This window comes from Streptomyces sp. NPDC047017 (genome assembly GCF_040644175.1).
Classification (GTDB): Bacteria; Actinomycetota; Actinomycetes; order Streptomycetales; family Streptomycetaceae; genus Streptomyces.
Genome location: NZ_JBEYVW010000005.1, coordinates 320,443 through 433,787, shown reverse-complemented (window position 1 = coordinate 433,787; position 113,345 = coordinate 320,443). Strand labels below are relative to the sequence as shown.

At 73.9% G+C, this 113,345-nt stretch carries 97 protein-coding genes and 2 pseudogenes (2 of these 99 only partly in view); 58 read left to right on the top strand and 41 right to left on the bottom strand.

All coding sequences use genetic code 11. The annotated features are described in order from the left end of the window. The 4 genes from ABZ858_RS11720 to ABZ858_RS11705 form a co-directional block, all read left to right on the top strand. Window positions 1–1,685, top strand: partial view of a SpoIIE family protein phosphatase gene (locus ABZ858_RS11720; RefSeq protein ID WP_361375243.1) — the 3' portion only. 397 nt of this gene lie to the left of the window's left edge; only the last 1,685 of its 2,082 coding nucleotides appear in the window; its start codon lies beyond the left edge, outside the window; the stop codon is at window positions 1,683–1,685. Window positions 1,686–1,812: 127 nt separating this feature from the next. Continuing rightward, window positions 1,813–2,673 (top strand): ABC transporter ATP-binding protein, encoded by an 861-nt coding sequence (locus tag ABZ858_RS11715; protein ID WP_361375241.1) that lies wholly within the window; start codon window positions 1,813–1,815, stop codon window positions 2,671–2,673. Between the two features lie 11 nt (window positions 2,674–2,684). After that, on the top strand, window positions 2,685–3,674 hold the full coding sequence (locus ABZ858_RS11710; RefSeq protein ID WP_361375239.1) for an iron-siderophore ABC transporter substrate-binding protein: 990 nt from the start codon (window positions 2,685–2,687) through the stop codon (window positions 3,672–3,674). 4 nt (window positions 3,675–3,678) lie between these two features. Then, complete coding sequence (locus ABZ858_RS11705) at window positions 3,679–5,745, top strand: iron ABC transporter permease (RefSeq protein ID WP_361375237.1); 2,067 nt, start codon at window positions 3,679–3,681, stop codon at window positions 5,743–5,745. 170 nt (window positions 5,746–5,915) lie between these two features. Here ABZ858_RS11705 and ABZ858_RS11700 read toward each other — a convergent pair whose 3' ends face one another. Genes ABZ858_RS11700 through ABZ858_RS11690 form a run of 3 tightly spaced genes read right to left on the bottom strand, consistent with a single transcriptional unit; the run spans window position 5,916 to window position 8,895 of the window. Further along, entirely contained in the window at window positions 5,916–6,719 is an 804-nt protein-coding gene (locus ABZ858_RS11700) for an ABC transporter ATP-binding protein (RefSeq protein ID WP_361375235.1), read from the bottom strand. After that, window positions 6,716–7,900: an iron ABC transporter permease gene (locus tag ABZ858_RS11695; protein WP_361375233.1), complete on the bottom strand. Its 1,185-nt coding sequence runs from the start codon at window positions 7,898–7,900 to the stop codon at window positions 6,716–6,718. Before ABZ858_RS11695 ends, ABZ858_RS11700 begins: the two co-directional genes overlap by 4 nt. Beyond that, window positions 7,897–8,895, bottom strand: coding sequence for an iron ABC transporter permease (locus ABZ858_RS11690; RefSeq protein WP_361375231.1), 999 nt, complete (start codon window positions 8,893–8,895; stop codon window positions 7,897–7,899). The genes ABZ858_RS11695 and ABZ858_RS11690 overlap by 4 nt, the downstream gene beginning before the upstream one ends. A gap of 247 nt (window positions 8,896–9,142) precedes the next feature. Between ABZ858_RS11690 and ABZ858_RS11685 the strand changes: the two genes are divergently transcribed. From ABZ858_RS11685 to ABZ858_RS11650, 8 genes are read left to right on the top strand one after another with little or no spacing between them, the layout of a single operon-like run. Then, window positions 9,143–10,123, top strand: a complete 981-nt coding sequence (locus tag ABZ858_RS11685) for an iron-siderophore ABC transporter substrate-binding protein (RefSeq protein ID WP_361375229.1) — start codon at window positions 9,143–9,145, stop codon at window positions 10,121–10,123. Beyond that, window positions 10,120–10,914, top strand: a complete 795-nt coding sequence (locus tag ABZ858_RS11680) for a 2,3-dihydro-2,3-dihydroxybenzoate dehydrogenase (protein WP_361375227.1) — start codon at window positions 10,120–10,122, stop codon at window positions 10,912–10,914. Before ABZ858_RS11685 ends, ABZ858_RS11680 begins: the two co-directional genes overlap by 4 nt. A gap of 50 nt (window positions 10,915–10,964) precedes the next feature. Continuing rightward, window positions 10,965–12,176, top strand: a complete 1,212-nt coding sequence (locus ABZ858_RS11675) for an isochorismate synthase (protein WP_361375225.1) — start codon at window positions 10,965–10,967, stop codon at window positions 12,174–12,176. Continuing rightward, window positions 12,173–13,816 carry a (2,3-dihydroxybenzoyl)adenylate synthase gene (locus ABZ858_RS11670; RefSeq protein ID WP_361375223.1) on the top strand — a complete coding sequence of 548 codons (1,644 nt, stop codon included), beginning with the start codon at window positions 12,173–12,175 and terminating at the stop codon, window positions 13,814–13,816. Before ABZ858_RS11675 ends, ABZ858_RS11670 begins: the two co-directional genes overlap by 4 nt. A gap of 13 nt (window positions 13,817–13,829) precedes the next feature. After that, window positions 13,830–14,462 (top strand): isochorismatase family protein, encoded by a 633-nt coding sequence (locus ABZ858_RS11665; protein WP_361375221.1) that lies wholly within the window; start codon window positions 13,830–13,832, stop codon window positions 14,460–14,462. Between the two features lie 5 nt (window positions 14,463–14,467). Further along, on the top strand, window positions 14,468–14,695 hold the full coding sequence (locus ABZ858_RS11660) for a phosphopantetheine-binding protein (protein ID WP_361375219.1): 228 nt from the start codon (window positions 14,468–14,470) through the stop codon (window positions 14,693–14,695). Then, window positions 14,692–18,618, top strand: a complete 3,927-nt coding sequence (locus ABZ858_RS11655) for an amino acid adenylation domain-containing protein (protein WP_361375217.1) — start codon at window positions 14,692–14,694, stop codon at window positions 18,616–18,618. The genes ABZ858_RS11660 and ABZ858_RS11655 overlap by 4 nt, the downstream gene beginning before the upstream one ends. After that, window positions 18,615–18,803 carry an MbtH family NRPS accessory protein gene (locus ABZ858_RS11650; protein WP_361375215.1) on the top strand — a complete coding sequence of 63 codons (189 nt, stop codon included), beginning with the start codon at window positions 18,615–18,617 and terminating at the stop codon, window positions 18,801–18,803. Before ABZ858_RS11655 ends, ABZ858_RS11650 begins: the two co-directional genes overlap by 4 nt. 64 nt (window positions 18,804–18,867) lie before the next feature. On the opposite strand, the gene fes is transcribed toward ABZ858_RS11650, so the two are convergent. After that, complete coding sequence (gene fes / locus ABZ858_RS11645) at window positions 18,868–20,124, bottom strand: enterochelin esterase (protein ID WP_361375213.1); 1,257 nt, start codon at window positions 20,122–20,124, stop codon at window positions 18,868–18,870. 229 nt (window positions 20,125–20,353) lie between these two features. Between fes and ABZ858_RS11640 the strand changes: the two genes are divergently transcribed. Both ABZ858_RS11640 and ABZ858_RS11635 read left to right on the top strand, forming a co-directional pair. Beyond that, the gene (locus ABZ858_RS11640) at window positions 20,354–22,225 is read left to right on the top strand and encodes a hypothetical protein (protein WP_361375211.1); all 1,872 of its coding nucleotides are present in this window, start codon (window positions 20,354–20,356) and stop codon (window positions 22,223–22,225) included. Window positions 22,226–22,449: 224 nt separating this feature from the next. Next, window positions 22,450–23,520 (top strand): YncE family protein, encoded by a 1,071-nt coding sequence (locus ABZ858_RS11635; protein ID WP_361375209.1) that lies wholly within the window; start codon window positions 22,450–22,452, stop codon window positions 23,518–23,520. Between the two features lie 280 nt (window positions 23,521–23,800). Here the strand turns inward: ABZ858_RS11635 and ABZ858_RS11630 are convergent, their stop codons facing one another. Beyond that, window positions 23,801–24,460, bottom strand: coding sequence for an isochorismatase family protein (locus ABZ858_RS11630; protein WP_361375207.1), 660 nt, complete (start codon window positions 24,458–24,460; stop codon window positions 23,801–23,803). A gap of 60 nt (window positions 24,461–24,520) precedes the next feature. Then, window positions 24,521–25,225 carry a DUF2470 domain-containing protein gene (locus tag ABZ858_RS11625; protein ID WP_361375205.1) on the bottom strand — a complete coding sequence of 235 codons (705 nt, stop codon included), beginning with the start codon at window positions 25,223–25,225 and terminating at the stop codon, window positions 24,521–24,523. Between the two features lie 100 nt (window positions 25,226–25,325). Here ABZ858_RS11625 and ABZ858_RS11620 point away from each other — a divergent pair, with 100 nt between their 5' ends. Continuing rightward, complete coding sequence (locus ABZ858_RS11620) at window positions 25,326–26,528, top strand: FAD-dependent oxidoreductase (protein ID WP_361375203.1); 1,203 nt, start codon at window positions 25,326–25,328, stop codon at window positions 26,526–26,528. Window positions 26,529–26,626: 98 nt separating this feature from the next. Further along, entirely contained in the window at window positions 26,627–27,871 is a 1,245-nt protein-coding gene (locus ABZ858_RS11615; protein WP_361375201.1) for an MFS transporter, read from the top strand. Here ABZ858_RS11615 and ABZ858_RS11610 read toward each other — a convergent pair. Then, entirely contained in the window at window positions 27,833–28,519 is a 687-nt protein-coding gene (locus tag ABZ858_RS11610; protein ID WP_361375199.1) for a TetR/AcrR family transcriptional regulator, read from the bottom strand. The two genes, ABZ858_RS11615 and ABZ858_RS11610, sit on opposite strands and share 39 nt — an antisense overlap. Before the next feature lie 300 nt (window positions 28,520–28,819). On the opposite strand from ABZ858_RS11610, the gene ABZ858_RS11605 reads away from it, so the two are divergent. The 9 genes from ABZ858_RS11605 to ABZ858_RS11565 all read left to right on the top strand — a co-directional run bounded on the left by ABZ858_RS11605 (window position 28,820) and on the right by ABZ858_RS11565 (window position 41,648). Beyond that, window positions 28,820–30,367 (top strand): MFS transporter, encoded by a 1,548-nt coding sequence (locus ABZ858_RS11605; protein WP_361375197.1) that lies wholly within the window; start codon window positions 28,820–28,822, stop codon window positions 30,365–30,367. A gap of 360 nt (window positions 30,368–30,727) precedes the next feature. Beyond that, window positions 30,728–35,530 (top strand): amino acid adenylation domain-containing protein, encoded by a 4,803-nt coding sequence (locus tag ABZ858_RS11600; protein WP_361375195.1) that lies wholly within the window; start codon window positions 30,728–30,730, stop codon window positions 35,528–35,530. Continuing rightward, window positions 35,527–36,291, top strand: a complete 765-nt coding sequence (locus tag ABZ858_RS11595; protein WP_361375193.1) for an alpha/beta fold hydrolase — start codon at window positions 35,527–35,529, stop codon at window positions 36,289–36,291. The genes ABZ858_RS11600 and ABZ858_RS11595 overlap by 4 nt, the downstream gene beginning before the upstream one ends. Before the next feature lie 57 nt (window positions 36,292–36,348). Further along, window positions 36,349–37,401: an LLM class flavin-dependent oxidoreductase gene (locus ABZ858_RS11590; RefSeq protein WP_361375191.1), complete on the top strand. Its 1,053-nt coding sequence runs from the start codon at window positions 36,349–36,351 to the stop codon at window positions 37,399–37,401. Between the two features lie 2 nt (window positions 37,402–37,403). Continuing rightward, on the top strand, window positions 37,404–39,125 hold the full coding sequence (locus ABZ858_RS11585) for an AMP-binding protein (protein ID WP_361375189.1): 1,722 nt from the start codon (window positions 37,404–37,406) through the stop codon (window positions 39,123–39,125). Then, window positions 39,125–40,432 carry a DegT/DnrJ/EryC1/StrS family aminotransferase gene (locus tag ABZ858_RS11580; RefSeq protein ID WP_361375187.1) on the top strand — a complete coding sequence of 436 codons (1,308 nt, stop codon included), beginning with the start codon at window positions 39,125–39,127 and terminating at the stop codon, window positions 40,430–40,432. The genes ABZ858_RS11585 and ABZ858_RS11580 overlap by 1 nt, the downstream gene beginning before the upstream one ends. After that, window positions 40,432–40,620, top strand: coding sequence for a tautomerase family protein (locus ABZ858_RS11575; protein ID WP_361375185.1), 189 nt, complete (start codon window positions 40,432–40,434; stop codon window positions 40,618–40,620). Before ABZ858_RS11580 ends, ABZ858_RS11575 begins: the two co-directional genes overlap by 1 nt. Before the next feature lie 92 nt (window positions 40,621–40,712). After that, window positions 40,713–41,150, top strand: a complete 438-nt coding sequence (locus ABZ858_RS11570) for a hypothetical protein (RefSeq protein WP_361375183.1) — start codon at window positions 40,713–40,715, stop codon at window positions 41,148–41,150. A gap of 33 nt (window positions 41,151–41,183) precedes the next feature. Continuing rightward, window positions 41,184–41,648 carry a flavin reductase family protein gene (locus ABZ858_RS11565; RefSeq protein WP_361375181.1) on the top strand — a complete coding sequence of 155 codons (465 nt, stop codon included), beginning with the start codon at window positions 41,184–41,186 and terminating at the stop codon, window positions 41,646–41,648. 25 nt (window positions 41,649–41,673) lie between these two features. Here ABZ858_RS11565 and ABZ858_RS11560 read toward each other — a convergent pair whose 3' ends face one another. Together ABZ858_RS11560 and ABZ858_RS11555 are read right to left on the bottom strand one after the other, a co-directional pair. Next, the gene (locus ABZ858_RS11560) at window positions 41,674–42,819 is read right to left on the bottom strand and encodes a hypothetical protein (protein WP_361375179.1); all 1,146 of its coding nucleotides are present in this window, start codon (window positions 42,817–42,819) and stop codon (window positions 41,674–41,676) included. Between the two features lie 217 nt (window positions 42,820–43,036). Next, window positions 43,037–43,621 (bottom strand): cysteine hydrolase family protein, encoded by a 585-nt coding sequence (locus ABZ858_RS11555; protein ID WP_361375177.1) that lies wholly within the window; start codon window positions 43,619–43,621, stop codon window positions 43,037–43,039. A 120-nt stretch (window positions 43,622–43,741) separates the two neighbouring features. Between ABZ858_RS11555 and ABZ858_RS11550 the strand changes: the two genes are divergently transcribed. Then, window positions 43,742–44,764: a helix-turn-helix domain-containing protein gene (locus ABZ858_RS11550; RefSeq protein WP_361375175.1), complete on the top strand. Its 1,023-nt coding sequence runs from the start codon at window positions 43,742–43,744 to the stop codon at window positions 44,762–44,764. 105 nt (window positions 44,765–44,869) lie between these two features. Here the strand turns inward: ABZ858_RS11550 and ABZ858_RS11545 are convergent, their stop codons facing one another. Both ABZ858_RS11545 and ABZ858_RS11540 read right to left on the bottom strand, forming a co-directional pair. Continuing rightward, the gene (locus ABZ858_RS11545) at window positions 44,870–46,168 is read right to left on the bottom strand and encodes a methyltransferase domain-containing protein (RefSeq protein WP_361375173.1); all 1,299 of its coding nucleotides are present in this window, start codon (window positions 46,166–46,168) and stop codon (window positions 44,870–44,872) included. Window positions 46,169–46,437: 269 nt separating this feature from the next. Next, window positions 46,438–48,129 (bottom strand): DNRLRE domain-containing protein, encoded by a 1,692-nt coding sequence (locus tag ABZ858_RS11540; protein WP_361375171.1) that lies wholly within the window; start codon window positions 48,127–48,129, stop codon window positions 46,438–46,440. Between the two features lie 524 nt (window positions 48,130–48,653). Between ABZ858_RS11540 and ABZ858_RS11535 the strand changes: the two genes are divergently transcribed. Further along, a complete protein-coding gene (locus ABZ858_RS11535; RefSeq protein WP_361375169.1) occupies window positions 48,654–49,073 on the top strand; it encodes a TOBE domain-containing protein in 420 nt (139 codons plus the stop codon). On the opposite strand, the gene ABZ858_RS11530 is transcribed toward ABZ858_RS11535, so the two are convergent. The 4 genes from ABZ858_RS11530 to ABZ858_RS11515 form a co-directional block, all read right to left on the bottom strand. Continuing rightward, window positions 49,039–50,055 carry an MFS transporter gene (locus tag ABZ858_RS11530; protein WP_361375167.1) on the bottom strand — a complete coding sequence of 339 codons (1,017 nt, stop codon included), beginning with the start codon at window positions 50,053–50,055 and terminating at the stop codon, window positions 49,039–49,041. The genes ABZ858_RS11535 and ABZ858_RS11530 overlap by 35 nt on opposite strands. Window positions 50,056–50,229: 174 nt before the next feature. Beyond that, entirely contained in the window at window positions 50,230–50,694 is a 465-nt protein-coding gene (locus ABZ858_RS11525; RefSeq protein WP_361375165.1) for a YbhB/YbcL family Raf kinase inhibitor-like protein, read from the bottom strand. A gap of 402 nt (window positions 50,695–51,096) precedes the next feature. After that, window positions 51,097–51,585 carry a GNAT family N-acetyltransferase gene (locus ABZ858_RS11520; RefSeq protein WP_361375163.1) on the bottom strand — a complete coding sequence of 163 codons (489 nt, stop codon included), beginning with the start codon at window positions 51,583–51,585 and terminating at the stop codon, window positions 51,097–51,099. A 118-nt stretch (window positions 51,586–51,703) separates the two neighbouring features. Beyond that, window positions 51,704–52,669: a pirin family protein gene (locus ABZ858_RS11515; RefSeq protein ID WP_361375161.1), complete on the bottom strand. Its 966-nt coding sequence runs from the start codon at window positions 52,667–52,669 to the stop codon at window positions 51,704–51,706. Between the two features lie 135 nt (window positions 52,670–52,804). Here ABZ858_RS11515 and ABZ858_RS11510 point away from each other — a divergent pair, with 135 nt between their 5' ends. Together ABZ858_RS11510 and ABZ858_RS11505 are read left to right on the top strand one after the other, a co-directional pair. Then, window positions 52,805–53,152 carry a tetratricopeptide repeat protein gene (locus tag ABZ858_RS11510; RefSeq protein WP_361375160.1) on the top strand — a complete coding sequence of 116 codons (348 nt, stop codon included), beginning with the start codon at window positions 52,805–52,807 and terminating at the stop codon, window positions 53,150–53,152. A gap of 50 nt (window positions 53,153–53,202) precedes the next feature. Beyond that, window positions 53,203–53,847, top strand: a complete 645-nt coding sequence (locus tag ABZ858_RS11505) for a peptide deformylase (protein WP_361375158.1) — start codon at window positions 53,203–53,205, stop codon at window positions 53,845–53,847. Window positions 53,848–53,890: 43 nt separating this feature from the next. On the opposite strand, the gene ABZ858_RS11500 is transcribed toward ABZ858_RS11505, so the two are convergent. Then, a complete protein-coding gene (locus ABZ858_RS11500) occupies window positions 53,891–55,321 on the bottom strand; it encodes an NAD(P)/FAD-dependent oxidoreductase (RefSeq protein ID WP_361375156.1) in 1,431 nt (476 codons plus the stop codon). A 119-nt stretch (window positions 55,322–55,440) separates the two neighbouring features. Between ABZ858_RS11500 and trxA the strand changes: the two genes are divergently transcribed. The 3 genes from trxA (at window position 55,441) to ABZ858_RS11485 (ending at window position 57,902) form a co-directional block, all read left to right on the top strand. After that, the gene (gene trxA / locus ABZ858_RS11495; protein ID WP_361375154.1) at window positions 55,441–55,830 is read left to right on the top strand and encodes a thioredoxin; all 390 of its coding nucleotides are present in this window, start codon (window positions 55,441–55,443) and stop codon (window positions 55,828–55,830) included. A 174-nt stretch (window positions 55,831–56,004) separates the two neighbouring features. Beyond that, the gene (locus tag ABZ858_RS11490) at window positions 56,005–56,688 is read left to right on the top strand and encodes a TetR/AcrR family transcriptional regulator (RefSeq protein WP_361375152.1); all 684 of its coding nucleotides are present in this window, start codon (window positions 56,005–56,007) and stop codon (window positions 56,686–56,688) included. A 74-nt stretch (window positions 56,689–56,762) separates the two neighbouring features. Further along, on the top strand, window positions 56,763–57,902 hold the full coding sequence (locus ABZ858_RS11485) for an NAD(P)/FAD-dependent oxidoreductase (RefSeq protein WP_361375150.1): 1,140 nt from the start codon (window positions 56,763–56,765) through the stop codon (window positions 57,900–57,902). A gap of 88 nt (window positions 57,903–57,990) precedes the next feature. Here the strand turns inward: ABZ858_RS11485 and ABZ858_RS11480 are convergent, their stop codons facing one another. Next, a complete protein-coding gene (locus ABZ858_RS11480) occupies window positions 57,991–58,653 on the bottom strand; it encodes a helix-turn-helix domain-containing protein (RefSeq protein WP_361375148.1) in 663 nt (220 codons plus the stop codon). Window positions 58,654–58,769: 116 nt separating this feature from the next. On the opposite strand from ABZ858_RS11480, the gene ABZ858_RS11475 reads away from it, so the two are divergent. The 4 genes and pseudogenes from ABZ858_RS11475 to ABZ858_RS11460 all read left to right on the top strand — a co-directional run bounded on the left by ABZ858_RS11475 (window position 58,770) and on the right by ABZ858_RS11460 (window position 61,525). Continuing rightward, window positions 58,770–59,333: an NAD(P)H-dependent oxidoreductase gene (locus ABZ858_RS11475; protein ID WP_361375146.1), complete on the top strand. Its 564-nt coding sequence runs from the start codon at window positions 58,770–58,772 to the stop codon at window positions 59,331–59,333. 279 nt (window positions 59,334–59,612) lie between these two features. Continuing rightward, complete coding sequence (locus ABZ858_RS11470) at window positions 59,613–60,587, top strand: alpha/beta hydrolase (RefSeq protein ID WP_361375144.1); 975 nt, start codon at window positions 59,613–59,615, stop codon at window positions 60,585–60,587. A 118-nt stretch (window positions 60,588–60,705) separates the two neighbouring features. Further along, window positions 60,706–60,929: pseudogene (locus ABZ858_RS11465) on the top strand (hypothetical protein); the annotation flags it as partial. Window positions 60,930–61,078: 149 nt separating this feature from the next. Next, window positions 61,079–61,525: a type II toxin-antitoxin system PemK/MazF family toxin gene (locus ABZ858_RS11460; RefSeq protein WP_361375142.1), complete on the top strand. Its 447-nt coding sequence runs from the start codon at window positions 61,079–61,081 to the stop codon at window positions 61,523–61,525. A 25-nt stretch (window positions 61,526–61,550) separates the two neighbouring features. Here ABZ858_RS11460 and ABZ858_RS11455 read toward each other — a convergent pair whose 3' ends face one another. Beyond that, window positions 61,551–62,357: a TIGR02452 family protein gene (locus tag ABZ858_RS11455; RefSeq protein ID WP_361375140.1), complete on the bottom strand. Its 807-nt coding sequence runs from the start codon at window positions 62,355–62,357 to the stop codon at window positions 61,551–61,553. 331 nt (window positions 62,358–62,688) lie between these two features. Between ABZ858_RS11455 and egtA the strand changes: the two genes are divergently transcribed. The 4 genes from egtA to egtD are packed head-to-tail and all read left to right on the top strand — an operon-like array spanning window position 62,689 to window position 67,089. After that, entirely contained in the window at window positions 62,689–64,002 is a 1,314-nt protein-coding gene (egtA, locus tag ABZ858_RS11450) for an ergothioneine biosynthesis glutamate--cysteine ligase EgtA (protein WP_361375138.1), read from the top strand. Continuing rightward, a complete protein-coding gene (egtB, locus tag ABZ858_RS11445) occupies window positions 63,999–65,339 on the top strand; it encodes an ergothioneine biosynthesis protein EgtB (RefSeq protein ID WP_361375136.1) in 1,341 nt (446 codons plus the stop codon). The genes egtA and egtB overlap by 4 nt, the downstream gene beginning before the upstream one ends. Next, window positions 65,339–66,130, top strand: coding sequence for an ergothioneine biosynthesis protein EgtC (gene egtC / locus ABZ858_RS11440; RefSeq protein ID WP_361375134.1), 792 nt, complete (start codon window positions 65,339–65,341; stop codon window positions 66,128–66,130). The genes egtB and egtC overlap by 1 nt, the downstream gene beginning before the upstream one ends. After that, complete coding sequence (gene egtD / locus ABZ858_RS11435; RefSeq protein WP_361375132.1) at window positions 66,127–67,089, top strand: L-histidine N(alpha)-methyltransferase; 963 nt, start codon at window positions 66,127–66,129, stop codon at window positions 67,087–67,089. The genes egtC and egtD overlap by 4 nt, the downstream gene beginning before the upstream one ends. Window positions 67,090–67,166: 77 nt before the next feature. On the opposite strand, the gene ABZ858_RS11430 is transcribed toward egtD, so the two are convergent. After that, window positions 67,167–68,426 carry an extracellular solute-binding protein gene (locus ABZ858_RS11430; protein ID WP_361375130.1) on the bottom strand — a complete coding sequence of 420 codons (1,260 nt, stop codon included), beginning with the start codon at window positions 68,424–68,426 and terminating at the stop codon, window positions 67,167–67,169. A gap of 199 nt (window positions 68,427–68,625) precedes the next feature. On the opposite strand from ABZ858_RS11430, the gene ABZ858_RS11425 reads away from it, so the two are divergent. The 5 genes from ABZ858_RS11425 (at window position 68,626) to ABZ858_RS11405 (ending at window position 74,405) form a co-directional block, all read left to right on the top strand. Then, window positions 68,626–68,841, top strand: coding sequence for a dodecin (locus ABZ858_RS11425; protein ID WP_361375128.1), 216 nt, complete (start codon window positions 68,626–68,628; stop codon window positions 68,839–68,841). A gap of 228 nt (window positions 68,842–69,069) precedes the next feature. Then, the gene (locus tag ABZ858_RS11420; protein WP_361375126.1) at window positions 69,070–69,303 is read left to right on the top strand and encodes a hypothetical protein; all 234 of its coding nucleotides are present in this window, start codon (window positions 69,070–69,072) and stop codon (window positions 69,301–69,303) included. Between the two features lie 49 nt (window positions 69,304–69,352). Beyond that, the gene (locus tag ABZ858_RS11415) at window positions 69,353–70,369 is read left to right on the top strand and encodes an MsnO8 family LLM class oxidoreductase (protein ID WP_361375124.1); all 1,017 of its coding nucleotides are present in this window, start codon (window positions 69,353–69,355) and stop codon (window positions 70,367–70,369) included. Window positions 70,370–70,430: 61 nt separating this feature from the next. Further along, window positions 70,431–72,770: an excinuclease ABC subunit UvrA gene (locus ABZ858_RS11410; protein ID WP_361375122.1), complete on the top strand. Its 2,340-nt coding sequence runs from the start codon at window positions 70,431–70,433 to the stop codon at window positions 72,768–72,770. 135 nt (window positions 72,771–72,905) lie between these two features. Continuing rightward, window positions 72,906–74,405 (top strand): alpha/beta hydrolase, encoded by a 1,500-nt coding sequence (locus ABZ858_RS11405; RefSeq protein ID WP_361375120.1) that lies wholly within the window; start codon window positions 72,906–72,908, stop codon window positions 74,403–74,405. Here the strand turns inward: ABZ858_RS11405 and ABZ858_RS11400 are convergent. From ABZ858_RS11400 to ABZ858_RS11375, 6 genes are all read right to left on the bottom strand, one after another. Further along, complete coding sequence (locus ABZ858_RS11400; protein WP_361375118.1) at window positions 74,312–75,265, bottom strand: lysophospholipid acyltransferase family protein; 954 nt, start codon at window positions 75,263–75,265, stop codon at window positions 74,312–74,314. The two genes, ABZ858_RS11405 and ABZ858_RS11400, sit on opposite strands and share 94 nt — an antisense overlap. Further along, on the bottom strand, window positions 75,262–76,050 hold the full coding sequence (locus ABZ858_RS11395) for a GNAT family N-acyltransferase (protein ID WP_361375116.1): 789 nt from the start codon (window positions 76,048–76,050) through the stop codon (window positions 75,262–75,264). Before ABZ858_RS11395 ends, ABZ858_RS11400 begins: the two co-directional genes overlap by 4 nt. A gap of 151 nt (window positions 76,051–76,201) precedes the next feature. Next, complete coding sequence (locus tag ABZ858_RS11390) at window positions 76,202–76,576, bottom strand: hypothetical protein (RefSeq protein ID WP_361375114.1); 375 nt, start codon at window positions 76,574–76,576, stop codon at window positions 76,202–76,204. A 100-nt stretch (window positions 76,577–76,676) separates the two neighbouring features. Next, on the bottom strand, window positions 76,677–77,426 hold the full coding sequence (locus ABZ858_RS11385; protein ID WP_361375112.1) for a succinate dehydrogenase/fumarate reductase iron-sulfur subunit: 750 nt from the start codon (window positions 77,424–77,426) through the stop codon (window positions 76,677–76,679). Further along, a complete protein-coding gene (locus tag ABZ858_RS11380) occupies window positions 77,423–79,381 on the bottom strand; it encodes a fumarate reductase/succinate dehydrogenase flavoprotein subunit (protein WP_361375110.1) in 1,959 nt (652 codons plus the stop codon). Before ABZ858_RS11380 ends, ABZ858_RS11385 begins: the two co-directional genes overlap by 4 nt. A 1-nt stretch (window position 79,382) precedes the next feature. After that, window positions 79,383–80,054 carry a succinate dehydrogenase gene (locus ABZ858_RS11375; RefSeq protein ID WP_361375339.1) on the bottom strand — a complete coding sequence of 224 codons (672 nt, stop codon included), beginning with the start codon at window positions 80,052–80,054 and terminating at the stop codon, window positions 79,383–79,385. A 119-nt stretch (window positions 80,055–80,173) separates the two neighbouring features. On the opposite strand from ABZ858_RS11375, the gene ABZ858_RS11370 reads away from it, so the two are divergent. Next, window positions 80,174–81,058: a LysR substrate-binding domain-containing protein gene (locus tag ABZ858_RS11370; protein ID WP_361375108.1), complete on the top strand. Its 885-nt coding sequence runs from the start codon at window positions 80,174–80,176 to the stop codon at window positions 81,056–81,058. A gap of 60 nt (window positions 81,059–81,118) precedes the next feature. On the opposite strand, the gene ABZ858_RS11365 is transcribed toward ABZ858_RS11370, so the two are convergent. Next, the gene (locus ABZ858_RS11365; protein WP_361375106.1) at window positions 81,119–82,024 is read right to left on the bottom strand and encodes an NAD(P)H-binding protein; all 906 of its coding nucleotides are present in this window, start codon (window positions 82,022–82,024) and stop codon (window positions 81,119–81,121) included. A 218-nt stretch (window positions 82,025–82,242) separates the two neighbouring features. Here ABZ858_RS11365 and ABZ858_RS11360 point away from each other — a divergent pair, with 218 nt between their 5' ends. Next, on the top strand, window positions 82,243–83,175 hold the full coding sequence (locus ABZ858_RS11360; protein WP_361375337.1) for a LysR family transcriptional regulator: 933 nt from the start codon (window positions 82,243–82,245) through the stop codon (window positions 83,173–83,175). An 8-nt stretch (window positions 83,176–83,183) separates the two neighbouring features. Here the strand turns inward: ABZ858_RS11360 and ABZ858_RS11355 are convergent, their stop codons facing one another. From ABZ858_RS11355 to ABZ858_RS11345, 3 genes are all read right to left on the bottom strand, one after another. Continuing rightward, on the bottom strand, window positions 83,184–85,331 hold the full coding sequence (locus tag ABZ858_RS11355; protein ID WP_361375104.1) for an EAL domain-containing protein: 2,148 nt from the start codon (window positions 85,329–85,331) through the stop codon (window positions 83,184–83,186). Continuing rightward, window positions 85,328–86,140: an SAM-dependent methyltransferase gene (locus tag ABZ858_RS11350; protein ID WP_361375102.1), complete on the bottom strand. Its 813-nt coding sequence runs from the start codon at window positions 86,138–86,140 to the stop codon at window positions 85,328–85,330. The genes ABZ858_RS11355 and ABZ858_RS11350 overlap by 4 nt, the downstream gene beginning before the upstream one ends. A 243-nt stretch (window positions 86,141–86,383) precedes the next feature. Next, window positions 86,384–87,343: an SCO0930 family lipoprotein gene (locus ABZ858_RS11345; RefSeq protein ID WP_361375100.1), complete on the bottom strand. Its 960-nt coding sequence runs from the start codon at window positions 87,341–87,343 to the stop codon at window positions 86,384–86,386. Window positions 87,344–88,145: 802 nt separating this feature from the next. On the opposite strand from ABZ858_RS11345, the gene ABZ858_RS11340 reads away from it, so the two are divergent. The 3 genes from ABZ858_RS11340 (at window position 88,146) to ABZ858_RS11330 (ending at window position 89,763) form a co-directional block, all read left to right on the top strand. Next, a complete protein-coding gene (locus ABZ858_RS11340; RefSeq protein ID WP_361375098.1) occupies window positions 88,146–88,274 on the top strand; it encodes a hypothetical protein in 129 nt (42 codons plus the stop codon). A gap of 15 nt (window positions 88,275–88,289) precedes the next feature. Then, entirely contained in the window at window positions 88,290–89,054 is a 765-nt protein-coding gene (locus ABZ858_RS11335) for a DUF4239 domain-containing protein (RefSeq protein WP_361375096.1), read from the top strand. A gap of 259 nt (window positions 89,055–89,313) precedes the next feature. Further along, a complete protein-coding gene (locus ABZ858_RS11330) occupies window positions 89,314–89,763 on the top strand; it encodes a hypothetical protein (RefSeq protein ID WP_361375094.1) in 450 nt (149 codons plus the stop codon). A 248-nt stretch (window positions 89,764–90,011) separates the two neighbouring features. Here the strand turns inward: ABZ858_RS11330 and ABZ858_RS11325 are convergent, their stop codons facing one another. After that, window positions 90,012–90,977, bottom strand: a complete 966-nt coding sequence (locus ABZ858_RS11325; protein WP_361375092.1) for a hypothetical protein — start codon at window positions 90,975–90,977, stop codon at window positions 90,012–90,014. Window positions 90,978–91,321: 344 nt separating this feature from the next. Here ABZ858_RS11325 and ABZ858_RS11320 point away from each other — a divergent pair, with 344 nt between their 5' ends. Continuing rightward, window positions 91,322–92,023, top strand: a complete 702-nt coding sequence (locus ABZ858_RS11320) for a class F sortase (RefSeq protein ID WP_361375090.1) — start codon at window positions 91,322–91,324, stop codon at window positions 92,021–92,023. Window positions 92,024–92,077: 54 nt separating this feature from the next. Here the strand turns inward: ABZ858_RS11320 and ABZ858_RS11315 are convergent, their stop codons facing one another. Then, entirely contained in the window at window positions 92,078–92,923 is an 846-nt protein-coding gene (locus ABZ858_RS11315) for a polysaccharide deacetylase family protein (protein WP_361375088.1), read from the bottom strand. A gap of 89 nt (window positions 92,924–93,012) precedes the next feature. Beyond that, a complete protein-coding gene (gene lysX / locus ABZ858_RS11310) occupies window positions 93,013–96,279 on the bottom strand; it encodes a bifunctional lysylphosphatidylglycerol synthetase/lysine--tRNA ligase LysX (protein WP_361375086.1) in 3,267 nt (1,088 codons plus the stop codon). 90 nt (window positions 96,280–96,369) lie between these two features. Here lysX and ABZ858_RS11305 point away from each other — a divergent pair, with 90 nt between their 5' ends. Continuing rightward, entirely contained in the window at window positions 96,370–96,849 is a 480-nt protein-coding gene (locus ABZ858_RS11305; protein WP_361375084.1) for a universal stress protein, read from the top strand. 130 nt (window positions 96,850–96,979) lie between these two features. Continuing rightward, entirely contained in the window at window positions 96,980–98,407 is a 1,428-nt protein-coding gene (locus ABZ858_RS11300; RefSeq protein WP_361375082.1) for an amino acid permease, read from the top strand. Between the two features lie 128 nt (window positions 98,408–98,535). Here the strand turns inward: ABZ858_RS11300 and ABZ858_RS11295 are convergent, their stop codons facing one another. Next, window positions 98,536–99,705, bottom strand: coding sequence for a CapA family protein (locus ABZ858_RS11295; RefSeq protein WP_361375080.1), 1,170 nt, complete (start codon window positions 99,703–99,705; stop codon window positions 98,536–98,538). A gap of 261 nt (window positions 99,706–99,966) precedes the next feature. Here ABZ858_RS11295 and ABZ858_RS11290 point away from each other — a divergent pair. The 3 genes and pseudogenes from ABZ858_RS11290 to ABZ858_RS11280 all read left to right on the top strand — a co-directional run. Beyond that, a pseudogene (locus ABZ858_RS11290) lies at window positions 99,967–100,173 on the top strand (sigma factor-like helix-turn-helix DNA-binding protein); the annotation flags it as partial. Window positions 100,174–100,319: 146 nt separating this feature from the next. After that, entirely contained in the window at window positions 100,320–100,829 is a 510-nt protein-coding gene (locus ABZ858_RS11285; RefSeq protein WP_361375078.1) for a hypothetical protein, read from the top strand. Window positions 100,830–100,996: 167 nt separating this feature from the next. Then, window positions 100,997–101,647: a zf-HC2 domain-containing protein gene (locus ABZ858_RS11280; protein WP_361375076.1), complete on the top strand. Its 651-nt coding sequence runs from the start codon at window positions 100,997–100,999 to the stop codon at window positions 101,645–101,647. 20 nt (window positions 101,648–101,667) lie between these two features. Here ABZ858_RS11280 and ABZ858_RS11275 read toward each other — a convergent pair whose 3' ends face one another. Both ABZ858_RS11275 and ABZ858_RS11270 read right to left on the bottom strand, forming a co-directional pair. Next, window positions 101,668–102,531, bottom strand: a complete 864-nt coding sequence (locus tag ABZ858_RS11275) for a DNA-formamidopyrimidine glycosylase family protein (protein WP_361375074.1) — start codon at window positions 102,529–102,531, stop codon at window positions 101,668–101,670. Between the two features lie 52 nt (window positions 102,532–102,583). Beyond that, a complete protein-coding gene (locus tag ABZ858_RS11270; RefSeq protein WP_361375072.1) occupies window positions 102,584–104,671 on the bottom strand; it encodes a SpoIIE family protein phosphatase in 2,088 nt (695 codons plus the stop codon). A gap of 134 nt (window positions 104,672–104,805) precedes the next feature. Between ABZ858_RS11270 and ABZ858_RS11265 the strand changes: the two genes are divergently transcribed. Continuing rightward, complete coding sequence (locus ABZ858_RS11265) at window positions 104,806–106,230, top strand: lipase maturation factor family protein (protein WP_361375070.1); 1,425 nt, start codon at window positions 104,806–104,808, stop codon at window positions 106,228–106,230. A 38-nt stretch (window positions 106,231–106,268) separates the two neighbouring features. Then, complete coding sequence (locus tag ABZ858_RS11260; RefSeq protein WP_361375068.1) at window positions 106,269–106,676, top strand: DUF3224 domain-containing protein; 408 nt, start codon at window positions 106,269–106,271, stop codon at window positions 106,674–106,676. Between the two features lie 143 nt (window positions 106,677–106,819). On the opposite strand, the gene ABZ858_RS11255 is transcribed toward ABZ858_RS11260, so the two are convergent. The 6 genes from ABZ858_RS11255 to ABZ858_RS11230 all read right to left on the bottom strand — a co-directional run. Next, entirely contained in the window at window positions 106,820–109,840 is a 3,021-nt protein-coding gene (locus tag ABZ858_RS11255; RefSeq protein ID WP_361375066.1) for a glycoside hydrolase family 38 C-terminal domain-containing protein, read from the bottom strand. A gap of 34 nt (window positions 109,841–109,874) precedes the next feature. Then, window positions 109,875–110,063: a hypothetical protein gene (locus tag ABZ858_RS11250; RefSeq protein ID WP_361375064.1), complete on the bottom strand. Its 189-nt coding sequence runs from the start codon at window positions 110,061–110,063 to the stop codon at window positions 109,875–109,877. Continuing rightward, entirely contained in the window at window positions 110,060–111,316 is a 1,257-nt protein-coding gene (locus ABZ858_RS11245) for a glycosyl hydrolase (protein ID WP_361375062.1), read from the bottom strand. Before ABZ858_RS11245 ends, ABZ858_RS11250 begins: the two co-directional genes overlap by 4 nt. A gap of 144 nt (window positions 111,317–111,460) precedes the next feature. Beyond that, window positions 111,461–112,372 carry a carbohydrate ABC transporter permease gene (locus ABZ858_RS11240; protein ID WP_361375060.1) on the bottom strand — a complete coding sequence of 304 codons (912 nt, stop codon included), beginning with the start codon at window positions 112,370–112,372 and terminating at the stop codon, window positions 111,461–111,463. After that, complete coding sequence (locus ABZ858_RS11235; RefSeq protein ID WP_361375058.1) at window positions 112,369–113,328, bottom strand: sugar ABC transporter permease; 960 nt, start codon at window positions 113,326–113,328, stop codon at window positions 112,369–112,371. The genes ABZ858_RS11240 and ABZ858_RS11235 overlap by 4 nt, the downstream gene beginning before the upstream one ends. Before the next feature lie 6 nt (window positions 113,329–113,334). Further along, window positions 113,335–113,345, bottom strand: the 3' portion of a protein-coding gene (locus ABZ858_RS11230) for a sugar ABC transporter substrate-binding protein (protein WP_361375056.1). Its footprint extends 1,276 nt past the window's final position; 11 of the gene's 1,287 nt are visible here — the last part of the coding sequence; the start codon falls outside the window, past its right edge — the gene reads right to left on this strand; it ends in the stop codon at window positions 113,335–113,337.

Sequence of the window (113,345 nt, the reverse complement as noted above, 5' to 3'; positions counted from 1 at the left end):
GCCTCGCCGTGCTCAGCACCGTGCACGAGGCCGTCGGGTCCACGCTGGACGGCCGGACCACGGCCGGGGAACTGGTGAAGGCCCTGGTGCCCGGCTTCGCCGACGCCGCCAGCGTCGATCTGCTGGACGACGGCCCCTGGGGCCGGGAGCGCGAGCCGGGCCCGGTGCCGCCGGACCTTCCGCTGCGCCGGGTCGCCTTCGCGCCCGCCAGCGCGGAGGCGGCCCGCCGGCAGGGCGACAGCAGGCCCTTCCCCTTCCCGACCCCGTACACCCAGGTCCTCAACGACATCCGGGCCCGCCTGGTACGCGTCGCACCGGACACGGCGTGGCTGTCCACCGACCGCGACGGCTTCGCCCCGCTGGTGAAGGCGCGGGTGCACTCCATGATCGTGGCACCGCTGGTGGCCCGGGACACCGTGCTCGGGCTGCTGAACCTGTACCGGCACCGGGCCGACCCGTTCGCGGACGCGGACCTGGACGTGGCCCGGCAGGCGGCCTCGGCGGCGTCCGCGCACCTGGACAACGCGCGCAGCTACCGGCGCGAGCACACCGTGGCCTCCGCCCTGCAACGCCGCCTCCAGCCGGGCACGGTGCCCCGGCTCTCCGCGGTGGAGACCGCCCACATCTACCTGCCGGAGAGCGCGGGCGGCGACTGGTTCGACGTCATCCCGCTGTCCGGCACCCGGGTCGCCCTGGTCGTCGGCGACGTCGCCGGGCACGGCATCGAGGCGGCGGCCACGATGGGCCAGCTCCGCGTCGCGCTGCGCGCGCTGGCCCTCCAGGACCTGGAGGCCGACGAACTGCTCACCCGGCTGGACGAGGTGGCCGCCCAGCTCGCGGCCGGCCCGTTCTCGTCCGCGTACCCGCATGTGGCGACGTGCGCGCTCACCGTCTACGACCCGGTCAGCCGGTACTGCGCCCTCGTCCGCGCGGGCCATCCCCCGCCCGTCGTCCTCGATCCCGACGGCTCGCCGCTGTCCGTGGACGTACCGGAGGGGCCGCCGCTGGGGGCGGGCGGCAAGCGCGCCTTCACCCCGGCCAGGGTCCAGCTGCCCACGGGCAGTCTGCTGGCCCACTACACCAACGGCCTGGTCGCGGCCGGCGACGGGCACGGGCGCCGCGCCCGGCGGCGGCTGGAGCACATCCTCGCCCCCACCGGACGGCCGTTGCAGGAGCTGTGCGACGCCGCCGTGTACGGCATGGCGCCCTCCCCCCACGACGACGCCGTCCTCCTGCTCGCCCGCACCCGCACGCTGCCGCCCGACCACGTCGCCGACTGGTCGCTGCCCGCCGACGCCTCCGTGGTGGCCGCGGCGCGCCGGCTGGTGGACCGGCAGCTCGCCGCGTGGGGGCTGGACGAGGCGGCGTTCACCACCGGACTCGTCGTCAGCGAACTGGTCACCAACGCCATCCGCTACGGCAGGGGGCCGATCCGGCTGCGGCTCATCCACGACAAGGGCCGGCTGCTGTCGGAGGTCACCGACGCCAACAGCACCAGCCCGCACCTGCGCCAGGCGCGCGAGGGCGAGGAGGGCGGGCGCGGCCTGTACATCGTCATGCAGCTCAGCTCCCGCTGGGGGGTGCGGCACAGCCGCCAGGGCAAGACCATCTGGTCCGAGCAGCAGCTCCAGGACACCGGGTCCGACGACGCACCGGACCCGGCGGAGGTGTGGTCGGTCTCCTAGATGTGCCGGTATCGCCGGGTGTGGGGATGCCGCCGGGTGTGCGGATACCGCGATGTGGCCGGTTGTCGTCTTGCGGTCGGCCACCCCGATGCATACAGAGCGGTTAGGTTAGGCTAACCTCAACTCCGTGCGAGCTGGTGAAGAGATACCCGCGGCCCCGGGTCCGCGCGGCCATGAGCTGTCCGCCACGGACGTCACCGTGGCCTACGACGGCGTCGACGTGGTGCACGGCGCCGCCCTGACGCTGCGTCCCGGCGAAGTGACCGTACTGGTCGGGCCGAACGGCAGCGGCAAGTCGACGCTGCTGCGCGCCCTGGCGCGCCTGCAGCGGCCCAGGACCGCCACGATCCTCGTCGACGGCGACACCGACGGCCTCGCCCTGAGCCCGCGGGAGTTCTCCCGGCGCGTCGCCCTGCTGACCCAGGGGCGGCCCACGCCCAGCGGGCTGACCGTGCGGGACGTCGTCGAGTTCGGCCGTTACCCCTACCGGGGCCGCTGGGGCCGCAGCGACCCCGGCGGCCGGGCCGCCGTGGACCGCGCCCTGGCTGTGACCGGCGTCGCGGAACTCGCCGCACGCGGCGCCGAACACCTCTCCGGCGGCCAGTTGCAGCGCGTCTGGCTCGCCTCCTGCCTGGCCCAGGAGACCGGCGTACTGCTCCTGGACGAACCGACCACCTACCTCGACCTGCGCTACCAGATCGAACTGCTCGACCTCGTCCGCGACCTCGCGGACGACCACCGCATCGCCGTCGGCGCCGTCCTGCACGACCTCGACCAGGCCGCCGCCGTGGCCGACCGGATCGTGCTGCTCGGCACCGGCCGGGTCGTCGCGGACGGCCCGCCCGAGGACGTCCTGACACCCGAACGGCTGACCGCGGTCTACGGCATCCGCATCGAGGTCGACACCGACCCCCTGACCGGCCGGCTGCGCACCCGCGCGATAGGCCGCCACCACACGCGAAACGAAAGGCTCGGCACCACCCCATGAGGCAGCACCCCGTGAGACGTCTCGTCCTGACCACGACGGCCGCCACCGCCGCCGCGCTCGTCCTGGCCGCCTGCGGCACCACCGAGCCCGCCAAGGACAGCGGCACCGCCGCGAAGAACAGCGCCGGACCCGTCACCCTCACCGACGCCACCGGCGCCCAGGTGAAGCTGGACGCGCCGGCGAAGAAGGTCGTCGGCACCGAGTGGAACGTCGTCGAGAGCCTGGTGTCCCTGGGCGTCGACCCCGTCGGCGTCGCCGACGTCAAGGGCTACCGGAGCTGGGACAGCGCGGTCCCGCTGAAGAACTCCCCCAAGGACATCGGCACCCGGGGCGAGCCGAGCATGGACACCATCGCGTCCCTGAACCCGGACCTCATCGTCGCCACCACCGACCTGTCCGCCGCCGCGCTCAAGCAACTGCGCAAGGTCGCCCCGGTCCTCGAGCTGCGCTCCGCGAACGCCGCCGACCCCATCGGGCAGATGACGAAGAACCTGGACCTCATCGCGAAGGCCACCGGCACCGCCGACAAGGCGGCCACGCTGGAGAAGCAGTTCGACGCGAAGCTCGCCGCGGACAAGAAGGCCCTGGCCGACGCCGGACTCGGCGGCGCCGAGTACGCCTTCGCGGACGGTTACGTCACCTCCAACCAGGTCTCCATCAGGCCGTACACCAGCGGCTCGCTCATCGGCGCGGTCGACGAGCGGCTCGGCCTGAAGAACGCCTGGACCGTCAAGGGCGACAAGGACTACGGGCTCGGCTCCACCGACGTCGAGGGCCTCACCAAGCTCGGTGACGTGCGGTTCGCCTACATCGGCAGCGACGACGACAAGACCAGCACGCCCTTCACGGGCGCCCTGGCCAAGGACTCGGTGTGGACGAACCTGCCGTTCGTGAAGAAGGGCGAGGTGTACCGGCTGCCCGACGGCATCTGGATGTTCGGCGGCCCCGGTTCGATGGGCAAGTACGCCGACGCCGTCGTCGCCGCCCTGACGAAGAAGTAGCGCCATGACCGTCACCGCCCCCGCCCCCACCACCCGCCCGCCGCTGTCCGCGTCCCGCAAGGGCGCCGCCGCGGTGACGGTCACGCTGGTCCTGCTGGTCGCCGCCCTGGCACTGGTGGACATCACCCAGGGCACCGCCTCGGTGGGCGCCCACGAGGTCGTCGAGGCCCTCACCGGGCGGGCCGGTGCGGGCGACGCGTCGGTCGTCGTCGCCTCCCGGCTGCCGCGGATGGCCGCCGGGCTGCTCGTCGGCGCGGTGCTCGGCGCGGCGGGCGCCGCCCTGCAGGCGGTCAGCCGCAACGTCCTCGCCTCGCCCGACACCCTGGCCGTGAACGCCGGTTCGTACCTGTCCCTCGGTCTCGCCGCCGTCACCGGCGTCTCGCTGCCGCTGATCGCCTCCTCCGGGATCGCCTTCGCCGGCGGCCTCGCGGCGGCGGCCGTGGTGCTCGGACTGTCCGGCCTCGGCGCGGGCACCGTCCGCCTCGTGCTCGCCGGCAGCGCCCTCACCCTCGGCCTGACCGCCGTCACCGAGGCGCTGCTCCTGCTGTTCCCGCAGCAGACCGAGGGGCTCTACCACTGGAACCAGGGCAGCATCGCGCAGAACGGGTTCGACGGCGTCCTCCAGATGGCGCCCATCGCCCTCGCCGGGCTCGCCGGGCTGCTGCTCGTCGCCCGCCGTGTCGACGCGCTGGCCCTCGGCGACGACGCGGCCCGCGGGCTGGGGGTCCGGGTCCGGGCCACCCGGATCACCGTCGTCGTGTGCGCGGCGCTGCTGTCCACGGCCGCCGTCACGCTCGCCGGGCCGGTGGGCTTCGTCGGCCTGTGCGCCCCCGCGCTGGTCCGCCCCCTGGCCCGCCGGCTGCGCGGGTTCTCCCGTACGCGGACGAGCGCGCCGGTGGCGGGTTTGGCCGGTGCGGTGCTGGTGCTCGGTTCGGACGTGCTGCTGCGGGCCGTGGTCCCCGCGGACACGGCCGTCGCCGTGCCGACCGGCGTCGTCACCAGCCTGGTCGGCGCGGTGTTCCTGATCGTGATGGCCACCCGGGTACGCGACACCGCCGCGGCCACCGCGCCCGACCGGCTGCGCATCCGGAGCCGGGCCGTCTTCCTGGCCACCACGGCCGTGCTCGCGGCCGTCCTGGTCGGCGTGGTGATCGCCGCCGTCCTGCTGGGCGACAGCAAGCTGCTGCTGGGCGACGTACTGAACTGGGCGCAGGGCCGGGCCGGACGGTCCGTCACCTTCGTCCTGGACACCCGGGTGCCCCGGGTGCTCGCGTCGCTGCTCGCCGGCGGCGCGCTCGCCCTGGCCGGGACGCTCGTCCAGGCGGTGACCCGCAACCCGCTGGCGGAGCCGGGGATCCTGGGGGTCTCCAACGGAGCCGCGCTCGGTGCCGTGCTCCTGGTGACGACCGTGCCGCTGGCCGGGTCGTGGAGCATGGCCGGTGCCGCCTTCGCGGGCGCCGCGGTCAGTTCCGTCCTGGTCTTCGGGCTCGCCGCCCGGGGCGGGTTCCGGCAGAACCGGCTGGTCCTCGTCGGGTTCGGTGTCGCCACCGGGGCGAGTGCGCTGATCGCGCTGCTCGTCCTGCTCACCGACCCGTTCAACGCGGCGAAGGCGCTGATCTGGCTGTCCGGCTCCACCTACGGCCGGACCCTGCCCGACGTGGTGCCGCTCGCGGTGGTCCTGGCCGTGGGCGTGGGCGTCGCGGTCGCCCGCCGCACCGAACTCGATCTGGTCTCGCTCGACGAGGACACCCCGCGGCTGCTCGGCCTGGACACGGGACGCGGGCGGCTCGGCTTCCTCGCGCTGAGCGTCCTGCTCAGCGCCACCGCCGTGGCCGCCGCGGGCACCATCGGCTTCGTCGGCCTCGTCGCCCCGCACGCGGCCCGGGCCCTGGTGGGCCGCCGCCATGTGCGGGTGGTCCCGGTCGCGGTGCTCCTCGGCTCCGTCCTCGTGTGCACCGCCGATCTGGTGGGCCGCACGGTGATCGCCCCGGCCCAGCTCGGGGCGGGCCTGATGACCGCGGTGATCGGCACGCCGTACTTCCTGTACCTGCTGGTGCGCAGCCGCCGCTGACATGCCGTCCGACGCCTGGGGCCGGTCCGCCGCTGTGCGCGGGCCGGCCCGCGGCTGTGTGCGGACGGCCGACGCGGGCCGGCCCGTGGGTGCGGCCGACGCGGTCACCCGCACCCACGCCCGCCGTTGCCCCGTACGGACCGGGCGGCGCGGCCTGTACGGGCCCGCCGTCACCCCCGTGCCCGGGGCACCACCACCGGGCTGCCGTCCCCCGGGGCGCGCAGGATGTCGGCGTCCAGGTGGTACAGCTCCTTGACGAGGGACTCGTCCACGGTGTCCTGGGGCGGGCCCTGGGCGACGACGCGGCCGTCCTTCATGGCGATGAGGGTGTCGGCGTAACGGGCCGCGGCGGCCAGGTCGTGCTGGACCATGACGACGGTGCGGCCCGCGGCGGCGACCTGGCGGACGAGTTCGAGGACGTCGACGACGTGCCCGAGGTCGAGCGCGCTGGTGGGTTCGTCGAGCAGGACGACCGGGGTGCGCTGGGCGAGCACCATGGCGAGCCAGCAGCGCTGGCGCTGGCCGCCGGAGAGCCGGTCGAGGCGTTCGGCGGCGAGATCGGCGGTGCCGGTGGCCTCCAGCGCGTCGCGCACGGCCTGTTCGTCCTCGCGGGACCACTGGCGCAGCAGGCCCTGGTGCGGGTGGCGGCCGTAGCGGACCAGTCCGGCGACGGTGACGGCCTCGGGGGCGCGCGGGGACTGGGGCAGCAGCGCGATCCGGTGGGCGGCCTGGCGCTGGGTCAGCTGCCAGATGTCCGCGCCGTCGGCGTGCACGGTGCCCGCCTCGGGGCGGTGCAGCCGGGCGACGGTGCGCAGCAGCGTCGACTTGCCGCAGCCGTTGGGGCCGACGATCGCGGCCACGTGCCCGGCGGGCACGGTCAGGTCGACGTCCTGGACGACGGGGCGGCCGGGGTATCCGGCGTGCAGGCCGCGGACTTCGAGGCCGGTGCGGGCGTCGGTCATGGGGGTGGTCATGCCTTTCCGGTGGTCCGGTCCGAGCGGAAGAGGACCCAGAGGAGGAAGGGGCCGCCGAGGACGCTGGTGACGACACCGACGGGGAGTTCGACGGGGGCGACGACCCGGGCGAGGGCGTCGGCCGCGGTGATCAGGGCGGCGCCGGTGAGCGCGGAGCCGAGGACCGGCACCCGGGTGGGGCCGCCGAGGTGTCCGGCCAGGACGGGGGCGGCGAGGGCCACGAAGGCGATCGGGCCGCCGACGCCGACGGCCAGGCCGGCCAGGGCGACGGCGAGGGCGAGCGCGGCGGCGCGCAGCCGGCGCAGGTCGACGCCGAGGCAGGCGGCCGTGTCGTCGTCGAACCGCAGCAGTTGCAGGCGGTGCCCGGCGGCGAGGGTGAACGGCAGCAGGAGGAGGAGCGCGATCAGCAAGGGGGTGCCCACGCTCCAGTCGCGGCCGCTGAGGCTGCCGGCGGCCCAGAGGAACACGCCGCCCGCCGTGTTGTCGTTCTGCCGCGACATGACGAGGTCGCCGACCGCGCCGACCACGGTGGACACGCCGATGCCGACGACCAGCACGCGGTAGCCGGCGCTGCCCGCGCCGCCCGCGCACAGCACGACGAGCACGGCGGCGGCCACGGCGCCGATCGGGCCGAGCCACCAGTGGCCGACCATGCCGGTGGAGGAGCCGGCCGCGGCGGCCACGACCGCCGCGGTGGCGCCCTCGTTGACGCCGAGCAGGTCGGGGGTGGCCAGCCGGTTGCCCGCCAGGGTCTGGGTGAGGCAGCCCGCCGCGCCGAGCGCGCCGCCGACCATCAGGCCGACGAACACGCGCGGCAGCCGGAAGTCCCGCACGATCATGACGGTGCCGGGGTCGCCGGTGCCGAACAGCCCGGACAGCGTGTCCCGCAGGCTCATCCCGGTCGAACTGGCCAGCACCGCCACCGCGATGAGCAGGACCAGCAGCGGCACCAGCACGGCCGCGGCCAGCGCGCCACGCCGCGGGAAGAGCCAGGACAGCGTCCCGGCGCGCAGCACGACGCTGTCCGGCGGGGTCACGTCCACGGCGCCCGCGGCCGGCTGCCCGGAGTCCGGGCGGGGCGCGGACGCGACGGGCCCGGCGTTCGTACCGGCCCGCGGAGCGGGCGAAGAGACGGCGGCGGCCCCGGCATCCCCGCCGGCCCTCGGTTCAGGTGAGGTCATGACGTGGCTCCGGCGGTGGACAGGCGGGAGGAGCGGGCGATCCAGACGAGCAACGGGCCGCCGACGAAGGCCAGGAGCACGCTGACCGGAGTCTCCCAGGGGCGGATGACGACGCGGGCGAGGACGTCGGCGAGGATCATCACATCGGCCGCGATCAGCGCGGACAGGGCGAGTTGGGCGCCCATGCGCGCTCCGGCCACGGCACGGGCGGCGTACGGGGCGAGCAGGCCGAGGAAGGCGATGGGGCCGGCCACGGCGACCGCGCAGCCGGCGAGGAGCGAGACCGCGCCGGCCACGACCAGCCGGACCCGGCCGGGGTGGTGGCCCAGCGAGCGGGCGCTGTCGTCGCCGAGGCCGAGCGCGGACAGCGGGCGCGCGCAGCCGAACGCGAGGAGCAGGCCCACGGCGACCAGCGGCAGCAGCGGCAGCAGGTCCGAGGTGCGGACACCGGCGAGCGAACCTATCGTCCAATAGCGGTAGACGTCGAAGGTGGACTGGGTGCCGAGCAGGACGTAGGAGGTCATACCGTGAAAGGTGGCACCGAGCGCGGAACCGGCCAGCACCAGCCGCAACGGGGACCCCGCGGCCCGGCCGCTGCCCGCCAGGAGAAGGACCACCGCGCTCGCGGCCATGCCGCCGCACAGCGCCCACACCAGCAGCGCCGGGGTGGACTCGGCGCCGAAGAACGTGAGTCCGACCACGACGGCGAAGGCCGCCCCGGAGTTCACGCCCAGCAGTCCCGTCTCCGCGAGCGGATTGCGGGTGGCGGCCTGGAGCAGGCACCCGGCGGTGCCGAGGCAGACGCCGACCAGGACCGCGGCCAGGGTGCGCGGCAGCCGTACGTCCACGACGGCCAGCCTGAGTTGGGGGTCGTGGCGGGCGGAGTCCTGGCCGAGCAGGTACTCCCAGGCGCGGGCCGGTGAGCTGGATCCCGTGCCGACGAGCAGGGAGAGCAGGACCAGGGCCAGCAGCAGGACGAGGAGGACGGCTGTCACCCGGACGGCGTAACGCGGGCCGGAATGCCGGTCCACGGACTGTCCGGATCCCGACTTCATCAACGGCCCCCTCGATATGAGCATATGGTTAGCCTAACCTAAGTGGCCGTCCCGTCAGGTGTGGGGCCGTCCGTGCGCCCGCAATGTCCGGGTGCCGGCGGTTCCGCATGCCTTGAGGGCGTACGGCTCGCCGAATTGTGACCCGAACCCGCGGGTCACGACACTCGAACAACGGAGATTTCAGGCCATGATGCCGCCCCGCACATCCACCCCCGGCACCCGTCGAGCCGCCGCCACGGCCCTGGCCGTCGCCTGCGGCCTCGCCCTGAGCGCCTGTGGTTCCTCGGACGACGCCTCTTCCCCGGGCGGGTCGGACAAGGGCGGCTCGACGACGGTCACCGACGCGACCGGTGCGAAGGTGCAGGTGCCGGCCGCGCCGAAGCGGGTCGTCACCCTCAGCGAGATGGACCTGGACTCCGCGCTGACGCTCGGTGTCAAGCCGGTCGGGCTGACCGCCGGACGCGGCCAGAAGGGCGCCCCCGGCTACCTCGGCGCACAGGCCGCGGGCATCCCCGTGGTCGGCGCGGTGACCGGGCCCGACATCGAGAAGGTCGTCCGGGCCAAACCCGATGTCATCCTCGCCGGGCAGCTCGCCGACGAACAGGTGCTGGCGCAGCTGAAGAAGATCGCGCCCACCGTCGTCACCATCGGCGGCGACAAGAGCTGGAAGGACTCCCTCACGCTGACCGGGCAGGCACTGGGCAAGTCCGACGAGGCCAAGAAGTTCCTCGCCGACTACGGCACCAAGGCCGCCGCGCTGAAGAAGGACCTCGGCGCCAAGGCCGGCGCGACCGTCTCCGTCGCCCGCTACTCCGCCAAGGGCACCGCCGTGATGCAGCAGGGCGTGTTCATCAGCGATGTGCTGGGCGACCTCGGCTTCAAGCGGCCCGGCATCCAGAACAAGAAGGGCGAGGGCCACTCGACGCCGATCAGCGACGAGAACCTCAAGGAGATCGACGGCGACTGGCTGTTCATCGGCACGCTGACCTCCACCGGACAGGACGCCCAACTCCTCGGCCAGCTCGCCAAGAAGCCCGCGTACCAGCAGCTCAAGGCGGTCCGCGACGGGCACGCCACCGTCATCGACGGCTCCAAGTGGACCAGCCTCGGCGGCGCCCAGGCGGCCGTCTCCGTGCTGGACGACATACGGAAGGCCATGGTCAAGTGAGCACCGGACACGAACTGACAGGGCGGCTCGCGCTCGTCACGGGCGCCGGCCGGGGCATCGGCGCGGCCGTCGTGACGGCGCTCGCCGCACAGGGCGCCCGGGTGCTCGCCACCGACCTGGACCCCGCCGGCGCCGAGGCCCTGGCCGCCGAGCACGGGGACCGGGTCACCGTCCGCCCCCTGGACGTGACGAACCCCGCGGCCGTGGAGAAGCTGGTCGCCGAGGCCGAGGACACGCTCGGCCCGCTGGACATCGCGGTCAACGTCGCCGGCATCCTGCGCGGCGCGCCCGTGGTCGACCTCGACGACGCCGACTGGTCGGCGGTGTTCGCGGTCAACACCGACGGCGTCATGCACGTCTCGCGGGCCGCGGCCCGCCGCATGACCGCCCGCGGCCGGGGCAGCATCGTCACCGTCGCCTCCAACGCGGCCGGTGTGCCGCGCAGCGGCATGGCCGCCTACGCCGCCTCCAAGGCCGCCGCGGTGATGTTCACCAAGTGCCTGGGCCTGGAGGTCGCCGCGCACGGTGTGCGCTGCAACACCGTCTCCCCCGGCTCCACCCTCACCGACATGCAGCGCGCCATGTGGGAGGGCTCCCCCGACGGCCCCGAGCGCGGCCGGCAGGCCGTCATCGAGGGTGACCTGGCCACCTACCGCACCGGCATCCCGCTGCGCCGCATCGCCGAACCCCGCGACATCGCGGACGCCGTCGCCTTCCTCGTCTCCGACCGCGCCCGGCACATCACCCTGCACGACCTGTACGTCGACGGCGGCGCCACCCTGCGGGCCTGACCGCCCGCCACCGTGCCCCCTCCCCCAGCCTCCACCAGCCAGGAGACTCCATGACCACCTCCCTGAGCGAGCCCGGGCTCTTCGCCGGCTCCGCCCCCACCGCCCTGGCCCCCGGTGCCTCCGTCGCCCTCCTCGACGCCTACCGCGCCGGCACCGACCGCTTCCTCGCCACGCCCCGGCGCACCCTGCTCGCGCACGGCACCGCCGCCGAAGTCCCGCACGACGACAGCCCGTTGCCGCAGCGCGTGCACGGGCTGCTGAACCGGCTGCGCCGCCCCGGCCGGCCAGCTCCGCTGGTCCTTGGCGCCGTCCCGTTCCTGCCCGGCGCGCCGTGCGCCCTGGCCGTCCCCGAGACGCTGCGCACCGCGCCCGCCCTGGGCGAGGACCCGCTGATCGCGCTGCCCGCCCAGGACGCCGCCGACGGCAGCGGCTGGCAGCTGCGCGAGCACCCCGCGCCCGAGGAGTACGCGGCGGCCGTGGCCGCGGCGGTGGCGCGGATGCGGGCCGGCGAGTTCGACAAGGTCGTCCTCGCCCGCACCCTGGAACTGACCGCGCCCGAGGACCCGGACCTGCCGGCCATGCTGAACCGGCTGGCCCGCCGCGACCCGACCGGCTACACCTTCGCGCTGCCCAGCGCCCCCGGCCGCACCCTGATAGGCGCCAGCCCCGAACTGCTCGTCGCCCGGCAGGGCGGCCGGGTGACCGCCAACCCGCTGGCCGGGTCCGCGCCGCGCAGCGCCGACCTGGCCGAGGACGTGCGCCGCGCGGTGGCGCTCTTGGAGTCGCCCAAGGACCTGCACGAGCACGCGGTCGTGGTGGACGCCGTACGGCGGGCGCTGGCCCCGCTGTGCGCCCGCCTCGAAGTGCCCGAGCGGCCCACGCTGGTGCGCACCGCCACCATGTGGCACCTGTCGACCACCGTCACCGGTGAGATCGCCGGCGACCATGTCACCGCGCTCGACCTGGCCTCGGCGCTGCACCCCACCCCGGCGGTGTGCGGCACGCCGACCGACGTGGCGCGGGACGTCATCGCCGCGTCCGAGCCCTTCGACCGCGGCGCCTACACCGGCATGGTCGGCTGGCAGGACGCGGACGGCGACGGCGAGTGGGTGGTGACCATCCGCTGCGCCGAGGCCGAGGGCCGCACCCTGCGGCTGTTCGCGGGCGCGGGTGTGGTCGCCGAGTCCTCGCCGGAGGCGGAGACCGCGGAGACCGCCGCCAAGTTCCGTACGTTCCTGGACGCCGTGGGGGCCGCGCTGTGACCGCCGACGCCCTCACCCCCTCGGTGGACGCGCCCACCTGGCCGGACGCCTTCGCCGAGCGCTACCGGGCCGCCGGGTACTGGCGCGGCGAGACGTTCGGCGGGATGCTGCGCGAGCGCGCCGCCGCCCACCCCGGCCGGACCGCGCTCGTCGACCCGGCGCCCGGGCGCCGCACCTGGACCTACCGGGAGCTGGACGAGGCCGCCGACCGGATGGCCGCCGGGTTCGCCGCGCGCGGCATCGGCCGCGGCGACCGGGTCGTGGTCCAGCTGCCGAACATCGGCGAGTTCCTGGAGGTCGTCTTCGGCCTGTTCCGGATCGGCGCGCTGCCGGTGTACGCGCTGCCCGCCCACCGGGACACCGAGATCGGCCACTTCTGCGCCTTCTCCGAGGCCGTCGCGTACGTCATCCCGGACGTGCACGCCGGCTACGACCACCGGGAGCTGGCCGGCCGGGTCCAGGCCCAGGTGCCGGGCCTCAAGCACGTGTTCGTGGCCGGTGAGCCCGGCGCGCACACCGCGCTGTCCGAGGTGCCGTGCGAGCCGTCGGGACCGCCGGCCGGCCCGGCCCCGCACGAGCTGGCGTTCCTCCAGCTGTCCGGCGGGACGACCGGCGTGTCCAAGCTGATCCCGCGCACCCACGACGACTACCTCTACTCGCTGCGCGGCTCCAACGAGATCTGCGGCGTCGACCAGGACACCCGCTTCCTGGTCGTGCTGCCCGCCGCGCACAACTTCCCGATGAGCAGCCCTGGCTGGCTGGGCGTGCTGTACGCGGGCGGCACCGTCGTGCTGTGCCCCAAGCCCGACCCGGCGACCGCGTTCGAGCTGGTCGAGCGGGAGCGGATCACCATGACCGGCCTGGTCCCGCCGCTCGCCCTGGTGTGGACGGAAACCGCCGCCGGCGGCGGCGCCGGACACGACCTGTCCAGCCTGGAGCTGATCCTGGTGGGCGGCGCCAAGTACAGCGAGCAGGCCGCCCGGCGCCTGGCACCGGCGCTCGGCTGCCGGCTGATGCAGGTGTTCGGCATGGCCGAGGGGCTGGTCAACTACACGCGGCTGGACGACGATCCGGAGACGGTCGTCAGCACGCAGGGCCGGCCCATCTCGCCGGACGACGAGATCCGTATCGTGGACGACGCCGACCAGGAGGTGCCCGAGGGCGCGTTCGGGCACCTGCTCACCCGCGGCCCGTACACCATCCGCGGCTACTGGCGGGCGCCCGACCACAACCGGACGGCGTTCACCGAGGACGGCTTCTACCGCACCGGCGACATCGTGCGCCGCACCCCGAGCGGCCATCTCGTCGTCGAGGGCCGGGCCAAGGACCAGATCAACCGGGGCGGCGAGAAGGTCGCCGCCGAGGAGATCGAGAACATCATCCTCGCCCACCCCTCCGTGCACGACGTGTCCCTGGTCGCCGTGCCGGACGAGTACCTCGGCGAACGCACCCTCGCCTACGTCATCCTGCGCGAGGGCGCCGAACCGCTGAAGTCGGTCGCCGTCAAGCGGTTCGTCCGCGAACGCGGCGTCGCCGCCTACAAGGTCCCCGATCTCGTCGAGTTCGTCGATGCCTTCCCGCAGACCGGCATCGGCAAGGTCAGCAAGAAGCAGCTGCGTTCGACCGCCGAGCAGCGCTGAAAGGCCCCTCCCCATGGCACTTCCCCGTATCCCCTCCTATCCGCTGCCGACCCCGGACGAGCTGCCCGCGAACCGGGTGTCCTGGACCGTGGACCCGGCGCGCGCCGTGCTGCTCGTGCACGACCTCCAGCAGCACTTCCTGTCCGCGTTCCCGGCCGGCGCCGAGCCGCTGGCCGGCATGCTCGCCAACACCGCCCGGCTGCTGAAGGAGGCCCGCCGGCTCGGTGTGCCGGTGGTGTACTCGGCGCAGCAGGGCGGGCAGAGCCCCGAACAGCGCGGGCTGCAACTGGACTTCTGGGGGCCCGGCGTGGCCGACGACCCCGAGAAGCTGGCGATGCCCGACGCCGTGGCGCCGGAGCCGGGGGACGTCCGGATCACCAAGTGGAAGTACAGCGCGTTCGCCCGCACCGACCTGGCGGACCGGATGCGGGACCTGGGCCGCGACCAGCTGATCGTGGTCGGTGTGTACGCGCACATCGGCGTCATGATGACGGCCGCCGACGCCTGGTCGCGCGACATCCGGGCGTTCGTCGTCGCCGACGCCGTCGCCGACTTCTCCCGCGAGGACCACGACATGGCCCTGCGCTGGGCCGCCGGCCGCTGCGCGGTCGTCACCACCACCGACGAGCTCTTCGAGGAGGTGTGAGCGGCATGGCCCTCACGCTGGAACAGATCCGTGCCGACGTCGCCGACTGCCTCGGTGAGGACCCGGCGGACATACCCGAGGACGAGAACCTCGTCGACTACGGCCTGGACTCGGTGCGCATCATGGCGCTGCTGGAGCGCTGGCGCCGCGACCACGGGGTCACGGCGGACTTCGCCGACCTCGCCGAACAGCCCGCGGTGAAGCCGTGGGCGGTCCTGCTGGGGGTCTCATGACCGCCCTGCTCACGGACGGCGCGGCCGCGCCCGGCGCCGCTGCCGCCGTCCTGCCCCTGACCGCGGCCCAGTCGGGCATGTGGTACGCGCAGGCCCTCGACCCGCTCAGCCCCGCGCAGAACACGGCGGAGTGCCTGGAGATCGAGGGCCCGCTGGACGCCGGCCTGTTCGCCGGGGCCCTGCGGCAGGTCGTCGCGGAGAGCGACGCGCTGCGCGTGCGCGTGCAGGACGGCCCGCAGGGGCCGCGCCAGCACCTGGCGCCCGTGGTGAAGCTGCCGCTGACCGTCGAGGACCTGCGCGGCGTCCCGGACGCGGAGCGGCGGGCCGAGGCGTGGATGCGCGCCGACCTGGCCGAGCCGTGCGACCTGGCGTCCGGGCCGCTGTTCCGGCACGCCCTGTTCCGCGTCGGTGACGAGCGCTGGCTGTGGTACCAGCGCATCCACCACCTCGTCATGGACGGCTACGGCTACTCGCTGCTGGTGCGCCGCACCGCCGAGGTCTACAGCGCGCTGGCCCGCGGCGAGCAGGTCCCGCCGTCCCGGTTCGGCCGGCTGGCCGATCTGGTCGCGGACGACGCGGCCTACCGGGCCTCGGAGGGCCGCGCCGCCGACCGCGCGCACTGGGCGCAGGCGTTCGCGGACCGGCCCGAGGCGCCGCGCCTGGCAGGCCGGGGCGCGCTGCCGCGGCGGACGTTCCGCCGGCGCAGCGCCCGGCTGGCCCCCGAGGCCACCGAGCGGCTGCGGGAGCTGGCGACGTCGCTGCGGGCCACCTGGCCGGACGTGCTGATCGCCGCGCAGGCCCTGTACGTCTCCCGGGCGACCGCCCGCCAGGACGTGGTCCTCGGCCTGCCGCTGATGGGCCGCATGGGCTCGGCCGCGCTGCGCGTGCCGGCCATGGTGATGAACGTGCTGCCGCTGCGGCTGACCGTCACCCCGGAGGCGACCTTCGCCGAGCTGGTCCGGCAGGTGGTGCTCGGCATCCGCGAGGTCCGCCGCCACCAGCGCTACCGCTACGAGGACATCCGCCGCGACCTCGGCCTGCTCGGCGAGAGCCGGGGCCTGGTGGGCCCCTTGATCAACGTCATGCCCTTCGACTACGCGGTGGAGTTCGCGGGCGCGCCCGCCCGGGCCCGCAACCTGTCCGCGGGCCCGGTCGAGGACCTCACCGTCAACGTGTACGACCGCGCCGACGGCCGGGGCCTGGCCATCGACCACGACGGCAACCCGGCCCTGTACGACGACGCGGACCTGGCCGCGCACCAGGAGCGGTTCCTGCACCTGCTGGACCGGATCGCGCACACCTACCCGCACCAGCCCACGGCCGGTCTCGGCATCGCCACCCCCGACGAACTCACGCTCGTCGTCGACGAGTTCAACCGGACCGCGCGGGAGGTGCCCGCCACCACCCTGATCGGCCCGATCGAGGCGAGCGCGCAGCGCACACCCGACGCCCCGGCCCTGGTGTTCGGGGACACCACCTTGACGTACGCCGAACTCGACGCGCGCGCCAACCGGCTGGCCCACCACCTCCAGAAGCTGGGCGCCGGGCCGGGCGACGTGGTCGCGGTCTCGGTGCCGCGCTCGGTGGAGCTGATCGTCTCGCTGCTCGCGGTGCTCAAGGCGGGCGCCGCGTACCTGCCGCTGGACCCGGACTATCCGGCGGCCCGGCTCGCGTACATGCTCAAGGACGCGGCGCCGGTCTGCGCGATCACCGACCGCGCGGACCGCCTGCCCGAGGGCACCGGCACCCGGCAGGTCGTCTGGGACGGTCTCGACCTCTCCGGCGCCGCCTGGGTCAACCCGCCGCGCGCCCTGACGCCCGCTCACCCGGCGTACGTCATCTACACGTCCGGCTCCACGGGCCGCCCCAAGGGTGTCGTGGTCTCGCACCGGGCGATCGACAACCGGTTGCGGTGGATGCAGGACGCCTATCCGCTGACCGGGCGGGACCGGGTGCTGCAGAAGACCCCGTCGTCGTTCGACGTGTCCGTCTGGGAGTTCTTCTGGGCGCTGCGGGTGGGCGCCACCCTGGTCGTGGCCGCGCCCGACCTGCACAAGGACCCGCTGGGCCTGGCCCGGCTGATCCGCGAGCAGTCCGTCACCACCTGCCACTTCGTGCCGTCGATGCTCCAGGTGTTCCTGGCCGAACCGGAGTCGGCGGGCTGCGCGTCCGGGCTGCGGCGGGTGTTCTGCAGCGGCGAGGCGCTGCCCCGGGAGACCGCGCAGGCCTTCGCCCGCGCCCTGCCCGGCGTGGAGCTGCACAACCTGTACGGCCCGACGGAGGCCGCCGTCGACGTGACGTACCACGCCTGCGACCCGGCGGACTCCGGTCCGGTGCCGATCGGCCGCCCGGTGTGGAACACCCGGCTCTACGTCCTCGACGCCGCCCTGCAGCCCTGCCCGCCCGGGGTGCCCGGCGAACTGTTCCTGGCGGGCGTCCAGTTGGCCGACGGCTATCTGGGCCGGCCCGAGCTGACGTCGACCCGGTTCGTCGCCGACCCGTTCGGCGCGCCCGGCCGCCGGATGTACCGCACCGGCGACCTGGCCCGCTGGAGCGGCCAGGGCGAGGTCGAGTACCTCGGCCGCACCGACCATCAGGTCAAGCTGCGCGGCCAGCGCATCGAACTCGGTGAGATCGAGGCCGCGCTCGCCGCCCAGGAGGGCGTGGACGGCGCCTGCGCGCTGGTGCGCGAGGACCGTCCCGGGGAGCAACTGCTCGTCGGCTACGTCACGGGAGGCGCCGATGCGGCGGCCGTCCGGGCGGCGGTCGCCCGCGACCTGCCCGAGCACATGGTGCCGTCCGCGGTGGTGGCGCTGGACGCCTTCCCGCTCAGCCCCAACGGCAAGCTGGACCGGCGCCTGCTGCCGGAGCCCGTGTTCACCGGGGCCGGCCGGGGCCGGGAGCCCGCCGACGAGCGGGAGAAGGCCCTGACCCGGCTGTTCGCCGAGGTGCTCCGGGTCGACCGGGTCGGCCCCGACGACCTGTTCTTCGACCTGGGCGGCACCTCGCTGCTCGCCACCCGTCTGGTGGCCCGGGTCCGGGAGGAGTTCGGCACCGAGCTGACGATCGGCTCGCTGTTCGAGGCACCGACCCCGGCGGCGCTGGCGGCCCGTCTGGCCACCGCCGCGCCCGCCGCGGGCGACGCGCTGGGCGTCATCCTGCCGCTGCGCGCCGGGACCGGCCGGAGGCCGCTGTTCGCGATCCACCCGGCGGGCGGCCTGTCCTGGTGCTACGCGGGACTGTCCGCCCGGCTCGGCCCCGAGCAGCCGCTGTACGGTGTCCAGGCCCGCGGCCTGGGCGGCGACGAGCCGCTGCCGCGCACCCTGGAGGAGGAGGCCGCCGACTACGCGGCCCGGATCCGCGAGACGCAGCCGCACGGGCCGTACCGGCTGCTGGGCTGGTCGGTCGGCGGGGTCCTCGCCCACACGGTGGCCGTCCTGCTCCAGGAGGCCGGCGAGCGGGTCGACCTGCTGGCGCTGCTGGACGCCTTCCCGGCCGAGCAGTGGCGCGAGCGGCCGGCGCCGGAGGAGGGTGACGCGCTCACCGCCGTCCTGCGCATGGCGGGCTTCGACCGCGCCGGGGAACGCACCCGCGAGGACGTCCTGGCCACCCTGCGCCGGGCGGGCAGCCCGCTCGCCGGACTGGGCGAACAGACGCTGTCGCGGATCGTGGACATCGTGCCGAACCACGCGCGGATGATGCGCGAGCACCGGCACCGGGCCTTCGACGGCGACATGGTGTTCTTCACCGCCGCCGCGCCGCGCGCCGAGGACTGGCTGGAGTGGGCGGCCTGGCGTCCGCATGTGCGCGGTGCCGTCGCCGCCCACGACCTGGACTGCACGCACCCGCAGTTGCTGGGTGACCCGCACCTGGACACCGTCGCCTCGGTCCTGGCGGCCCGGCTGAAGGAGCTAGACGCATGACCGGCACCACCGGCCCCTTCGACGCGCCCGCCGAGGAGCACGACAGCCACCTCGTGCTGGCCGGCGGCGACGGCTCGCTGTCCCTGTGGCCGGCCTGGCGAGCCGTGCCGCCCGGCTGGCACCCGGTGTTCGGGCCCGCGCCGCACGCCCGATGCCTGGACCGGATCGGCGCCGGCCGGCCGTGAGCACACCCGAGGGCCGGCGGCGGCCCCGGGGAGACCGGGGCCGCCGCCGGCCCTCGCGCGCGGTTCAGCGGCCGGCCAGCAGGCCCACCAGTCCGTCGGCGAGTTCGGTGCGCCAGCACAGGTAGTCGTGGCCGCCGTTGAACTCGCGGTACTCGGTGTCGTCGTAACCGGCGGCGGCGAGGGTGTCGCGCAGCCGGCGGGCCGCGGGCAGGGCCACCCACTCCTGTTCGCCGAAGGAGAGCCAGAACCGCACCGGCAGCCGCTGACCGGCCGCCAGCCGGCCGGTCAGCCATTCCGCGTCGGGGCCGACGGGCCACCAGAACGAGCCCGACTGGACCAGGGCGTTGCCGAAGCGGTGCGGGCTGTGCACGGCGGCGTAGGCGGCGGTCAGGCCGCCCAGGCTCTGCCCGGCCACGATCGTGCGCGCGGGGTCGGCGGTGAGCGGCAGCCGGGCCGCGGCCCAGGGCAGCAGTTCCTCCGCCAGGAAGGCCACGAACTCCGGGCGGCAGGTCAGTTGCGCCCAGCGGGTGCCCGCGTCGACGGACTCCGGCAGCACGGCGGCCACCGGCGGGATACGGCCGTCCGCGATGAGGTTGTCCAGCAGGGTGGCGACCTGGAGCCGCGGCTGCCAGTGCTCGCCGTCCAGCAGGACCAGCACCGGCAGTTCGGCCGGCCGGTCCGCCGCGGCGGGCTCGTAGAGCCAGACCCGCCGGCGGTCGCCCAGGTGGCCGCTCGCCACCTCGTGCTCGGTCACCGTGCCGCGGGCGGCCTGGGGCCGCGGCTGCCAGTCCACCGCGGCGGGCGCCTCGGGGAGTTCGGCGAAGGCGACCGGTTCGCCACCCCAGCGGCGCGGCAGCGTACGGGAGTTGTACGGGTCGGTACGGCGGTTGCCGCGCAGCCACTGCCAGTAGCCCGGGTCGTCCGGGGCGGGTCCGTCGCCCTCGTCCACGAAGAGGTCGTAGGTGCCGCGCCAGTCCGCGCGCAGCCGGACCGTCCAGTGCCACACGTCGGTGCCGGGCAGGTGGTGCATCAGATTGCCCTCGGGCGCCCGGGGATCACCGATCTTGTTGGGCAGCACCTGCACGGCCCGGGTGGTGTCCGTGCCCCGCCACAGGAAGGTGACGGCCCGGTGGCGGTCGTCGCCCAGCGGGTCGGGCCCGGTCAGCGGGGTGCCGAGACCGGCGGCCCGCGCCCAGAAGTCCGCCGTGCCGCCGGGTCCGGGGAGGGCGACGGCGGGCTCGGTGAGCAGCGGGAGCGCGTCGGGGCGGGCCAGCCGGGGCGGGTGCCGCGGTGCGCCCTGGGGCGGTGTGGTCAGGCTCATGCGAGGCGGCTCCGGTAGGGGGCACGGCAGTGATCGACTCAGGCCGACCTTACCGGCCTGCCGGTCCGCCGGGCGCCGCCGGGTCGCGTGGGAAGGGCCAATCGGGGGCCATGGGGCTGAGGTTAGGCTAACCTAAATTCACTGGCGTGCGCCGCCGGTCGGCCGCGTCTTGCCGCGTGCCCGTCCCGCACGCCCTCAGCCGCCTTCGTCCAGCAGGAAGCCCACACACATGTCCTCCGGAAGACCCACCCTCGTACCGTCGCCCTCCTCGCCCCGGGGCGGGCACAGCCGCCGTATCGCCCGCGCCGCCGCCCTGACGGCGGGCGCGGCCCTCGGACTGGGCGCCCTCGCCGCGCCGTTCGCCACGGCCGGCCCCGGTGCGGCGACCGCCACGGACACGGTCGCCCTGGCCGCGGACACCTCGGCTCCCGGCGTCACGCTGGGCACGCAGTCGGTCGCCCCCGGGGGCCAAGTCCCCTTCACGGCCACGGGGTTCCCCGCCGGAGCCACGCTCAGCGTCAAGCTGGACGACAAGCAACTGCTGCAGCGGTTCGCCATCGGTGACGACGGCAGCGTGTCCGGGTCGGTGACCGTCCCGGCCGACACCGCGCCCGGCGCCGGGCACTGGCTGCGCTTCCTCGCCCCCCAGACCAGTGTGCGCAGCGCCGAGCTGACCGTCACGGGCGGCACGCCGACCCCCACGCCGACCCCGACCCCGACGCCCACACCGACACCCACTCCCACCCCTAAGCCCACCCCCACGCCGACCGCCCCGACCGCACCGGCCGGTGTGCCGAAGGTGCGGCTGACCGGCGGCGGCAAGGTCGTGGCGGGCGGCACGGTCTCCTTCGCCCTGAGCGGCTTCGCCAAGGGGCAGTCGGTCACGGTCAAGCTCGACGACACCGACATCCTCGCCCAGTGGCCGAACGCGGTACGCGCCGACGGCACCTTCTCCGGCACGGTCACCGTCCCCAAGGGCACCAAGGCCGGGGCCCACTGGCTGCGGGTGCTGGCGCCGAACCCGCCGACCAGCCTCCGGGCCGACATCACGGTGACCTCGTCCACGGGCGGCACGGGCGGCGCGCCGGGCGGCGGCACGGGCGGTAACCCGGGCGGCGGCGGTACGGGCGGCACCCCCGGCGGAGGGCCCACCGGCGGGTCCGACGGCACGCCCACGGGCGGCGGTTCGGGCAGCGGGACCGGCAGCGCCTCGGGCGCGTCCGCCACGATCACCGCGGGGTCGAGCGTGGCGGCGGGCGGCCGGGTGAGCTTCCGCGTCACCGGCTTCCCGGCCGGCCGGCAGCTGACCGTGAAGCTGGACGACCGCGAGATCATCGGGCAGTGGCCGGACGGCATCGGCGCGGACGGCTCGCTCTCCGGGAGCGTGACCGTCCCGCAGGGCACCACGAAGGGCGCGCACTGGCTGCGCTTCCTCGCCCCCGACCCGCCCACCAGCCTGCGGGCCGACTTCACCGTCACCTCCGGCGCGGACCCGGGCACGACCACGCCCGGCACGACCACGCCGGGCGCGACCGGCGGCACGGCGGGCGGCGGCACGGCGGGCGGCGGCGCGACCCCGGTACCGGCCGCGTCCGGCGCGCCGGCCAGTGCCTCGAACTCGCGGGGCGCGAAGGCGGAGATCACGGCCGGCCAGGTGCAGCCGGGCGGGAAGATCCACTTCAAGGTGTCCAAGTTCCCGGCCGGGCAGACCGTCACCGTCAAGCTGGACGACGACGCGATCCTCGGCCAGTGGAAGGCCGACGCGTCCGGCGGGTACGAGGGCGACGTGACGATCCCCGCGGACACCTCCGTGGGCGCGCACTGGCTGCGTTTCCTCGCACCCAACCCGCCCACCACGCTCAAGGTGGACATCACGGTGACCGCACCCGGCGCGGCGGGCGCGGCGGCGACCGTGCCCGGCGCGCAGACGCCGGCGGTGGCGCCGGTGGCGGCCCCCGTGGCCTCGGCCCGCACCGAGGTCTCGTACGCGACCGTCGCCTGGTCCGCGGCGGCCGCGGCGGCGGGCGGTGCCGCGGGGGCCGCGGCCACCACGGTGTTCGTGGTCCGCCGTCGCACCGGGCGGCCCGCCGAGGGCGCCTGAGCCGTACGGACCTTCGCCCGCAGGGGTGCCCCCGCTCACCGTGAGCCGGGGCACCCCTGCGCGGCATGCCCGCGTCCGAGTGGTCTCAAGTCCCGTCCATAGCAGGCCAGTTGTGACCGTCGCCACACCCGACTCGGTCAAAAATTAGGTAAGCCTAAGCTAAGTTGTTGTTGTCCGCCTCCCTCCCCGGGAGGAGGCCTCTTCGTCAAGGAGACCGACGCCGCATGTCCTCAGTCACCCGCCAGAACCACCGTGTCCGCCGTACCGCCGCCGTCGCTGTCGCCCTCGCGTCGGGCAGTGTCCTCGCGCTGGCCGGAACCGCCTCCGCGCACACCGGCCACGCGCTCGGCCACGCCTCCACCGTCGTCTCGGCCCCGCTCGCCAAGGGCCTGTACCAGTCGGCGTACTCCGAGCGGAACCACGTGCTGTGGGCCACCACCGCCGTCGGCCGGCCGCCGGTCTCGTCCTCCTCGCTGCTCAAGGTCGACCCGCGCACCCTGGCGGTGAAGCAGACCATCACCCCGCCGGTCACCGACGCGGCCACCGGTGCCGTCGAGGCCGTCTACGGCGTGGCCGTGGACGACGAGCACGACACGGTGTGGACCACCAACACCCGCAACAACTCCGTCGCCGTCTACAGCCAGCGCACCGGCAAGCACCTGGCCACGCTGCCGAACGTGGCGCACGCCCGCGAGGTCGTCGTGGACGAGCGCCACGACCTGGCCTGGGCGAGCGGCTTCGGCGACGGCACGGTGGTCGCCTTCGACACCCGTACCCTCAAGGAGAAGAAGCGCGTCACCGTGGCCGGCTCGGCCCCCACCGGTCTCGCCGTGAACGAGCGCACGGGCACGGTGTACGCGGCCGACCTCAACGGCGACCGGCTGATCGCCGTCTCCCCCTGGGCCAAGGACCCGTCCTTCATCCCGGCCGGTGACGGCCCGATCTCCGTCGCCCTGTCCGCCGACGGCCGCACCGCCTACGCCGCCGACCAGGCCTCCGGCGCGCTCTCCGTGGTCGACCTGCGCGAGAAGGCCGTCACCGAGTCCGTACCGACCGGCGCCGGCGCCCTGTCCGTGGCCGCCGACGCGCGGACCGGCCGGGTGCTGGTCGTCAACCGCACGGCCGCGAACGTCACCGTGGTCGACCCGCGCAAGGGCGCGGTCGTCGAGACCCTGGCCACCGGCGCCAACCCGAACCATGTCACGGTGGACCACGGCACGGCGTACGTGGTGGACAAGTCCGGCGCCGGCCCGGAGGGCCAGGACCAGGCGTACCGCATCCGCATCGGGCACTGACCCCGTACGGCGGGGGCCGGCGTCCGCACCGCACCGGCCGCCGGACTCCCCCGCCGTACGGCCGGTCGGCCGGCCCGTCCGCCGGCCGACCGGAGGCACACGTACAGGGGAAGCACACACAGGGGCGGGTGACGGCACACCGTCACCCGCCCCTGCCGTTCCCGGCGTCGCCGCCGGTACCGGTCCTTCCAGCCTCGCCGCCGTTCCTGTCTTTCCCGGCCTCGCTGCCTTTCCCGGCGCTGCCGCTCTCGCTCCTGACGCCCCGTCGGTCGGCGTCCGCTCAGCCCGCCGCGGCCTCGGTCCGGCCGCCGCGGAACGCCTCCACCACCGCGTCGGTGACGGTGACGGCCGCGCAGGTGTCGGCCATCCAGCGCACGGCCATGGCGTGGTCGCCGGCCGTGCGGTCCACCACCGCGTCGGCGACGACGAAGGGCCGCAGGTCCTGCATCCAGGCGTCCGCCGCGGTCAGCATCACCTCCGCCCGGGCGGCCACGCCGACGACGATCAGCTGGTCGCGGCCCAGTTCCGTCAGCCGCGCCCGCAGCCGGGTGCCGGCGAACGCGCTGTACCGCTTGGCGACGAGCACGGTGTCCCCGGCCTGCGGCTGGACGACGTCCGCGACAGCGCGGTCCCCGTCCCGCGCGGGCGGCTCCGGGGCGGCGGCCCGCGATCCGGTCTCCGCGGCCGTCGCCCGCTGCCCCGGCACCCGTACCGCGTACACGACGGGCACGCCCGCCGACCGGGCCGACCGCGTCAACCGGCCGACCGCGGCGAGGAGTTCGCCCACGGGTGCGTTGCCGTGCAGGGCGTGCAGCCGGTATTTCTGCACGTTCTGCACCAGGAGCGCCGAACGGCGCGGATCGATCGTCCACGGGGGGCCGCCGGCGGGCAGCGACGCCACGTCGGGCATGGGGTACGGGACGATGGGGGAGGACGTCACGGGTTCAGCCTTTCGGGATCGGTGGAGCGAGACGGCACCCCGCGCCGGCGGCGGCCTGGTTCAGGCCGGCAGGCGGCCCGGGTGGGACAGGCGGCGCGCCGCGGCCAGCAGGCCGTGGATCTGGGGGCCGACGTGGTCGATGTGACGCACGGGTGCCTTGAAGGGCAGCCGGGCGTCGCGGTGGGTGTGCGGGTATTCGAGCCGCAGGGTCAGGCCGTAGCGGTCGATCCGCACCGGCAGCACGCGCTGGACGCCGCTGACCGGCAGCGGGCGCACCAGGCGGAGCAGCAGCGGGACGAGTTCGCGGTGCTCGTCGAGGAGGTGGGTCAGCATGCCGGCCTCGCGCGTGGCCAGCGGGTCGGGAGTGGTCGCCTCCAGTTCCTGGAGGGTGACGTACGTACGGCTCCGCCCGTCCTCCAGGACCGCCTGCCCGAACTCCATGCAGGTGCTCTGCTCCGACGCCGGGTCGTAGGGGGCGCCGAGCAGTCCGGTCACGGTCACCCGGGCGCGCAGCCGTTCGCGTACGGGGGTGGGGGCGATGTCGGTGAGTTCCAGCCGTACGGGAACGCGTCCGGCCGGTCGGACGGCGGGGTCCTCGGAGGGGGCGTGCAGGTGGAAGTGGCCCATGGCGCCCTCGCCGTCGAGGCGGCGCACTTCGGTCTGCACCCCGTCGCTCACCACGCTCAGCGAATGGGCGGCGGCCAGTACCGAGCGGACGCGCTCGGCGGCGGTGGGTGCGATGGCGCGGGGACGGGAACGGCGCATCCGGGCCCTCCAGGAGGAGCGGGAAAAGTAAAACTTAGGTTTGCCTAACCTAACTTACTCTATCCTCGGCGCACAGGAATCCGACGGAGGCGAGGGTGGGATGCCGGTGAACGGCTGGGACGCCGAGACCGCGGTGATCGGCCTGGGGGCCTGGGGCTCCGCGGCGCTGTGGCAATTGGCGCGGCGCGGCGCGGACGTGATCGGGGTGGACCGGTTCGCGCCGGGGCACGCGTGGGGCGCCTCGCACGGCGGGTCGCGGATGTTCCGGATCACCTGCCTGGAGCATCCGGATCTGGTGCCGCTGGCCCGGCGGTCCGCACAGCTGTGGCGCGCGCTGGAACACGACTCGGGCGAGGAGCTGTTCGTACGCTCGGGCGGACTGCTGATCGGGCCGCCGGACGGCCCGATCACCGGAGGCACCCTGCGCGCCGCCGAGGCGCACGGCATCGAGGTGGAGATCCTGTCCGCCGACGAACTGGGCGAGCGGTACCCGCTGCACGCGGCGGTCCCGCGCGGCCACATCGGCGTCCGGGAGCCCGGCGCGGGGATCGTCCGGCCGGAGGCGTCGGTCCGGGCCGCCGTCGCACTGGCCCGCTCGGCGGGCGCCCGGGTGCTGACCGGGAGCCGGGTCACGGACCTCGTGGCGGTGCCCGGCGGGGTGGAGGTGGTGACGGCCACCGGCACACTGCGCGTACGGCGGGCCATTGTCACCGTGGGGGCCTGGCTGTCCACCCTCCTGCCCCGGCTGCCCCTGGAAACCGTACGCATGCCGATCTGCTGGTTCCGCCCGGCCACCGGGACCGGCGGGGACGGCGGGGACGACAGCGCGGGCAGCAGGGACAGTGCGGGCGGGAAGGACTTCGGCCTCGACCGGTTCCCGGTGTTCATGCGGGAGGCCGGTGGCGGCCAGGTGCTGTGGGGCAACGGCCGGGAGAACGGACACGACGTCAAACTCGGCCTGGAGTACGGCGGGGGCGGCTTCCGGCCCATGGACCCGGAGGACACCGACCGGTCCGTGGGCGCCGAGGACTGGACGGAGCTGGCACGGCTGCTGGCGGTGTGCGTCCCCGGGCTGGACCCGGTGCCCGCGCGGGTGGCGGTCGGCCTGTTCTCGCGCACACCGGACGGGCAGTTCGTGATCGGCAGCCCGGACGGGGACCCGCGGCTGATCGTCGCCGGCGGCTGCAACGCGCACGGCGGCAAGCACGCCCTCGGCATCGGCGAGGCGCTGGCCGACCTGGCGACCGGCGGCGAGACCCGGATGCCTCTCGACTTCGCCCACGCGGACCGCTTCCCCGCCTGACGCCCCGCCTCTCCTCGATGCGTACAGCATTCCGACAGATTAGCGACCGGTGTTCCCAAATTAAGTTAGGCTAGCCTGACCTGATCTCGGGAGGACGCATGACCCGGCGTGCCCGTCTGCTGGTCCTGACCGTGCTCTACGCCGGCCAGTACCTGGCCATGAGCCCCCTGACGGCCCTGCCGGCGATCCTGCGCGACGAAGGCGCCTCACTGCGCCAGGTCGGCGCGGTCTCGCTGGTGAACTTCATGGTCATCGCGAAGGCGCTGTGGGCCCCGCTCGTCGACCGCTACGGCCACCGCCCCGGCGGCCACTACCGCACCTGGCTGAGCATCACCCAGCCGTCGATCGCGGTGCTGCTGGTGGCGCTTGCCGCCGTGGACATCCGCTCGGACTTCGCGCTGCTGATGGCCGGGGCGTGCCTGCTGGGCGCGCTGATCGGCACCCAGGACATCGCCACCGACGGACTCGCGGTCCGCCTCATCGACCCCGAGGACCGGGGCCGGGCCAACGCCGTGCAGGTCGGCGCGGGCTTCGCGGGCGCCGCGATCGGCGGCACCGGCATGCTCGCCCTCGTCCAGCACGCCGGCTGGTCGTGGTCTGTCATCGCCCTGGCCGGTGTCTGCCTGCTGCCGCTGGCCGTGGTGCGCCGCATCGAGGAACCCGTGCGGCCGCTGTCCGGTGCGGCGGGGGCGGCGGTCCGGCCGGGGCTGCGCGCCCTGCGGTCGCTGGCCCGCCGGCCGGGCGTGGCCGCCTGGGCGGGCGTCCTGGTGCCCCTGGTCTGGATGGGCATCATGCTGCCCCAGTCGCTGATCGGCCCGCTCCTGGTGGACCGCGGCTGGCCGCTCGGCCGCATCGGGCTGCTGTCCGTCCTCCTCGGCGGGGCGGCCGGGATCGCCGGTGCCTCCGCCACCGGGCGACTGGTCGCCCGGCACGGGCGCGGGCGGGTGCTGGCCGCCTCCTGCCTGGTGCAACTGGCGGCCACCGCGGTGCTCCTGACGGTCGCGGCGGGGGCCGGGGGCGGGGTCGCGGCCCTCTCCGTGGCGGCGCTCGGCCTGGCCCGCGGCGCGCTCAACACCGTGATCTTCACCGCGTTCATGGACTTCTGCCGGCCGGCCACCGCAGGCACCGACTTCACCGTCCTGTCGGCCTGGGGCTTCACGGTCGCCGTGGTCGCGCAGGCCGTGGGCCCCGGGCTCGCCGGAGCCGTCGGCTACGAGGCGGCCGTGGTGGTCGCGGGGGCGATGACGGCGGCGGCCCTGCTGTGGGTACGGGTGCTGTACGCCCGCGAGCGGCCGGCCGAGCCGTCAGGAAGCCCCGAGCACGCCGTCCAGGACGCGGGGTAGCGCCCAGACGAAGTCGTCGCGCGGGGTGCTCACCCCGTGCGGGCCATGCGGGCCATGCGAGCCATGCGGGCCGTGCGGGCCGGAGACGTCCGTGGCGTCCTCCGCGCCAGCGGCGTCAGCCGTCGCCTCGTCGGCCGTCGCCTCGGCGTGTCCCACCGGGTGGACGTTGAGGACATGGCCGAGCAGCAGGTGCCACAGGACGCGGTAGACCCGGGCGAGATCGGCCCGGGACGCTCCCGTGGCCCCGGGGGCGGTGTCCGCGAGCGAGCCGAGCGCGTCGAGCGCGCTGCTGGAGAACACCGAGGCGCTGTCGGCCACATGTTCGCCCTCGGCGATGATCCGGGCCGCCCAGCGGTGCCGCGCCAAGTAGTCGTAGGCGTCCAGCCACTGGCCGACGACCCGCTCCCGGGGGTCCGCCTGCTCCCCCGCTCCGGGGAGGTGCACGGCGACGTCCTCCGCGAGGAGGCGCAGGAGTTCGTCACGGTCCTCTATGTGCCGGTACAGGGATGCCTGCCCGGTCCCCAGGCGCTGCGCGACCCTGCGCACGGTCAGCGCGTCGAGCCCCTCGTCGTCCGCGATGCGCCGTGCCATCGCGACGATGCGCTCGCGGGACAGGATGCGCGGTCGGCCGGGAGGACGTGCGTTCACGCGATCACCCTACCCGCCGGCCCGGCGGCACCCTTCGGCCCGCCATGCCCGCGGGGCTTGTGACCCGGGGGCCGCGTTGCCTATGCTCCTCATTAGCGAACAACGGTCGCAAACTATCGCCGGGGCCTCCCGGGCCGGCGAGCAGGACCACCGCGCGGACCGCGACTCCACGAGCGCACACACCCATTGACCCGCACACACCCATTGACCCGCACGCATTCATTGACCGCACCCACCTCACGGCCGCACGCATCCCACGACCGCACGCGCCCCACGACCGCACCGACACCGAGGTGACCCTTGACGGCCCCCGCCCCAGCCCCAGCTCCCGGCCCAGCCCCCACCCCTGACTCCGCTCCCCCCGCCCAGCCCGGGACGAAGGCCCTGATCGCCCTCATCCTGGCCGTCCTGTCCTACTCGCTGGTGCAGACGATGCTGGTGCCCACGCTGGGCATCCTCCAGGCCGAGCTGCACACGAGCGCCGCCGGCGCCTCCTGGGCCGTGCTCAGCTCCACCCTCCTGGCGAGCGCGGTCCTCACCCCGCTGATCAGCCGGCTCGGCGACAGCCACGGCAAGCGGCGGGTGCTGCTGATCACGCTGGCGCTGCACCTGCTGGGCAACCTGGGCGCGTGCGCGGCCTGGAACGTCGGCTCGCTCATCGCCTTCCGCGCCCTGCAAGGCGTCAGCCTCGCGCTGCTGCCGCTCTCCCTGGGCCTGATCCGGGAGGCGCTGCCCCCACACCGGGTGGCGTTCGGACTGGGCCTCACCTCGGGCCTGGTGGGCGGCGCGGCCGGGGCCGGCCTGCTGGTCGGCGGCCTCATCGTCGACCACGCCTCCTGGCGCTGGCTGTTCGTCGCGGGTTCCGCGCTGGTGCTGCTGGCCCTGGCCGCGGTGGCGCGGTACGTCCCCGAGTCACGCTCGACCGCGCCGGCGCCGCTGGACCCGGCGGGCGCCGCGCTACTGGGCCTCGCGCTGGTCTGCCTGCTGCTGGGACTCACCCAGGGCCCGGCCTGGGGCTGGACCTCCGGCCGGGTGGGCGCGCTGGCCGGGGGCTTCGTCCTGTGCTCCGCCGCGTTCCTGTGGTGGGAGCACCGGGTGCCGCACCCGCTGATCGACCCGGCCCTGCTGCTCGGCCGCCCGATGGCGGGCGCCCATGTCGGGGCCTTCCTGCTGGGCGCCACCCAGTTCGTCTTCTACGTCCTGGTGCCCAAGCTGGCCGAACTGCCCGCGGGACTGCCCGCGCGGGCGGCGCGTCTGGTGGACTACGGCTTCGGGGCGTCGGTCACGGTGGCGGGGCTCATCCTGATCCCGGGCACGCTGCTGGGGCTGCCCGCCAGTTCGGCGGTCGGGCGGGTGGAGGGGCGGCTGGGGCCGCGCGCCCCGCTCGCGCTCGGGCTCGCGGTCAGCGCGGCCGGCGGGGCCGTGACGGCCCTGTTCCACGCCCGGGAATGGCAGGCCGTGCTCGGTTACGCGGTGATCGGCACCGGGTTCGGGTTCGCCATGGCCGCGCTGCCGAAGCTGATCCACGACGTCGCCCCGCCGCACGCCATCGCGACGGCCAACGGCATCAACACCGTCGCCCGGACCGTGGGCGGAGCCGTCGGCAGCCAGCTCGCCGCCGCGGTCCTGGCCTCCCGCACGATCACCGGCACCGCACTGCCCGCCGGCTCGGGCTTCACACTCGCTTTCTGGATCGCCACCGGCATAGCCGCGGCGGGTGCGGTATACGCCCTCACCGGCGGCCGGGCACCCGGCGAAAGGAAAAGCAGCCGCGAATTCACCGGCAGCCGAAAAGTATCCACCGGCCGGGAAATGAAGGAAAAGGAAAAAGAAGAGGAGATGAGCTGACCGAAAGCCGCCGAGCGACCACCACAGGTTCGGACCCGGTAGTCATCGACGCAAGAAACAGCACGTCACAGGCCAAGTCGCCAGGCAACTTAGGGTACCCTACCCTGACACAGGCTTCCGGAGGTGTCAACCGGGACCACCCGCCCCGCAGGAGCGGTGGAACAGTCAACGAAAAGCACTGGCGAAAAGCTCTGGCGAACGACGGTCGCAAACGATCTCTGATCGTCCCTTGCCAGGTTACATATCCGTGTGCTGATACTTGGGCGGCCCGGGACAGTTTCTCTGCGGCTCGCTCTTTCGCGCCGCCATCCCGGGACTCAGGGACATCACCGAACGGAAGCCTTTCTGCCTGGAGGGGCCTTGCCTGGTTCCGCCCGTCACTCCGCCCTGTCCGCCGCCCGGCCGGCCGCGTCCGAGCCGCCCGCTCCCCCGCCCGCGGACCTTCCCGCGCACCAGGAGGAATTACGCCGCCGGCTCGCGCGCACACTCCGGCTGGACCCCTCGAAGATCGGTGACGACGACGATCTGGTCGGCCTCGGCCTGGACTCGGTGACCACGATGACCCTGGTCGGGACCTGGCGGCGGGCCGGACTGCCGGTCACCTACCGGGAGTTCACCCTCAGCCCGACCGTGTCCGACTGGTGGGCGCTGCTGGCCGGCAACCGGCCCTCGGCGCCCCCGGCCGGGCCCGCCGGACCACTCCCCGCCACCGACCCCGCGGCCCCCTTCCCGCTCACACCGGTCCAGCACGCCTACTGGATCGGCCGGAGTGAGGGCCAGGCGCTCGGCGGCGTCGCCTGCCACGGCTACTTCGAGTTCGACGGCCCCGACGTCGACCCGGACCGACTGGAGTACGCGGTACGGGAACTGACGGTACGTCATGGCATGCTGCGGGCCGTGATCCGGGACGACGGCCGGCAGCAGATCGCGGCCCGCTCACCGTGGCCCGGTCTGGTCCGTCACGACCTGCGGTCGCTGCGCCCCGAGGCCGCCGAGGAGCGGCTGCGGTCCGTCCGGGACGAACTCTCCCACCGGCTGCTCGACATCCGCTCCGGCGAGGTCTTCGACCTCCGGCTGTCCCTGCTGCCCGGCGGCGCCCGGCTGCACCTGAACGTGGACCTGATCGTCGCCGACGTCATGAGCATCCAGGTGCTGCTGTCGGACCTCGCCGCCCTGTACCGGGGCCGCGACCTGGCGCCGCTGTCCCTGAGCTTCCCCGAGTACCTGGCGGACGTCACCGCCCGGCGCCGCCCGGAGCGCGAGCGCGCCCGCGCGCACTGGCTCGAACGCGCCGACCGGGTGCGCGTCGGCGGTCCCCGGCTGCCGCTGGCCACCGACCCGGCCCAGGTCACGCGCCCGCGGTTCAGACGCCGCTCCCACCTCGTGGAACAGGCCCTCTTCGACCAGCTCACCCGGCGGGCCCGAGCCCACCGGGTGACCCCCTCCATGGTGCTGGCGACGGCGTTCGCGGAGACCCTCGGCCGCTGGAGCGAGAACCGGAGGTTCCTGCTCAACGTCCCCCTGTTCGACCGGCAGCCCGGCCACCCCGACACCGGACGGATGATCGCCGACTTCACCAATCTGGTCCTGCTGGAGGTGGAGACCGGCGGCCCCGGAGCCTTCGCGGACCGGGTGCGCGCGGTGCAGGACCGTTTCCAGCAGGACGTGTCGCACGCGGCGTACTCGGCGGTCGAGGTGCTGCGGGACCTGTCCAGGAACCGGCCGGACGGCCCGGTCGCCGCACCCGTCGTCTTCGCCAGCAGCCTCGGCGGGCCCTTCGTCGACGACGACTTCCGCGCCTGCTTCGGGGACCTGAGCTGGATGCTCTCCCAGACCCCGCAGGTCTGGCTCGACCACCAGCTGTACGAGACCCCGGACGGGCTGCTGCTCACCTGGGACACCGTGGACGCGCTGTTCCCGCCCGGCGTGGTGGACGCGATGTTCGACGCGTACACCGGCCTGGTCCGGGCGCTGGCCGCCACCGGCCCGCACGGCGACCGCGCCTGGGACGAGCCGGTCCCGCACCCGCTGCCGCCCGCCCAGGCCGCCCGCCGCGCACAGGTCAACGCCACCGGGGCGCCGGTGCCGCAGGGGCTGCTCCACGACAGGGTGATCGACCAGGCTCGGCGCACCCCGGACCGTACCGCCGTGATCGCCGCCGACCGGACGCTGACGTACGGCGAACTCCTGGGCCGCGCACAGGCCGTGGCCCGGCTGCTGCGCGAGCGGCGCCGATGTACCACCGGCGAGATCGTCGCCGTCGCCATGCCCAAGGGCTGGCAGCAGATCGCCGGTGTGCTCGGTGTCCTGCTGGCCGGCTGCGCCTACCTGCCGCTCGACGCCGCCCAGCCGGCCGCGCGCCGTGACCGGATCCTGCGCGACGCGGGCGTCCGCCGCGTCCTGGTGTGCGCCGGAAGCACGGACCACTGGCCAGAAGGCGTCACCGCCGACGCCGTGGACACGCTCGGCCCGACCCCCGGCACGGACGACGAGGGCCGCCTCATCCCGGACAGTGCGCGGCCCCGGCCCGAGGACATGGCGTACGTCATCTACACCTCCGGCTCCACCGGCGCGCCCAAGGGCGTGATGGTCAGTCACCGTGCCGCGCTCAACACGGTGGTGGACATCAGCACCCGGTACGGCGTCGGCCCGGACGACCGGGTGCTCGGCCTGGCCGGCCTCGGCTTCGACCTGTCGGTGTACGACGTGTTCGGCCCGCCGGCCCGGGGCGGCGCCCTGGTGCTGCCCGACCCCGACCTGCGCGGCGACCCCTCGCACTGGGCGGCGCTGATCCACGAGCACCGCGTCACGCTGTGGAACTCCGTCCCGGCCCAGTTGCAGATGCTCGACGACTGCCTGGGTCCCGCGCACCGGGAGGCGCCCGCCGCACACGACCTGTCCTCGCTGCGGCTCGCCCTGCTCAGCGGCGACTGGATCCCCGTGGCCCTGCCCGGATCGGTCCGGGACAGGCTGCCGGGAGTGCGGCTGGTCAGCCTGGGCGGGGCCACCGAAGCGGCGATCTGGTCCATCCACCACCCCATCGACACCGTCGACGCCGGGTGGACCAGCATCCCGTACGGCACCCCGCTGGCCAACCAGAGCTTCCATGTCCTCGACGCCGGGCACCCCGCGCTGCGCCCGTGCCCCGACTGGGTCACCGGCGAGCTGTACATCGGGGGCACCGGGCTCGCCCTGGGCTACCTCGGTGACCCGGGACGCACCGCCGAGCGGTTCGTCACCCACCCGGTCACCGGCGAACGCCTCTACCGCACCGGCGACCTGGGACGCTACCGCCCCAGCGGCGACATCGAGTTCCTCGGCCGGGCCGACTCCCAGGTCAAGGTGCTCGGGCACCGGATCGAGCCGGGCGAGATCGAGTCGGCGCTGGAACGGCACCCGTCCGTCGGCGCGGCCTGCGTCCTGGCCGACGGCGACCGTACGGACCGCCGCCTGGTCGCCTTCGTGACCGGCCGCCGCCGCACCCCGGACACCGACCGGACGGCCGCTCTGCGCACGGCCGCCGGCACCGCCGGGCGCCGCGCCGCCGGGGCGCTCCCCGAGGCGGACCGGATGCGCGCCTTCCACGCCGCGCTCGACGAGGCGGTCCTGCTCACCGTCCGTCAGGCGCTGGACGCGGCGGGCGCCTTCACCCGCGCGGGCCGCGCGCACACCGTGGCGGAGGTGCTGCGGCTGACCCGGGCCGTCCCACGGCACCAGTGGATCGTACGGCGCTGGCTGGGCCTGCTGCACGACGCCGGCCGGCTCACCCGCGACCCGGCCGGCCCCGCGTACACCGCCACCGGCGCGCCACCGGACCGGGCGCAGGCGGACGCCGCCTGGCGCCGGGTGCGCGAGTTGCACGCCGCCGGCCACGACCAGTGGTCGCCCGAGGCGGTGGCCCTGTTCGAACGCAGTGGGGCCCGGCTGCCCGAACTGGTCGGCGGCGACCAGGACGAGGTGCACCTGCTGTTCCCAGAGGGCCGCACGGACACCGCCGTGTCCCTGTTCAGCGACTCCCTGATCGCGCGCCACACCAACGGCGCGGTCGCCGGGGCCCTGCGCGCGATCGCCTCGGAACACGGCCCGCAGGACGGGCCGCTGCGCGTCCTGGAGGTCGGGGCGGGCGTCGGCGGCACCAGCGCGCCGGTCTTCGAGGCCCTCGCCGGCCAGGACGTGGAGTACCTGTTCACCGATGTGTCCCCGTTCTTCCTCCACGCGGCCCGCGAGCGCTTCGCCGACGTGCCTTTCGTGGAGTACGCCCTGTTCGACATGGACGGCGACCCCCGCGCCCAGGGCCTGGACGCGAACTCGTTCGACGTGATCGTCGCCGCCAACGTCCTGCACAACGCGCGCGACGCGGCCGTCATGCTCGGCCGGCTGCGGGACCTGCTCGCTCCCGGCGGCCGGCTGCTGTTCACCGAACCCACCCGGGAGAGCCCGGAGTTGATGATCTTCATGGCGTTCCTGATGGACGCCGGGGACACGGGGACCGGCTTCACGGACGTACGCGAAGGGCAGGACCGCATGCTGCTCGGCCTGCCGGAGTGGACGGAGCTGCTGCGGGCGGCGGGCGCGTCGGAACTGTGGCATCTGCCGCCGCCCGCCGCGCCGGACGGCGGCCCGTTGCCGCCGTCCCTGGGCCAGCTCCTGCTCGGCGCCCGCTTCAAGACCGACCGGGCCCGGGTGGACACCGGTGCCCTCGGCGCGCACCTGGCCGGCCGGCTCCCGGCGTACATGCTGCCCGCCCGCACCCATGTGCTCGACGCCCTGCCGCTGACCGCCAACGGCAAGGTGGACCGGGGCGCGCTCGCCTCCTGGCTACGCGCCGCCCCGGACCGGTCGGCGGACGGCGGGGAGCCGGTCGCGCCGCGCGACGCGCTGGAGGCGGCGATCGCCGGCCTGTGGGCCGAGGTGCTCGGCGCCGGCGGGCGCTGCGGGGTCCTCGACGACTTCTTCGCCGTCGGCGGCGACTCCCTGCTGGCCGCGCGACTGGCCGGCCGGGTCCGCGACCGGCTGCCCGAGGCCGGCGCGCACGGCTTCGACGTCCTGCTCCGGTCCCTGATCGAGCACCGGACGATCGCCGCCCTGGCCGACACCGTACGCCGGGACCCCGCCCCGCCCCTCGTCCCGCCCGCCGGGCCGGGCGCGGAGCCCGGACGGTGAGCGCCGCCCCGCCGCCCCCGCCCGGCCTGCTGCTGCGGCACACCCCGGGAGCACGGACCGGGACCCGGCTGGTGTGCCTGCCGCACGCCGGAGGCGCACCCGGCATGTTCGTGCCGTGGGCCGACGGGCTCGGCCCGGACGTCGAGCTGGTCTCGGTGCGGTACGGCACGCCCGGCCGCGTCCCGGACAGCGTGGCCGCGCTGGCCGGTCTCGTCGCCGGCGAGCTGGGGCGCCTGCCCCGGCGGCCCACCCTGCTGTTCGGGCACAGCATGGGCGGCATCGTCGCCTACGAGGTGGCCCGCCGCTGCCCGGCCAGGGCCGGCCTGGTCCGGCTGGTGGTGTCGGGGACGGTGGCGCCCGCCGCGCACCTGCCGGGAGACACGCACCGGCTGGACGACGAGGCGTTCGTCGCGGAGCTGACCGCGCTCGGCGGCACCGACGCGGAGCTGCTCGCCGACCCGGCGGCCCGCTCGGTGTGGCTGCCGCCGATCCGCCGGGACTTCCGGCTGATCGACACCTACCGGCACCGGCCCGGCCCACCGCTGGCCTGCCCGGTCACCGCGCTGGCCGGACACGACGACCACGAGGCGCCGCCGGACCTCATGCGGGCCTGGCGCGACACCACCTCGGCCGGCTTCGACCTGCGGGTCTTCCCCGGCGGCCACTTCTATCTGCTGGCCGGGCGGCAGGCGGTCGTCACCGAACTGCGGCGCCGCCTGGCACGGCCGGGCGCCGCACCGCCCGCCCTCGCCCTGCCCTGAGCGGCCCGGCCGCCGCCGCATCCCACTCCTCCACCGACCGCAAGGAGTCGCGTCCGCATGGACTTCGGCCTGAACTTCTTCCCCGTCATCACCCCGGAACGCAAGAGCGCCGCCCAGTACTACCAGGAGACGATCCGCCTCGCGGTGCTCGCCGAGTCCCTGGGCTTCGCACACGTGCAGACGGTGGAGCACTACGGCTCCCCGTACGGCGGCTACTGTCCCGATCCGGTCGCCCTGCTCGCCGCCGTCGCCGCCCGGACCAGCACGATCCGCCTCACCACGGGTGCCGTCATCGCCTCCTTCAACCACCCGCTCAAGACGGCCGCCCGGCTGGCCATGCTCGACAACCTCTCGGACGGCCGCCTCGACGCCGGGTTCGGGCGGGGCTTCCTGCCCGACGAGTTCGCCTGGTTCCAGGTGCCGATGGCGCAGAGCCGGGCCAGGTTCGCCGAGATGCTCGACGCGTGCGTGGCCCTGTGGTCCGGGCAGGACGTCACCTGGACCGGCGAGTTCTACCGGTTCGGTCCCGTGACGCTGCTGCCCCGGCCCGTGCAGCGGCCGCACCCGCCGGTGTACGTGGCCTCCGCCACCAGCGCCGAGTCCTGCGCGGCGGCCGGCAAGGCCGGGCACCACCTCCAGGTGGTGCCGTCGGTCGCCTCCCGCGAGCAGCTGCGGGAGATGCTGGCCGCCTACCGCGAGGCGTGGGCGTCGAGCGGCCGCCCGGACCGCCCCCGGATACAGATCAAGTACACCTGCTACCTCTCCGAGGACCGGGCCGAGGCCCTGGCGGCGGCCGAGCTGTTCGAACGCAATTACATCGCGCACATGGCGGGCGCGGTGGCCGGCTGGGCGGGGGCCCGCAGCGACCAGTACCCCGGCTACGAGCAGTTCGTGGACAAGGTGCGCCGCTACGACTTCGACGCAGCGCTGGCCGCCACGAAGGTGCTCGCCGGTACGCCCGCCGAGGTCCGCGACCAGCTCGCGGCCGTCGCCGGGTGGTACGGCGACGACCTGACCGTCAGCGTCCAGATCAGCCCCGGCCACATGCCGTACGAGCAGAGCGAGCGCGCGCTGCGGCTGTTCGCCGACCGGGTGATGGCGGAGGTGTGACGATGCTCGACGGATGTGTCGCCCGGCCGGGTGACGAGATCGACCGCTACCGTGCCGCCGGGTACTGGACCGGTGAACCGCTCGGCGCTGCGCTGCGCCGGTGGGCGGCGGCCCGCCCCGCCCGCACCGCGCTGGTCGGCGAGGGCCGCCGGGTCTCCTACGCCGCGCTGGACGCCTGGGCGGACCGGACGGCCGCGCGACTGCGCCGCCTCGGGATCGGCCCCGGTGACCGCGTGGTCGTCCAGCTGCCCAACGTGCCCGACTTCGTGGCCGTCTGCTTCGGCCTGTTCCGGATCGGCGCGGTGCCGGTGTTCTCGCTGCCCGCCCACCGGTCCTACGAGGTGCGCCACCTGTGCGAGCTGTCCGGGGCGGTCGCCCATGTGGTGCCGGGCTCGCGCCGGGGGTTCGACCACGTGGAGCTGTCCACGGCCTTGCGCAAGGAGGTCCCGTCCCTGCGGCACACGCTGGTGGTGGGCGAACCACGCGCCGCGTCCCGGGCGGACGCGATCGTCCTGGAGGGGTACCCCGCGACCGGCACCCCGCCGGCGGCGCCCTTCGGGGACGCCCAGGAGCCCGGCCCCGGCCCCGGCCCCGATCCCCACGCCCAGCCCTGCCCCGGTCTTGATCCCGATCCCGCGGACGTGGCGTTCTTCCTGCTGTCCGGCGGGACGACGGCGCTGCCCAAGCTGATCCCGCGCACCCACGACGACTACGGCTACCAGATCCGGGCCACCGCCGCCGTGTGCGGCCTCGGCCCGGACACCGTCTATCTCGCCGTGCTGCCCGTGGAGTTCAACTTCACCTGGGGGTGCCCGGGCATCCTCGGCACCCTGCACGCCGGCGGCACGGTGGTGTTCGCCCCCGATCCCAGCCCCGACACCTGCTTCCCGCTGATCGCCGCGGAACGGGTCACGCTCACCTCCGTGGTGCCCACGGTCGCGCACCTGTGGATGGACGAGGCCGAGCGCGGCCCGCACGACCTGTCGAGCCTGCGCCGCCTCCAGATCGGCAGCGCCGTACTGCACCGGCACGTCGCCGCACGCGTACGCCCGGCCCTCGGCTGCGGCCTCCAGCAGGTCTTCGGGATGGCCGAGGGGCTGCTGACCATGACCCGCGACGACGACCCGGAGGAGGTGGTCCTCGCCACCCAGGGGCGGCCCGTCTCACCGGCCGACGAGATCCGCGTGGCCGACCCGGCGACCGGCGAGCCGGTGCGGCCGGGTGAGGTCGGCGAACTCCTCACCCGGGGCCCCTACACGCTGCGCGGCTACTACCGGGCGCCCGAGCACGACCGGATGGCGTTCACCGAGGACGGTTTCTTCCGCTCCGGTGATCTGGTCCGGCGCACGGCGCGCGGCGATCTGGTGGTCGTGGGCCGGGTGAAGGACGTGGTGATCCGGGGCGGCGACAAGGTCTCGGCGGCCGAACTGGAGGGGCACCTCACCCGCCATCCGCGCGTCGGGCAGGCCGCCGTCGTGGCGGTCCCGCACCCGCTGCTCGGTGAGGCGGTCTGCGCCTGCGTGCTGCCGGACGGTGACCCGCCGGACCTGCCGGAGCTGCGCGGCATGCTGCGGGACCGGGGCGTGGCCGACTTCAAGCTGCCCGACCGGCTGGAGGTCTACGAGTCCTTCCCGCTCACCGGCCTCGGCAAGGTCGACAAGAAGGCGCTGGCGGCGGACGCGGCGCGACGACAGGCCGCACACGACGACGAGGGGGACCGGTGATGGGCGGCGACCGCGTGTACGACGTACCGTCCGCGCGTCGGGGCAGCGTGCTCGACGAGGCCGAACTGCGGGCGCTGGCCGAGGTGCTGGACTCCGACGGCCCGCTGTCCATGGGCGCGTGGCGGGCCGCGTTCGAGGAGCGGTTCGCCGCGCTGGTCGGCGCCCGGCACGCGCTGTCGGTGACCAGCGGGACCGTCGCCCTGGAGATCGCGATCGGGCTGCTCGGGCTGCGTCCCGGTGACGAGGTGGTGGTCAGCCCGCAGACCTTCCACGCGACCATCCAGCCGCTGCTCGACCTCGATGTGCGGGTGCGGTTCTGCGATGTCGACCCGTACTCGCTGAACGTGGACCCCGACCGGCTCGCCGGCCTGCTCACCGAGCGGACCCGCGCCGTGCTGCTTGTGCACTACGGCGGCTGGCCCGCCGAGATGGAGGTGGTGGCGGAGCTGGCCCGTGCCCGGGGCATCACGGTCCTGGAGGACTGCGCGCACGCCCTGGGCGCCGAGTACCGGGGGCGCCGGCCCGGGGCGCTGGGCGACATCGCCTGCTTCAGTTTCCACTCCTCGAAGAACATCACCACCCTGGGCGAGGGCGGCATGATCACCACCGACCGGGACGACTGGGCACGGCGCGTCGAGCGGCGGCGCTCCAATCAGGTCGACGGTGTGTTCACCCGCGCCCATCCGCCGGCCGGGGACGTCCCGCCGCTGCTGCCCTGGATGCAGTACTCCGCCTATGTGTACCGGGAGTCCTGCGAGTCGGTGCGCAGGTCGGGGACGAACGCGACGCTGTCCGAGGCGGCGGCGGCCGTCGGCCTCGTCCAACTGGGCAAGCTGGACGGGTTCGTGGCCCGGCGCCGGGCGATCGCGGCCCGGCTCGACGCGGTCGCGTCGGACCGTCCGGACGTCCGCGTGCAGCGGCCCGGCCCCGGTGTCGGGCACGCCTACCACCTCTACACCTGCTTCGTGGCGGGCGGGCCGGACACCCGCACCCGGCTGGTCCGGGCGCTGGACGCGCGCGGTGTGGAGATCCAGCTGCGTTACTTCCCGCTCCACCTCGTCCCGGAGTGGCGGGCCCGGGGCCATGGGCCGGGCGAGTGCCCGACCGCCGAGCGGCTGTGGTTCGCCGAACAGCTGAACCTGCCCTGCCATCCGGGCCTGACCGACCGCCAGGTGGACCACTTGGTCGAGGCGTTCGCGGACAGCCTGGACGCCGTGCTGCCCGCCGGCGGTGTGCCCGTACCGCTCTCCACCGTCCCGTCCTCCCCCGGCTGGTCCCGGGGACTTCCGCAGGGAGACCGTCTCTGATGCCTTTCATCGAGGCCAGGCTGTACGAACGCCGGCTCACCCCCGAGACCCGCCGGCGGCTGATCGAGCGGCTGACGCAGGCCGCGGTGGACGTGCTGGGGGAAGAGGTCAGGGAGCAGACCTGGGTGGTCCTGACCCCGGTGCCGGAGGAGCGGTGGGGCATCGCGGGCCGGCCGGGCGGCGACTGAGCCACCGGCCACCGCCGACAGCAGCTGACAACCGTTGCGGAAGTCGGTTGTGCAAGTCCGTTGGCAAGTCCGTTGCGGAAAGCCGGGTTCCCGTGGCCCGGACCGCCGAGATCGTGGAGAGCAGTTCTGTGGAGATCCGATTCGACCACTGGCCCGTGGTGACCCTCGCCGTCGGCGGCGGGGAGTCCCCGGCCGTCGTCCGCGACGCGGTGCTGGACGCGCTCCGCTCCGCGCTGGCGCGTGAGCGGCCGTTCGCGGCCGTCCTGGACATGACCGCCGCGACCGAGGCCGAGGAGACCGGCTCGGGCCCCGGCGGCCGCGACAGCGGCGGGCGCGATCCGCGGACCGCCGAACACGCCCGGGCCGTGAAGGAGTTGCGGGCGGCGCTGGCCGTCCGCTGCCGCGGCCTGGCCTTCGTGGGCGGGCGGGCGCTCGCCCCCGAGGCCGCGGCGCGGTTCTGGGGCTGCCCCGTCGCCCGCTGGGAGCGTCACGAGGACGCCATGTCCTGGGCTCGCGAGAGCCTGGCGTGAGCGCGACGCGGCTGCGCCGGGGCGCTGCCCGCGGTGCCCACTCCCGTGGCCGTGGTGACCACGGTGTGCGACGGGACACCGTACGGGCTGATGGCGGGGTCGTTCGTCGCGGTCTCCCTGGGCCCTCCGGTCTCCCTGGACCCTCCCCTGATGGGTTTCTTCGTGGCCGTGTCCTCCATGATCCGGCCGCGGATGGCGGGGGCCGGTTCGTTCGCGGTCAACGTGCTCGCGGCCGGCCAGGACCGGCTGTGCGCCCCGGTTCGCCCGGTCCGGCGGGGACAAGTTCGCCGGGGTGCGGTGGGTGCCCTCCGCCCTCGGCCGTCCCCTGCTGCCGGGGCGGTGCTCCGGCTCGGCTGCCGGGCCGGGGAGACCCGGCCGGCCGGCGATCACACGCTGGTGGTGGGCCGGGTCGCCGCCGTGGAGGAGCCCGGCCCGCGCGGGAAGTCGCCGCCGGTGTTCCACGACCGCCTCCCGCGCGCCCTTCCGGCCGTCGGGTGAACGCCGGCCGGGCGGCCCGCGGCCGCTACCGGACCGGGCACACCCCGGCGGAGACGGTGTTGTAGGCCGGGGCGGACGCCGCTGCCGTCGTGCTGCCGCCGAGCTGGATGAGGATCTCGTCGGAGAGCAGGTCCTGCTTGCCCTTGAGCGCGTCGGCGACCTTGGTGTCCTTGGGGAACACCATCTCGGCGGCGATGTTGTCCTGCACGATCCGGGCGAGGTTGTCGAGGGCGGTGAAGACGGGGTCCTTGGGCGTCTCCAGGCCGGGCAGGTCGATGAGGTGGGTGGCGACCTTGGCCGCGTTCATGCAGTCCTTGATGATGATCGTGTTCTGGTTCAGCTCGCTGGTGGTCCACTGCGAGAGCACCACGCAGTACAGGTCCGCCCACGCCTGCTCGCCGACCTTGGCCCGCCAGGTCTTCATGATGTCCTGGACGCCCTTGATCTGGGCCTGCGCGGCGTGCTCCATGTTGGTGCGGATGTCGGGGTAGACACTGCCGGTGAAGTCCTCGAAGGACTTCATGTCGAACGTCTTCGCCGCCACCGAGTTCTTGATGAACTTCAGCGCCCCGTCGAGGATGTTGCCGCAGGACTTGGCCAGCGCGGCGGGCAGCCCGGCGGCGGCGAGGTTCTGGCGGGCGGTGGTGAGGGTGGCGGCGTACTGGAGCAGCGGCGGGATCCAGTCGGTCGACTTGTCGTCGTTGAAGGCCACCAGCACCAGGTCGTGCGGGTCGATACGGCCGGCGTTCGGCAGGTTCGGGATCTTGTCCGCCAGGTAGGAGGCGATGACGGAGAAACAGCCGAGGGGGACGTGAGCGATGGACTTCGCCAGCTCGAACGTCTCCGCGACCGGATTGACGGACAGCTGCCCGCTCTCGGTGACGAGGGTGAACCTGCCGCCCTTCGCGTCGTTCTGCACGACGATGACCGGGGACAGGTGCTTGACCAACTCCGCCTTGAGTGTGGCGTAGTTGGCGCGCATGCCGGCGTTGACCGCGAAGATCGAGTCCTTAGCCTGCTGCGGGGTGACGGCCGTGACCGCGTCCGTGGTCGTGGTGGTCGTCGTGGTCGTCGTGGTGTCGGCGGCCGCGCTCGGGGACGCCGAGTAGCCCAGGAGAGCGGCGGTGCCGATCCCGGAGGCGCCGCCTATGAACCCTCTGCGGGTAGCCATCTTCGTTTTCTCCTCAGAATGTCGGAGTGCACTGACGGATTCATGGGGGGATCACCTTCTATGTGTGGGGGGGGTGGGTGGTGGGGGATGTGGGGGATGTGGGGGGGGTGGGGATGCGGGGTCCGCTCGCCGGGGGCGGGGGGTGGGTGGCCGGTACGCCCCCGGCGCAGGCGAGTGCCGCGAATATCGCGGATGCCGCGGATGCCGCGGATGCCGCCTAGTCGAGGTCGCTGTGCGAGGGCACGACGACTCCGTAGAGGTCCTGGATGGTGGCGAGGGCGCCGTAGTGCACCTGGCAGGCGTCCAGGTCGGTCCCGGCCACGGGCAGCGACCGGGTCGCGGTGGCGTCGGCGACGACGGTGGGGCGGTTGCCGCGCAGGAACGCGCCCTGAGCGGTGAACGCCACGCACATGTGCGTCATCCAGCCGGCGATGACGACGTCCTGCCCCTCCGGGACGTGCGTGCCCAGGTCGGTGCCGTGGAAGGCGTTGGGGACCTGCTTGACGACGACGGCCTCACCGTCGACGGGGGCGACGCGGGGGTGGATCTGCCCGATCTCGGCGCGGATGTCGTACGGGGTGCCCTCGCCGCCGTCGTTGATGACGTGCACGACCTTGGTGCCCGCCGCCCGGGCCCGGGTCAGCAGCTGCTCAGCCGCGTCGAGGGACTTCTCCCAGCCCTCCAGCTCCATCACGCCCTGGGTGTACGTGTTCTGGAAGTCGATCAGGATCAGCGTCGAGTCGGCCAGCTTGGCGGGGGTCTCGTCGAAGCCGTTGAGCTGACGCAGCGTCGTCCTGGACATGGGTGTGCCACCTTCGGTGCAGAGTAGGAACCGCGGCCCGACCGGCGCGGCGGGCTGCGGATCACCACGCTATGCACCCGCGTGCATGTCGACAATGACGCCTAACATGCACATACGGACATGCCGTTCACGTCAGGGGGATTCGTGCCGGGCAGCAGCAGACGACTCATCGTGATCGTCCTCTTCGAGGGCGTCGACCTGCTCGACGTCACCGGGCCGCCGGAGGTGTTCTCGCTGGCCCGGCGCGAGACCAGGGACGCGGCGGGCTACGAGGTCGTCCTGGCGGCCGAGACCATGGAGCCGGTCACCACCGGTGCCGGGGTGCGCGTCCTGCCGGACACCACCTTCGAGCAGGCAGCGGCGGGCCGTATCGACACCCTGATCGTCCCCGGCGCGGTCGAGGTGGACAGCGAGCACCGCGTGCACCCGCTGGTCGATCCCGCCCTGGTCGGCCGGGTGAAGACGCTCGCCGGCCGGTCGCACAGGATCGCCTCGGTGTGCGTCGGGGCGCACATCCTCGCCGCCGCCGGCCTGCTGGACGGCAAGCGGGCCACCACCCACTGGTCGACGGCGCGGCAACTGGCCGCCGATCACCCGGCCGTGGAGGTCGACGCCGACCCGATCTTCATCCGTGAGGGCAACGTCTGGACCGGCGCCGGGATCAGCGCCTGCCTCGACCTCTCCCTCGCCCTCATCGCCGACGACCTGGGCGAGGCCGTCGCCCTGCGGGTGGCCCGGCAGCTGGTGATGTATCTGAAACGCCCCAGCGGCCAGAGCCAGTTCAGCGTCCCGCTGGAACAGGTCTCCACCACGCGGCGCATCGAGGACCTGCGCCACCACATCCTGCGCAACCTCGGCCGGCCGCTCACCATCGCCGACCTCGCCGCCTTCGCCCATGTCAGCGACCGGCACCTGACCCGGCTCTTCAAGACGGAACTCGGCACGACACCGTACGCGTACATCGAGTCCGTCCGCGTGGAGAAGGCACGCGGCGAACTGGAGACCACCGACGCCACCCTCGAACGCATCGCCACCAACTGCGGCTTCGGCACGACGGACACGCTCGTACGGGCCTTCCGCCGCCGCCTGAACACCACGCCGACGGAGTACCGGCGCAGGTTCAGGACACCGCAGGCGAGCTGAGGAGGCGGACGGGGCGCGGCGCCCGGACGGCACCGGTCGGCACCGGGCGAGGGGCCGCGCCCCCGGGTTCACCGCGGAGCACGGCCCCCTGCTCTCCGGCCCGGGTCAATCACCGAGGCGAACCGCCCGTGCCAGGAAGTGGTGCGTGGCGTCCTCGTAGTGGGCGAGGCGCCAGCCGGCCGCGCGCAGGGCGGGGCGCAGGTGCTCCTCGGCCAGCGGGTCGTCCGGGTCGAGAGGCCGGCCGTGCCGGGCGGCACGCTCGGCACGGCCGGAGGGATGGAAGAGCAGCAGGACGCCGTCCGGGACGGTCACCCGGGCCCACTCGCGCAGCGCCGCCGCCGGGTCGGGCACGTGATTGACCAGACCGGCACTGAAGACGGCGTCCATCGCGCCGTCCGGCAGCGGCAGCCGGCAGGCGTCGGCCAGCAGCAGCTGCCCGTCCCGCTCCCGGCCCTCGCGCACCGCCGCCGCGAGCATCGCGGGCGTGAGGTCGGCACCGAGGACGACCCCGTCGTCACCGACCTGGGCCCGCAGGGCGGGCAGGACCCGCCCGGTACCGCACCCCACGTCCAGCACACGCAGACCGGGACGCAGCCCCATCCGTTCGGTGGCCGCCGTGTACCGGGGACCATCGGCGGCGAACCGCTCCTCCCAGCCGGCCGCGCGCCGGGTGAAGAACGCACGCGTCGCCGTCTGCTCGGCCCGCGCCACGACAAGGGCGGCGAAACGCTCGGACACCCCGTCGAGAACCGGACTCGGCACAGCGTCCCGCACGGGCGCGGAGCGCCCCGCCCCCAGCACACCGACGGCCCCCTCCGAACGCCCCCCGACGAGGGCGGCCGCGACGACCCCGACCTCCTCCACCGCCACCACGTTCTCCAGCGGAAACCGGATTCCCCAGGCCGAATCACCGATCCGGAAGGCCAGCGCCGAATGGCTTTCGCAGCCCACGAGGAGCGTCGCCCCAGGTGGAAGATCCACCGTGCCACCGTGCCGGTGCGCCCCAGGCAGCAGTTCGGATACAGCTGCGAACAGCGGATCAGCCTGCGCGGCCGGTGCCGTCCGTACGTCATCGCAGCCGAGCCGCGCGCCGGCGCCAGGCCGGACGGCGTGACCGCCTCCGGCAATGGCCAACAGATGCGCCCCCAGGCACACGCCCAGCACCGGTACATCGGCCTCCAGCGCCGCCCGCAACAGCACCAGTGCGGCGCTGTGCTTGGAGAACTCCTCATCGGCGGCCGTAGGCCCGTCCGCCACCACGAGGCCCACCATGTCATCCACCGTGTCCGGCACCCGGTCCCCCGCCCACACCCGGCAGACCCGGACGGGTAGCCCGGTGGCCTCCAACGCGCGGACGATGGCGTACGGCCCTTCCCGCGGTGCGTGCTCCACGATCTGGATCATGGGCCACCACCTCCCGCACGAGGGTACCCGCACGACATCGCCATGCAAACGCATACGCGAGCCCTCAAGGGCTTTCATCCCAGCATCTGCGATGCGTGCCTGACTCCGGTCCTTGTAGATACGAAAGGTATCGGGCGGGCGGTGACAGCAACCTTGCGAGAAGAAGGCACAGCCGTGTCCGCGTGACTGTGCTCCGGGGCCCGCTCGTACGGGTCCCGGAGCACTGGCGGGGAGGGATCAGCGGTCCCAGCGGTCACGGAGTCCAGTGATCACTGATAAGCGGGCACAGCCCAGGTGACCTTGTAACGCCGGTCTCTGGTTTTGTCGACGTACCGGAGGGCCGAGGATCCACTGGTGGGAATGATGCGGATCAACGCGGTGTCCCATACGTTGGTTCCGTCGCTTGTCTGCTTCTCAAGGCAACCGTTTTCGGAACAGGTGGAGATGACACGGCCCGTGACCGGATCGTTCCCGACCGCTTTGATGAGCTTACGTTGAGTGACCTGGGACCTGTTCGTGTAGTTGGTGCACCAACGCTTTCTGCTTTCGGTATCCGCCACCTTGCCGGGCACTGGCCAGGCGTCGACGGAGTCGTCATAGCAGTCGACCGTACCGCTCTTGGAGAACTGGACAATGCCCGCATTCCCGCCGATCCAGAACCGGTCGGAGTTTCCGTAGACCGGGGTCAGTTCGTGGCCGTATGCGGTCTTGCCGTCCGCCTGCTTGGGGAGCTGCCAAGAGTCCCCCCAACCGAGTTTTCCACCAGCGTAGTCGTACCGGACAAGCAGTTCGCTCCCAATGGCCCAGACCGATTTCGTGCTCGGGTCGTAGAGTACTTCGTGTGCTCCGTCGAGCGAGGTGTCCTGGACTGGGGCTGCGCTCCAGTTACCCGGAGTTCCCTGCGATTTGGAGTAGACCACCAACCCGCCATGAATGTCTTCCCCGGTATTCTTGTCCTGCCCGAAAACATGGTCTGCGGAAGCGGCCACGACCGTACCGTCCGGCAGCATCTCGACACCATGGATGCCGCTGATGCCTGCGTTGATCGCCCAGTGGTACCCGGCTAGCGCCGGGTAAGGGATGACACCGATGAAGCCGCTGGAGCGGTCCGCGGTGACCAGGACAGTCCCCCCGTAAGTGCCTCCGGGACGCAGTTTGTGCGAGGTGCCTCCGCCCCAGCTGTCGCCCTTCAGGGTCGCATCATAGATCGAGTGGTACGTGTCGGGGAGCCATCGCTGGTAGGGGCCCGATTCGGGCCAGACGCTCGGGTTGGTGGAGTCCAGGAACTCCAGCGCCGCGTGCGACGCCGGGTAGTTGCCCGGATAGGACCCGCCGTACACATTCCCGGAGATGATCGGTGTCGAGCCCGTGTTGAACTCGACCTCCAACGTCGGCGTGTTGTACGCGGCGTTGCACGCGTAGTCGGTCGACAGCGGGTTCATGGAACAGAAATCCTTGTAACCGGAGCTGACGTCCTCTTGCGCAGAGAACCTGATGCCGTAGTTCGGGAAGGAGGCATCATTGGCCCATCCCTTCACCCACTCGGTGACATCGATGCGCTGGATGCCGTTGGAAGCGGCAGGATTGGTCTTGTTCGGAATGTCCGGGCAGTCCGGATGACCCAGACCGAACCAAGTACCCTTACCCCCACCCACGGCCGGCTGATTGGCCCATGTGATCGTGGACTGGTCCCACGGCTGTGTCACCGGGTAGACACCCATCCACGCCTTCGCATCACAGTCGGAGACGAAGGAGTTGTACACGCGCAGAGTCGCCCTCGATATCGAGGCTCCGCGCAGCTTGGAGACATCGAATCGCATGAAACTGCGATACTTCGTGGTTCCGTTGTCAGGCGTACCGACATGCAGGATGTGTCCTTGCGAGTGGTCGGCATCGTCCGCGTTGGTGATGTAGGTGTCCTGCAGCCGGTGAATGATGTTGCGTGGCCCTGTCTGAGCCACGGGTGACACCGTGGGTGTCGCCGCGGCGACGCCGCTCGCCCGAGTGGCCGTCTGCGGGACTGTCGCTCCGCTCGCCGTGGCCTGAGACGACGGGACGAGCAGTGATGCCAGGAGTGCTGCCCCGCCCCCCGCCACCAGGCATCTATGCAGAAGACGCCGTGAACTATGACGCTGCACCTGTGAGTACACCTCTCGTGATCTTGCTTCAGTAAAGCAACGATGATGATCACACAAGATGACAGCAAAAACACCGGGGCGCCCTAGGTTCGACGACTTTCGGCCACACGACCGATTCACATCGCCATGCCGAAGCGGCGTGGCAAGGAGAGAAGAAGAAGGTGACCAACCACGCTGTTCCGACCGGCCCCTCCGGACTGCGAGGCTCGTACGACCTCGCGGGTGGCGGATGCGAGGAGGTCCGCCACGAATCGGAACCGCGCGGCTAGCGTGAGTCGCACAGGTGGTGCGGACCGGATGACCGGATGAACCGAACAACCACCCCCTACTCTGTGAGGCGCGACGTCATGAGCTTGAGCATCCGTAACCAGATCCCCGGCACGGTCACCGCCGTCGCCTCCGGTGAGGCGATGGCGACGGTGAAGGTACGCCTCGACGGCGGCCAGGACCTCACCGCGGCGATCACTCTGGAGGCCGTGAAGGACCTCGGGCTCGCCGAGGGCTCCCCCGTCCGCGCCATGGTGAAGTCCACCGAGGTGGCGCTCTCGACCGCCCGGGTCGAAGGCGTGTCGATCCGCAACCAGCTCCCCGGCACCGTCAGCGACGTCACGACGGGCGGGGCGATGGCAGCGGTGAAGGTCACCGTCGACGGGGGCGAGCTGACGGCGGCGATCACCAAGGACGCGGTCGACGACCTGGGGCTGACGGCGGGTTCGCAGGTCGTCGCACTGATCAAGTCGACGGAGGTGTCGTTGGCGACGGCGTGACCTGTACCGACCGACGCGCCCTGCCCCTCGGCGGTGTGCGGGCGGCCGCCGAGGGCGGTGTGTGCCGCTTGGACGAGGGTCTGGCGGAGGCGGGCCGGTTCAGGGCCGTGTCCACGTGGTGGGAGAGGGCCGGGGGGTGAGCGCGAACCAGACCGACAGCAGTACGCCGGGCCCGGGTCGGCCCGGCGCCGAGCACCACCTGGAAGTACTGCGGTACCAGGCTGAACGGGCCGAGCACGAGGGCGCCGAGGATGAAGGCGAGCACGGTGCCCTGGGTGAACTGGGTGTTGCGGAAGACCCGCAGCGGCAGCAGCGCGCTCTCGCCGGCCCGCCTCTCGGCCCAGAGGAAGAGGAGGGTGCCGGCGCCGAACACGGTGAAGCAGACCACCGACCGGCCCGAACCCCAGCCCCGGTCCTGGCCGAACTGGGCGACGACGAGCAGGGGTGCCAGGGCGACGGTGAGGACGGCGCTGCCGGTCCAGTCGACGCGTACGCCCTGGCGGCGCGTGTGGTGGATGTTCAGGACCCGGTACACCACGAGCACGGCGAGCAGGCCGAGCGGCACGTTGATCAGGAAGGCCCACCGCCAGCCGGTGACGCCCGCGATGCTGTGCGTGTTGGAGAGGAAGCCGCCGATGAGCGGGCCGATGACGCTGGAGCCGGTGAACACGGCCAGGAAGTAGCCCTGGTAACGGGCGCGTTCGCGGGGTGTGACGATCTCGCCGAGGATCGTGAACCCCAGCACGCTCAGCCCGCCGGCGCCGATGCCCTGCACGGCGCGGAAGGCCGCCAGTTCGGACATCGAGGTCGCGCACGCGCAGGCGGTCGGGCCGACCATGAAGACCGTGACGGCGAACAGATAGGACGGCTTGCGTCCGAAGAGGTCGGAGAGCTTGCCGTACAGCGGTGTGACGATGGTCGAGGTGAACAGGTACGCGGTGGTGACCCACGCCTGCTGCGGTACTCCTTTCTGGTCGATCACGCGGAACACGGACGGCCGGTGACCGGGGCGCCGAGGGGCTCCGTCCCGGCGCGAGCGGGGTCAGACGCGCTCGTAGAACCCGTCGAGGCGACCGCGGGCGAGTACGCCGGCCGCCGCGGCCAACACGGCCCGCGGGCTTGGCGGAGTCCGGCACGGTGGCGCTGCGGCCGACGGTCAGCGGCTCGCCCAGCGCGAACAGCTGGAAGGCGTAACGATGCGGTCCGTGGCCCTTGATCTGATCGGGGCGGGGCCGAGGTAGCCGCGGCGCGATCCCGAACTCAGCACGCGCACAACGGCCGTGGTGGTCCCGGCGTCCAGGCCGCCCTGGGGCAGGCCGGTCACGGACGGCTCCAGCAGGGCGATGCCGTGGTTGTAGGGCATCGCGGTCGGTGCGTCGGGGTCCTCGACGACCAGCAGCAACTGCGCCGTGCCGGCGGGGGTCGGCTCCCAGCCGAGCGCCGGTGACAGGTCCTGGCCGCCGAGCCGCTTCCCGGCGTGGAGGGTCGGGATCGCCGCCACATGGGCGAAATCGGGGGTGCTCAGCTTCAGCATGTCCGGGCCGGCCAGGTGGGGCAGGTTCCAAGCGAGGTTCTCGTCCCCCGCCCGCTTGTTCTTCAGCAACTTTCCCAACACTGCCATGGGTCACTCCTTGTCGTAGCGGCCCGGCAGCCACTTCCGGACAGCGCGGTGCCGTGGTGCAGGGGAGGAGGGAACGGCACCGCACACCGCCGAACGGTGGCCGCTGCGGGCAGGACCCGATCCTTGTACACCGGGCTCGCGGCGACTCGCACAGGCACATGGGGGAAATAACGGGCGACAAGCTCTTGATCTCCCCAGCGTCGCGGCGCAGGCGCCCACCCCTGCGACGCCCCATGATGTCGTAGCCCTGACCGGCGCCGGCCGGCCCGGCCGAAGCGGCGGCCGGTCGTTCATCGTGGAGTCCGGAGGCGGCGAAGGCCGACCCCTCGACCCGGCAGTGTCCCGGGACCGCGCCGAGATACCGATCGGCGATGCCGGTGTTTCATGAACCGGCGCACCGCGTCACTCGGAAGGAATGCGAAACTCGAATTCGGGACGGTCCCACGGCACGGCGGGCGGGTTCGCGCGCACGGTTCCGGTCCGGACCGCACCGGCGCGGTGGTAGAAGCCCTCGGCGGGAGGATGCGAGACGACCTTCACACGGTCGAGCCCGGCGGCACGCGCCTCGGACCGCATGTGCGCGACGAGCAGTCGTCCGGTGCCCCGCCCTTGCGCCTCGTCGGCGACGAACAGCAGGTCGAGTTCCGCCGGAGCGAGGACGAGCGAGTAGAACCCGAGGACCCGGCCCCCGTCCTCGTCGGCGCCGACGGCCACGAAGGTGCGGTGGGCCTCGATGTAATCGGGGCCCACCCGGTAGCCCGCGACCGCGGCCGCGTACTCGCCCTCATAAGCGCCTGAACCACGCACGAGCCGCGTGAGCCGCTTGGCGTCCCGCGCGACGGCCCGCCGTATCGTGAGCGGCCGGCTGACCGGGGAGGTGCGTGAACTCATCGGGACAGTATCCCGCACCTGGGACTGCTTTCGTGCGGCGGGCCGGCTGCCCGGGCAGGCGACCCCGCACCGCCGCACGCCGCCCCACCCCTCGCCCGTCAGCAGCCATTCCCCCAGCTCAGCGTGCCCTCCCCCGTGGCTTCAGCGGCACCGGCGGCAGCTCGGGGGCGGGGAGCGGGGCGCCGTCGTAGCCCTTCACCTCGCCGAAGCGGGTCCCCTCCGTCCAGTCCCGGCGGGCCTGGGCGATCTCCTCCTGGGAGCGGCCGATCCAGTTCCAGAACATGATCAGTTCCTCCTCGAACGGTTCGCCGCCCAGGAGCATGAGGGCGGCGTCCGAGTCCGCGCGCAGGGGGAGTTCGGTGCGGCCGCAGCCGAGGTAGAGCATCGAGCCGGGCAGCACGGGGACGCCGTCGACGTGGGCCTCGCCGGACATGGACAGGACGGCGTACTCGAAGTCGGGTTCCAGGGGGAGGCGTACGTCCGCGCCCCGGGTCAAGGAGAGGTCGGCGCCCACGATCGGGGTGTACGCCGTGCCCGGTGAGGTCGTGCCGTCGAGGTCGCCGAGGATCAGGGTGGCCGTGAGGCCCGGTGCGGTGACGGTCGGCAGGTCGGCGTGGTGTTCGAAGTGCGGGTCGGTGTGGCGGTGGGCGTCGGGGAGGGCGACCCACAGCTGGGCGCCGTGCAGGAAGCGGGCGTGCGTGCTGGGGGTCTCCTCCGAGTGGCTGATGGCCCGGCCGGAGGTCATCAGGCCCAGTTCGCCGGGGCGGATCAGCCGGCGGCTGCCGGTCGAGTCGCGGTGCAGGACCTCGCCCTCGTGCAGCCAGCTCACCGTCTGCAGGCCCATGTGCGGGTGCGGGGGCACCTGCATGCCGGGCTCGTCGGCGATGTCGTCGGGACCGTAGTGGTCGACGAAGCACCAGGCGCCGATCATGCGGCGGCCCAGGTTGGGCAGCAGCCGGCGGACTTCGGAGGACTCGCCGAGCCTGACCCGGCGCGGGCTGAGGAGTTCGCGCACGGGCTCCGCCACCACGAAACCACGTCCACCGCACACCGCGGGCACCGGCCGGCGATCGAGATTGCTCATGGCATCAACATAGGGCCGCCGGGGACCTTCCGTCAGTGAGGTCAGTGCGGTCAGTGCGCTGGGGCATCTCCAGGCCGTGCAGGTCGTGGAATTTTCAATTATCTGCTTCTGTTGTCCGTGCCGAGGAGGTCGTCCATGGAGTTCACCTACTACGACCACGGCACCCCGGCCGAGCGCTGGGAGCGCGCGCGGATGTTCTTCGGCGCCCGGGACTACGCCGGGGCGGCCCGCGTCCTGCGCGGGCTCGTCGAGGAAACGCCCGAGCAGGCCGGGCCCCGGCTGCTGCTCGCGCGCGCCTACTATCACTCGGCCCAACTGCTCCGCGCCGAGGCCGAGTTGCGCGTCATCGTGGAGCACGACCCGGTGGAGCACTACGCCCGGCTGATGCTGGGCCGCACCCTGCAGCGGCAGGGCCGTCACACGGAGGCCGCGACGCACCTGCGTATCGCCGCCGCCCTCGCGGGTGAGTTCGAGCGCGGGTGAGCCGGTCACCGCGGCGGCGAGTGCTCCCCCCGCCGTGGCATGCTGGCGCGATGGCTTCTGAACACGTGTACCCGTCCCACGCGGAGCGGGTCGAGCAACTACTCGCCGCCGGTGGCCCGTTGCCCATCGTCACCGCCGGTGACCCGGTACTGCGATCCGGTGCCGAACCGTTCGACGGGCAGCTCGGGCCCGCGCTGCTGGCCCGGTTCGTCGAGGCGCTGCGCGTGACCATGCGCGCCGCGCCGGGCGTGGGCCTGGCGGCGCCCCAGGTGGGGGTGGGGCTGCAGATCGCGGTGATCGAGGACCCGGCGACGGGGCCCGAGGAGGTGCGGCTCGCGCGGGGGCGGGTGCCGCAGCCCTTCCGGGTACTGGTCAATCCGTCGTACGAGCCGGTCGGCGCCGACCGGGCCGCGTTCTTCGAGGGCTGCCTGAGCGTGCCGGGCTGGCAGGCGGTGGTGGCCCGGCACGCCGAGGTGCGGTTGCGGGCGGTGGACGAGCACGGGCACGCGGTGGACGAGGTGTTCACCGGCTGGCCGGCCCGCATCGTGCAGCACGAGACCGATCACCTCGACGGCACCCTCTACCTCGACCGCGCCGAGGTGCGTTCGCTGTCCTCGAACGAGGCGATCGCGGCGCGCTGGGCGCAGCCGACGCCCGAGGACGCGGCGCGCGCCCTCGGGTTCGAACTGCCCTAGCCGGCAACGGGTGCCGCGGCGCCGCGGCCGTCCTCCCGGCCGGTCAGCCGCGGTACGCCTCCAGCAGCCGCAGCCACACCTCGCTGATCGTCGGGTAGGACGGGACCGCGTGCCACAGGCGGTCGAGGGGGACCTGCCCGGCGACGGCCACGGTCGCCGAGTGGAGCAGTTCGCCGACGCCCGGGCCGACGAAGGTGACACCGCGCAGGATCTGCTCGTCGAGGTCGACCACCATGCGGGCGCGGCCCCGGTAGCCCTCGCCGTACAGTCCGGCGCCGGCGACCGAGGAGAGGTCCACGTCGACGGCGCGGACCCGGTGGCCGGCCTGTTCCGCCTCCGCCAGGGACAGGCCGACGGCGGCGGCCTCCGGGTCGGTGAAGACGACCTGCGGGACGGCGGTGTGGTCGGCGGTGGCCGCGTGCGGGCCCCAGGGCGGCGGGTCGGTGAGCGGGGTGCCCGCGGCGCGCGCCCCGATGGTGTCGCCCGCGATCCGCGCCTGGTACTTGCCCTGGTGGGTGAGGAGAGCCCGGTGGTTGACGTCCCCGCACGCGTAGAGCCAGTCAGTGCCCTCGACGCGCAGGGTGTCGTCCACGGTGAGCCAGGAGCCCGCCTCCAGGCCGACGGTCTCCAGGCCGAGATCGTCGGTGCGCGGGACGCGTCCGGTGGCGAAGAGGATCTCGTCGGCCTCGATGCGGTCACCGGTGCCGGTGACGGCGACGACGGTGCCGTTCTCACGGGTCACCGACTCCACCGAGGTGCCGGTGCGCAGGTCGGCGCCCGCCTCGGTGAGCGCGTCGGCGACCAGTTCCCCGGCGAAGGGCTCCATGCGGGCCAGCAGTCCCTTGCCGCGCACCAGCATCGTGACCTGCGAGCCGAGGGCCTGGAAGACGGTGGCCATCTCGGCGGCGACCACTCCGCCGCCGACCACGATCAGCCGTCCGGGCACCTCCTTGGCGCCGGTGGCCTCGCGGCTGGTCCAGGGGCGTACGTCGTCGAGTCCGGGCAGGTCGGGAAGCTGGGCGCGGGTGCCGGTGCAGACGGCGACGGCGTGCCGGGCGGTCAGCGTCCGGCGCTCCCCGTCCGGGCCGGTGACGGTGACCGTGCGCGGGCCGGCCAGCCGGCCGTGGCCGCGGTACAGGTCGGCGCCGGTGCCCTCCAGCCAGCGCACCTGGCCGTCGTCGTGCCAGTGGGAGGTGTACTCGTCGCGGCGGGCGAGGACGGCGGCTGCGTCCAGCGGCCCTTCCACGGCCTGGCGCAGTCCCGGCAGGCGGCGGGCGTCGGCGCGGGCGATGACCGGGCGCAGCAGGGCCTTGCTGGGCATGCACGCCCAGTACGAGCACTCGCCGCCGACCAGTTCGCTCTCCACGACCGCGGTGGCCAGTCCGGCGGCGCGGGTGCGGTCGGCCACGTTCTCCCCCACCGGACCGGCCCCGAGCACCACGACGTCGTACGCGATGGTTTCCGTTTCCGTCATGGGGTCAGTCTGGTCGGTGGTGTGCCCGGTGGCCACACGGGTACGCGCGCGGAATAGTCCGTAGGGTCGGCCATGTTGTGCCGACGGCAACACCCCCCACCAGGAAGAGGGAACACGCCATGAGCAGCACCGTGGAGCTGACCAAGGAGAACTTCGACCGGACGGTCACGGAGAACGAGTTCGTCCTGATCGACTTCTGGGCGTCCTGGTGCGGGCCGTGCCGTTCGTTCGCGCCGGTCTACGAGAAGGCGGCCGAGGGCAATCCCGATCTGGTGTTCGGCAAGGTGGACACCGAGGCGCAGCCGGAACTGGCGGCGGCCTTCGGTATCCAGTCCATTCCGACCCTGATGATCGTCCGTGATCAGGTGGCCGTGTTCGCCCAGCCCGGTGCGCTGCCCGAGGCGGCGCTGACGGACGTGATCGGCCAGGCGCGGAAGCTGGACATGGACGAGGTGCGCAAGGCGGTCGCCGAGCAGCAGCAGGCGCAGGGGGAGCAGGGCGACGAGTAGGGGCGGCCGTTTCCGTCCCATGAACAAGTCACGTCCCCTTCCATAAGCAAGTCACGCGGGCCCCTCCCAGCCGGGAGGGGCCCGCGTTGTCGTGGGCGGACCCGTCCACGAGGCGTGACGAACATGTTCGCTACGAACTTGTTCGTCACGAACATGTTCGCTACAGTCGACGGCATGACAGCACGCCCCAGCACCCCGCGCGGCCGCCGCGACCGGCCGGCCAAGCCCGCCCTGACCCGGGAGGGCATCGTCACCGCCGCCGTCGCCGTGCTGCGCGCCGAGGGCCTGGAGAAGGTGACCATGCGGCGCCTGGCCCAGGAACTCGACACCGGGCCCGCCTCGCTCTACGTCTACGTGCGCAACACCGCCGAACTGCACGCGGCGGTCCTGGACGAGCTGCTGGGCACGGTCGGTCCCGCTCCCTCGGAGGGCGGGTGGCGGGAGCGGCTGGAGGAGGTGCTCACGGCGTACACCGCGATGCTCATGGAGCACCCGAGCCTCGCTCGTTCCGCCCTCACCGCCCGCCCCAGCGGCCCCCACTACCTGAACCTGATCGAGACGCTGCTCGCCCTGCTCGACGAGGGCGGCGTCCCGGCCCCGCAGGCGGCGTGGGGCGTGGACCTGCTGCTCCAGCACGCCACGGCGACGGCCGCCGAGCACTCCGCGCACGGCGGCGGTGCCGGTTCACGGGAGGAGTGGGACGCGCTCACCCGCGCGCTGCACGGCGCCCCGGCGGCGACCCATCCGCACATCGCCGCTCTCGCCGACTCGCTGCTGTCCGGCGCGCCCGGGGACCGCCTGTCCTGGGGCATCCGGGCGGTGATCGGCGGCATCGAACGGACCGCGGTCCCGGACTGACAGCCGCCCGGTGCGCCCGCCCCTCCACCCCACTTCACCCCCCGCCCCCACTCCCCCGGCCCAGGAGGCTCCCCATGACCAACACCACACCCCATCACCCCATAGCCGTGATCGGCGCCGGACTCGGCGGGCTCACGCTCGCTCGTGTGCTGCGTGTGCACGGGATCGAGGCGGCCGTGTTCGATCTCGACGCCTCTGCCGCGGCGCGCACCCAGGGCGGCATGCTCGACATCCACGAGGAGTCCGGCCAGGAGGCGCTGCGCGCCGCGGGACTGCACGAGCGGTTCCAAGAGCTGGTCCTGCCGGGCGGTCAGGCCACGCGGGTCCTGGACCGGGACGCCGTGGTCCGCATGGACGAACCCGACGACGGCAGCGGGCAGCGGCCCGAGATCGACCGCGGCGACCTGCGCGACCTGCTGCTCGGCTCGCTGCCCGAGGGCACCGTCCGCTGGGGCGCGAAGGTCACCGCGGCGCGTCCGCTGGGCGGCGGCCGGCACGAGGTGACCCTGGCCGACGGCTCGGCGTTCACCACGGACCTGCTGGTCGGCGCGGACGGCGCCTGGTCGCGGATCCGGCCGCTGCTCTCGGCGGCGCGGCCCGCCTACACCGGGGTGTCCTTCGTCGAGGTGGACCTGCTGGAGGCCGACGTACGCCACCCCGGGGCCGCCGAGGTGGTGGGCGGCGGGTTCTTCTTCGCGCTGGGCGCGGGCCGGGGGTTCCTCGCGCACCGGGAGACGGACGGCAGCGTGCATGTGTACGTGGCGGTCGAGTCACCGGAGGACTGGCTGGACGGCATCGACTTCACCGACACCGAGAAGGCCAAGGTGCGGGTACTGGAGCAGTTCGCCGGCTGGGACGAGAGTCTGCGGTCGCTGATCGGCGAGGCGGACGGCGCGCTGGTGCCGCGGCGGATCCACGCCCTGCCGGCCGGGCACCGCTGGGAGCGCGTCCCCGGCGTCACCCTGCTGGGCGACGCCGCGCACCTGATGTCGCCGTTCGCCGGCGAGGGCGCCAACCTCGCCATGCTCGACGGCGCCGAGCTGGCCGGGTTCCTCGCCGCCCGCCGCGAGGACACCGAGGCCGCGCTCACCGCGTACGAGGAGCGGCTGTTCCCGCGCAGCGCGGCCGCGGCGGCGGACTCGGCCCGCGGCGCCGCCCTGCTGTTCCGCGAGGACGCGCCGCGCGGACTGCTGGAGATGTTCGCCGGCCGCTGAGCCCGCCCGGTGGGTGGGTCTGGTAGGTGGGTCTGGTAGGTGGGCTTGGCGGGTGGGCCCGGTGGGCGGGCTCGGGAACCGCGCTCGCTCAGCGCACCGTCCCCGTGCCGGTCAGCCGCAGGACCAGATCGTGCCAGCCGGCCTGCAGCCGTTCCATCGGCATGTGGCACTGCCGGGTCAGGTGGTGGATCAGGGCGGGTTCGAGGTAGCCCATCAGCGTCTGCGCGAGCAGCTCGGCGTCCGCGTCCGGGACGGCCTGCCGCAGCAGCATCACCACATGGCCGTGCCGGACCCGGCGGGGCGGGACGACGAAACGGCGGTCGGGGCACGGTTCGGCCGCCAGTTGCAGTTCCAGGTCGTCGGCGGCGCGGCGCAGCGCGGCACAGCCGAACGCGCGCAGCCGCTCCACGGGCGGGGCGCCCGGGCCCAGCGGGGCCGGACCGCTGAGGAAGGACGCCTGGAACTTCTTCTCGGAGTGGTCGAGGAGCGCGGTGAGCAGGCCGGTGCGGTCGCCGAAGCGGCGGAAGACGGTGCCCTTGCCCACCTGGGCGGCCGCGGCCACCGCCTCCATCGTGACGCCGGCCGCGCCGTGCTCGGCGACCAGGCGGGCCGCGGCGTCCAGCAGCCGGGCGCGGTTGCGTGCCGCGTCGGCCCGCAGGCCGGGTTCGTCCGTGCCGGCGCCGACTTCGAGCAACACCAGTTCGGCTGTGGGCTCTTGAGGTGTGGGGAAGGGCGGCAGAGCGCGGGACATGAAGACAGCGTAAAGCATCGGGAACAGAACTGGACCGCGGTCCGGTTACTCTGGTAGAAAATTAAACGGACCTCGGTCCGGATCGTTACGGCAGTGTTTCCCCCTTGGAGTCCCCCATGTCTGTTCGCATCCTCGCCCTCGTCGGCAGCGTCCGCGCCGGTTCGCACAACCGCCAGCTCGCCGAGGCCGCCGCCAAGCTCGCCCCCGAGGGCGCCGAGGTCGAGGTCTTCGACGGCCTCGCCGAGATCCCGTTCTACAACGAGGACGTCGACGTCGAGGGCACCGTACCGGCCGCCGCCGCCAAGCTGCGCGAGGCCGCCGCGGTCGCCGACGCCTTCCTGCTCTTCACCCCCGAGTACAACGGCACCATCCCGGCCGTCCTCAAGAACGCCATCGACTGGCTGTCCCGCCCCTACGGCGCCGGCTCCTTCGTGGGCAAGCCCGTCGCCGTGGTCGGCACCGCCTTCGGCCAGTACGGCGGTGTGTGGGCGCACGACGACACCCGCAAGGCCGTGGGCATCGCCGGCGGCAAGGTGATCGAGGACATCAAGCTCTCCATCCCCGGCTCGCTGACCCGCTTCGCCCAGACCCACCCGATCGACGACGCCGAGGTCGCCGGTCAGCTGACCGAGGTCGTCACGCGCCTGCACGGCCACGCCGGCGAGACCGTCGCCGTCTGAGCCCGCTGAGACCGCCCGGAGGGGCCGGAGCCGACACGGTTCCGGCCCCTCCGGCCGTTCCGGGAGCACCATAGACCACGTGTCACAGGCGCCGCCGGGACGCGGACCGGTCCCGGCGGGTACGCGGACCGGTCCGGCGGGTACGCGGACGCGTCCCAGCGGGTACGCGGACGAGGGCACGATCATGGCCGTACGACCCGACCCCGGGCGTACGACCCCGCCCACGTCCGTACGATCCCGCCGCCGCCCACCGCGGCCGGCCCCGCGCGAGGAGACTCCATGACGCCGGTCCCGCCCCCGTTCGATCCCGAGCTGGCCGTGCTCCTGACGGAGCTGAGGGACCTCCTGCGGCCCGGATTCACCCCGGCGGACCTGGCCGCCGCGCGGGAGAGTGCCGCCCTCGCCCTGGCGGCGGGGCCGGACCTGACCCTGGGCGGCGCCTTCGAGGTGACGGTCCGCGAGGTGCCCGGGCCCGAGGAAGCGCCCGACGTCTCCCTGCTGATCTGCCGCCCCGCCGCACCGGCCACGGCCGGGCCGCGGCCGGTGCTCTACCACGTGCACGGCGGGGGCATGGTCCTCGGCGACCACCGGATCGGCGTGGACGTGTTCCTGGAATGGGCGCGGGAGCTGGACGCGGTCGTGGTGTCGGTGCAGTACCGGCTGGCGCCGGAACACCCGCACCCCGCGCCGGTGGAGGACGTGTACGCGGGTCTGGTGTGGACGGCGGAGCACGCCGCCGAACTCGGGGGTGATCCGGAGCGGATCGTGATCGCCGGGGCGAGCGCGGGCGGCGGCCTCACCGCCGCGCTGGCGCTGCTGCTGCGCGACCGCGGCGGGCCGCGCCCGCTCGGGCAGCTGCTGATGTACCCGATGCTCGACGACCGCAACGACACTCCGTCCGCCCGGCAGATGGCGGGCACCGGTGTCTGGGACCGCACCGCCAACGAGACCGGGTGGACGGCACTGCTGGGCGACCGGCGCGGCGGCCCCGACGTGTCGCCGTACGCCGCGCCGGCCCGCGCGGAGGATCTGTCGGGCCTGCCCCCGGCCTTCCTCGACGTCGGCTCCGCGGAGACGTTCCGTGACGAGGTCGTCGCCTACGCCTCCCGCATCTGGCAGGCCGGCGGCGACGCGGAACTCCACGTCTGGCCCGGCGGCTTCCACGGCTTCGACGCCTTCGCCGCCCAGTCGGCCCTGGCCCGCTCGGCCCGGACCGCCCACCTGGACTGGCTGCGCAGGCTGCTGGCCCGGTGAGTGACCGGAACCGGCCCCGGCGGACCAGCGAGGTCGCTTCGCCGCGGTCGGCGCGGTCGGGGCGCCAGGGGTGCCAGGGCTCCCTGTCGTTCCGTCGCTCACCGGGCGGGGCGCGCCGCATGCCGAACCGGACCTGGACGTCCTGCTGTACGTCGTCTCCGGCGACGGCCTCCTCGGCGCGGGCCCGGGGACTGACCCCGGCGCCTGGCCGAGGGCGTGACGGCCTGGCTGCCGCGCGGCTCGACGCGCGGCGTCACCGCCGGAGCGGACGGCCTCGCCTGCCTGACGGTCCACCGGCGCCGCCCCGGCCTGCGCATCCGCTCGCGCGACGAGGTCTCCTGACGGCACATCGGCCCGAGGACAAGCCCCCTCGCCCCCGGCAACCTCCCTCCATCCCCCACCACCCCCGCCGCCCTTCGGTGTCCGCACGGCCGCGTGCTCCGCGCCCGCCCGGCGTCGGCGTACCGGCGCTTACGTTCTAGGGTGCCCGGATGACTTCCTTCACCGATGAGAACGTTCCCGGCCGGTACGGTCCCGCCGCCACCACCGAGGCCGATCCGCGCGAGGTCGGCCCGGTGCGCACCGCGTACGCGCCCGCGCACGACGGCGACCCCGATCCCGGCGAGATCGTCTGGACCTGGGTGCCCTTCGAGGAGAACGACGGGCGGGGCAAGGACCGGCCGGTGCTGGTGGTGGCCCGGGAGGCGGCGGGGACCCTGCTCGCCGTGCGGTTGTCGAGCAAGGCGCATGACGGCGACCGCGAGTGGGTGCCGATCGGGAACGGGCCCTGGGACCGCTCGGGGCGCGACTCGTGGGTGGACGTGGACCGGATACTGCGGCTGCACGAGGACGGCATGCGGCGCGAGGCGTGCGCGCTGGACCGGCCGCGGTTCGACACCGTGGTGGCCCGGCTGCGGCAGCGTTACGGCTGGAGCTGAACCGCCGGGCGGCGGCGACGGCCGCTCAGGCGAACGTCCGTGCGAACGCCGCGCGGACGGTGTTCCCCGGGGTGCGGTCCAGCACCCCGAACACCACGTGCTCGAAGGCGTCCGCGAACCGCCCGCCGGGGCCCAGCAGCGTACGGAAGGCGCCCGCCACCTGCGCCGGGTCGTTGCGGAAGACCCCGCATCCCCAGGCTCCGAGCACCAGTCGCCGGTAGCCGTGCGCGGCGGCCGTCTCCAGCACGCGTCCGGCACGGACGGCGAGGGCCCCCGGCAGTCCGGCGGCCCGCTCGGGCGCGTCCCGCAGGACGACCCCGGCGTTCGGCGCCGCGGCGGTCAGGAAGCCCGCGGTGTACGGCTCGTCCAGCAGCTCGCCGCGGTCGTCGCGGAAGACGGGCACGGCCGGTGAGTGGATCACCCGATCGGAGTAGAACGGGTCACGGTGGGCCCGGTGGTGGTCGTAGAAGCCCTTGGCTTCGAGCAGGCAGGTGTACAGCGCGGAGGCCCGGCACAGGGCCTCTTCCTGGGCCTGCGCGCCGTTGAGGTAGCCGCCGCCGGGGTTCCGCGCCGAGGCGAAGTTCAGTACGGCGACCGGGCCGGTGAGCCGGCGGGCCGCGGCGAGGCTGCTCTCGCCGGTGACCTCGACGCGCGTGGCGGCCGGGCTCCAGCGCGGCACCGGCACCGGCTCGGGCCCGTGCAGGCGCGTACCGCGCCGGGCGGCCTCGACGGCCTCCGACAGGGGCACCTCGGCGCCGCCGGAGGCCCGGTAGGACCCCGCCGTCACGATCTGTTCCGTCTGCTGTGCGATGCCGCGCAGGCGCGCGCTCATGGCGCCACCCCCGTACGCGCCACGACCGCGGCCCGCGCGGCGTCCCCCGTGTTCATGCACCGATCCTGAGCGATCACGGGCCCGTGGCGCAACGGAGTTTTCCCGGACCGGGATGCCGGGCAGGAGGACCGGGGATGCCGGGCGGGAGGACCGGGGAGTACAGGGAAACGCAACGGGAAACATCGCGGAAACGACAATTCCGGGCCACTATTGTCCCGATCTGCACCCTTGTGCGAATCGATCGGAAGGTCTTGGGTGGGACGCGTGTGACACCGTCCCGGCCCACCGATCCCGGGCCGGTGGCATGGTGGAATCTCAGGAGGATCCCGACATGTCCGATGCACGATCCGCCTCGGAGGGCGGCTGTACGGAATACCGTGGCGCCGTCACCGAGGCCGGGGCCGAGGCTCTGGTCAGCGGCATCTGCTTCAAGACCGGGCCGCCCCGCACCCTCGGTGTCGAAACCGAATGGCTGGTCCACGAGCTGCGCACGCCGCGGCTCCCCGTGACACCCGAACGACTCGAAGCGGCCTACGCCGCCCTGCGGGCCGTACCCCTGGGGTCGGCGCTCACCGTGGAACCCGGCGGCCAGCTGGAACTCAGCTCACCCCCCGCCGCCTCCCTGACGGAGTGCGTCAGCACCGTCTCCGCCGACCTCGACGCCGTCCGTGCCGTACTGGCCGGGCAGGGCCTGTGCCTCGTCGGCGCCGGCCACGATCCCTGGCACACCCCCGGCAGGTTCCTGCGCGAGCGGCGCTACGACGCCCTGGAGCAGTGCCTGGACCGGAACGGGCCCGCGGGCCGGCACATGATGTGCGCCTCGGCCTCCGTGCAGGTGTGCGTGGACGCCGGCCACGAGGAGCCCGGTCCGCTGGGCCATGTGCGGCGCTGGTGGCTGGCGCACCAGCTCGGCCCGGTCCTGGTGGCCGCGTTCGCCAGCTCCCCGCTGGTCGCCGGGCGGCCCACCGGCTGGCGCTCCACCCGGCAGCTGCACTGGGCGCAGATCGGCCCGGGCCGCGCGGGCGGTCCCTCGCTGGACGGCGATCCCCGCGCCGCCTGGACACGGCACGTCCTGGACGCGCCGGTGATGTGCGTACGCCGCGAGGACGGACCGTGGCAGGTGCCCGACGGCCTGACGTTCCGCGACTGGATACGCTCCGGCCTGCCGAGACCGCCGACCCGCGAGGATCTCGACTACCACCTCACCACGCTGTTCCCGCCGGTCCGGCCGCGCGGCCATCTGGAGCTGCGCATGATCGACGCGCAGCCGGGCGACGACGGGTGGATCGTGCCGCTCGCGGTGACGGCGGCGCTCTTCGACGACCCGGAGGCGTCCGAGACGGCGTACCGGGCGGTGAAGCCGCTCGCCGAACGCGCCCTGACCCGGCCCGCGCCGCACAACGCGCTGTGGGCCGACGCGGCCCGCTCGGCCCTCGCCGATCCGGAGCTGCGCGAGGCCGCCGTCATCTGTTTCGAGGCCGCCGTCGCGGCCCTGCCCCGGCTCGGGGCCGGTGACGAGGTGACCGGCGCCGTCGCGGCCCACCTGGACCACTACGTCCGCAGGGGCCGATGTCCCGCCGACGACCTGCTCGACCGAGTGCGCGGCGAGGAAGCGCGCGTCCACGGGAAGGACATCCTCACATGACCGCCCCCGTTCCCGGCCCCGAGGCCGGCACCGAAGCACTGCGCGAGCGGGCCCTGGCCTCCCTCACCACGGCCCGCGACCGCACCACCCTTTTGACCAGTTGCGTCGAGGAGCCCGACCTGACCGCCCAGCACTCCCCGCTGATGTCCCCGCTGGTGTGGGACCTCGCCCACATCGGCAACCAGGAGGAGCTGTGGCTGCTGCGGGCGGTCGGCGGGCGGGAGGCGATGCGCCCGGAGATCGACAGTCTCTACGACGCCTTCGAGCACCCGCGCGCCGCACGCCCCACGCTGCCGCTGCTGGACCCGGGCGAGGCCCGCGCGTACGCCGCCGAGGTGCGCGGGCGGGTGCTGGACCTGCTGGAGACCACCACGCTGGACGGCTCGCGGCTGACCGAGGCGGGCTTCGCGTTCGGCATGATCGCCCAGCACGAACAGCAGCACGACGAGACGATGCTGATCACCCATCAGTTGCGCCGGGGCCCGCAGGCCCTCACCGCGCCGGCCCCGCGGCGGCCGGACCCGGCGTTCACCGGACCGGCCGAAGTCCTCGTCCCCGGCGGCCCGTTCATCATGGGCACCTCGACCGAGCCGTGGGCGCTGGACAACGAACGGCCCGCGCACCCGCGCGAGGTGGCGCCGTTCTGGATCGACACCGCCCCGGTGACCAACGCCGCCTACCTGGCGTTCATCGAGGACGGCGGCTACGACGACCCGCGCTGGTGGGCGCCGGACGGCTGGGCCCACCTGCGGCGGCACGGCATCACCGCCCCGCTGTTCTGGCGCCGCGACGGCGGGCAGTGGCTGCGCCGCCACTTCGGCGCCACCGAGGCCGTACCGGCCGACGAACCGGTCCTGCACGTGTGCTGGTACGAGGCCGACGCCTACGCCCGCTGGGCCGGGCGGCGGCTGCCCACCGAGACCGAGTGGGAGAAGGCTGCCCGCCACGACCCGGCCACCGGCCGCTCGCGGCGCTACCCGTGGGGCGACGCCGACCCGGCCCCCGAGCACGCCAACCTCGGGCAGCGCCATCTGCGCCCGGCCCCGGCCGGCAGCTACCCGGACGGGCAGTCGCCGCTCGGCGTACGGCAGTTGATCGGTGACGTGTGGGAGTGGACGGCGAGCGACTTCCTGCCGTACCCGGGGTTCACCGTGTTCCCGTACAAGGAGTACTCCGAGGTGTTCTTCGGGCCGGAGTACAAGGTGCTGCGCGGCGGTTCGTTCGCCGTGGACGCGGTGGCCTGCCGGGGGACCTTCCGCAACTGGGACTATCCGGTGCGGCGGCAGATCTTCTCCGGGTTCCGCACCGCCCGCTCGGCCCGGCCGCAGGAGTCCTGATGTGCCGTCACCTGGCTCACGTGGGCGAGGCGGTACCGCTCGGCCGGTTCCTGGTGGAGCCCCCGCACGGCCTGTACCGGCAGTCGTGGGCGCCCCGGCACCAGCGGCACGGGACGGTCAACGCCGACGGTTTCGGCATCGGCTGGTACGCCGACGGCGACCCGGTCCCGGCCCGCTACCGCCGGGCCGGGCCGATCTGGGCGGACCAGTCCTTCGCCGACCTGGCCCGGGTGGTGCGCACCACCGCGCTGCTGGCCGCGGTGCGCGACGCCACCCTGGCGGGCGCCGACGCCGAGGCGGCGGCCGCGCCGTTCGCCGCGGACCGCTGGCTGTTCAGCCACAACGGCGCCGTGCCCGGCTGGCCCGGACCGCTCGCCGCGGTGGCCCGGACGCTGCCGTCCGAGGCGCTGCTGTCGCTGGAGGCCCGTACCGACTCCGCGCTCGTCTGGGCGCTCGTGCTGGCCCGGCTGCGCGGCGGCGACGAGCCCGCCCAGGCCCTGGCCGACACCGTCCTGGAGGTCGCCGCGGCGGCCCCCGGCGCCCGGCTCAACCTGCTGCTCACCGACGGCTCCGGTATCACCGCGACCGCCTGGGGCGACACCCTGTGGTACCGCATCGAGCCGGGCCGCCGCACGGTGGTGGCCTCCGAGCCGTACGACGACGACCCGCTGTGGCGGGAGGTCCCCGACCGCACCCTGGTGGTGGCGAGCCGCACGGACGTCCTGCTGACCCCGCTCAAGGACCTCACCGAGGACCTGGTGCCCGCACCCTCCGAGGAGCCCCGCCGTTGAGTCCGTTCCGCATCACCCGCACCCTGCCCGAGGACGCCATGGCCGCCGCGCTCCGCACCGACGTGCGGCACGGCCTGACCGGCGACCCCAAGACCCTGCCGCCCAAGTGGTTCTACGACGCGCACGGCAGCGACCTGTTCGAGCGGATCACCGAACTCCCCGAGTACTACCCGACCCGCGCCGAGCGCGAGATCCTCGCCCACCGCGCGGACGAGATCGCCGCCACGCTGCCCGCCCGCACCCTGATCGAACTGGGCTCCGGGTCCTCGGAGAAGACCCGGTACCTGCTCGACGCGCTCACCTCCCTGGACACCTATGTCCCCGTCGACGTCAGCGACAGCGCGCTGCGCCAGGCCGGGCAGGCACTCACCGCCGAGCGGCCCGGCCTCACCGTGCACGCGCTGATCGCCGACTTCACCGCCGGACTCACCCTGCCCGCCGCCCCCGGCCCACGCCTGGTGGCGTTCCTCGGCGGCACCATCGGCAATCTGCTGCCCGCCGAACGCGCCGCGTTCCTGACCGCGGTACGCGCCCTGCTCTCCCCCGGCGACGGGCTGCTGCTCGGCACCGATCTGGTGAAGGACGAGGACGTCCTGGTACGGGCGTACGACGACGCGGCCGGGGTGACGGCGGCGTTCAACAAGAACGTCCTGGCCGTCGTCGACCGCGAACTGGGCGCCGACTTCGACCCGGACGCCTTCGACCACGTGGCGCTGTGGAACGCCGCCGAGGAATGGGTCGAGATGCGGCTGCGCTCGCGCGCCGACCAGACCGTGAAGGTGCCCGCCCTCGACCTCGCCGTGCACTTCGCGGCGGGCGAGGACCTGCGCACCGAGGTGTCGGCCAAGTTCCGCGAGGAGGGCGTGGCGGCGGAACTGGCCGGGGCCGGGCTGGACCTGGCCCGGTGGTGGACCGACGAGGCCGGGCGCTTCGCGCTCTCGCTGAGCGTGGTGCGGTGAGCCGGACGCGGTGAACGAGCCGGTCGGGGTGGGCCGGACGCGGTGGGCCGGACGGGTCCGGCCGGTTGCCGTGCGGCTCACCCCGGGCCGGGCGCCAGCTCCTTGGTGATCCGCTGCGAGGCGCGGCGCGCCTCGGTCGGCGGGTCGCCTCCGGCGAGCACCTTCGTCATGTACTGCTTGATCGGGTTGTCCGCCTCGACGGCCGCCCACTGCGGTGTGCTGGGGGTCGCCCTGCCGTGCGCGGCGCCCGCCGCCATGGCGGCGACGCCCTCCTCGCCGGCGACCGCGGCGGCGAGGGTGGTCTTGTTGGGGACGTAGTTCATGGTGCGGGCCAGTTCGGTGTCCCACTTGGCGCCGGTGAGCGCGGCGACCACGGCGACGGCGGCCTCCCGGTCGTCGGTGTTGCGCGGCACGATGAGGTCGGAGCCGCCGGTGAAGACGGAGCCGGGCCGCGCGGCGGTCCTGCCCGGCACCGGGAAGAAGCCGAGCCGGTCCTTGAGGGCGGGGTTCTGGCGCACGATGGCCTGGGCCAGTCCGGGCACGGCCACGATCTGCGCCACCTTCCCGCCGGCGAACACCCCGGCCTGCGGCGGGTGCTCCTCGTCGGCGCCCCTGGGCCCGTCGCCCAGGGCCTGCAGCCGCCGGTAGAAGTCCATGCCGCGCAGGGCGGCCGGGGTGTCGAGCGTGCCCTTCCAGGTGGTGGCGGACTCCTTGGCGAGGTCGCCGCCCTCGTCCCAGATGAAGCCGGACAGCGTGTACCAGTCCTGTCCGGCCAGGTAGATGCCCTGGTCGGTGTCGGTGTCGAGCTTCTCGGTGTCGGCCAGCCACTCGTCCCGGGTGCGCGGCGGGGACTGGATGCCGGCCTTCTCGAACAGGTCCTTGCGGTAGATGACGACCCGGTTGGCCGCGTACCAGGGGATGCCGTACTGGGCGGAGTTGTCCAGGCCCGGCTCGGCCAGGCCGGGCAGCCAGTCCTGCATGCCCCAGTCCCGCATCGACTCCAGCGTCAGGTTGGTCAGCCGGCCATCCTCGACATACTGGGCGACCTGCGTGTTGCCGACCTCGATCACGTCCGGGCCGTCGTCGGAGCCGGCGGACAGCGCGGACTGCACCTTGGGGCCGATGCCGGTCCATTCCTGGATGCGGATGTCCAGGCGCAGGTTCTTGTGGGTGTGCTCGAAGTCCTCGGTGAAGCGGCGCAGGAAGTCCTGCGAGGCGCTGTCCTTCATCAGCCACACGGTGACGGTGTGCCGGCCGCCGGTGCCGCCCGGCAGCGCGCCGCAGGCGCTGACCAGGGACGCGGACGCACAGACGAGGGCGAGGAGGCGACGTTTCACGAAGGGGTCCTGTTTCTGCCAGGTGGACAGGGAGATCCCGACGTGGGGGGCCGAGCTGGGCTCGTACGGGTGTCCTGGGATTTTGGTATGGACCAATGCGGAGGTCAAGTGGCGGTCCGGTCACGGACCGCACATCTCGCGCTCGCGCCCGGCGTACGGCACCGTGGAGTGACGTGTGCCACACGAGAGGAGCACCGCCATGACCGACCACACCTACCGGGTCACCGAGATCGTCGGCAGCTCGCACGAGGGGATCGACGAGGCCATCCGCAACGCCATCACGCGGGCCTCGCAGACCGTGCGCAACCTCGACTGGTTCGAGGTGACCCAGGTCAGGGGCCAGATCGAGAACGGGCGGATCGAGCACTATCAGGTGGGCCTCAAGATCGGCTTCCGCATCGAGGACACGGACTGACCGAGCGCTCCCGCGCGGGTACGTCCTCGCGTACGTCCCCCGACGCGTCTCGGCGTCTCAGGTGCTTGCCCAGCTCGGTCCGCCGGGCGGGTTCCTCGGGCGCGGCCGCGAAGAAGGCGTCCCGTTCCCGGGGCCGCCGCTCCGGGAACCGCCGCCGGTGGCCGTACGGCCGCGGCCGCCGGTGGCCGTCCGGATGCGGGTCCGGGCCCGGCACCCGATGCTGGGAGCATGTCCGGAGCACTGCCCGTCACCGTGCACCCGCCCTCGCCGACGGGCGGCCGGCGCGTCCGCGTGAACGGCGAGATCCTGGGTCTCGCGTACAGCACCGCGGATGTCGCCGAGTTCCTGCGGCGCGCGGGTCTCGACGTCGACCCCGTGGAGGTCTCGGTCTCCCCGCTCATCGACTGGCGCGGCGGCGGGCCGGAGTACTGGGGTCCCGAGCCCGACGACAGCTCCCGCTGAGGGCGGCGGCAATCGGGAATCCTGGGCGGGCTGCCGTGTTGAACCCGGTGTGAGTTCCCTGATCGCCGCCACCCGCTTCGCCGTCCTCGACCGTTCCCGCACCCGTGCGGACCGGCCGGCCGGCGAGGCCCTGCGGGACACCGTGCGCCTGGCGCAGGAGGCCGAGCGCCTCGGCTACCACCGCTTCTGGGTCTCCGAGCACCACGGCGTGCCCGGCGTCGCCGGGTCCGCGCCGACCGTGCTGGCCGCCGCCGTCGCCGCCGCCACCCGTACGATCCGGGTCGGCACCGGCGGGGTGATGCTGCCCAACCACCGGCCCCTGGTGGTGGCCGAGCAGTTCGGCGTGCTGGAGTCGCTGTACCCCGGGCGCGTCGACATGGGGCTCGGCCGGTCCGTCGGCTTCACCGACGGCGTCCGCCGGGCCCTGGGTCACGACAAGGGCGACGCGGGGGACTTCGCGGCGCAACTGGCGGAGCTGCTCGGCTGGTTCGAGGGCACCTCGCCGACCGGCGCGCACGCCCGGCCCGCCGAGGGGCTGCGCGTACCGCCGTTCGTGCTGGCCATGGGCGAGGGGGCGCAGATCGCCGCCCGCGCCGGACTGCCCCTGGTCATCGGTGATCTGCGCGACCGCGAGAAGCTGCTGCGCGGCATCGACCGCTACCGCGCGGACTTCCGCCCCTCCCCCTGGGCGGCCGAGCCCTACGTCGTCGTCTCGGGCACGGTCGCGGTGGCCGCCACCGAGGCGGAGGCCCACCGCCTGCTGCTCCCGGAGGCCTGGTCGATGGCCCACGCCCGCACCCACGGCACGTTCCCGCCGCTGCCGCCCGCCGACCGCGTCGCCGCCCTCCCGATGACCGCCAAGGAGCGCGGCTTCTACGAGTCCGGCCTGACCGGCCACCTCACCGGCACCCGGGACCAGGTGGCCGACGCGCTGGAGACGCTGCTGAAGGAGACGGGCGCCCAGGAGGTCCTGGTCACCACCAGCACGTACGACCGGGCGGCCCTGGTGGAGTCGTACCGGCTGCTGGCCGGGGTCTTCGGCGGCCGCCCGCAGCCGTCCGCATAGGATTGCGGAGTCTGCTCGTGCCCGTTCGTCGCATGTTCCCGTCACCGTCCGGAGCGCCGCCATGCATACCTCCCACGATCCGTACGTCCGTGTCCGGGGCGCCCGTGAGCACAATCTCCGGGGCGTCGACGTCGATGTGCCCCGGGACGCGCTCGCCGTGTTCACGGGGGTGTCGGGGTCGGGCAAGTCGTCGCTGGCGTTCGGGACCGTCTACGCGGAGGCGCAGCGGCGGTACTTCGAGTCGGTGGCGCCCTACGCGCGCCGGCTGATCCACCAGGTGGGGGCGCCGAAGGTCGGGGAGATCAGCGGGCTGCCGCCGGCCGTGTCGCTGCAGCAGCGGCGGTCGGCGCCGACCTCGCGGTCCTCGGTGGGGACCGTGACGAACCTGTCCAACTCGCTGCGGATGCTGTTCTCCCGGGCCGGTGACTACCCGCCGGGCGCCGAGCAGCTCGACTCGGACGCCTTCTCGCCGAACACGGCGGCCGGGGCGTGCCCGGAGTGCCACGGGCTGGGGCGGGTGCACCGCACGAGCGAGGAACTGCTGGTCCCCGATCCGTCGCTGTCGGTCCGCGAGGGGGCGATCGCCGCGTGGCCGGGGGCCTGGCAGGGCAAGAACCTGCGGGACGTCCTCGACGGACTCGGCTACGACGTGGACCGGCCCTGGCGGGAGCTGCCGGCCAAGGAGCGGGAGTGGATCCTGTTCACGGACGAGCAGCCGGTGGTGACCGTGCAACCGGTGCGGGACGCCGACCGGATCCAACGTCCGTACCAGGGCACGTACATGAGCGCCCGCCGGTATGTGCTGAAGACGTTCGCCGATTCGAAGAGCCCGACGCTGCGGGCGAAGGCCGAACGGTTCCTCGTCTCCGCGCCCTGCGCGGTGTGCGGCGGCAGCCGGCTGCGGCCCGAGGCACTGGCCGTCACCTTCGCCGGGCGCACCATCGCCGAGCTGGCCGCGCTGCCGCTGGCCGAGCTGGCCGAGCTGGCCGGGATGCCGCACGGCACGTCCGAGGCGGCCCGTGTCCTCACCGAGGATCTGAGGTCCCGGATCGCGCCCGTCGTCGAGCTGGGCCTCGGCTATCTCAGCCTCGACCGGACCGCGCCCAGCCTCTCGGCCGGTGAGCTGCAGCGGCTGCGGCTCGCCACCCAGCTGCGGTCCGGGCTGTTCGGGGTGGTGTACGTCCTGGACGAGCCGTCGGCGGGGCTGCACCCGGCGGACACCGAGGCGCTGCTCACGGTGTTGCAGCGGCTGAAGGCCGCGGGGAACTCGCTGTTCGTGGTGGAACACCACCTGGACGTGGTGCGGGGCGCGGACTGGGTGGTGGACGTCGGTCCGGGTGCCGGGGAGCACGGCGGGCTGGTGCTGCACAGCGGGCCGGTCGACGGGCTGGCCCAGGTCGCCGAGTCGGCCACGGCCCGCTTCCTGTTCGCCCCTCCCGCCGCATCGGAACGCCAAGTGCGTACGTCGGGCGACGAGTTGACGGTGGGGCCGGTGACCCGGCACAACCTGCGCGGGGTCACGGCGCGGTTCCCGCTGGGCGCGTTCACCGCGGTCACCGGTGTGTCCGGGTCCGGGAAGTCGACGCTCATCGGGGAGATCACCGAGGAGCTGCCCGGGGTCGGGCGGCTGGTCTTCGTGGACCAGAAGCCGATCGGGCGGACCCCGCGCTCGAACCTGGCCACCTACACCGGCCTGTTCGACACCGTGCGCAAGGTGTTCGCGGCCACGGACGCGGCCCGGGAACGCGGTTACGGTGTCGGGCGGTTCTCCTTCAACGTGGCCGGCGGCCGGTGCGAGACCTGCCAGGGCGAGGGCTTCGTGAGCGTGGAGCTGCTGTTCCTGCCGAGCACGTACGCGCCGTGCCCGGAGTGCGGCGGCGCCCGGTACAACGCCGCGACGCTGGAGGTGACGTACCGGGGACGCACCATCGCCGAGGTGCTGGACCTGACGGTGGAGGGCGCGGCGGAGTTCTTCGCCGACACCCCGGGTGTGGCCCGCAGCCTGCGCACCCTGCTCGACGTGGGGCTCGGCTATCTGAGCCTGGGGCAGCCGGCGACGGAGCTGTCCGGCGGCGAGGCACAGCGCATCAAGCTGGCGAGCGAGTTGCAGCGCGGGCGGCGCGGGCACACCCTCTATCTGCTGGACGAGCCGACGACGGGACTGCATCCGGCCGATGTGCAGGTGCTGATGCGCCAGTTGCACGGGCTGGTCGACGCCGGGCACACCGTGATCGTCGTCGAGCACGACATGTCGGTGGTGGCCGGCGCCGACTGGGTGGTGGACCTGGGGCCGGGCGGCGGCGACGCGGGCGGCCGGATCGTGGCGGCGGGCCCGCCGGCGCGGGTGGCGCGGGCACGGGACAGCGCGACGGCGCCCTATCTGGCCCGCGCGCTGGACTGAGCGGTGTCCGGCCCGCGCGCCGCGCTGAGCGGTGCCGCCGAGGGCTGAGCGGGTTCGCTGCGGGGGCAATCCCCCGTGTGAACCGTCGAGTTGGCCGGATGTCGGGTACGGGCGGGAACCGCGAGGCTGCTGTGCATGAAGCAGATCCTCAGCAGAAGAACCGCCTGGGCCGCCGTCTCCGTCGCGCTGCTCGGCCTCGCCGCGCCGCTCGCCCGGGCCGCGCCCGCGAGCGCGGCCGTCCCCTCCGCCCCGCTCCACTGGTCCGCCTGCCCGGACGGCGGGGCGGACATACGGCGGCAGTGCGCCACCCTCCGGGTGCCGATGGACTACGCCCGTCCCGGCGGCCGGAAGATCGACATCGTCGTCTCCCGGGTCCGGGCCGAGAAGCCCGCGGACCGCCGCGGCGCGCTGCTGCTGATCCCCGGCGGACCGGGCAACTCCAGCCTCGCCGACCCCTCGGGCAAGGGACAGAAGCTGCCCCAGGAGATCCGGGACTCCTACGACCTGATCGGGTTCGCGCCCCGCGGCCTGGCCCCCTCGACCTCCGTCGACTGCGGACTGGCCCCCGCCGACCTGGCCCTGACCACCCTGCGCCCGTGGCCGGCGGTGGACGGGTCCGTGGCCGGCAACCTGGCCGCCGCGCGGCGGATGGCCGGCGCCTGCGCCCGCAACGGCGGCGAGCTGATCCGGCACATCAGCACCGCCGACGAGGCCCGTGACATCGACCGGGTGCGGGCCGCGCTCGGCGAGCGCCGGATCTCCGCCTGGGGCGTGTCGTACGGGACGTACGCGGGCGCCGTGTACGCCCAGTTGTTCCCCGACCGCACCGACCGGATCGTGCTGGACAGCAACGACGACCCCGACCCGGCCCGGGTGGGGCGCGGCTGGCTCGCCGCCTACGCGACCGGAGCGGAGGACGTCTTCCCCGAGTTCGCCGCGTGGGCGTCGGCGCCGGGCAACCCGGTGCGGCTGGCCGCGACGCCCGCCGAGGTGCGGCCGCTGTTCCTGAAGCTGGCCGCGCGCCTGGACCACGCCCCGCTGCCCTGGACGGGTGCCAACCCGCCCCGCCTGGACGGCAATGTGCTGCGCCAGACGATGCTGGACAGCTTCTACACCCCGCGCACCGGCTTCCCGGCCCTGGCGCGGCTGATGCGGGCCGCCCTGGACGGCTCCCCGCTGCCGCCCGCGCCCGCGTCACCGCCGCAGGAGCAGGTGCAGAATGTCACGGCGGTCGGCGCGGCGACCCTGTGCAACGACGTGGCCTGGCCCCGCTCCCCCGCCGGCTACCGCGAGGCGGTCGCCGCGAGCCGCGCCGCGCATCCCCTGACCGCGGGGATGCCCCGCAACGCCATGCTCTGCGCCGCCTGGCCGTACCCGCCCCGGCAGGCGCCGGTACGGATCACCGACTCCGGTCCCGCCGACGTCCTGCTGGTGCAGAACCGGCGCGATGTGGCCACGCCGCTCGGCGGCGCGCTGAAACTGCGCCGGGCGTTCGGCCGGCGCGCGGCCCTGGTCGTGGTGGACTCCACCGGCCACGACGCCTACCTCGCCAACGGCAACCCGTGCGGCGACCGCACGGTGTCCCGCTTCCTGGCCACGGGCGAGCGGCCGGGACGGGACATGTTCTGCGGGTGAGGCCGAGGGGGTCCGGCCGGGCGGCCCGCCTGTTCCGGCCGGTCCGCCTGCTCCGGCCGGTCCTGCCGGTCCTCCGGGTCCCGCCTGCCTTCCCGGTCCGGCCGGGCGGCCAGGGCCAGCGTCCGGCGGTCCGGGCAGGTGCCCGGTGGGACGGCGGGCCGTACCTCCGCCTCGGCCACCAGGCCGCGGGCCGAGGCGACACGCCACACCGAGGCGAGCAGCGAGTCGTCGCCGACGAAGGCCGGGACGGTGCTGGGCGTGCCCTGGGCGAGGCGGTAGCGGATGCGGACGGGCTGGACCGGGACGCCCGCGTCCAGGGCGGCCTGGAACACGGCCCGGTGGAAGCGGCCCGCGGCCCGGCCGCACCAGGTGCTGCCCTCGGGGAAGGCGGCGACCGCGCCGCCGCCGCGCAGCACCCCGGCGACGGCGGCCACGGTGTCCGGCAGGGCCCGCAGCCGGTCTCGTTCGATGAACAGGGCACCGCCGCGGGCCGCGAGCGCGCCCGCCACCGGCCAGCGGCGGATCTCGGCCTTGGCGAGCATCCGGGCCGGACGGACGGCGGCCAGCAGCGGGACGTCCAGCCAGGAGATGTGGTTGGCCACCAGCAGCAGGCCGCCCTCGGGCGGGGCGCCGCCGGTGATCCGTACCCGGACCCCCACGGCCCGTACGACCGCCCGGCACCAGCGGCCGGTCCAACGGACCGGGAGCCGGGGGCCGAGCGGGGCCAGCGCGGCCCCGGCGAGCAGCAGCGCGGCGAGCGCGGCGATCCGCAGCACCGCGCGCGGTACGGCCGCCGCCGAGGAGGTGGCCCGCACGCACGCCCTGGGGGTGCAGGGCGCGCCGGGCAGCCAGGCGCTCATCGCGCGGGCGGTACGAGGGAGAGGAAGTGCCGCAGGTAGCGGGGGTCGACGCGGCGCATCGACAGGAGCACGTAGAGGTCGGCCACACCGAAGTCGGGGTCGTGGGCGGGCGCCCCGCACACCATGGCGCCCAGGCGCAGATAGCCGCGCAGCAGGGCGGGCAGCGCGGTGCGGGCGGCGGGTGCGGGCGCCGCCGCCCCGGGTGCGGGCGTCCAGGGCAGCAGCGGGCGTACCCGGTACTCCCGGGGTGCCAGGTGCTTGGCGCGGACCCGGTCCCAGGTGGCGGCGGCGAGCGCGCCGCCGTCGGCGAGCGGCAGGGAGCAGCAGCCGGCCAGCCACGCGTGGCCGCGGTCGGTCATGTACCGGGCGATGCCCGCCCAGATCAGTCCGATCACCGCGCCGTCGCGGTGATCGGGGTGCACGCAGGAGCGGCCCACCTCGACCAGGCCGGGGCGCAGCGCGTCCAGCGCGCTCAGGTCGAACTCGCCGTCCGCGTACAGCCGTCCGGCGACGGCGGCGCGTTCGGGCGGCAGCAGGCGGTAGGTGCCGACGACCTGCCCGGTGGTGGTGTCGTGGACGAGCAGGTGGTCGCAGTACGCGTCGAAGGCGTCGATGTCGTGGCCGGGTTCGGGGGTGGCGAGCAGTGCGCCGGTCTCCCGGGCGAAGACGTCGTACCGCAGCCGCTGCGCGGCCCGTACGTCGTCCTCGTCGCGGGCCAGGGCGACGGTGTAGCGGGCGGGCGCCTCGGGCTGCGGGGGACGGCCGAGAGTGGAAACGCCGGTCATGGCTGACTCCTGGGCACGGGCCGGTTCGGCGGCGGTGGACGGCGGACGCGGGTGCCGCGTCCGCCGTTCCAGTTCTTCCGACGCCGGTTGGCGCGGACGTGACCGGCGCCCCAGGAACGGGTGTGGGCTTGCTGAACGGCGCGGGCCGCGGCTACTGCGGGAGCGTGCGGCGGGCGAGCAGGCGCTGTGTCTGCTCGGCGTCGAGCACCCGCTCCAGGGTGAGCATCGCGACGGAGGCCATCTCCCACTGGGGCAGGGCCCGCCGGCCCTGGGCCGCCTCCGGGCCGACCCGTTCGACGACCGGGGCGTCCGGGGCGCCGTCCGCCTCGCCGGGCGGCACCTGGGGCAGCAGCGCGGCCAGCCGGGGCCCGGCGGCGATGTGCTCGCCGTCGTCGGCCTGTCCGAAGGTCCGGTGTATCTCCTGGAAGACGTAGGTCGACCGGTCACCGTCCCGGTCGTGCACCGCGGTCTCGAAAGCCGTGACGGCTTCGCTGGACCGCTCCCTCTCCTTGCGTCCGGAGATCACGCGCGATGCCTGGCGGCGGCCCCGCGCCTAACGCGTGACGGGACCGGGGATGAGCACCACTCCCGGTCCCGCCCGTTCGCGCCCTGTCGGCGAACGTCTCTCAGCGCCGCCCGGCCCTGCGGGTCGCGCGCAGCCATTCCTTGTTCATGCCGGTGATCGACATGAGGGGGATGCCCTTGGGGCAGGCGGTGGCGCACTCGCCGGTGAGGGTGCAGCCGCCGAAGCCCTCCTCGTCCATGCGGGCCACCATGTCCAGGACGCGCGTCTCGCGTTCGGGCGCGCCCTGCGGGAGGACGTTGAGGTGGTTGACCTTGGCGGAGGTGAAGAGCATCGCCGCGCCGTTGGGGCAGGCGGCCACGCAGGCGCCGCAGCCGATGCACTCGGCGTGCTCGAAGGCGAAGTCGGCGTCCGGCTTGGGCACGGGCGTGGCGTGCGCCTCGGGGGCGGCGCCGGTGGGGGCGGTGACGTAGCCGCCGGCCTGGATGATCCGGTCGAAGGCCGAGCGGTCGACGACCAGGTCCTTGACCACCGGGAAGGCGGCGGCCCGCCACGGTTCGATGTCGATGGTGTCGCCGTCCCGGAAGGACCGCATGTGCAGCTGGCAGGTGGTGGTGCGTTCGGGGCCGTGCGCGTCGCCGTTGATGACCAGGCTGCACGCGCCGCAGATGCCCTCGCGGCAGTCGTGGTCGAAGGCGACGGGGTCCTCACCGGCCAGGATGAGCTGTTCGTTGAGGATGTCCAGCATTTCGAGGAAGGACATGTCGGGCGAGACGCCGTCCAGCTCGTAGGTGGACATGGCGCCGTCGGCGTGGGCGTTCTTCTGCCGCCAGACGCGCAGGGTGAGCTTCATGCGTAGCTCCGCTGGGTGGGGTGGACGTACTCGAAGGCCAGGTCTTCCTTGTGCAGGACGGGGGCCTCGCCGGTGCCGGTGAACTCCCAGGCGGCCGCGTAGGCGAACGCGTCGTCCTTGCGGGCGGCCTCGCCGTCGGGGGTCTGGGACTCCTCGCGGAAGTGGCCGCCGCAGGACTCGGCGCGGTGCAGGGCGTCGAGGCACATCAGCTCGGCCAGTTCCAGGTAGTCGACGACGCGGTTGGCCTTCTCCAGGGACTGGTTGAACTCCTCGCCGGTGCCGGGCACCTTGATGCGCCGCCAGAACTCCTCGCGGATCAGCGGGATGCGCTCCAGGGCCTTGCGCAGGCCGGCGTCGGTGCGGGCCATGCCGCACAGCTCCCACATGAGTTCGCCCAGTTCGCGGTGGAAGGAGTCGGGGGTGCGGTCGCCGTCGACGGCCAGCAGCAGGTGCAGCCGGTCCTCGGTCTCGGCGAGTACCTCCTGGACCACGGGGTGGTCGGCGGTGAGGTCGTCGTCGGGGGACGTGTGCGGGTGGCGGGCCAGGTAGTCGTTGATGGTGGCGGGCAGCACGAAGTAGCCGTCGGCCAGGCCCTGCATCAGCGCGGAGGCGCCGAGCCGGTTGGCGCCGTGGTCGGAGAAGTTGGCCTCGCCGACGGCGAACAGGCCGGGGACCGTGGTCTGGAGGTCGTAGTCGACCCACAGGCCGCCCATCGTGTAGTGCACGGCGGGGTAGATCCGCATCGGCACCTCGTACGGGTTCTCCGCGGTGATCCGCTCGTACATGTCGAAGAGGTTGCCGTACTTCTCCTGGACCTGGGCCCGGCCCATGCGCCGGACGGCGTCCGCGAAGTCCAGGTAGACGCCCTGGCCGCCGGGGCCCACTCCCCTGCCCTCGTCGCAGACGTTCTTCGCGGCGCGGGAGGCGATGTCGCGGGGCACGAGGTTGCCGAAGGAGGGGTAGATCCGCTCCAGGTAGTAGTCGCGCTCGTCCTCGGGGATCTCGTTCGGCGGGCGGTCGTCGCCCTTGGCCTTCGGCACCCAGATACGGCCGTCGTTGCGCAGCGACTCGCTCATCAGGGTCAGCTTGGACTGGTGGTCGCCGGTGCGCGGGATGCAGGTGGGGTGGATCTGGGTGAAGCAGGGGTTGGCGAAGTAGGCGCCGCGCCGGTGCGCCCGCCAGATCGCGGTCGCGTTGGAGTTCATGGCGTTGGTCGACAGGTAGAAGACGTTGCCGTAGCCGCCGGAGGCGAGCACGACCGCGTCCGCGAAATAGGTGTCGATCCTGCCGGTGATCAGATCGCGGGCCACGATGCCGCGGGCCCGGCCGGCCACGAGGATCAGGTCCAGCATCTCGGTGCGCGGGTGCATCTCGATGTTCCCGGCGGCGATCTGCCGCGACAGCGCCTGGTAGGCGCCGAGCAGCAGTTGCTGGCCGGTCTGGCCGCGGGCGTAGAAGGTGCGGGAGACCTGGACGCCGCCGAAGGAGCGGGTGTCGAGCAGGCCGCCGTACTCGCGGGCGAAGGGCACGCCCTGGGCCACGCACTGGTCGATGATCTCCACGGAGATCTGGGCGAGCCGGTGCACGTTGGACTCGCGGGAGCGGAAGTCGCCGCCCTTGACGGTGTCGTAGAAGAGGCGGTGCACGGAGTCGCCGTCGTTGCGGTAGTTCTTGGCGGCGTTGATGCCGCCCTGCGCGGCGATGGAGTGGGCACGGCGCGGGGAGTCCTGGTAGCAGAACTGGACGACGTGGTAGCCCTGTTCGGCCAGGGTGGCACCCGCGGAGCCGCCGGCCAGGCCGGTGCCGACGACGATGACCGTCTGCTTGCGGCGGTTGGCCGGGTTGACCAGCCTGGCCTCGAAGCGCCGGGTGTCCCAGCGCTCGTGGACGGGCCCGGCGGGGGCCTTGGTGTCGGCGACCGGCTCACCGGTCGGGTAGTGGGCGTAGGAGGTCATGTCAGCTCACCACTCCGGTCATCACGCCCACCGGTACGGCGATGAAACCGGCGGTGAGCAGGACTGCGAGGACGTCGGCCACGGTCTTCAGGGCGCGGTCGCGGGCGCGGCTGCCGACGCCGAGGGTCTGGGCGGCGCTCCAGAAGCCGTGCCGGATGTGCAGGCCGAGCGCCAGCATGGCGACGATGTAGATCACGTCGCCGTACCAGGTGGAGAAGGTGTCCACGACGTTCTGGTACGGGTGGCCCGCCTGGAACCCGCCGGAGTGCACGGTGCCGGTGGTCAGGTCCAGGATGTGCCAGACGATGAACAGGCCGAGGATGATCCCGCCCCAGCGCATGGTGCGGGTCGCGTAGCTCGCCCGGGGCCTGGCGTGCACGTACTTGGCCGGGCGGGCCCTGATGTCGCGGCGGCTGAGCTGGTACGCGGAGACGGCGTGCGCGACGACCGCGACGACCAGCACCACCCGGATCAGCCACAGCGTCCACTCGTAGTGCATGAACGGCTCGCCCACCGTGCGCAGCCAGTGCGCGTAGTGGTTGAACTCGCCCGCGCCGAAGTAGATCTTCAGGTTCCCGATCATGTGGGCGATCAGGTACAGCAGCATGATCAGGCCGCTGACCGCCATCACGGCCTTCTTCCCGACGGTCGACCGCCACACGGTGCGTGCCATGGACGGCCGTCGGTCCGTCCGCGTTGCCAGAGCCATGGGCAAGACGGTAGGACGACACCGTGCCATCGGTCCAAGACATGGTGCGGCTGGATTCGATAGGGGCAGGCTATGGTGGCTGGGTGCAGTTCCAGCAGCTCCAGTACTTCGTGGCGGTCGCCGAGACCCGGCACTTCACCCGGGCCGCCGATCTGGTCCATGTCGCCCAGCCCTCGCTGTCGCAGCAGATCAAGGCGCTGGAGCGGGAGCTGGGCGCGGACCTGTTCCTGCGGGCGCGCGGCAACATCACGCTCACCGACGCCGGGGAGGCGCTGCTCCCGCTGGCCCGGCGCATCCTCGCCGACGCGGACACCGCCCGGCACGAGGTGCAGGAGCTGGTGCAGCTGCGCCGGGGCCGGGTGCGCCTGGGGGCGACCCCGAGCCTGTGCACGGGGCTGCTGCCGGACGTGCTGCGCGCCTTCCACGACCGCTATCCGGGCATCCGGCTGCTGATCGAGGAAGGCGGCTCGCACGATCTCGTACGGGAACTGGCGCGCGGCGCGCTCGACCTCGCCCTGGTCGTGCTCCCGCTGCCCAGCCCGTCCCCCGCGCTGACCACGGTCGAGCTGCTGCGCGAGGATCTGGTGGTGGTCTCCTCACCGGAGGCGCCCGCCCCCGGCCGGGGCCGGCCGGCGGTGCGCATCGCGGACCTGGAGGGCGAGCGGCTGGTGATGTTCCGGCACGGGTACGACCTGCGGGAGCTGACGGTGGCCGCGTGCCGCGCCGAGGGGTTCGAGCCGGACCTCGCGGTGGAGGGCGGCGAGATGGACGCGGTGCTGGGCTTCGTCCGGGCGGGGCTCGGTGTCGCCGTCGTGCCGCGCATGGTCGCCACCCGCTCCGGCCGCGCCCTGCGCGTCACCCCGCTGGCCCGCCCCGGCCTGCACCGCACGATCGCGCTGGCCCACCGCAGCGACGTGGCCCCGCCGAGGGCCGCGCGGGAGTTGCAGCGGATGCTGCTGGAGCGGTGAGCGGGAGTGCGCACGCGCCAAGACGGTGGGCGCGGCTCCGCCACGGACTCCCGGGCCGCCTCAGCCGAGGACAGCCGGCTTCAGCGTCTCCTCGCACCACGTACGGAACCCGGTGGGCGCGGTCCGGGGGGTGCTCGGCGCGGCGGCGCCGTAGAAGTCCTTGGCGTCCAGCGCCCGTGTCATGTCCGCCAGGCCGCGTGCCCACGCCTCGCTCGCGCCCCGGCTCACCAGGGCCGCCCGGTAGTCCTCGGCGCTGGTGAGCCGGGCGCGCACGGGCCGCCCGAGCACCTCGGAGACGACCTCCGCCATGCCTTGGGCGGTCAGCGCGTCGGGGCCGACCAGCGGGACGTCGTCCCGCCCGGTCCAGGCGGCGTCGAGCAGCAGCCGGGCGGCCGTGGCGGCGATGTCGCCGGTGGCGCAGGTGCGCAGCACCCGGTCCTCGGCCATCGCCAGGCGGAATTCCCCGTGCTCGCGGATCGACTCGGCCTGGCCGAGCAGGTTCTCCATGAGGAACGGCGGGCACAGCGCCCGGTAGTGCACGCCGGTGGCGGCGATCGTGTCGTCCATGGCCAGGGACGCGGAGATCTGTCCGGCGTCCTCGGCGACGCCGCGGCCCAGCGAGGAGACGGCGACGACCCGCTCGACGCCCTGTTCCCCGATCACCTGGCACAGCGACTCGGTGAAGGTCTCGAAGTGCCCCTCGACGCTGCCGGCCGCGGGGTCCGGCGGCACCAGCCAGAACACCCGGTCCGCGCCCGCACAGGCCGCGCCGAGCACGGCGGGGTCGGCGTGCGAGCCCTGGAACACCTCGACGCGGTCCCGCGCGTGCGGTGCCAGGCGGGCGGGGTCGCGGACGACCACGCGGACCGGCCCGGCGGCCTTCCGGGCAGCGCCGTCGGGGGTGTCGAGGAGGAGGTCGAGAAGCCGCCGGCCGATCTGGCCGGTGGGCGTGGTGACGACGATCACGGGTCACTCCTGGAGTCGGAAGGGGATCGAGCGGTTCACGGGGAACCGACACACCGATCCTCGGTCCCGGCCCGCGGGAACTGAAGGACCGATCCGGTCCTGGCCATTACCCTGAAGGTAATACCGCTCGATGGATACCGGTCGGCGGATACCGGTCGGCGGATACCGGTCGGCGGGAGAGAACGGGAGGAGACGAGGCCGTGGAGACCCCCTTGGACCTGGAGTCCCGTCCGCTGCGCTACTTCGTCGCGGTCGCCGAGGAGCTGAACTTCGCCCGCGCCGCCGCCCGGCTGGGCATCTCCCAGCCGCCCCTGTCGCGGGCCATCCGCCAGTTGGAGCGGCAGCTCGGCGTCACCCTGTTCGAGCGGACCACGCACAGCGTCGCCCTGACCCCGGCCGGTACGGTGCTGCTGGCGGAGGCGCGGATCGCGCTCGACGCGCTGCGGGCGGCCGGGCGACGGGCACAGCGCGCGGCCGGCCCGGGCACCGGTCTGGTGCTCGCGGTGAAGGCCGACGGCGACGCGGGCCTGCTGGAACCGGTCCTGGAGCGGTACGCCGCCGAGCCCGGCGCCGTCCCGGTCACACTGCGGCTGTGCGACTGGCAGGAGGCGCCGCGGCTGCTGCGGCAGGGGGAGGCCGATGCCGCCCTGGTCCACGAGCCGTTCGACCGCACCGGCCTGGACAGCGAGACGCTGGCCGTGGAGCCGCGCGTGGCGGTCCTCGCCGCGACCGATCCGCTGGCCGCGCGCGACCGTCTCACGCTGGCCGACCTCGGGCTGCGCCCCGAGGAGGTGCAGGGGTTCGTCGACCGGGTGCGCGCCGAGGGCCGCGACCTCGCCCAGCTGATGACCGTGGTCGCGCTGGGCGAGCTGATCACGCTGCTGCCGGAGTCGGTCGCCCACCGCTATCCGCGGCCCGGGGTCGCCTACCGTCCGGTCGCGGACGCGCCGCCGACGGTCCTGGCGATCGCCTGGCCGCGGCACTCCCGGTCGACGGCGACCGCCGCCCTCGTCCGCGCGGCCACCGCCGCGGCGGAGACCGTACGCGAACAGGCCGGACACGAGCCGGCGACGGACCTCGATCCAGCTCCTGCCCCCGGGCCGGCTCCTGGAGCGAGGGCTCCGGAGGTGAGGCGGCCCGTGCGTCCGTGAGGGCCGGCTCAGCCCGTCGCGTCCGCCAGGGCCAGTTCGTGCAGGCGGTCCGGCGGGCCCGGGCGGGCGTAGTACCAGCCCTGGGCCGTGTCGCAGCCCAGTATGCGCAGTTGCTCGGCCTGGGCGCCGGTCTCCACGCCCTCCACGGTGACCGCGAGGTCCAGGCTGTGGGCGAGCGCCACGATCCCCTCGACGATCTTGAGGTCGACGGGATCGGCGGGGAACTGCTGCATGCCCTGGGTGAAGGAGCGGTCCAGCTTGAGCACGCTCACCGGCAGCCGGCGCAGGTTGGCCAGGTTGGAGTAGCCGGTGCCGAAGTCGTCCAGGGCGATGTCCACGCCCATCTCGGCCAGCCTGCGCAGCGGTTTGAGCAGGTCGTCGTCCGCGCCGATCAGCGCCGACTCGGTCACCTCCAGGCACAGCGCGTCGGGCGCCACGCCCGTGCGCTCCAGGATCTCCACGGTGTCCTGGACGAGCCCGGGATGGCCCAGCTGGCACGGCGACAGGTTGACGTTGATGCGCAACGGGCCCTCGGTGCCGTCCCCGTCCCCGTACCGCTCGCGCCACTCGCGGGCCTGGCGCACCGACTGCTCCATCACCCAGCGGCCCAGCGGGACGATCAGCCCGGTGTGCTCGGCGAGCGGGATGAACCGGTCGGGGCCGAGGACGCCGTGCTGCGGGTGCAGCCAGCGCACCAGCGCCTCGGCACCGCGCACACTGCCGTCGCCGAGGCGCACCAGCGGCTGGTACTCGATGAAGAACTCGCCCCGGTCCAGCGCGGTGGGCAGCGCGGTGGTGAGGCCGTGCCGGGTGATGGCGCGGGCGTCGGCCTCCGGGTCGGCCAGTTCGAAGCGGTTGCCGCCGGCCGACTTCGCCCGGTACATGGTGATGTCGGCGCTGCGCAGCACCTCCGCGGCGCTGCGCTCGCCCACCGGGCCCTCGACGACGCCGATGCTGCCGCGCACGGTCAGTTCGCGGCCGTCGATACGGATTGGGGCGAGCAGCGCGTTCATGATGCGGGAGGCGAGTTCGTCGACCTCGCGCTCGGTGTCGGGCCCGGTGGTCAGCGCGACGAACTCGTCGCCGCCGAGCCGGGCGACCATCTCGCCGGGCGCGGTCGCGCAGGACTGGAGCCGGTCGGCGACCTCCACGAGCAGCCGGTCGCCGGCCGCGTGCCCGAGGCTGTCGTTGATGGTCTTGAAGCCGTCCAGGTCGAGGTAGCACAGGCCGAAGCGGCGGCCCTCGCCCGCGCTGAGCGTCTTTTCCAGCCGTTCGAAGAAGAGGGTGCGGTTGGGCAGGCCGGTGAGCGCGTCGTGGGTGGCCTCGTAGCGCAGGCGGAGGTTGAGCAGCCGCCGCTCGGTGGTGTCCTCCATCAGGGCCAGCTGGTACTGGGGGTTGTTGTCGGCGTCGCGGAGCAGGGAGACCGTCAGGTTGGTCCACAGCACGGTGCCGTCGGGGCGGTAGAAGGCCTTCTCCACGTGGTAGTGCTCGCGCTCGCCGCGCACCAGCTCGTCGTAGAGCCGCCAGATCTGCGGGGCGTCCTCGGCGTGCGTCCACTCGCGTACGCTGCGCCCGCGCAGGATCTGCTCGGAGCCGCCGAACATGCGGGTGAGCGCGCCGTTGACCTGGAGGACGTTGCCCTCCAGGTCGGCGATGCCGATACCTATGGCCGCGCCTTCGAACACCGCCCGGAACCGGGCCTCGCTGGCGTGCAGCGCCTGCGCGACCACGCCCTGGGCGCGCAACGCGGCCTGGGCGATGGCCTCTTGCTCGGTGAGGGTGCGCTCGCGCAGCGCCCGCGCGAACCCGGCGGCCATCGCGTGCTGGAGCCGCGCGGAGCGGGCCCGCAGATCCTCCTGGTCGCCGTTCTCGCCGCAGTAGAGCACGAGGTAGGCGTCGACGCAGTCCAGGGAGCGGCTCAGTGCCTCGGGGGCGGTGCAGTGGGCGTCCACCAGCGCGGCGCCGACCGCCTCGCCCTCGGCGGCGTCGAAGGCCCGGGCGCGCAGCGCCCCGCTCAGCCGGCGGGCGAGCGGCAGCAGCCGTTCCTCGAACTCCGGGCGGGTCAGCGAGGTGGAGGTCACCGGGAAGACCGCCCGGCTCCAGATCGTCGTCAGCCGGCGCAGTCTGTCCTCCGGCCCGTCCGGTTGCGTGATCACGCCGTACGCCCCACGCCGGCGAAACCGGAGAAGGCGTAAGGGTCCTCGTCCTCCGGTGCCGTCTCCGGCCGCCAGCGCGGCATCGGCACCAGTCCGGGTTCCACCATGTCGTACCCCTCGAAGAACCGCGCGATCTCGTCGCGCGAGCGCATGATCAGCGGATTGCGGATGCCCTTGTATACGTCGACCGCGCCCTCGCTCCGCTCCGGCGGCAGCGGGATTCCCTCGTACGAGGCATGGGTGAGGATCAGCAGGCTGCCGGGCGCGAGCGCGTCGCGCAGCTCGGCGACCGCGGTGTACGGGTCGTCCGTGTCTTCCACGAAGTGAAGTATGGCAACGAGAAGCAGCGCGACCGGCCGATTCAGGTCGATGAGCCGTTGTACCTGGGGGCTCGCGAGGATCTCCCGGGGCTTGCGCAGATCGGCCGCGACCACCTCCGCGTCCGCGTGGTGCGCCAGGACGGCCTGGCTGTGGGCGACGGCGACCGGGTCGTGGTCGACGTACACCACCCGGCTGCCGGGGTGTGCGGCCTGGGCGATCTCGTGGACGTTGCCGAAGGTGGGGATGCCGGAACCGATGTCCAGGAACTGGGTGACGCCCTCGTCCAGCGCGAAACGCACGGCACGGCGCATGAACGCCCGGTTGGCCTGCATGATCTTGGGCAGTCCCGGCAGGAACTCCATGGCCCTGCGCGCGGCTTCCCGGTCGGTCTCGAAGTTGTGCGAACCGCCCAGGTAGTAGTCGTAGATGCGAGCGACGCTCGGCACCGAGATGTCGATGCTGCGGGGGGCCCAGGCGGGACGCTCCATCTTCTCTCCACAACGTAGGCGATCCGGTGTTCGAGCAGAGGCTACTGATCGCCCGCCGAAGGGGCGAGCGGAACCGGAAATTGACCATCCGTTCCCGGTCACCACCTGCGCGCACGTGCCCGGCCGGTACCCGCATCACGGAAGTTTTCCCCGATGTTCGGACATGGTGGCACGCGCCGGACCGCCCCCTCCGCGCGGCGCGGAGGGGGCGGTCCGGTTTCCCGAGGGGGGTCTACGGGGGTGCTACTTGGGCGCGCCCACCGGCTTGCCCTCGGGGGACACGGCGTACCAGGTGCCGCCGACGCCCTGGCCGTGCAGGTCTCCGGGCACCCGGTCCCCGGAATAGGTGTAGACCGGCCAGCAGTTGACGGTCAGCTGCCGGACGCCGTCGGGCCGGGTGAAGCCCATCAGGCCCTTCTTCACCACGCCCTTGGTGTCGTCCGGGGAGACGGGGGCGACGGCCGGCCACTTCTCCAGGCAGGCGCCGGTGCAGGCCGAGACGGACTTGGGCCACGCCTTGTCCTTGAGGAAGCGGTAGACCGTCATGCCGTTGCGGTCGACGACGATGTCGCCGAGTTCGGTCTTCTTCACCGACAGGCCCGGCAGCTTCGCCGCCGCGGCCTTCTTCCCGTCGGGCGCCAGGGCGTACCACTTGCCGCCCACACCCTGGCCGCCCACCTGGCCGGCCTCGGTGTCCTTGGCGTAGCGGTAGGCGGGCCAGCCGGCGACGGTGAGCTGCTCGGTGCCGTCGGCGCGGGTGACCTTGCCCAGCAGCGCCTTGTCGATGCCGGCGCCGGCCGTGGCGTCGGCGGCGGGGACCGGCGGCCACGCCTTGGCGCAGTCGCCCTCGCAGTGCGACGCGGGGGGTTCGGCGGTGTCGTCGTCGAAGCGGTACAGGGTCATTCCGGCGCTGTCGGCCACCACCGCGCCGAGTTTCGCGTCGGTGGCGGCGGCCAGCCGGCCGGCGGGTCCGGCCGCGTCCGCGGGCGCCTTTTGGCCGTCGGCCCCGTAGCCGTTGCCGCCGCCCGCCGGATCGCTCCCCTGCCCGGTCCCGGTGCCCGCGCCGATCGCACCGGCCGGCGCGGTCGCGCCCACGTTCTGGCTGCCGGCCGCCGGGGCGCCGTCCTGACCGCACGCCGTCGTCAGCGCCAGCACGGCCGCGGCCGTCGCCATGAGTGAGGCGCTCCGCCAGGAGGTGTTCATCGTCGACTCCCCATGATGTGGAGGGACTTGCGGCGCCTTGTTGCGCCGCCGCCCGGCACTGGGTACGCGCGGCGCGGAGGGTCGCGTTCAATCGGGGCGCGGATTTCTTCCGCCCGGGGCGGTCCTCGCGCTCGGCGGGCGGTCCCGGTGCGCGCGGCGTGAAGCGGTCCCCATCTTGCCGTGAGGCGGTCCCCGTCTCGTACGTCTGTCCGTGCGCGCGTCCGTGCGGATCGGCGGCGCGGTGCCGGACGGCCGGTCAAACCTCCGACCGGCCGGTTTCCCCTCTTCGGACCAATCGCCGCCGCCGGTGGCGTGACCGGTGCCGCCGGGGATCATGCTCTCGGTCGTGCATCGACCGAATCCGACCCGACGAGCCCTGGCCGTGCGGGTGTTGGCGCCGGTGACCGTGGCCTGGGCGTGCGTCGGCGTACCGGCGGCACCGGCCGTGGCCGACGCCTGCGCGTACGCCTCCACGGGCCCGGGCGGAACGGTGGCGGTGGCGGTGGCCGGCGGCTCCTGGCCACCGTTCCCCCCGTGCCCCGTGCCCCCGCCGCCCTGCCCGAGCCCCACGCCCACCCCGACGCCCACCCCCACTCCCCCGCCCACGCCGACCCCCACACCCACCCCCACACCCCGGCCGACACCGCCGCCGAGGCCGCGCCCCACACCGCCGCCCGCGCCCCCGCCGCCCACCCGGCGGGCCCCCGCGGCCCCGGTGACGCACCCGGCTCCGCCGCCACCGCCGCCCGCCCCGGCGCCGGAACCGGCCCCCAAGCCCCGCCCCCGCCCGCCGGTGAAACCGGTGGCCTACCCGCACTACCGCATCCAGCCGCACCGGCAGCCGCCCCGGCACGCCCCGTCCCCCCTCACCTACGTCCTGCTGATCGCGGTCCCGGCGCTGGCCGCCGTCGCCGCGTTCCGCCCGCGATGACCCCCGGAGGAACCGTTGTCGGAATGGCTTGTTCTCGTCCTCGCGATGCTCGCCGCCTGTGTCGTGGTCATCCTCATCACCCTCGTACGGCACCGCACCGCGGCCGAGGACGAGGACCCCAGTGAGACCCCGGACGTCATCGAGTACATGACGATGTGGATCGGCGTGGTGTACGCCATCGTGCTGGGGCTGGCCATCGCGGGCGTCTGGGAGGCCCGCGTCGGCGCCCAGGACCACGTGCAGGCGGAGGCCCAGGCGCTGCACGAGATCTCCGAGCGCGTACGGATCTACCCGCCCGAGGAGCGGGACCGTGTGCGCGCCGATGTCAACGCCTATGTCGGACACGTCGTCACCACCGAGTGGAAGACGATGGTGGACCACGGCCATGTGACCCCGCGCGGCGACCAGCTGCTGGAGAAGATCCGCGCCGACGTCACCGACTACCAGCCGAAGTCGGACTTCGAGGCGCAGGCGTACCAGCCGCTCGTGGATCAGGTGGCCGCCGCCGACCAGGCCCGGTCCGCACGTGCCGACTCCACCGGCGCGACGATGCCGGGGGTGGTGTGGTTCGGGCTGCTGTCGGGGGCCGCCATCACCGTCGGCATGGTGTTCGTGCTCCAGATCCGGCGCACCAGGAGGGAGCTGATCCTCGCCGGGTTGTTCTCCGCCCTCATCGCCTTCCTGCTCTTCCTGATCTGGGACTTCGACGCGCCCTACAGCCGGGGGGTGGCCGCGGCGACGCAGCCGTTCCTGGACCTGTTCCCGCACCTCACCGGCTGACGCGGGCTCAGCCGCACGGGGCACGGCGGGCCTGACGGCCGCTCACCGGCGGCCGACCCGGCCGGCGGCGGACCCGTACGGCCGCGCCGTCCCCCGGTCGCAGGAACGCCGTCCCCTGTGCGGCCCACACCGTTGCCCCGTTCGCCCGGGAGCGATCGCGCCGGAGTGCGGATCTTCCTAGCGTTTCGATCATCGAGGTGCATTTCCGGCACACGCGGAACAGGTCCGCGGCTGCTCCTCGGGGACCGGAGGAACCACCATGCGCGTAATACGCGTCGTATCGGCCGCACTGCTGGGCCTCGGCGCCCTCACCCTCTCCGCGCCCGCCGCGGTCGCGAGCGGCGGTGACGGCCACTCCTACGGCAGCGGCAGCAGCCACTCCTACGGTGGTGGCGGTGGCGGTGGCGGCGACAGCCGTTCCGACGACGGCGGTGGCCGGGACTCCGACCGCTCCGGCGGGGGCGGCGGAGGCGACCGCGGCGGCGACCGCTCCGAGGACGGCGGCGGCGACGAGGGCGGCCGCGGCGGCCAGGACGGCGGCGGCAAGCCGGAGCACTTCCGGCACGGTGTCCGCGCCGGCGAGGGCGGTACCATCGCCGGCTTCGACCTGAAGGAGGTCGGCATGGGCACCGCGCTCATCGCGGGCTCGGTCGGCGCGGCGTACTACCTCTCGCGCCGCCGCACCGGCGAGGAGGGCGCCACCGCCTGACGGCCCGCCCGCGGAGAGAAGCAGAGAGAACAGGCCCTCGCCCCGGACCCGCACGGTCCGGGGCGAGGGCCTGACCGCGTGCGCGCCCGCGCCCCAGACCCGGGTGACGCAGCGGCAGAAGCCACGATCGGCGGGACGACGGGGGACCCGGCCTCCGTGCGGACCGGAGGCCGGGTCCCTCACCGCGGGTTCCTGGTTCCTGTTCGGTGGTCCCGTCCGTGTACCGCGGGTACTCCGTGTACGCGGTGTCAGAAACGCTTCTCGGGACGGCGGCGCAGCCAGAACGCCCCGCCCCCGAGGACGCCCGCGGCGACCAGCCCGCCGCCGACGGCCATGTCCGCCTTGGTGGCGCCCGTGACGGTGCTGCCGCCGAGACCGCCGCGGACACCGCCGACCACGGTGAACGCCTCCGGCCGGGCCAGCGTACGGCCGCCGCAGTCGACCAGGATGTCGTACGCCCCGGGGTGGGCGTCCGGGTGGATCGTCGCGTAGCCACGCGCGGTCAGGCCGGGGCCGCCCACCGGGCGCAGCGCTGTCGTCGCGAACGCGCGGGACGCCGCGATGCCACCGCGCGGGCAGCCCTCGACCGTGATGGTCAGCCGTCCGCCGCGGGCGATCGCGTCGGGCACGGCCCGGATGGCGCGGACCCCGCCCGCACCGCCGCCGAAGTCGTCGCCCCGGCCGTGGCCCTCCCCGCCGAAACCGCCGCCGCCGTTGTCGAAGCCGCCTTCGCCGAAGCCGCCCTCCTGGCCGTGCCCGCGGCCGCGGCCCGCACCGCCGTCCCGGCCGCCGCCGAATCCGCCCTCGCGTCCGTGCCCGTGGCCCGCCCCGCCACCGGCCCGGCCGTTGCCGAAGCCGCCGCCGGGCTGCCCACCGCCCGGGCCGACGCCCTGGCCCGCCCCCGGGCCGCCGATCTGGCCGCCGCCGGGTCCGACACCCTGCCCGGCTCCCGGGCCGACGCCCTGCCCCGCCCCGGGACCGACGATCTGCCCGCCGCCGGGGACGACGATCTGGCCGCCGCCGGGAGCGACGCCCTGGCCGGCTCCCGGAGCGACGCCCTGCCCGTTGCCGAGACCGCCGATCTGCCCGGTGCCGGGGGCGACGTCCCAGCCGCCCGTGGCGTCACCGCCCTTGGCGACCGCCGCCGGGGCGGCGAGCCCGACGGCGGCGACGGCGGCGACCAGCACCGCCATGGGGGTACGAGTAGTGCGCATGTGTTCCTCCGCGGAAGGCACCCCGGGGACCCGTACCCGGTCGTTCGGCGAGAAAGCGCCTCCCGGGAACGACCCTCGGACGCCCTGTTCACCGGCGCATTTCGAAGCTGGTCCGACCCGGTGAGCCAACCGGCGGGGGCTTTTCACCCCGTTGATCAACAGCGTCAGGTCACGGGTCGTCATAAAGCGCTCGTAAAGCCCCCGTACGGCGCGACCCGTATGGACCACCCCATACGGTCCCGCCACCCGTTCGCTTTCGTCCCGTCGCCGGTTCCGCACGCGGGACTTAGCGTGCTCGTATGCGCGAATGACCGGGCGAGGGCCGCGTCGAGAGGGGATGGCGAATGTCTGCGAGCGAGCTGTCCGGACGGACGGACGAGGAGCGGGAGCCGCGGAGGAAACGTGCCCCGTGGGGCGTGATAGCGCTGGTCCTGCTCGCCGGGCTCGCCCTCATCCGGAACGGGTCCGGAGAGTTCGACTCCGGTCCGCCGCAGCCCGCGAAGGCCGCCGCGCCGGACGTCACCCACGCCCCGGCCGGCGCGGACCCCACGCCGTCCGAGCAGGCGGAGGCGGAGGGAGTGCAGCCGCTGGAGCGCTCGGTGCCCGACCGGGTCAGGATTCCCGTCATCCAGGTGGACGCGCCCGTGACCCAGGTCGGCGTCGACCCGGACGGCTGGGTCGCCGCGCCGCCGCCGGACGACCCGAACCTGGCCGGCTGGTTCGACGGCGCGGTCACACCCGGCGAGAAGGGCACCGCCGTCGTCGTGGGCCATGTGGACAACAAAATGGGCCCGGCGGTGTTCTACGGACTCGGCGCCCTCAAGAAAGGCAATCACGTCGAGGTCGACCGGCAGGACGGAAAGACCGCCGTGTTCGAGGTGTACGGCGTGGAGGTTTTCGAGAAATCCGATTTCCCCGGCGACCGGGTGTACGGCTCGAAAGGCACACCGGAACTCCGGCTCATCACCTGCGGCGGTGATTACACCAAGCAGAGCGGATATCAGGGGAACGTCGTCGTCTTCGCCCGCCTGGTCGAGGTGCGCTGAGCGGGTCGCCGAGCGCGCTCGCCCAGCGCCCCGGCCGGGCGGGCCCGGGCCGCGTCAGGTGTACTTCCGGCGCGGCACGGTGAAGTGGAAGCCCCGGTCCAGCAGCTTGGGCAGATAGGTGCGCAGCGCTTGCACGGTCTGCGAGCGGTCGCCCCCGGCGTCGTGGTGGAGCACCACGACGCCGGGGGCGGCGCCGCGTTCGACACGGCGGATGACGGTGCTGGTGCCGGGCGTGGTCCAGTCCAGGCTGTCCACGGTCCAGGCCAGCGGTTCCATGCCCAGCTCCGCGTTGAGCTGGAAGACCGTGCGGTTCCAGGCGCCGTAGGGGGCGCGGAACCACAGGGGCCGCTCGCCGTACGCCTTCTCGATGATCTCGCTGGTGCTCTCGATCTCGTCGCGGATCTCGCCGCGCTTGAGCTTGGTCAGCAGCGGATGGGTCCAGGTGTGGTTGCCGACGACGTGTCCCTCGTCGGCCATCCGCGCCAGCAGGTCCCGGTTCCAGTCGGCCATCTCCCCGCACACCATGAAGGTGGCCCGGACGTCGTACTGGGCGAGGGTGTCCAGGATGTGCGGGGTGTAGTCGGGGTTGGGGCCGTCGTCGAAGGTGAGCAGCATGGTGTTGCCGCGGCCGGAGAAGTGCAGGATCGGTGCCGTGCGCACCTTGAGCGCGGCCGGCTGGGCGGCCTGCGGGACGTCGCCGGTGAGCGGGCGCAGCCGGTAGGCGGAGGGCTTGAGGGCGCTGCGCGCCTGGGGTCCCGCGGCGGGAGCGGCGGGCCGTGCCGGGGTGGTGGCGGAACCGGAGAGCAGCAGGCCGGCCGTGCCGGCCGCGCCCGCGGCCCCGAGCGCGGCCGCCCCGGCGAGCAACGCCCGGCGCCGCGTGAGCAACTGATCCTTCTGCATGACTCATCAGTGACCGCGGGGCCACTCCCGCACCGGTACGGCGGCACGAAAACACCCGCCCGGCTCAGTGCCCCGGCCGTACGCCGTCGTCAGCGGTGGCGCACCAGCGGGAAGGGCAGCGTCTCGCGGATGGTCAGGCCGGTGAGGAACATGACGAGCCGGTCGACGCCGATGCCGAGTCCGCCGGTGGGCGGCATGGCGTATTCGAGGGCGTCGAGGAAGTCCTCGTCCAGTTCCATCGCCTCCGCGTCGCCGCCGGCGGCCAGCAGGGACTGGGCGGTGAGGCGGCGGCGCTGCTCGACGGGGTCGGTCAGCTCGGAGTAGGCGGTGCCGAGTTCGGTGCCGAAGGCGACGAGATCCCAGCGTTCGGCGAGCCGGGGGTCGGTGCGGTGCTGCCGGGTGAGCGGGGAGACCTCGGTGGGGAAGTCCTTGTAGAAGGTGGGCAGTCGGGTGTGCTCCTCCACCAGTCGTTCGTACATCTCCAGGACCACCTCGGCGGGGCCGTCGTCGGCCGTGTAGGGGACGCCGGCGCGGTCGCAGAGGCGGCGCAGTGCGGGCAGGGCGGTGCCGGGGCCGATCTCCTCGCCGAGCGCCTCGGAGAGCGCGCCGTGCACGGTCTTGACCGGCCAGGTCCCGGAGATGTCGTACGCCGTGCCGTCCTGGTGGGCGACCGGGCGGCCGAAGGCGGCGGTGGCGGCGTTCTGGATCAGTTCGCGGGTGAGGTCGAGCATCACGTCGTAGTCGGCGTACGCCTGGTACGCCTCCAGCATCGTGAACTCGGGGTTGTGCTTGCGGGAGACGCCCTCGTTGCGGAAGGTGCGGCCCAGCTCGAAGACCTTCTCCAGGCCGCCGACGCACAGCCGTTTCAGGTACAGCTCGGGGGCGATGCGCAGGTACAGGTCGAGGTCGTAGGCGTTGATGTGGGTGGTGAAGGGGCGGGCGTTGGCGCCGCCGTGGATCTGCTGGAGCATGGGCGTCTCGACCTCCAGGTAGCCGCGGTCCAGCAGGCCCTGGCGCAGGGCCTGCACGGCGGTGGAGCGGACGCGGACGACGGCGCGGGCCTCGGGGCGCACGGCCAGGTCGAGGTAGCGCGTGCGGACCCTGGCCTCGGGGTCTCCCTTGGCGGTGTGCGGGTGGGCGCCCGGGAGCGGGCGCAGGCATTTGCCGAGCAGCCGCCAGGAGGTGACGAAGACGGTGGGTTCGCCGCGGTCGCTGCGGCCGGTGCGGCCGGTGGCGGTGAGGTGGTCGCCGAGGTCGGTGTCGGCGGTGAAGCGGTCCAGGGCGTCCTGGCCTGTGCCGTCGCGGGTGAGGGCGAGCTGGTGGTCGCCGGACCAGTCGCGCAGCACGGCGAAGACGATGCCGCCGAGGTCGCGTACGAACAGGAGCCGTCCGGCGACCGTGACCGCTTCGCCCTCGGGCGCGCGGCGGGCCTGGGCGAGGGTGTGGGTGCGGTCCTGGACGCCGACCGGGTAGGGGTCGGTGCCGGTGGCGCGCAGCCGCTCCAGCCGGGCGCGGCGGACGCGGACCTGTTCGGGCAGCCGGTCCGGGGGGCCTGCCGTCCCGGCCTGTTCCGCGCCGCCGAGTCCGGGGGCGGTCAGCGGGGGCAGGTGCTCGGTGGTGGCCGGGCGGGGTCCTGGCCGGGTGTGGCCCTTGCCCCAGAGGGTGCGCAGCGAGGGGACGGAGACGAAGCCCTCGGCGATGCCGGAGGCGATGCCGATGCGGGCGAGGGAGGCGGTCTCGCCGTAGCAGATGTAGCGCGGGTACCACTCGGGGTGGTATTTCGCGTTGGCCCGGTACAGGGCCTCCAGTTGCCACCAGCGGGACAGGAACAGCAGCAGCCGGCGCCACAGGCGCAGCACCGGTCCGGCGCCGATGCGGGCGCCCTCCTCGAAGACGGAGCGGAAGACGGCGAAGTTCAGGGAGACGCGGCGCACGCCGAGGCGCGGGGCGGCCGCGCACAGTTCGGCGACCATGAACTCCATGACGCCGTTGGGCGCGGTGCGGTCGCGGCGCATCAGGTCCAGGGAGACGCCGTCGCGGCCCCAGGGCACGAAGGACAGCAGGGCGAGCAGCCGGCCGTCGGCGCCCAGCGCCTCCACCAGGAGGCAGTCGCCGTCGGCGGGGTCGCCGAGGCGGTCCAGGGCCATGGAGAAGCCGCGTTCGGTCTCGGTGTCGCGCCAGGCGTCCGCCTTGTCGATCACCGCTTCCATCTCCTCGTCGGTGAGGGTGGCGTGGCGGCGGACCCGGCAGGTGGCGCCGGTGCGGCGGACCCGGCGCACGGCCTGCCGTGTGACGCGCATGTCCCGCCCGTCCAGGTCGAAGCCGGCCACCTGCACGATCGCCTCGTCCCCGAGCTGGAGGGCGCCGAGCCCGGCCCGCCCGTACGCCCGGGCGCCGTCCTCGGAGGCGCCCATCACGGCGGGCGTCCAGGCGTAGCGGCGGGCGGCGTCCAGCCAGGCGGCGATGGCGTGCGGCCAGGCCTCGCGGTCACCGACCGGGTCGCCGCTGGCCAGGCACACTCCGGCCTCGACGCGGTAGGTGACGGCGGCCTTGCCGCTGGGCGAGAACACGGCGGCCTTGTCGCGGCGGGTGGCGAAGTAGCCGAGCGAGTCGTCCTCGCCGTAGGCGGCGAGCAGGGCGCGCAGGCGGGCCTCCTCGTCGTCGTGCAGGGCCGCCTCCAGGCGCTGCGAGCGGAACAGCGTGGCGGCGGCGTTGAGCAGGGCGAGCGCGCCGAACAGGCCGAGGGCGAAGGTGACCGGGCGGGGCGGGCGGCCGTCGAAGTCGCGGGCGGAGACCAGGCCGCCCATGACCCGGTTGGCGGACCAGGCCAGGTGCAGGCCGTGCGGCAGGGTGCCCGGGGCGAGCGCGACCAGTCCCCAGCCCGCCAGCACGGCCACGGCGAGCCCGGCGACCAGGACGGCCAGGGCCCGCCACACGGCGCCGCGGCGGGAGGCGGCGTAGAACTCCCCGCGGGCGGCGACGAGCAGCAGCAGCGCGAGGCCGCACAGCACGAGGGAGGGCAGGGACTCGGCGTACTGGCCGAGCGCGAGGCCGAGGACGTCGCTGAGGAGCACCAGGCCCAGGTAGACGACGACCAGCCACCAGGCGACCTTCTTGCGGGCGGCGGTGGCCGCGGCCAGCAGGAACAGGAAGGCGGCGTAGGCGAGGTTGGCGCTGACCGGGACGAGGAGCGCGTCGAGGAGGCGGACGACGGGGCGCAGCAGGATGCGCAGCGGGGCGATCAGGTCGAGCAGGGCGCAGAGCAGGGCGAGCGCGCCGAAGAACACGGCGAAGCCCTGGGGCACCCCGCCGAGCAGGCCGCGGCCGGGCGGCCGGGCGGCGGGGGTGGCACTCATGGTTCCGACTGTAGGAACACCGGGCCCGGCGCGCCTGCCGGAGCGTCCCCGCGCGGCGGGCCCGGGCGGGGCTTCCGATAGCCTCGCAGGGTGACGGAACAGCACGAGGAGTACGAGCGGCAGGCGCCCCGGTTCGAACGGGGCACGGACGGTCCGAAGGTGATCGTGGCCGGGGTGGACGGGTCCGATTCCTCGATGCGGGCCGCCGCCTACGCGGCCGGCCTGTCCCGGCGGCAGGGCGCGCTGCTGGCCCTCGTGTACGTGCAGCCGGTGATGTCGGCGGGGGTGGCGCTCGGCGCGCCGGTGGCCGAGACGACCGACGAGATCGCCGAGGAGCTGGTCCAGCAGATCCGGGCGTCCGCCGAGCGGCTCAAGGGGATATTCGAGATCCGCTGGGAGTTCCACACCTTCCGCGGCGACCCGTACAACGGTCTGGTGCAGGCCGCGGACGAGCTGACGGCGGACGCGGTGGTGGTCGGCGCCTCCGAGCAGGCCGGCCACCGCATCGTCGGCTCGGTGGCGGTACGCCTGGTGAAGGCGGGAAGGTGGCCGGTGACGGTGGTGCCGTAGCCGGTGGTGCCGGGGCGCCGCGCCAGGACGCCGTGCCGGGTGAGCCGTGCGTGGCGTCTTCCGTACCCGGCGCGGGTGGACCATCATGATCCGCCGTCAGCCGATTGCCGTCTGCGAAGAGGTGAGGCGCATGGCCGGGCTCCGGATGGGCGAGGGCATCCTCCGCCGTAAACCGATCGAGCACATCGAGGAGACGGAGACCGGCGAGGGTCCCCGACTCGAACGTTCGCTCGGGCTGGTGCAGCTGACCGCGATCGGTGTGGGCGGCATCATCGGCGCGGGCATCTTCACGCTGGCCGGCACGGTGGCCAACGGCACGGCGGGCCCCGCGGTGCTCGTGTCGTTCCTCATCGCGGGCGTGGCCAGCGCCGCCGCCGCGCTGTCCTACGCCGAGTTCGCGGGCCTGATCCCGAAGGCGGGTTCCGCCTACACCTACGGGTACGCGGTGCTGGGCGAGTTCGCCGGCTGGTTCATCGGCTGGGACCTGCTCCTGGAGTACACGGCGATCGTGGCGGTGGTCGCCATCGGCATCTCCGGGTACTTCAGCTTCCTGGTCCAGGACATGGGGGCGCACCTGCCCGCCTGGATGCTGGGCGCGCCCGGCACCGGGCCGGGGCACAAGGTCGACCTGTTCGCGGCCGTCCTGTGCCTGCTGATCGCCTGGCTGCTGAACCTCGGCATCCGCAACGCGGCCCGGTTCGAGACCGTGGTGGTGGTGCTGAAGGTGGTCGTGGTGCTGGTGGTGGTCCTGGTCGGGGTCTTCCATATCGACAGCGCGAACTACCACCCGTTCTTCCCGTACGGGGTCGGCGGGGCGTTCACCGGCGCGGCCACCGTGTTCTTCGCGGTCTTCGGCTACGACGCCATGTCGACGGCGGCCGAGGAGTCCAAGGACGCGCAGCGGCACATGCCGAAGGCGATCATCTACTCGCTGGCGATCGCGATGGTGCTGTACGTGGCGGCCTGCCTGGTGCTGACCGGGATGCAGAAGTACACCGCCATCGACAAGGAGAGCGGCTTCGCGACCGCGTTCAAGTCGGTGGGGCTGAGCCGCCTCGCGGACGTGATCGCGGTGGGCGCGATCATCGGCATCCTCACGGTGATGTTCACGTTCATGCTGGGCGTGACCCGGGTGTGGTTCTCGATGTCCCGGGACGGGCTGCTGCCCCGGTGGTTCGCGAAGACCCACCCCACCCGGCACGTGCCGACGCGGGTGACGTGGATCGTCGGGGTGGCGTCGGCGGCCATCGCCGGGTTCCTGCCGATCGCCGAGGCGGCCGAGCTGACCAACATCGGCATCCTGCTGGCGTTCGTGGTGGTGTGCACGGCGGTGATCGTGCTGCGCTACCGGCAGCCGGACCTGCCGCGCACCTTCCGCACCCCGTGGATGCCGTTCGTACCGGCGCTGGGCGTGGTCTTCTCGATCTGGCTGATCACGTTCCTGCAGTGGCAGACGTGGGTGCGGTTCGTGGTGTGGTTCCTGATCGGGTGCGTGATCTATTTCGGGTACTCGTACAAGCGGTCGGCACTGGCGCCGGGCCGGCGCACCGAGCACTGACCGGGCCGTCCGCGGGCGCCACCGGACCGTAGGCGGCACGCCGACGTCCCCGTACGCGGGCGCCACCGGCCTCGTACGCGGACTCGGCCTCTCGGCCCTCACCGGCCCTCACCGGCCCTCACCGGCCCTCACCGGCCCATCGTGAGGCCGTCCTTCGCGGCGCCCCGGCCGAGTACCGCGTCGCTGATCCGGTCGCGTACGGAGGCCAGGTCGGCGCCCTGGTCGACGGCCTCGTTCACGTTCACCACCCGTCCGGCGTCCACGTCGAACATCTCGGGGACGAACTCGGCGCGGGTCACCTGCCAGCGTCCGCCCGGCCGGGCGGGCGGGGCGAAGGTGAAGCGGGCCAGGGTGCTCAGGTGGGCGCGCGGGTCGGGCGGCGCCTGGGCGTCGGCCGCCGGGTCGGCGATCTGGTCGCCGGTGCCGTAGATCACCCAGGTGCCGTTGACCTTCTCGTAGGGCTGCGGGACATGGGAGCGGGTGCCGACGATCAGGTCGATCGCGGGGCGGTCGCCGGTGCGCGCGGCGGTGAGGCGGCGCGCCAGGTCCAGTTGGCGCGGGCCGGGTGTGTCCTGCCACGCGTCGCCCCAGTCCAGGGAGACGACGACCACGTCCGCGCCCGCCTGCCGGGCGGCCCGGGCGTCGGCGAGGACCCGGTCGGCGTCGATCAGGCGCAGGGCCCACGGCTGCCCGGCGGGCACCGGCCGGTCGGAGCCGTCGCTGTAGGCGAGGTGGGCGACGCGGGCCCGGCCCGCGTTCAGCAGGGCGCCACGGGACTCGGACTCGGCGCGCGCCGACCCGGCGTGCCGCAGGCCGGCCCGGTCCAGGGCGTCCAGGGTGCGGTGGACGCCGTCGGCGCCGTCGTCCAGGGTGTGTTCGGAGGCGGTGGAGCAGCCGTCGTAGCCGGTCGCGGCGAGGCTGGGCACCAGCTCGGGCGGAACGGTGTACGGGGAGCCGCCGGTGCCGTCCGCGCTCTGCGCGGTGTCCAGGTGGCACAGGGCGAGGCCGGCGCGGGCGACGGTGGCCGCGACGCCCGACAGCATGGGCCGGAAGTCGTGGCCGGAGCCGTCCGCGTCGAAGGCGGCCCGCTCCAGGACCGGGCCGTCCGGCAGGATCCCGCCGGAGGCGAGCAGCGTGAACGCGCCGGCGGCCGGGGCGGCGGGCCGGGTGGCCGCGGGCGCCGGGTGCCCGGCGGCGGGGTGCCGCGGCTGCTCCAGGAGGACGGCGGCCCGGCCCGCGGCCCCGGCGGCGAGGAGGGCCGTCACGGCCAGGGCCACCCGGTGCCGGCGTGCGATCATCGGTTCACCTCACTGCGCTTGCGTGCCGGAGCGGCCCCGCGGACCGGCGAAGTCGTATGGACAGACAAATGGGTACGGAGTCGGCGGCTGTCGCAAACGACTTCGGTGCCGCTGTTAGCCCGTCCGGCGGGCCGCCGTGCGCGGGCCCTGTCCCCCGCGCGGCCCCTGCGATGCCATCCGGCCCTGCATGACGACCGGGAAACCGCCCTCACGCCCGCCCCGCCTGTCCCGCCCGTCCCGGCGGCGACCGGCAGCGCGCTCCGCGCGGCCCCCGAGGTGCGGCGGGCTGTGAAGACACTCACTCCGCACCACCGTGAAGTCCTGGTGCTGGTGCACTCCCAAGGGGCCGGTGTGGCGGAGACCGCGGAAGTCCGGGGCATATAGCCCGGTACCGTGAAGTCCCGCGCATACTACGCGCCGCGCGCCCCGCGCAAGGTGCTCGGGGAGTACGCGACCGACCTGCGGTGAAACCGGGGACAGAGTCAAGCCTTCGCAAAGCGCCTTGCTGCGGGACCCTGTTGGGGCATCGGCTGTTCTCATCCGCGATCCGGATGAGCCCTGTTTCGGGAGCCGGGGTCGGGCGACGCGCACGCACCGGAGGAAGGCAGGAAGGGATGCTGCACAGAGGTGAAGAGGACACGGACGGCGGCGGTGGCCGGGCCGTCCCCATGGCCTGGTTCTACGCCGAGTACATCGCCGACGAGCTGCTGCGCACCGGCGACCTGATGCCGCCGGCGTCGGTGGAGTTCCGCGCCGGGCGGGACGCGCTGGCGCTGACCGTCTTCCTGGCCGACACCAGCGGCGAACTGCCGGGCATCCGGGTGGTCTCGCAGCTGGAGACCTGGCTGTCGCTGACGGCCTACGACCAGCCCTGGCAGGACTGGGTGGGCGAGCGGATGGCCCACCTCGCGGCCGACGCGCACGCCCGCGGCGTCCCCTCGCCGGACCTGGCGCTCGCCGAGGACGCCTGGCGCTGGCTGGTGGAGACCGAACTGCTCGCGCCCGACCTGGACGCGGTGCCGGGGCGCGCGGGCGCGCCGGGTGAGGACGAGGGGCCACAGGTGTGGACGCCCGCCTGGCAGCTCGGCCTGCCCCTGGGGCATCTCGCCATCCACCTCTTCTGACCACGTCCTCCGACACGGCTCCCGATTCCCGTACGGCCCCCGCGGGGGAGGCCGCGCGGGATCGGGCGCCTGGCTTGAATGATTCCGCGGCCGGGTGCGTACGGAGGGGTGCAAGCGGTCACCCCAAGCGGTCACCCCTCCCCCACGCATCGGCACGAGGATTCGGCATGAGGTCCCTGGAACGGCATCGCGACGCCGGCGCGTACGCGCTCGGCGTGCTGGACGCGGCGGACGCCTTCCGCTTCGAGGACCACCTCATGGCGTGCCCGCGCTGCTCGGTGCGCGTCACCGGGTTCGGGCCGACGGCACGGCAGTTGCTGCTGTACCGGCGGGCCACCCCGCCCGCCGTGCCCTGCGTGGCCCGGCCAGGGCCCCGGCTGCTGGAGCGGCTGGCCGGCGAGGTGGCGCGGCGGCGCCGGGTGGCGCGCCGGCGGCTGCTGTACGGGCTGGCCGCCGCCGTGGCGCTGGCGGTGGCCGGTCCGGCCGCCACGGTCTTCGCCGGGCACGCGGACGGCGCCGTGCGGGTCGCCGCGACCGACCCGAGGACCGGGGTGCGGGCCGAGGTGCGGGCCACGGACACGGACTGGGGCAGCGAGGTGCGGCTGCGGGTGCGCGACGGGGCCGGTCCCCGCTCCTGCCGGCTCGACGCGATCGGCCGGGACGGCTCGCGGGAGACGGTGGCCGGCTGGGCCGTCGCCGCGCACCACGGCGCGCCGCAGACCGTGACGGGCGGCGCCGCGCTGCACCCAGGGCAGATCGCCCGCTTCGAGGTGCGCACGGCGGACGGAGAGCCCCTGGTGACCCTCGACGCCCCCTGAGCGGCCGCCCGGGGCGGGCGCTACTTGAGCAGCCGGGACAGCCTGCGGTCGGCCAGCGGCTTGCCGCCCGTCTGGCAGGTCGGGCAGTACTGCAGCGAGGAATCGCTGAAGGACACCTCGCGGACGGTGTCGCCGCACACCGGGCAGGGCTCGCCCGTGCGGCCGTGCACCCGCAGGCCGCTCTTCTTCTCCGCCTTCAGCCGGCCGGCCGCGAGGCCCCGGGAGCGCTCGACCGCCTCGGTCAGGGTGGTGCGCAGCGCCCCGTACAGTCTTCGGGTCTCCTCGGGGGTCAGCGAGGCGGCCAGCTTGAACGGGGACATCTTCGCCGCGTGCAGGATCTCGTCGCTGTAGGCGTTGCCGACGCCCGCGATCAGGCTCTGGTCGCGCAGGGCGCCCTTGAGCTGCCGCCGCTCCCCCGCCAGCAGTGCGGCGAAGCGGTCCTCGTCGAAGGTGTCGGCCAGCGGGTCGGGGCCGAGGCGGGCCACGCCGGGCACCTCCTGCGGGTCCCGCACGACGTACACCGCGAGGCGCTTTTGCGTGCCGGCCTCGGTGAGGTCGAAGCCCGCGCCGTTCTCCAGGGCGACGCGCAGGGCGAGGGGACCCTTGCCGGGCCGGGGCGGGCCGTCGGGGAGGGGGTCCTTCCACTGGAGCCAGCCCGCCCGGGCCAGGTGGGTGACCAGATGCGGGCCGCCGCCGGTGGCCAGGTCCAGGAACTTGCCGTACCGGCGCACGGCGGTGATCTCCTGGCCCTCCAGGGCGGTGACGGGAGGGTCGTAGGTCTTCAGGACGCTGATCGCGACGGGCAGCACCCTGACCACTTCGTGACCGACGAGGTTCTCGGTCAGGAAGTCCTTGAGCGCTTCCACCTCGGGCAGTTCCGGCATTGGTTCCAGAGTGCCACCGGGCACTGACAACGCCACGCGGCCCGGCGGCCGCTCACTCCCGTTCGGGCACCACGAACTCGCACCACAGGCACTTGCCGCCGCCGCGCGCCTCCACGCCCCACACGTCGGTGAGCCGGTCCACCAGCAGCAGGCCGCGCCCGGAGACCCCCTGCTCGCCCGGCTCGCGGCGGCGCGGCAGGGCACTGGAGGAGTCCTCCACCTCGACCCTGAGCCGCCGGTCGGTGCCGCTGAGCACGCGCAGGGTGACGACGGCGGCCCCCTCGGTGTGCATGAGGGCATTGGTCATCAGTTCGTCGGCCACGAGTTCGATCTCGTCGGAGCGCTCCCGGGCGCCCCAGGAGCGGACCGCCGCCCGGATCATGTGCCGGGCGTGGGTGAGCGCCTCGGGGTCGCCGGGCGCCACGTGCTGCTGGAGCCGGCCCACCGGCTGCCGTTCGGCCAGGGCGCGGCGGCGCAGCACCAGCAGCGCCACGTCGTCGTCGCCGCCGCGTTCCTCGGCGATCGCGATCAGCACGTCCGCGAGGTCCCGTACGTCCTCGGGCCCCTCGGTGATGGAGGCGACCAGGGCCTCCATGCCGTCGTCGAGGTCGGCGCCGGGCTGCTCGACGAGACCGTCGGTGCACAGCACCAGGGACTGCCCGGGGTCGAGTTCCATGGCGCAGACCGGGTACTCCAGGCGGCCGAACTCGGCGGACAGGCCGAGCGGCAGCCCGCCGTCGACGGCGACCCGGCGGCAACTGCCGTCCACGTGCCGCACCAGCGGGTCGATATGGCCGGCGCGGACCACCTGGACGACGCCGGTGGACAGGTCGGCCTCCGCGTACAGGCAGGTCGCGAAGCGGTCGGTGTCCAGTTCGTGCAGGAAGATCGAGGCGCGGGCCATCACGGTGGCCGGGGTGTGGCCCTCGGCGGCGTAGGCGCGCAGCACGATGCGCAGCTGGCCCATGACGGCGGCGGCGTGCGTGTCGTGGCCCTGGACGTCGCCGATGACGGCGCCGACCCGTCCGCCGGGCAGCGGGATCAGGTCGTACCAGTCACCGCCGATGTCGCGGCCCAGGGAGCCGCCCGCGTAGCCGGAGCGGTAGCGCACGGCGACGTCGGCGCCGGGCACGCTCGGGATGGTGCGCGGCAGCATGGCCTGCTGGAGGCCCTGTGCGAGGTCCTTCTCCTGCTCGTAGAGCATGGCCCGCTGCAGGCTCTGCGCGATGCTGCTGCCGAGCGCGACCAGGACGTTGCGTTCCTCGGGGGTGAAGCCGTGGCGGCCGCTGTAGAGCAGTCCCATGCCGCCGATCGGCCGGCCCTGGGCGATCAGCGGGAGGTAGGCGGCGGAGGTGATGCGCAGGCCGGTGATGTGCGGCCACAGGATGGGGTAGCGCTCGGCGAAGTCCTCCGGGGACTCGATGAAGCGCGGGCTGAGGGTGCGCACGGCCTCGCTCATCGGGTACGGCTCGTCGATGCGGGTGACGGTCGTGCCGGGCACCGAGCTGCCCTCGGGGCCCTCGGCGACCAGCCGGATGCGGCCGGCCTCGACCAGACCGAGGACGAGGCTGGTGGAGCCCAGCAGGGCCAGTCCGTGGCTGTCCTTGACGACCTCGATGACGTCCTGGACGGTGTGCGCGTGGGCGAGGGCGGCCGTGGTGATCTGGACGATGTTGGTCTGCTCGCGGCGGGCGGCGGCCAGGGCGGCCCGCTCCTGGCGGCCCGCGATGTCGTTGAGTTCCTCGGTGGCGTCCCGGATGATCCCGATGATCCGGCGCGCCCGGCCGGTGTCGTCGCGGCGGATGTAGCCCTGGCTGTGGATCCAGCGCAGGGTGCCGTCCCGGCGGCGCAGGCGCATGTAGGTGCCGTAGTTCTCGCTGCCGTCCTTGAGCGCGCGGGACACCATGGCGTCCAGGCGGCGGCCCTCGGCCTCGGGGACCCGCCGGGCCAGGCTCTCGGGGCGCCCGTCGTACTCCTCGGGGGTGAGGTCGAAGATCTTGTACGTCTGGGCGTCCATGCTGAGCAGACCGGTGTCCAGATCCCAGTCGAAGCTGCCCATGCGGTTGAGTGCCAGGATCGGGTCCGGGTGCGCGGGCCAGTCGTCCGGGAGTGACAGGGCGTGCGCTCCCCGTTCAGCCATGGGGCCACCTTGCCAGGATTTGCCTGATTCTTCGAGCCGGGAGCGGGGTAGCCGGAGCCCGTCGCCCTTGCCGTCCCCGGCCGCGTCGCCCGCCGCCGGCCGGGGCGCCCGGGAGGAGAGGAGCGTGCGCGGCCGTGGGATGGTTCACCGCACCCGACGACTGGCTGGGCCGGCTGGTGTTCCAGCGGGCCCTGGCAGCCGTGTACCTCGTGGCGTTCCTGACGGCGGCCCTGCAGTTCCGGGCGCTGCTCGGGGAGCGCGGCATGCTCCCGGTGCCCCGGTTCGTGGCGCGGGTGCCGTTCCGCCGGGCGCCGAGCCTGTTCCACTGGCGCTACTCGGACCGGCTCTTCGCGGCGGTCGCCTGGGGCGGCTGCGCGGTGTCGGCGGCGCTGGTCGCGGGGGCGGACTCGTGGCTGCCGCTGTGGGGCGGCATGCTGCTGTGGCTGGTGCCGTGGGCGCTGTACCTGTCGATCGTGAACGTGGGGCAGACGTGGTACGGCTTCGGCTGGGAGTCGCTGCTCCTGGAGACCGGGTTCGTCGCGGTGTTCCTGGGCAACGGCCGGGTGGCGCCGCCGGTCGTGGTGCTGTTCCTGCTGCGCTGGATCCTCTTCCGGGTCGAGTTCGGCGCGGGGCTGATCAAGCTGCGCGGCGACGCGTGCTGGCGGAAGCTGACGTGCCTGGAGTACCACCACGAGACGCAGCCGATGCCGGGCCCGCTGAGCTGGTTCTTCCACCGTCTGCCCGGCCCGCTGCACAAGGTGGAGACGGCCGCGAACCACGTCACGCAACTGGTGGTGCCCGTCCTGCTGTTCGCCCCGCAGCCGGTCGCGACGGCCGCGGCCTCGCTGATGATCCTCACCCAGCTGTGGCTGGTGCTGTCGGGCAACTTCGCCTGGCTGAACTGGATCACCATCGTGCTGGCGCTGTCGGCGGTCCGGTGGCCGGGCGGGGCGCCGTCCGGGGTGCCCGGAGCGCCGCTCTGGTACGAGGTGGTAGTGCTCGCCGTGGCCGCGCTGCTGGTGTTCCTGAGCCACCGCCCCGTGCTGAACATGGTCTCCCGCCGCCAGGTCATGAACCGCTCCTTCGACCCGCTGCACCTGGTGAACACCTACGGCGCCTTCGGCAGCGTCAGCCGCGTCCGCTACGAGGTGGTGCTGGAGGGCACGCTGGACGAGGTGCCGCGCGAGGACTCGGACTGGCGGGAGTACGAGTTCAAGGGCAAGCCCGGTGATCCACGGCGCTGGCCGCGCCAGTTCGCGCCCTACCATCTGCGCCTGGACTGGCTGATGTGGTTCGCCGCGCTCTCCCCGGCGTACGCCGGTCCCTGGTTCGGCGCCCTGGTGGAACGGCTGCTGGAGAACGACCGCGACACGCTCCGGCTGCTGCGCCGCTCCCCCTTCCCGCCGGACCGGCCGCCGCGCTACGTCCGTGCCCGCCTCTTCCGCTACCGCTACACGTCCTGGCAGGAGCTGCGCGCGACCGGCGCCTGCTGGAACCGCACGTACGTACGAGAGTTCCTGGCGCCGACACGGCTGGCGGGGACGGCCGGGAGCACGTGAGAGACCCGTTGTCAGACCCTGCCGCTACCGTCGGTGTCATGAGAGCCACGGGCACGTTCAGCGTCCAGTCCTTCACGCCGGCCGACGTGAAGCCCGACCCCGCCATCACGACCGGCCTCCCGGTGGGCGTCGCCACCATGGAGAAGCGCTTCGAGGGCGAGATCACCGGCCGCGCGGCGACCCTGTTCACCGCCGCCTACGACCAGGGGACCGGCGTCGGCACCTATGTGGCCATGGAGTCGTTCGAGGGCGCCCTGCACGGGCGGCCGGGCGCCTTCAACTTCGTCCACTCGGCCACCACGACCGGCAGCGACCGCGACGCCGAGTTCTTCACGGTGGTCCCCGCCAGCGGCACGGACGAGCTGGCGGGCATACGCGGCACCGGCGGGCTGACCGTCGACGCCGACGGCACCCACCGGATCTGGTTCGACTACGAACTGGGCTGAGCCGGCTCGTGGACGCGGGGGGAGGGAGCCGTAGCGGGGCGGCCGGAGCAAGGGCGCGCCGGGGCAAGGGCGCGCGCAGCACGCGGGGGGCAGCGCGCGAGAGCGGCACGGCGAGGGTTCGCCGTGCCGCTCCCGGGCCGGTGTCAGGCGCGCCGCAGCCGAAGTGTCACCAGCTCGAACGGCCGCAGCCGCAGCGCGATCCGCTCGCCCTCGCGCTCCGGGGCGGCGGCGTCCGCCAGGGGCCGTTCCAGCAGGTCGGTCGCCGTGGCATCGGCGATCGCGAACCCGGCCGTCAGTGTCGCCCGGGCGCGGCCGCCGTGCGCCTCGTGGAAGCGGACCACCACGTCGCCGCTGCCGTCGTCGGCCAGCTTGACCGCCGTGACGACCACCGCGTCGTCGTCCACCGTGACCAGCGGGGCGACCTCGCCGGCCCCGGACAGCCGCCGCTCGGGCACGTTGATCCGCCAGCCCTCGCGCACCGCGTCGGAGATGTCCGCGCCGGGCACCAGGGCGTGCCGGAAGCGGTGGACGCCCTGGTCGGTCTCGGGGTCGGGGAAGCGCGGGGCGCGCAGCAGCGACACCCGGACCGTGGTGGTGGTGCCCTGGTCGCCGTCGGCGCGCACGGTGCGGGTCACGTCGTGGCCGTACGTCGAGTCGTTGACGAGGGCGACGCCCCAGCCGGGCTCGGCGACGTGCACGAACCGGTGGTTGCACGCCTCGAACTTGGCGGCCTCCCAGGAGGTGTTGGTGTGGGTGGCGCGGTGGAAGTGCCCGAACTGGGTCTCGGACGCGTACCGTTCGGCGTGCACGTCCAGCGGGAAGGCGAGCTTGAGGAACTTCTCCGTCTCGTGCCAGTCGACCTCCGTGTCCAGCACGAGCCGCCGCTCCCCGGCCGCCAGCGACAGCACCTGGGTGACGCGGGAGGAGCCGAAGGCGCGGACGATCCGCACCGAGGCGCCGTCCTCGCCCGCCGTGACCGACTCGGCGTCCGTCAGGTCGGTGACCGTGTTGCGGTAGAACTCGTCGACGTCCCAGGCGTCCCACATGTTCGGGAAGTCGGGGTGCAGCTGGAGCAGGTTGGCCGCCCGGCCCGGCGCGACGGTCTCCCGGTCGGCCTCGATGTCGTACGCGGAGACGACCAGGCCGTCCACGTCGACCTCGATCCGCAGCAGGCCGTTGTCCAGGACGTGGCCGCCGCCGTCGCGGGAGGTGAGCCGGGTGCTGCCCGTGGCGGCCGGGGCGGCGGCACCGCCCGCCGGGACACCGGCCCGGGGGTGCGGGGCCGCGTTGAAGACGAGCGCGGTGCCGCCCTCGCCCGCCAGGGCCCGCTGCGCGCCCTCGACGATCGCCTCCAGCTCGGCGGCGACCCGGTCGTACGTCGCCCGTGCCTCGCGGTGCACCCAGGCGATGGAGGAGCCCGGCAGGATGTCGTGGAACTGGTGCAGCAGGACCGTCTTCCAGATCCGGTCCAGGTCCTCGTACGGGTAGCGGAACCCGGTGCGGACGGCGGCCGTCGCCGCCCACAGCTCCGCCTCGCGCAGCAGGTGCTCGCTGCGCCGGTTGCCCTGCTTGGTCCTGGCCTGGCTGGTGAGGGTGGCGCGGTGCAGTTCCAGGTACAGCTCACCGACCCAGACGGGCGGTTCGGGGTACTCGGCCTCGGCCTTGTCGAAGAAGGCCCCGGGGGTCTCCCACACGACCTGCGCGGAGCCTTCGAGGTCGCGCAGCCGGGCCGCCTTGGCGACCATCTCGCGGGTGGTGCCGCCGCCGCCGTCGCCCCAGCCGGTGGGCGCCAGCGAGTGCCGGGCGACGCCCTTGTCCTTGAAGTTGCGGGCCGCGTGCGCGATCTCGCTGCCCCTCATGGAGCAGTTGTAGGTGTCGACGGGCGGGAAGTGGGTGAAGATCCGCGTGCCGTCGATGCCCTCCCAGCGGAAGGTGTGGTGCGGGAACTTGTTCGTCTGCGACCAGGAGATCTTCTGCGTCAGCAGCCGCTTGGCGCCGGCCGCCTTGATGATCTGCGGCAGTCCGGCGGCGAAGCCGAACGTGTCGGGCAGCCAGGCCTCGTCGTTCTCGACGCCGAACTCCTCCAGGAAGAACCGCTTGCCGTGCACGAACTGCCGGGCCATCGCCTCCGAGCCGGGCATGTTGGTGTCGGACTCCACCCACATGCCGCCGGCCGGCACGAACCGCCCGTCCGCGACCGCCTTCTTCACCCGCGCCCACACCTCGGGCCGGTGCTCCTTGATCCACGCCCACTGCTGCGCCTGGGACATGGCGAAGACGAAGTCGGGCTCGTCCTCCAGGAGGGCGGTCATGTTGGAGGTCGTACGGGCCACCTTGCGCACGGTCTCGCGCAGCGGCCACAGCCAGGCGGAGTCGATGTGCGCGTGCCCGACCGCGCTGATGCGGTGCGCGGAGGGCACGGCGGGTGCGGCGAGGACGCCGGCGAGCCGGGCGCGGGCGCGCTCGGCGGTGCCGTTGACGTCCTGGAGGTCGACCAGGTCCAGGGCCCGGTCCACGGCGCGCAGGATCTCGTAGCGGCGCTGGGAGTCGGCGGGCAGCTCGGCCATCAGCTCACCGAGCACCTCCAGGTCGATGACGAGCTGCCAGACGGTCTCGTCGAAGACGGCGAGGTCCATCCGGGTCAGCGTGTACTGCGGGTCGCTGCCCGCGGTGTCCTTGTCGCCGAGCCGGGTGGGCAGGAAGGGGTGGTAGTCGAGGATGACCGGGTTGGAGGCGGCCTCGATGTGCAGGCGCACCTCCTCGCCGCCCGCGGCGGGGGCGCCGACGCGGACCCACTGGTTGCGCGGGTTGAGGCCCTTCACCGGGGTGCCGTCGGGCCGGTAGACCAGGCCCTCGCACTGGAAGCCGGGCATGTTCTCGTCGAAGCCGAGGTCGAGCAGGGCCTCGACGGTCCGGCCCGCCCACGCCTCGGGGACGGTCCCGGTGACCCGGAACCAGCTGGTGCCCCAGGGAGCGCCCCAGCGGGCGCCCACCTCGATCGGCGCGGGCTCGGCGGCCAGTCCCTCGGCCACCGGCACGGGTTCGTCCGGCGCGTGCCACACGGCCACGTCCAGGGGGACGGACTCGGGGTGGACGGCGGGGCGGATGCGCTCGTCGAGGACGCGCTTGAGGCGGGCTTCGACCAGGCTGCGGTCGTCATGCATGCGGAGTGCTCCGTAGGTCTGCGGCAGCGGGTGGTTACCAGGGGTGGGTGAGGGTCGCGGGGGCCGACGAGGTGTACAGCTCCCCCACCGCGCCTCCCTCGAACCGTACGGCGCGCTCTCCCGGTGCGGGAGTCGGGCCGCCGGTGCAGCAGGCCCGCCGGCAGGTGCCGCCGAGGAAGCGGCGGGTGCCGTCGGGCAGGACGGTGCGCCGGGTGGGGTTCACGAGCGGGTGCCTCCTTGGAGGTGGTGGAGTACCTGATCGGACGTGACGACTTCGGTGATGCCGCGGGCGGCGAGGTGCGCCGTGTCGGCCGCCCGGGTGTCGAGGACGGTGGCGGGGCGGGCGCCGTCGGCGGTCAGCCGGAAGAACGCCTCGAAGACGTCACCGCCGGGCGCGCAGCGCGAGCGTGCGGCCGGGTCGGCGGGGACGGCGAGTGCGGTGGTGCGCGGGGCCGGGGCGTGGGTGTGCTCGCGGGCCGCGCGGGCCAGGGAGCGGGCGATGTCCTTGGGCCGGCGGTCGTTGGTGAGCAGGCCGAGGGTGTATTCAAGTTCGGGGAAGTCGGCCAGTTCGCGGGAGACGTCGTGGGAGCACCACCAGGTGATGCCCCACAGGTCGGGGCAGTCCAGCGCGGCGGCCACGGTGGCCTCGGTGAAGGCGGCGGCGTGCTCGGCGGGGATCAGGGGCGCGGGGGCGCCGACCTCCTGGAGCCAGACCGGGCGGTGCGGGTCCTCGGCCCATGCCTTGCTCAGTTCGATCAGGTAGGCGGCGTGGTGCTCGGTGGGCACCGAGGTGCGGCCGTGGCGCTGGGCGGTGCCGTTGAAGACCCAGGAGTGGACGGCGGTGAGGGCGCCGTGCCGGGCGGCCTGGGCCGGGGTGAACGGCATGTCGTCCTGGTACCAGGTGGCGTCGTACTCGGCGTGCAGGTGCAGCTTGCCGGGGGCGCCCTGCTCGCAGGCGGTGAGCATGCGGGCCAGCCAGGCGTCGATCTGGTCGGCGCCGGCCCGGTCGGGGTCGGGGTGGGGGCCGGCGGAGAACTGGTTGACCTCGTTGCCGAGGGTCATGCCGAGGAAGTGCGGCCGGTCGGCGAGGGCGGCGGCCAGGGTGCGCAGGTAGGCGGCCTGGCCGTCGAGCACCTCGGGGTCGGTGAACAGGTTGCGGCGGTGCCAGGTGCGGGTCCAGGCGGGCAGGAAGTCGAAGCTGGACAGGTGGCCCTGGAGGCCGTCCACGTTGACGTCGAGTCCGCGTTCGCCGGCCGCGTCGACGAGCTGGACCAGCTGCTCCACGGCGCGGGGGCGGATCAGGGCGCGGTCGGGCTGGAAGTACGGCCACAGCGGGAAGACGCGGATGTGGTCCAGGCCGAGGGCGGCGATGGAGTCCAGGTCGGCGCGCACGGCGTCGAGGTCGAAGTCGAGCCAGTGGTGGAACCAGCCCTGGCTCGGGGTGTAGTTGACGCCGAAGCGCACGGCAGCAGGCATGCGGAGGTCCTTGCGGGGTGGGGGTACGGGGTCGGCCCCGGGCACCGGCCGCGCGGCCGGCCGGCGCCCTGGGGGCGGCGGCCGATGCCTCGGGGGCGGCCGGTGCCTCGGGGCGGCCGGTGCTCAAGTCGGCCGGGCGGTCGGTCAGCCCTTGACGGCGCCCTCGCCGACCCCGCGGAAGAAGAAGCGCTGGAGGCAGGCGAAGAGGACGAGCAGCGGCGCCACGGCGATGACGGTGCCCGCGGCGACCAGGCGTTCGTCGTTGGCGAAGGTGCCGTGCAGGTAGTCGAGGCCGATGGTCAGGGTGAACCTGGACGGGTCGCTGAGCACGATGAGCGGCCACAGGAAGTCGTCCCAGGCGCCCATGAAGGCGAAGATCGCCACCACGGCGAGGGTGCCCTTGACCGAGGGCAGCGCGATCCGCAGGAAACGCTGCCAGACGTTGGCCCCGTCGACATAGGCGGCCTCCTCGATCTCGTAGGGCAGGTTGAGGAAGGCGTTGCGCATCAGCAGGACGTTCAGGGAGGCGACGGCGCCGGGCAGCAGGACGCCGACGAGCGTGTTGTTCAGGCCCAGTTCCCGCATGGTGGTGAACTGGGCGATGATGATGCCCTCGGCGGGTACCAGCATCGCCAGCACGAAGACCAGGGTGGCGGCCCGGCGGCCCCGGTAGCGCAGCCGGGCCAGGGCGTAGCCGGCGAGGGCGGAGCCGACGCAGTTGGTGACGACGTTGGCGGTGGCGACCTTCAGGGAGTTGAAGGCGTAGTCCCACACCGGGATGGTGTCGGCGACCCGCTCGTAGTTGTGCGGGGTGGGGTGGGCGGGCAGGAACGACGGCGGGGAGCTGAAGATGTCCTCGGTGGGGCCCTTGAGCGAGGTGGACAGCTGCCACAGGAACGGGCCGATGGTCAGGGCGAGGACGGCGAGCAGCAGCACGTAGCGCAGGAGCAGTTCCCACACCCGGACGCGGCGGCCGTTCTCGTCGGTGAGGCGGAGCCTGCGGGCCGGGGCCGGGGCGGCCGGCGGCTTCGCGGCCGGGGTGCCGACGGTGCTCACGACTCCTCCTTCCGGTCGGCGCGCAGCACGAGCAGCATCAGGATCACGGTGATGACGAAGACGACCAGGGAGAGGGCGGAGGCGTAGCCGACCCGGCCGGACAGGCCGGTGCCGGTGCGCTGGATGAGCATGACCAGGGTGGTGTCCTCGCCGGCCGGGCCGCCGCTGGGGCCGGCCATCAGGTAGACCTCGGAGAACACCTTGAAGGCGGCGACCGAGGAGAGCGCGGCGACCAGGACCATGGTGGAGCGGACGGCGGGCACGGTGACGGTGAAGAAGCGGCGTACCGCTCCCGCGCCGTCCACGGCGGCCGCCTCGTGCAGCTCGCGCGGTACGTTGGCGAGCGCCGCCAGGTAGACGATCATGTAGTAGCCGAGGCCCTTCCAGACCGTGACGGCCATGGCGCTGAGCAGCAGCAGCCACTGGTCGCTGAGGAAGCCGACCTTGCCCACCCCGACCATGTCCAGGAGCGAGTTCACCAGGCCGCGTTCGTCCAGCAGCCACACCCAGATCAGGCCGACCACGACGATCGAGGCGACGACCGGGGTGTAGAAGGCGGACCGGAAGAAGGTGATGCCGGGGATGTTCTTCTGCACCAGCAGGGCGAGCAGCAGCGGCAGGACCACCAGGGCCGGGACGACGCCGGCCATGTAGAGCACGCTGTTGCGCAGGCCGGTCCAGAACATGTCGTCGTGCAGCAGCTCGCGGAAGTTGGCGAGCCCGACGAAGTGGCCCGGGAGCAGGGTGCGGCGGTCGGTGAAGGCGTTGATCACCGTGGAGACGAACGGGTACAGGATGAAGGCGCCGGTCACCAGCAGTCCGGGGGCGGCGAACAGCCACGGGCTGGTGGGCAGTTGGCGCCGTACTCGGATCGCCGGCCGCCGTCCGGCCGGGCGGTGGCCGGGCTGCCGGGCCGGGCGCGGGGTGTGCGTCCGGGAGACGGTCGAGGTGGGCATGGTGCGTTATCCCTGCT

What these genes read in the sequence shown, in the direction of transcription:
- ABZ858_RS11705 (WP_361375237.1), top strand. Translation starts at nt 3,679, where the DNA reads ATGACCGTCACCGCCCCCGCCCCCACCACCCGCCCGCCGCTGTCCGCG.
- ABZ858_RS11700 (WP_361375235.1), bottom strand. Translation starts at nt 6,719, where the DNA reads ATGACCACCCCCATGACCGACGCCCGCACCGGCCTCGAAGTCCGCGGC.
- ABZ858_RS11695 (WP_361375233.1), bottom strand. Translation starts at nt 7,900, where the DNA reads ATGACCTCACCTGAACCGAGGGCCGGCGGGGATGCCGGGGCCGCCGCC.
- ABZ858_RS11685 (WP_361375229.1), top strand. Translation starts at nt 9,143, where the DNA reads ATGATGCCGCCCCGCACATCCACCCCCGGCACCCGTCGAGCCGCCGCC.
- ABZ858_RS11675 (WP_361375225.1), top strand. Translation starts at nt 10,965, where the DNA reads ATGACCACCTCCCTGAGCGAGCCCGGGCTCTTCGCCGGCTCCGCCCCC.
- ABZ858_RS11665 (WP_361375221.1), top strand. Translation starts at nt 13,830, where the DNA reads ATGGCACTTCCCCGTATCCCCTCCTATCCGCTGCCGACCCCGGACGAG.
- ABZ858_RS11660 (WP_361375219.1), top strand. Translation starts at nt 14,468, where the DNA reads ATGGCCCTCACGCTGGAACAGATCCGTGCCGACGTCGCCGACTGCCTC.
- ABZ858_RS11655 (WP_361375217.1), top strand. Translation starts at nt 14,692, where the DNA reads ATGACCGCCCTGCTCACGGACGGCGCGGCCGCGCCCGGCGCCGCTGCC.
- ABZ858_RS11650 (WP_361375215.1), top strand. Translation starts at nt 18,615, where the DNA reads ATGACCGGCACCACCGGCCCCTTCGACGCGCCCGCCGAGGAGCACGAC.
- fes (WP_361375213.1), bottom strand. Translation starts at nt 20,124, where the DNA reads ATGAGCCTGACCACACCGCCCCAGGGCGCACCGCGGCACCCGCCCCGG.
- ABZ858_RS11640 (WP_361375211.1), top strand. Translation starts at nt 20,354, where the DNA reads ATGTCCTCCGGAAGACCCACCCTCGTACCGTCGCCCTCCTCGCCCCGG.
- ABZ858_RS11635 (WP_361375209.1), top strand. Translation starts at nt 22,450, where the DNA reads ATGTCCTCAGTCACCCGCCAGAACCACCGTGTCCGCCGTACCGCCGCC.
- ABZ858_RS11625 (WP_361375205.1), bottom strand. Translation starts at nt 25,225, where the DNA reads ATGCGCCGTTCCCGTCCCCGCGCCATCGCACCCACCGCCGCCGAGCGC.
- ABZ858_RS11620 (WP_361375203.1), top strand. Translation starts at nt 25,326, where the DNA reads ATGCCGGTGAACGGCTGGGACGCCGAGACCGCGGTGATCGGCCTGGGG.
- ABZ858_RS11615 (WP_361375201.1), top strand. Translation starts at nt 26,627, where the DNA reads ATGACCCGGCGTGCCCGTCTGCTGGTCCTGACCGTGCTCTACGCCGGC.
- ABZ858_RS11590 (WP_361375191.1), top strand. Translation starts at nt 36,349, where the DNA reads ATGGACTTCGGCCTGAACTTCTTCCCCGTCATCACCCCGGAACGCAAG.
- ABZ858_RS11585 (WP_361375189.1), top strand. Translation starts at nt 37,404, where the DNA reads ATGCTCGACGGATGTGTCGCCCGGCCGGGTGACGAGATCGACCGCTAC.
- ABZ858_RS11580 (WP_361375187.1), top strand. Translation starts at nt 39,125, where the DNA reads ATGGGCGGCGACCGCGTGTACGACGTACCGTCCGCGCGTCGGGGCAGC.
- ABZ858_RS11575 (WP_361375185.1), top strand. Translation starts at nt 40,432, where the DNA reads ATGCCTTTCATCGAGGCCAGGCTGTACGAACGCCGGCTCACCCCCGAG.
- ABZ858_RS11560 (WP_361375179.1), bottom strand. Translation starts at nt 42,819, where the DNA reads ATGGCTACCCGCAGAGGGTTCATAGGCGGCGCCTCCGGGATCGGCACC.
- ABZ858_RS11555 (WP_361375177.1), bottom strand. Translation starts at nt 43,621, where the DNA reads ATGTCCAGGACGACGCTGCGTCAGCTCAACGGCTTCGACGAGACCCCC.
- ABZ858_RS11550 (WP_361375175.1), top strand. Translation starts at nt 43,742, where the DNA reads ATGCCGTTCACGTCAGGGGGATTCGTGCCGGGCAGCAGCAGACGACTC.
- ABZ858_RS11545 (WP_361375173.1), bottom strand. Translation starts at nt 46,168, where the DNA reads ATGATCCAGATCGTGGAGCACGCACCGCGGGAAGGGCCGTACGCCATC.
- ABZ858_RS11535 (WP_361375169.1), top strand. Translation starts at nt 48,654, where the DNA reads ATGAGCTTGAGCATCCGTAACCAGATCCCCGGCACGGTCACCGCCGTC.
- ABZ858_RS11525 (WP_361375165.1), bottom strand. Translation starts at nt 50,694, where the DNA reads ATGGCAGTGTTGGGAAAGTTGCTGAAGAACAAGCGGGCGGGGGACGAG.
- ABZ858_RS11520 (WP_361375163.1), bottom strand. Translation starts at nt 51,585, where the DNA reads ATGAGTTCACGCACCTCCCCGGTCAGCCGGCCGCTCACGATACGGCGG.
- ABZ858_RS11515 (WP_361375161.1), bottom strand. Translation starts at nt 52,669, where the DNA reads ATGAGCAATCTCGATCGCCGGCCGGTGCCCGCGGTGTGCGGTGGACGT.
- ABZ858_RS11510 (WP_361375160.1), top strand. Translation starts at nt 52,805, where the DNA reads ATGGAGTTCACCTACTACGACCACGGCACCCCGGCCGAGCGCTGGGAG.
- ABZ858_RS11505 (WP_361375158.1), top strand. Translation starts at nt 53,203, where the DNA reads ATGGCTTCTGAACACGTGTACCCGTCCCACGCGGAGCGGGTCGAGCAA.
- ABZ858_RS11500 (WP_361375156.1), bottom strand. Translation starts at nt 55,321, where the DNA reads ATGACGGAAACGGAAACCATCGCGTACGACGTCGTGGTGCTCGGGGCC.
- trxA (WP_361375154.1), top strand. Translation starts at nt 55,441, where the DNA reads ATGAGCAGCACCGTGGAGCTGACCAAGGAGAACTTCGACCGGACGGTC.
- ABZ858_RS11490 (WP_361375152.1), top strand. Translation starts at nt 56,005, where the DNA reads ATGACAGCACGCCCCAGCACCCCGCGCGGCCGCCGCGACCGGCCGGCC.
- ABZ858_RS11485 (WP_361375150.1), top strand. Translation starts at nt 56,763, where the DNA reads ATGACCAACACCACACCCCATCACCCCATAGCCGTGATCGGCGCCGGA.
- ABZ858_RS11480 (WP_361375148.1), bottom strand. Translation starts at nt 58,653, where the DNA reads ATGTCCCGCGCTCTGCCGCCCTTCCCCACACCTCAAGAGCCCACAGCC.
- ABZ858_RS11475 (WP_361375146.1), top strand. Translation starts at nt 58,770, where the DNA reads ATGTCTGTTCGCATCCTCGCCCTCGTCGGCAGCGTCCGCGCCGGTTCG.
- ABZ858_RS11470 (WP_361375144.1), top strand. Translation starts at nt 59,613, where the DNA reads ATGACGCCGGTCCCGCCCCCGTTCGATCCCGAGCTGGCCGTGCTCCTG.
- ABZ858_RS11460 (WP_361375142.1), top strand. Translation starts at nt 61,079, where the DNA reads ATGACTTCCTTCACCGATGAGAACGTTCCCGGCCGGTACGGTCCCGCC.
- ABZ858_RS11455 (WP_361375140.1), bottom strand. Translation starts at nt 62,357, where the DNA reads ATGAGCGCGCGCCTGCGCGGCATCGCACAGCAGACGGAACAGATCGTG.
- egtA (WP_361375138.1), top strand. Translation starts at nt 62,689, where the DNA reads ATGTCCGATGCACGATCCGCCTCGGAGGGCGGCTGTACGGAATACCGT.
- egtB (WP_361375136.1), top strand. Translation starts at nt 63,999, where the DNA reads ATGACCGCCCCCGTTCCCGGCCCCGAGGCCGGCACCGAAGCACTGCGC.
- egtC (WP_361375134.1), top strand. Translation starts at nt 65,339, where the DNA reads ATGTGCCGTCACCTGGCTCACGTGGGCGAGGCGGTACCGCTCGGCCGG.
- ABZ858_RS11425 (WP_361375128.1), top strand. Translation starts at nt 68,626, where the DNA reads ATGACCGACCACACCTACCGGGTCACCGAGATCGTCGGCAGCTCGCAC.
- ABZ858_RS11420 (WP_361375126.1), top strand. Translation starts at nt 69,070, where the DNA reads ATGTCCGGAGCACTGCCCGTCACCGTGCACCCGCCCTCGCCGACGGGC.
- ABZ858_RS11410 (WP_361375122.1), top strand. Translation starts at nt 70,431, where the DNA reads ATGCATACCTCCCACGATCCGTACGTCCGTGTCCGGGGCGCCCGTGAG.
- ABZ858_RS11405 (WP_361375120.1), top strand. Translation starts at nt 72,906, where the DNA reads ATGAAGCAGATCCTCAGCAGAAGAACCGCCTGGGCCGCCGTCTCCGTC.
- ABZ858_RS11400 (WP_361375118.1), bottom strand. Translation starts at nt 75,265, where the DNA reads ATGAGCGCCTGGCTGCCCGGCGCGCCCTGCACCCCCAGGGCGTGCGTG.
- ABZ858_RS11395 (WP_361375116.1), bottom strand. Translation starts at nt 76,050, where the DNA reads ATGACCGGCGTTTCCACTCTCGGCCGTCCCCCGCAGCCCGAGGCGCCC.
- ABZ858_RS11385 (WP_361375112.1), bottom strand. Translation starts at nt 77,426, where the DNA reads ATGAAGCTCACCCTGCGCGTCTGGCGGCAGAAGAACGCCCACGCCGAC.
- ABZ858_RS11380 (WP_361375110.1), bottom strand. Translation starts at nt 79,381, where the DNA reads ATGACCTCCTACGCCCACTACCCGACCGGTGAGCCGGTCGCCGACACC.
- ABZ858_RS11375 (WP_361375339.1), bottom strand. Translation starts at nt 80,054, where the DNA reads ATGGCACGCACCGTGTGGCGGTCGACCGTCGGGAAGAAGGCCGTGATG.
- ABZ858_RS11350 (WP_361375102.1), bottom strand. Translation starts at nt 86,140, where the DNA reads ATGGAGCGTCCCGCCTGGGCCCCCCGCAGCATCGACATCTCGGTGCCG.
- ABZ858_RS11345 (WP_361375100.1), bottom strand. Translation starts at nt 87,343, where the DNA reads ATGAACACCTCCTGGCGGAGCGCCTCACTCATGGCGACGGCCGCGGCC.
- ABZ858_RS11330 (WP_361375094.1), top strand. Translation starts at nt 89,314, where the DNA reads ATGCGCGTAATACGCGTCGTATCGGCCGCACTGCTGGGCCTCGGCGCC.
- ABZ858_RS11325 (WP_361375092.1), bottom strand. Translation starts at nt 90,977, where the DNA reads ATGCGCACTACTCGTACCCCCATGGCGGTGCTGGTCGCCGCCGTCGCC.
- ABZ858_RS11320 (WP_361375090.1), top strand. Translation starts at nt 91,322, where the DNA reads ATGTCTGCGAGCGAGCTGTCCGGACGGACGGACGAGGAGCGGGAGCCG.
- ABZ858_RS11315 (WP_361375088.1), bottom strand. Translation starts at nt 92,923, where the DNA reads ATGCAGAAGGATCAGTTGCTCACGCGGCGCCGGGCGTTGCTCGCCGGG.
- lysX (WP_361375086.1), bottom strand. Translation starts at nt 96,279, where the DNA reads ATGAGTGCCACCCCCGCCGCCCGGCCGCCCGGCCGCGGCCTGCTCGGC.
- ABZ858_RS11300 (WP_361375082.1), top strand. Translation starts at nt 96,980, where the DNA reads ATGGCCGGGCTCCGGATGGGCGAGGGCATCCTCCGCCGTAAACCGATC.
- ABZ858_RS11295 (WP_361375080.1), bottom strand. Translation starts at nt 99,705, where the DNA reads ATGATCGCACGCCGGCACCGGGTGGCCCTGGCCGTGACGGCCCTCCTC.
- ABZ858_RS11285 (WP_361375078.1), top strand. Translation starts at nt 100,320, where the DNA reads ATGCTGCACAGAGGTGAAGAGGACACGGACGGCGGCGGTGGCCGGGCC.
- ABZ858_RS11280 (WP_361375076.1), top strand. Translation starts at nt 100,997, where the DNA reads ATGAGGTCCCTGGAACGGCATCGCGACGCCGGCGCGTACGCGCTCGGC.
- ABZ858_RS11275 (WP_361375074.1), bottom strand. Translation starts at nt 102,531, where the DNA reads ATGCCGGAACTGCCCGAGGTGGAAGCGCTCAAGGACTTCCTGACCGAG.
- ABZ858_RS11270 (WP_361375072.1), bottom strand. Translation starts at nt 104,671, where the DNA reads ATGGCTGAACGGGGAGCGCACGCCCTGTCACTCCCGGACGACTGGCCC.
- ABZ858_RS11260 (WP_361375068.1), top strand. Translation starts at nt 106,269, where the DNA reads ATGAGAGCCACGGGCACGTTCAGCGTCCAGTCCTTCACGCCGGCCGAC.
- ABZ858_RS11255 (WP_361375066.1), bottom strand. Translation starts at nt 109,840, where the DNA reads ATGCATGACGACCGCAGCCTGGTCGAAGCCCGCCTCAAGCGCGTCCTC.
- ABZ858_RS11245 (WP_361375062.1), bottom strand. Translation starts at nt 111,316, where the DNA reads ATGCCTGCTGCCGTGCGCTTCGGCGTCAACTACACCCCGAGCCAGGGC.
- ABZ858_RS11235 (WP_361375058.1), bottom strand. Translation starts at nt 113,328, where the DNA reads ATGCCCACCTCGACCGTCTCCCGGACGCACACCCCGCGCCCGGCCCGG.